Genomic DNA, 115,343 nt, shown 5'->3' on the forward strand with positions numbered 1-115,343 from the left:
TGTATCATAGAAGAACCTTATAAACATTATTTTACAGAAAAAGTTTCATACTCTCATCGTAACACCCCGCCAAACATCCAATTACACAACATTTGAATAATCAGATTCTGTTCAATCTTTTATACTGTCAACAATTCAGCATTTTTTATGATATCTTTTATCTTTTTTTCGTCCATTTCAGCTACATCCGCGATCTGAGCAGCTGTATAACCTTTGTTGTACATTTTCATAATCATTTCCCGTTTACCCATCTCAATTCCGGTTTCAATTCCAGTCTCTTTAATTTTCTGGCTCAAATTACACATAATACTCACATCCTCTCTAAAATCCTTTTCCATTGGAATTGCATATTCATTTCCAATGATATCCAGTTTTTCGTTTGCTGTTAAATCCTGAGATAACAATGCTCCCAGTAATCTATGTAATTCATATTTCTCCTCATGCTTCGGAAGTTCTTTGGCAAGTCCGATCATTACGATATTAACCAAGTCCAGTTTGCCTTTCCATGCATGGGAATTTACAATACTATCTTTCACCAGGTGAATGTGTTCCAGACTATTTTCCGGCATATTCATACAAACCCAGATGGAATAGACTCGCTTGATATCATTATAATTTGAATTTGAAAAATCTCTTTCCTTTTGTGAGGAAATCATACGGCTTACATAAAAGATTGCCCGATTCAATATATCATACCCATTTGGTTCGTCTTTTTGGGCTTCTACATTGATAATAATCTGCGATAATCCATCCTTCATCCTGACATAAAATATAATGTCAAATCGTATCATTTCCTCATGAAGTTCCGGGTTTTCAGAATTAAGACCAACCACAAGAGATTCATCATTTTTAATAACAGTATTAGTAAAACCTGTTTCTATTGGAACAGTGTTAATAAATGGTTCGCCTTCAATATAAGGAACCACATCTTTCGGATCCATCCCTGCATATTCATCAACAGTCTTTACTAATATATGGGCCAGGATACTTTTCTGGCCAAGTAATCGTTTCGCGCTTTCATCATATTGTGCGTCTTTATCTGTCGTAAGAATCGTATTTTTGATTTCTGTATTCAAAGTCTTTCTCCTTTTCTACAGCACTTAAAAAACTATTCTTCGGCTATATATTTATTATACTCTAAATCTGCGTTTTCAACAACATCCAATTACCTATAGATTTTGTGAATATCCACTTTTGGTTTTAATACGTAAAAATCTTTTATAATATAAACAGTATCTCCTTGCTTACATCATAAAAGATTTCTCCAATAGTCTATATTAATTTTAATCATTTACTAGTGAACTACTCGGCAACTGAGTTACCAGAGCATCTGAATTAAGGCGGGATACCGCCTTTTCAGGGTGCGTCCATGACACCACTACTGTTTGCTCTTTAGAGCTATACAGCTACTTTTATTATTTCTGGCGTTTTTAGTCCGGTTACGGACAGTTCCTTTTTCTCTCCGGATACGGAGAGATATTTTCTCAGGATGTTATATGCACCTACAGCATCTGCGTTATACTTCCGGTTTCTGTCCCTGTACAGTCCCCTTTGTTTTCGGTTGCATGGCTGTGCATATCTTTTTTCCACCTCTGGTGACAGCGGACTGCACTGGCTGGTATAGCTTTCTTCCTGTCTTACAAAACGGATCCCGTACATCTTAAGCTTATATTCCATCATGCTATAGAGCCTGTTATACGGCAGATTGTGGAACTTCTGGTTTGTTCTGTGTCCCAGGTCTTTTCCTTTCCGGATATTCCGGATATCCCCTGCCACAACACAGGTAATTCCCTGTTCACGGCAGTATTTTGCAAAGTATCTTGTGATCTTGTGTAGATAATCCGTTACCGAGTTCTGCTTTTTCTGATATAATCTGCGAATATGTTTTGATGTGACTGGATGTTTTATTCCCTTCACAGACTGCTGTCCATACCATTGTGCCTGCACCCTTGCAATCTCTTTATGAAAATATCTTTCCAATGCAAGATATCTTCTGCCCAGGATAAATGTATTCCCATTCCCGGAATCATAGCATGTCATAAGATTATGAAGTCCCAGATCAACTGACAGATAGTGTCCATTCTGCGAAAGTTCTTCCCTCTCTGAAATCTCATAAACAACAATAACTTTACATTCACCTTTTTCCGGTGGGTAGATCCGCAACTGTTTGATCTGATCCATGCCCTTGAAAATCTTATTTTCAAGATAAAGAAAGTTCTCATGGATCTGATACGTTTCTTCCATATATCTTTTTAATGCTTTTGGAAGGGACAGACGGACTTTTTCTGTGTCCCATTCATGTACAATTCCCATCTGCATATAGGTAATGGGGATACTTTCCTGTTTAAACCGCGGTGGTCTGGGATTCTCAATCCCTCCGGATCTTTTCAAGGCGTAAAAAGATTTCCATGCTTTATCCAGCAGCTTGCAGACTTCCTGGGCTGTCTGAGATGGAAGCTGTTTATACCACAGATCCTCTCTATGGGATTTTTTCTGATAATACCAGTCCGGGTATTTCTCCATTCCCATTTCTTTGTAATGCTGACGTTCGTAATTACAGACATTCCAGAGCTTGGATGCCGCATAACACATATGTCCGATGACGTTTGCATATTCCTGACTGACCTTTATGGATGTTTTCTTTGACAGCAGCATTTCCCACCTCTATGATCTCAATAAGCTTTACTCTGATGCTCAATATATCTGCGGATATTTTCTTCCGACACAGACCCGACCGTTTCCACATAATAGGAATGGTTCCACAGCTCTCCTTTCCAAAGCTGTTCTCTTATTTCCGGAAAACGTTCGAATAATTTCCTGCCGGTGATCCCTTTCAGATATTTCACGATCGCAGTTATGGATAATTTGGGAGGAGCAGACACAAAACAGTGCACATGGTCTCCTTCCCCGCATTCAAACAAATGGACGGTAAAACCTTTATCCGCTGCGATCTCCTGCACCAGCTCCTGAAGATATGCTTCAATCTCCGCATTCAATATCTTCCGCCGGTATTTCACTGACCATACCATATGGTAATTAATATTGCACACACAAGTGCGGTAATGTATAAGATTCTCCTTCATACATATAGTATAGCATAGTATTAAGAATATCACAATAAAATGCCGAACATATTTTCTTTTTTAATAAAGCTGGATACAGCATTTTTTAGTAAAAAAATAAATATATTTTACTTATAATGTGCAGATATGCACAGTTTACGCTTTCATCTCGGCAATTGAATTACCGAGGATTCCCGCTTATCTTCCTAAAAAAATAGATAATTGCAAATTCGTTTCCCAGTGCCATGCAATCATCAGAAAAAAATGTCTAGGTTGTTTTATGACCACATTTTTACCCAGTTTTTGTTACTACTTGAGCGTATTCCTTACCACTGAGTACCATTTACTGATAGAAGTTCATGAGTCGTTAAACCGCATATTTCCTGTATTTATGCGAGTTTCCGTAGATACTGAAATTTCACTACCACATTTTTGGACTCAATGCCATTCTGTCTAAATCTCCTATTCTATACGGTGTAACACCGTTTTATCTTAAATCTGACCATGTTTGTGCCACAGTGAAAATTGCTTTTTAGATCTGTGTATAAACATGGCCAGATAGTAGTTAGTTGCATTTTTAAAACTTATTAAGTTTAACATATCCGGGCAGGAGGTTCAAGATACTGTGATGAGAAAATTTTATTAAAATTGTTTTCGGCTTATTTTATCAAAGACTCAGATCATTCTATATTGAATCGAAGTTCTAAAGGCTTTCTTTTTAATAGCCTTTCACTTCGGCGATCCGGCTGGGAAGTTCCAATATAAACAGAAAATTCATCACTGTCTATATACCTTTTTCCTTCTTCATCCACAATCTGCAATGCATCTTTATCAATTTCTATTTCAAAAGTTTCTTTTTCTCCGGCATTCAGATGTACTCGTTTGAATGCACAGAGGTGATAATTTCTTACCGCATATTTTGATTTCCAGTCCTTGATATAAACCTGCACTACATCGTCGGTGTCTGCCAGACCTTCATTTTTTACAGTACATTTTAATTTTAAATTCTTATGTTTCTGTGGCTTTTCCGTAAATTCCGCAGCTTCTGCAAATACATCTCCGTAGGTAAGCCCAAATCCGAAGGGATATAATGCTTCCTTCTTCATATACCGGTAAGTTCTGTTTTCCATGGAATAATCGGTAAACTCCGGAAGATCATCGGTATCATAATAGAATGTAACTGGAAGCTTTCCGCTTGGGGACACCTTGCCAAATAATATGTCTGCCAGTGCTGTTCCGCCTTCAGCACCCGGATACCAGGCTTCAAGAACTGCATTTGTATGTTGATCTGCATAACGAAGATCCATTGCACTTCCTGACATTAATACGGCGACAACTGGTTTTCCAGCTGCTGCAACCGCTTCCAGAAGCTTCTGCTGGCAAAGAGGAAACTCTAGAGATTCTTTGTCTCCCGCCTGACCAGCATTTCCCTCATCCGGTTCTTCCCCCTCAACGGTTTCATCCAGACCGAGCACAAGAATAACAAGATCACTGTGTTTTGCAGTAATTATCGCTTCTGAGATCCGGTCATCCGGCCATGCCAGAGACTCGGTTTTATCCTTATACAGATGGCAGCCTTCTGAATACAGAACTCTGCAGGTTTCTCCCGCCTCCTTTTGGATTCCATCCAAAACAGTTACATAATGTGAGGAAGTTCCGTGATAATTTCCAGAAAGCACTCTTCTGCTGTTTGCATTTGGTCCTATTACACCAATTGTCTTTATTCTGCTTTTATCTAAAGGAAGGATTCCATCATTCTTTAAAAGAACGATTCCTTTCTCTGCCGCTGTGACCGCAAGTTTTCTATGTCCCTCACACTCCACAACTTCATAAGGAATACTGTCATATTCACTTCCATCAAATAATCCTAATAGAAACCGCGTTGTATACAGTCTGACACAGGATCTGGTAATCTGCTCTTCCGTGATCAGTCCCTTCTTCAGCGCAGCCATTATATAAGCATACGTGCATCCGCAGTTTAGGTCACAGCCCGCATCCAGCGCCATTTTTACAGATTCTTTTGGCCCTTCCGTCACTTTGTGGTTCAAATGGAAATCCCGGACTGCCCAGCAGTCTGATACAACATGTCCTTTGAATCCCCAGTCATCTCTTAATATATCTTTCAGCAATGTTTTACTTCCACAGCATGGTTCGCCATTTGTCCGGTTATAAGCTCCCATTACAGCTTCAACGTCCGCTTCCTTCACAAGGGCTTCAAAAGCTGGAAGATAAGTTTCATACAAATCTTTTGGAGAAGCCTTCGCATCAAATTCGTGTCGGAGTGCTTCTGGTCCGGAATGTGCTGCAAAATGCTTTGCACAGGCTGCTGCCTTCATTGTATCCCCATCGCCCTGAAGTCCTTTTACAAATGCGACCCCAAGTCTTGAAGTCAGATAAGGATCCTCTCCATAAGTTTCATGTCCTCTTCCCCATCGAGGATCCCTGAAAATATTGACATTGGGAGACCAGAACGTAAGGCCTTTGTAAATATCCCTGTCCCCTTCCCTGGAAAATGCATGATACTTTGCTCTTCCTTCTTCTGCGATTACATCTGCAATTTCTTTTAGTTTTTTATCATCAAACATTGCAGCCAGTGCGATCGCCTGCGGGAAAACAGTAGCAGTTCCGGCCCGGGCCACTCCGTGAAGAGCCTCATTCCACCAGTTATAAGCGGGAATTCCAAGGCGTTCAATTGACGGTGCATCAAACTTCAGCTGCCCTGCTTTTTCTTCTACCGTCATTCTGGCAACTAACGCTTCCGCTTTTTTTCTTGCTTCCTCTCTGTTCATCCTTATTCCTTTCCTGGTACAATTACCGTTTCATTTCTCTTTGATGATTCCTGTGATTAGATCGATACTCATCCATGCATTATGTACATGGATATAATGTATGGATCTGAAACGACTGCACTTCCATTAAAATTCCGGTATATTCATAACCGTCTCCTGCCATTCTTTCGGGGACATTCCGTATTCTTTGCGGAATGCTTTATAGAATCCGGAATAATCTTTGAAGCCAAACAGCAGATAAGCTTCGCTGATTTTCATGTTATTCCGGATTGCCTCTCTGCATGCCTCCAGTCTCTTTTTCTGCACATACTGATGAACTGACATTCCAATATGATCCTTAAAAAATGGGCAATATGATATTTACTGACAAAAAATTCTGCTACCATCCTGTCCAGAGACAATTCTTCTTCCAGATGCTCTTCAATATAGTCTATCAATCTTTCTGACAGCTGCTGTTCCTCCTGAACACTACGCTCATGTCTTTCATTATATACAGTCCGGTTTAAATGAAGAAGCAGATCGCTGACGCACAGGGAAACCTTCGCCGCTTTTCCAAAACGATTGGAATAAATTTCCTCCAGCAAATGAAATACTTTTGTCTGAATCGTATTAAAAGCGATTCTGTCGTGATGGAAAATATATTCTCCTTTTGTCTGCACCAGCTGTATCAAATAGCCATACTCCCTAGCATCTTCCATCAAGCGGTTCAGATAGTCAACCGTAATCCAGAATACAAACCTTTTATAGGGCACGCTTTCATCGTGAATGACTGCATGATGCTCCAGACCAGGAGGCACTACCGCCACGTCTCCGTATTGCAGCGGATATTCTTTTTTCTCTATCTCAAGAGATACATCACCCTCCAGAAAAAAATAAATCTCATAGTAATCATGGATATGGTTGGCAACCTTTTTCATATGCTGATCTTTATAATAATAAATTTCGAAGTCTCTTGAAACCATATACTGCCTTGTATTAAATTGGGTGTTTAACTTCTTTCTCATCTTCCGCCTCCGAACCACCGAAATATCGTTCCTATCCAATAAAATCAGCATATCATTTTACCGCAACTTTGGCAATGTATACAACAATTCTGCCAATCGTATTTTCCATATATTTTCTTATAATAAAATTAACAAAAAACAACATTCACAAAAAGAAAGGATCTTAAATACTATGGAAATGACATTGAGATGGTATGGCTCAAGTTTTGATACGGTAACCTTAAAACAAATTCGACAGATTCCCGGAGTAACCGGAGTGATCACAACCTTGTACGATACGGCTCCGGGAGAAGTCTGGAGCAGGGAACGTATCCACGCAATGAAAGAAGAGGTAGAAGCAAACGGGCTGCATGTATCCGGAATTGAAAGCGTCAATGTTCACGATGCGATCAAAATCGGAAATAAAGACCGTGACCTCTATATTAACAACTATATCGAAACACTTGAAAATCTGGGAAAAGAAGATATTCATCTCGTATGCTATAATTTCATGCCGGTTTTCGACTGGACGCGAACGGAGCTTGCAAGAAAACGTCCTGACGGTTCTACCGTCCTTGCCTATACTCAGGCTGCTGTTGATGCATTAAATCCGGAAGACATGTTCCATTCAATTGCTTCCGACACAAACGGATCTATCATGCCAGGATGGGAACCGGAACGTATGGCACATATCAAAGAACTTTTTGAAATGTACAAAGATGTTGATGATGAGAAGCTTTTTGCAAATCTAAAATATTTTCTCGAACGCATCATGCCAGTCTGCGACAAATATGACATCAATATGGCCATTCATCCGGATGATCCGGCATGGAGTGTGTTTGGTCTTCCACGAATCATCATTAACAAGAAAAACATTCTCCGCATGATGAAAATGGTGGATAATCCACACAATGGAGTTACCTTCTGTTCCGGTTCTTACGGAACAAATCTAGAAAATGATCTTCCTGATATGATCCGCTCATTAAAAGGAAGAATCCACTTTGCTCATGTGCGTAATCTGAAATTTAATTCTCCGTCAGATTTTGAAGAAGCTGCACATCTTTCCAGCGATGGATCCTTTGATATGTATGAAATCATGAAAGCTCTCTATGATATTGATTTCCAGGGCCCAATTCGTCCGGATCACGGCCGCATGATCTGGGATGAAGTTGCAATGCCCGGGTATGGACTCTATGACAGAGCATCCTACAACCGATTAAAAGAAATTTTCGGAAATGGATCCCTGCAGCTTGCTTCTTTTACCATTACCGAAAAAGGATATTCCTTAAATGACAGCCAGGGACTTCCTCTTCCAGATGTTTTGGCAGATTTTACCGGCGGTCCAAAAACTCCGGTCAGCTGCATGGGAAAAGTAGCCGCTCTTTTATACCATCGTTTTACAAAAGGCGGTCTCCCAATTGCTATGGTCAGTATGGATAACTGTTCGCACAATGGAGACAAACTGAAAACAGCAATCACTGCATTTGCGGAAAAATGGGTGGAAAACAATCTTGTTGAGCCTGAATTCTTAACTTATGTAACTTCAAATAAAGTATCGTTCCCATGGACAATGATTGACAAGATCACGCCTCGTCCCAATACCTCTGTGGAGGAACTTTTAAAGAAAGATGGTGTACAGGATCTTGATCCGGTCATTACCGGCAAACATACTTATGTTGCACCTTTTGTCAACTCAGAAGAATGTGAGTATCTTGTAATCGAAGATGTCTTTCCAAACGGCCGCCCTGCATTAGAAAAAAGCGGGTTTATTTTCACAGACCGCGAAACTGTAGATAAGGTAGAACGAATGAAAGTATGTACCTGTCTGAATCCTCTCCATACCGCACTTGCTGTTTTTGGATGCCTGCTTGACTACAAACTGATTGCCGAGGAAATGAAGGATTCCACACTTAAAACTTTAGTGGAAAGACTGGGATATCAGGAGGGCCTTCCTGTTGTTATGGATCCAGGAATCCTGAATCCAAAAGAATTTCTGGATACTGTGCTTGGTATCCGCATTCCAAATCCTTTTATGCCTGACACGCCGCAGCGAATTGCTACAGATACTTCCCAAAAGCTTTCTATTCGTTACGGGGAAACTATCAAAGCCTACGAGAAATCTTCTACTCTGCAAACATCAGACCTGAAAATGATCCCTCTTGTATTTGCCGGATGGCTTCGGAATGGCATCAGAAATTGGCAAAAGAAAAAGAACAGATTGGATTTCTGGTACTGCCCTCTTTCCGTCCTGGAAATGCACTCGACATTGAAAAGAGAGGATTTTCTGACTACATATCTCTGTTAAAAGAGATTACAGGCATTGTTACCTCCAGCCTTTCGGGCCTTTTGAATGCACTGGAAAAGCGATTGGATTTCTTTATAAAATGCGGCTGCCGTGTCACCGATCACAGCCTGGAAAAGAAATTCTTTCTTCCGGCTTCAAAAGAGCAAATTGAACAGATTTATATTCGTGCATTAAACAAAAAAGCCATAACAGAAGATGAAGGTGCAATGTACAGAGGCTATCTGCTTACCAGGCTTGGAGAATTTTATGCAAAGCGTAATCTTGTCATGTAGCTTCATATCGGTGCAATCCGAAATAACTCTTCCAGAATGTATGAAAAACTGGGCGTTGATATCGGATGTGACAGCCAGAATGATTTTTCTTATGCAGATCAGCTGTCTGGCCTTCTTAACGCTATGGATCAAAAGAATCACCTGCCCCGCACTATTTTATATTACCTGAACCCAAAAGATGCTGCCATGCTTTCCACAATGGCAGGAAATTATCAGGGAAATGAAGAACAGATCCGCGGTAAAATTCAGCTTGGAAGTGCCTGGTGGTTCTGCGATCATAAAAACGGAATGGAACAGCAAATGGATACGCTGTCAGATACAGGACTCATTTCCACCTTTGTTGGAATGCTCACAGACTCAAGAAGTTTCCTCTCTTTTCCAAGACACGAATATTTCCGCAGAATTCTCTGCAATAAAATTGGAAACTGGGTAGAAAATGGTGAGTACCCCAATGATCCTGCCTATTTAAAGCAGCTAGTGCAAAATATCTGCCACGATAATGCCAAACAGTTCTTTCAGTTTTGATTTGAATCATTCACTTTTCCACAAACAGGATCTTTCCAAGGGTATCCAACAGTTCCGATACAATGATGGGTTTTGCAAGGTGGGCATTCATTCCGGCTTCATAGGAAGCTTCTCTGTCTTCATCAAAGGCATTGGCGGAAAGGGCGATGATCGGGATACGGGCGAGGGACGGATCTTCGAGAGCACGGATTTTTCTGGCGGCAGTATAACCATCCATAACCGGCATCTACAAAACCTTTGACGATAGTCATTCCAAGTCCGGTTCCCTGGATGCCGCTGATGGTAGAATTGTTCTGGCGCTCAAATGGTACAAAAATTTTCTCCAGAAATTCCCGGCTCATACCACAACCGTTGTCTTTTACATGGATTTCGTAATTGCCGTATCCTACCTGTTCCCATGCAGTCTGGATTATGCAAAGGGAGATCTTTCCTCCGTTCGGAGTATACTTTACAGCGTTGCCAAGAAGATTCACCAGAATTTCCTTTACACGAAGTTTGTCACAGTATATATACAGATCCCGGACCTTCCAGATATCAATGGTAAATTCCTGTTTCTTTTTCAGCGCCTGTTCCCGGATGATAACATCCGTCTCATTGACAATATCTATGATGCTGCATACGGTTTCCTCCAGTTTCGTCTGACCGCTTTCAATCCGACTGATCTCCAGCACTTCATTTACAATTCCAAGAAGATGATTTCCCGAAATCCGGATTTTTTTCAGATAGTCCTGTATTTTTGCGGTATCATTACCTGCCTGGATCGCAAGATCTGTAAAACCAAGTACTGCATTCATAGGGGTGCGGATGTCGTGAGACATATTCTGGAGGAATACTTTTTTGGCGATGGATGCCTGGTTTGCCGCACCAAGGGCTTTTTCCATTTTTCAAGAGAAGTGGTCATGCGCTGATCATTTTTCAGAGTTCCAATCTTTTTCCCATGATAGGAACTGATATTTCCACACTGCATGGAATTGTCGTTTTCATCCTTGTAAATATAGAATGTCTCGTTGATCATTTCAGCGTCCGGGTAACTGATAAGATCTTCACGGTCTTTTGAGTAAGCCACACCGGCCATCAGATCGATGTCTCCATTTTTTAATTTTTCAAACAGATCATTCCATTCTCCGTAAATATACTCATATTTCCATCCTGTGTAGGAAGCTAGTTTCTGCAGATATTCATAACCGTAGCCGCTTTTTGGCGAGGTATCATCGGTTCCTTCCTGAAAATTATGAGAAAAATAATAGCCTACTTTTACAGTTTCCTGCTCTTTTGCAGAAACACTGACATTGGAAAAAACGAAAACTCCCATACAAAAAAATATGGATATCATGACAGGAAATATCTGTCTTATCGATCTAAAAATAGAATATAGCAAAGCCTGTTTTGTGCCCTGATCTGCTCCCGTTTTGCTCATAGGAAATCCCCACATTGCCCACATTATATAAATTTCCCTGAATATCAAAAATAATTAAATTTATTAAACTCTTTCCATTAATATGCTGTCAATTTCCTGGAAAAAATTAATTTATACAAACAAAAATCAGGAGGGAATCTGAAATATCGACGATAACTTTTTGACCAAACGGAACCAAATAAACAAAACGGGACAGACAAACCGCAGGGATATGCTTATGTAGGAGCCGGTGATATCAAGCTGGATCGCAGACTTACCCATACCGGTCGGTTTACGTTTCCATCCAGTCACTATCATGGCCTGACCGTTGCTTTTGACATGGAGATCGCTTCAAAGGCACTTTCCGGTGAGGTGAGGGATTTTCCGGTGGATCTTCAAAAACTTCAGGAAAATTTCTGCCCCGGGCAGTACCCTGGAGTGATCCATGAAAAAGGAGCTGCGGAGCATATTTTCGGAGAACTGTATCAGGTTCCTGAAAAGATCCGGATTCCCTATTTTAAAATCAAGATCCTGGAACTTCTTTTGTACATGGACGCACTGGAACTTCCCAAAAACAGGGGAGAACGCCCCTACTTTTACAAAACCCAGGTGGAAAAGGTAAAATCCATACAGATATTTCTCACTGAACATATGGCAGAGAACCATACACTGGAAGAGCTGTCCGATCGCTTTGAGATCCCGCTTACAGGGATGAAAAACTGTTTCCGCTCCGTATACGGTACTTCCATCAAAGCCTGGCTCACAGATTACCGGATGAACCAGGCAGCGGAACTTCTGCGTACAGACCGTGGCAAAAGTGTGGCGGAAATCGCAGGTATGGTAGGTTATGACAGTGCCAGTAAATTTGCCATTGCTTTTCGAAAAATCATGGGAATGTCCCCTCTGGAATATCGCAATGCCATTCGTTAGGAGGATAACTTTTATGAAAAAAAAGAAAGAAAACTGGCTGCGGACTCTTCTCGGGTATGCCGGCGGTTATCGAAAGAAATTCGGACAGTCCATTGTTCTGTCCGTAATCAGTGTCACTGCCGGACTGCTCCCCTTTTTCTGTATGTACGAGATCATATGCCGGTTTGTAGATGAAACGGTAACAGCAAACACCATTCTTATATGGTGCGGACTGGCACTGCTCTCCTACTGCATCCGGATCTTATGCTATGCAGGCTCTACCGCAGCATCCCATCAGGTAGCCTATCATGTATTGGAAGGTCTGCGCCTGAAACTTGCAGATCGTTTTCTCCATGCACCCCTCGGAGAAGTGCAGTCTCATTCCATCGGCGAAATCAAAAATATCATGATCGACAAGATTGAAGGGATCGAGCCGCCGCTGGCACATGTTGTTCCGGAAAGTGCAGGACATATTGTGCTCCCGGTGATCAGTATTGTTTCGCTCGCAGTGATCGACTGGAGAATAGCCCTGGCATCTCTTGTTACATTTCCGGCTGCTTTTGTATGTATGGCACTCACTTTCTGGATCAGCGGAAAAAATTTCGACACGTATAACCGATCCAATGCACGGATGAACAGCATGATCGTAGAGTACATAGAAGGAATTGAGGTCATAAAAGCTTTTGGCCGTGCCGGAATTTCCTATGAGAAATATGCCCGCTCTATTACAGACTACAGAACCTTTGTGATCCAGTGGCTCTCTTCCACCTGGATTACTATGAAGCTGGCCTTTGCCCTGTTTCCGTCCACACTTCTGGGAACACTTCCCGTGAGCCTGGCGCTTGCATCAAAAGGCAGTATCACAGCTCCACAGGCAGCACTTGCCGTAATGCTGTCCATTTCCATGGTAGGTTCCCTTGCAAAACTGGAAGTGTTTGCCAATGAAATCAAGCAGATGCAGCTGGTCGTGGAGGAGCTGGAATCCATGCTCACCATGGAAAGCCTTCCGGAGCCGGAACACCGCACAGAACCGACGGGCACAGCAGTAAAACTGGAACAGGTACGGTTCTCCTATACAGGAAAATCCGAAGAAGAAGTTCTTCACGGGCTTGATCTCACTCTTCCACAAGGAAGCTTTACCGCACTGGTAGGTCCTTCCGGCGGTGGAAAATCAACCGTGGCAAAACTGATCGCAAGATTCTGGGACGTAAGTGATGGTTCCATTACCATTGGCGGTGTGGATGTCAGAAACATGACTCTTTCACAGATCTCAGAATATGTAAGCTTTGTTTCACAGGATAATTTTCTCTTCCGCTGTTCTCTCCTTGAAAATATCCGGCTGGGAAACCCAAGTGCTACGGATGATGAGGTAAAAGCAGCTGCCAGGGCGGCACAGTGCGAAGAATTTATCCAAAAACTTCCAAAAGGCTATGATACTCCGGCCGGTGAAGCGGGAAAACAGCTTTCAGGGGGAGAAAAACAACGGATTGCCATTGCACGGATGATTCTGAAAAATGCTCCCATCGTTATCTTAGATGAGGCTACTGCATTTACAGATCCCGAAAACGAAGATAAGATCCAGCAAAGTATTGCAGCTCTGACAAAGGGCAAAACCCTGCTTGTGATTGCACACCGTCTTTCTACGATCAGACAGGCAGACAATATTGTTGTGCTGCAAAATGGTTCTATTGTGGCACAGGGAAGCCAGGAAGAACTTCTTGATTCCTGCCCGTTATATCTGGATATGTGGAAAGCTCATATCGGAGCCCGTGAATGGGCGGTATCATCTGCCAAAAAGGAGGAAAACGCTTATGTTTAAAACCATCCGGCGTATTATAAACTGGTGCGGGGAATTTAAAGGAAAACTGTATATCGGATTTGTATTTTCATTCTTTTCCAATATTTTTGCAGCCATGCCCATTATGGTAGCTGCCTATACCGTTGGCATGCTGATCTTCTTTCGATTTCTCTTTGATTATCTCAGAGCGAAATTTCAGGAGGCCATCAGTTATGAACTGATCGCCAGAGACAGGCTGGCTATCGGTGATGCACTGAAAAGAGTTTCTCTTGGATATTTTCAGCAGATGAATACCGGAAATTTCTGGATGAGGCGACCGCAAGTGTTGACCCGGAAAATGAACATCTGATCCAGAATGCCATAACAGAACTTACCAGAGGGAAAACCATCATCACCATCGCACACCGCCTTTCCACGATCGAGCAGGCAGACCAGATCCTGGTTGTAGCGGATGGCCAGATCGCTGAATGTGGTACACATGAAGAACTGATACGTAAGGAAGGAAAGTATCAGCAGTTTGTAAAAATCCGCGAAAAAGCAGAAGGCTGGAAGCTCAGTTAAGCAGCTGGTTACGTATCTCCTGCATGCGGTTGTCAAGCTCCGCACTCTGAATGGCATCGGAACCTGCACGATCAGATGAAGACTCCGGTATCCGCTTGGCTTGGGATTTTTGATATAATCTTTTCTCTCTATGAGAACGATATCATCCTGTTTCAGAAAACTTTCTTCCAGTTCATAGATATTAGATATCGTCGGGAAAGGAACAGATCACCCGAACACCGGCGATGTCTTTGATATTTTCTTCAATAGAGGTAAGACTCATGGGGATATTCTTGCGCCGGATCTTTTTGGCAAGACTTTCTGGAGATTTCACACGGCTTTTGATGGCTTCGATGGGGTTCTTGTCGTATTCCAGAGAATATTCCTGATCCAGTACACGGAATTTTGTCTCAATCTCCATGATCGCACACTGGTAATACGACATCATAAGATCAAACGGTTTCTTGTTTTTCTGAATAAGATCAAGAAATTCATCAGAAAGAAGACTTTTTCGTACAAATTCATCTCTGCGGGATTCTCTTCTGATCCTTCCCTGTGTCATTAATTCTTCCAGATTTTTCATAATAATACAGATCCTTCCGTTTCGGTTATTTCTCATGAAATTTTACCATGGAAGGATCTGTATGTAAAGCGGGCGTACGCATTTGGCATCTGATATATCGGTTATTTCATCCATTTCTCCACAGTCCGGATGATCTGTTCTATCTGTACAGGTTTGGACATATGGTCGTTCATTCCTGCTTCTTTACATTTCTGGGCATCTTCCAGATAGGCATTGGCAGTCAATGCGATGACCGGGATCTGTTTTGCTTCCGGGAATGGAAGCGCTCGGATTGCCCTGGCTGCGTCAAGACCATTCATCACAGGCATCTGCATATCCATGAGAATGGCATCATATGTTCCGGATGGAGCCCCCTCAAAAAGCTGTACGCATTCTTTTCCATTTACTGCCCGGACACAGTGAATGCCGTACATTTCCAATTGTTCTTCCAGAATCTCATAATTCAGGTCATTATCTTCTGCGATCAGAAGCGTTTTTATGATTCTGGATGGCCTGAGTTTGAAGAACGGAATTTCCGCGGTTGTCTCTGATACTTCCTGCTCCCTGATAAAAGGTACATCATCTATGAGATATTTTTCCCGCCTTTTTTCCTCACTGATCACGCGGATTACAAGCAGAACCTGTCTGGCTGTTCCATCTTCCGTTCTTGACTGGACAATAAACCTGGAAAGATGCCAGTTGTTATCTGTGGCAAGGTAATCAATTGCTATAAACTCCTCTTTTTCCATGCTTTCAAGATTTTTTTCCAGAAGCGTAAACATACGGAGATTTTCCGTGGCTGTATTCAGATGAGCACCTACGAACGCAAGCTGATGAATAAACAGTTCTGAGATTCCTTTATAAAATGATCCATTCCGATAAATCCGCTTAAATGGTCTCTGCTGAAAATAGGTGCGAGGACGCGGGAATATGTGTGATGTTTCTTCATCAGGTTGTATTCCTGTTCCATAGGAGAAAGTTCTTCACGATCTGTAATCTGGATCGTCAATCCTTTTTTCAGTTCGTCTGTCCAATGTGGAATATCCTCTACCGCGATTTCTGAAAATAACTGTTCTTTTTCTAATATGTCGTCCTCATTTTTCCATTCACACTGAAGACAGAAGTATTCTTTTCGGTTCTTTTCTTTTTTATCAAAAATATATACTCGATCGGCACCACTGCATTTTCCAAGCAGTTGCAGCATTTCGTAAATTGCGCCATCCAGTTCTTCGTTGTTTTTTACACGATCGATCATGGGAAGTTCCCGCAAAATAGCGGATGCATACTCCTGCATGGCCTTTGTTCGGTTGTAATTGTCGGTCGATCTCATATTTTTCACCTTATACCTTATTCTTCCGGTATGCGGATATAACTGTTTACCAACGCATCTACCTCATCATTGATCAGTGCGTTGGTCAGTTCTGTTGGTGTCTCATAATATATGCTCTTACAGTCAAAGCCCTTTTCTCTGGCAAAATCCAGGAATGAGTCATTGTATGTATGGCGTTTCAGAAATCCGATGCGGATACCATTATAAGTAGAATAATCCCCAGGTACGATCCTGTTATTTCCAACTTTTACATTCATACAGGTAGACGAAGTAATAGCCGGATGAGTGGAAAATGCAAACTCCTCTTCACGCTGGGGTGTTTTCTTTGCTGCAGTATAAATATCCACATCCCCGTTTCGAAGCATTTCTTCACATTGAGAAGCTGTTTTATCGTATCCAACATAAGAAAAGGTACATTGCAAATACTTGGATACATCCTGCATCATTTCATATCCATAGCCGGTTCTTTTCCCGTTTTCGTCCTGCATATGATAACAGTCGAAGGCATAGAATGCGATTTTATAATTGGGCGTTTCAGATTTGGAAATTTCAGATGCACTTACCGGATATACAGCTGAAATAATAAGCAGTATTCCCCAAATTACTCCAGTTGCTCTTTTGTTCATGTTGATCCTCTCCACGGGGTAAAATAAAAAAAGCACCATGTTCAGACAGAGAGAACTATAGTGCTTTTGAATTATACAACTGGCTGCCATTTTACAGGCCCTATAGCTTTGCGCCACAGTCTTTCGGCTGCTTTGCCCGTGTTTATTTTTTTAATAATTTTAGTGTATATTTATACGGAAAATTTGTCAATTATTGTTTGGAATTTTTTTCAACTGTGAAAAGGCTTTTAGCATTTCTTTTTCGCCGTAATCATCAAATTGTATCACAATGGTATCTTCGTTTTCGGAGATAATGGTTCCACGACCGTATTTGGGATGTTCTACAAGTTGCTTCGGTGTTTCCAATTTTCGGAGTTTTTCTTCCAGGATCATCTTTTTCAGGTCCTGAAGGTGCCGGGCAGCTTCTTTTGTATCTCTTGTGGCATCTGCCGGATGGGCAAGATATTTTTCCGGAAGACTGGAAAGGTAGCGACCTGGACCTGGAAATACCCGCACAGTTCCGGGATTGATGTAAAAAGATAATTCCAGGAATTTCCCTGCTCTTGTCATTCCCACATAAAACAGTCTCCTCTCTTCCTCTTCTGTAGAAGCATCACGGCTGTTCAACGGAATCAGCCCATCATTTACACCAATGATAAATACGTGATCGAATTCCAGCCCTTTGGAGGCATGGAGCGTCATCAGTTTTACAGATTCTCCGGAAACCGCATCTTTTTCCGGTTCCATGCCATTCAGTACAAGATCATTAAGAAAATCCCTGATACTGTGATAGGATTCCATTTTCTTTAACAGGGAAAGGATTTGCCTCCGGTTTTCTTTATAGTCGCTGGAAGACGGTCGGAGATATTTTTCCAGAGAAAGCTGTTCCCACAGATTTATGTAGTCGGAGCCTGTGTCCCGATACTCCCACATGGCCTGAAAAAGTAAGGATTTCGAGAGAAATACGCTCCCTTGTGTAAAATTCAGAATCTCTGTCCGGGCCTTTTTTGAGGTCCATCCTTCCCCGAAAGTTTTGTCGCAAAGGACATAAGTTCCGCTGGTAAGATCCTCATGATTACTTAAAAAACGCAGTATATGAAGAAACCAGGCAAGAACCGGAATATCCTGAATGATTTTCTTCTGAGAGATTTCATATGGGATCTGATGTTTTTCCAGAACCTTTGAGAGGATCTCTGACTGGCTCTGAAGTCTGTAAAATACTGCGATTTCTGTGAGGGGGACACCGCTTTCGTGAAGAGAACGAATCTTGTCTGCCAGATACTCTGCTTCCTGAAAAGGATCATAGTGATTTTTGACAGAGATTTTTTCTCCTTCTTCCTGTACGCCGGTAAGAGAATCACCGGATTCCTGAAATCTTCTGGAAACTGCCAGGATCGTTTGGGAAGAACGGTAATTTACAGGAAGGGATAGTTCTTCTGCGTGATACAATTCACGGAATTTATAAAAAATATTGAACATACTTCCACGCCAGCTGTAGATCACCTGATTGGGATCGCCCACTGCAAAAAGCCCGACTTCCGGTTTCTTTAATTGTCGGATTAACTCAAACTGCAGCTCATCGCAATCCTGTACTTCATCAATGATGATCCATTTCAGCTGTGGAAGAAGATGGGGATGAGCTTTTAGAAGTTCCGTAGCATTCTGCAGCAGGTCTTCGTAGCTCATTTTGTTCTGTTTCCGTTTTTCTTCTGTAAGGAGAGTTACCAGTTTCGGAAAATCGTCCTGGTATCCGGGCTGTCTGGATGTGGCCGCCCGGTTTTTCTGATCCAGTCTTTTTCGAAGACGGTTTTTATATTTGATTTTGAGTGTATGCTGGCGGATCAGCTGGTTGGCAAGTTCCAGTTCTTCCTCAGGCAGGCAGACCTGGAAATCTTTTGTATAGCCAAGTTCTTCTATGGGAAGCACTTCCTGAAGGAGCTTCAGGGCAATGCCGTGGAATGTTCCGTAGAAAAGAGACGAGGGGTTTTCTTCTATATTTTGGATCTTCAGCCTTTCTCTGATCTCGTTGGCTGCTTTATTTGTAAAGGTCAGAACGATCATATTTTCCAGGGGGATTTTTTTCTGCTGGTGAAGATAACGGATCTTTTCGATGAGAACCGTTGTCTTTCCGCTTCCTACATTTGCACGGACCAGACAGGCGTTATGTTCATCCAGAACAGCTTTTTTCTGATTATCATTCAGTTCCATATGTTTCATCCTTTTTCAGAGTGTGATATCTTCGCATCATTTTTTCTCTTTTCAGCGTATCTTCCGGCTTCTTTGCATCTGTAAGGATCGCAAAGCGGAAATCTCCCGGAAGAAAAACGTAAGTATTGAGCACATTGGAGATTCCTGTTCGGTTCTCCAGCATATTGGCCCATTCTGCATAAAACGGATCTCTCAGATAGAGGATCAGAGAGGAGTCTTTGACTTCCAGTCCGGATACCATGGAGAAAAATCCTGCAAATGTATTGCTGTTTTCTTTAACCCGACTGCAGAATAAATCCCACTTCTCCTTCAGATCAGATAATGTGAATTCCCGCTGCCTGGATCGATCCCATTTTGCATTCTTTTCATCCGGATAAGAAGTATTTCTCGTTTTCTGTACAGTCAGTTCCGATTCTTCAGATAAATTTTTCAGCCCCCCACAGGATCACATTCCGATCAAGTCTGTCGTTTCCGATGCACACTGCACAGCCGTTTTTGCACCTGCAGCCGGAAACCATGCGGATAGCCTGTTCTGTCACCTTTGGGATCAGATCATAGATCTTTTCCGCAAATCCAAGACCGCCTACATAACGATCGTAAAAATAGAGAGAAACCTCCTCAGAAGTGCTTCCGGAAAGTTCCAGCGCATTGGTGGACATGGCCACTCCAAGATCAGAATCTTCTGTCATTGTCACCATCAGAGCCGCATTTTTCAATGCAAACATCAGACCTTCAAAGTGGTTATTTCTTACATAATAACCATTTCTGTCCGGCTGTAAAAGATTGCGGTACTGTCTGACTACATTTTCAGGAAGTCTGAGCTAGGCAGCTTCTGTGTCGTAGTTCTTGGAAAGCGGTTTCGTGAGCTGTTCAAAACCTAAGTTCTGGTGATTATGAAACTGCATTTTTTTATACATGTATACAAAATCTGCAATATTTACATCTCCGAAAGAAAATTCACTTCTCTCCCACTGCTGTTTTTTATGTCTGTGGATGATGCGGATATTGGTCTCGCTTCCAGGTACTGTGTAATAATTTCCATGAAAGGGCACAGCTTCCACAATCTTACTTTCCAGGTTCATTTTTACAACCTGGTAAAAATCTCCGTCGTGCATGTAAACGGCACCTTCATGAATCTCATGAAAAGCCTGTTCCTCGTCCATCTCCGTGATATTTTTTCCAGTTTCTTTGTTAATGAGCTGATACTTATTCTGATCAATATTCCGGAGAGAAAATTCTCCTGCAGGATAAAGGCCTCCTGACCAGGCAAAGCGTCCTCCCATATTCCGGACTTCATCTACCTTCATAAGTACAGGGATCGTCTCCCCAAGGTCTGGAAATAATGCACCATCATCCAGGGTTAGCGGAAGTTCCGCTGCCGCAGCCCGGATATGTGCAAGCTGAATCAGAAGATTGTTAGGATCAACGATGGCATTTTCGCTGCTATGTTCAAAAAGCCATTCTGGTTCCAGGGCGATATACTGATCCATGGGAAGGTTGGCAAGGATCAGATAATTGGTGCATTTTCCACTTCCTCGTCCTGAACGGCCGGTCTGCTGCCAGAAAGACGCTCTTGTTCCCGGATAACCGGCCAGTACCGTCGTACTGATCTTTCCGATATCGATTCCTAGTTCCAGTGCATTGGTGGACACAAGGCCAAGAAGTTCCCCTGAAATCATACGCTGTTCGATGCTTTTTCTCTCCAGAGGAGTGTAACCACCACGGTACCCGGAGATTTCTTCTTTTCTGGCTGTTCCTAGAAATCCTGCCGCATCCAGATGGTCTCTGGTTTCTTTCACCAGGATCTCCACATTTTTTCTGGATCTGGCAAATGCCAGAAAGCTTTCTTTTCGTTCCATCAGCTGAGGAAGAAGGTCCGCCGCAACATTTATGATAGATTCCTTTCCGTAGGGAATGCCGTCTTTATTCAGCTTTTCTTCTGGCTGAACCAGGCAATAGGTTCGTTCTGACATTCCGGCACCGCTTTTATCAATATTGATAAAAGATCTTCCGCAGATCTTTTTTGCAAGTTCCAAGGGATTGGCAATGGTGGCGGAACTGCATAAAAACTGAGGATCTGCGTGATAATATCTGCAGATTCTGGTTAAACGGCGAAATACATTGGCCAGATGGGAGCCAAAAGCTCCTCTGTATACATGCAGTTCATCCAGAATAATGTATTTCAGATTGGAAAAAATAAAGTCGAATCCATATTTGCTGTGATTTGGAAGCATGGAGCCGTTTAACATATCCGGATTGGTAAGGATGATATTGGCACGTTCCCGGATCCTTTTTCGCTCAGCAGGCGGTGTATCTCCGTCATATACGCCGACAGATAAACGATGCTCACCAAGCGCTTCCACCCAGGGGAGCAGCGCACGGTACTGATCAGCTGCCAGAGCTTTCGTGGGATAAATAAAGATCGCACGGGTCACAGGATTTTTCAGGATTTCCTCCACCACCGGCAGATAAAAGCACAGGGATTTACCACTGGCAGTAGGTGTAGTGATCACGACATTTTCTCCATCCATAGCATGGAAAAAAGCTTCTGCCTGGTGGGTATAGAGAGCCTTTATATTCTGTCCGGCCAGAAAATCCCGGATATCCGGATGCAGGCTTTCTGGAAACTCTGCATATTCCGGAGATCTGGCCGGGATTATTTTTTTGTAAATGATGTTTCCCTTCATGCTTGCTCCTTTGCTGTCAATTTACTCTTTGGTACAAAGAAACGGCTCATATCTGCATGTTCCAGCTTAAGCAGTGAAATTTTTCTATCAATTCCTCCTGCATATCCTGTAAGACTGCCATTTGTGCCAACTACCCGATGACAGGGAATGATAATGGAAATTTCATTATGTCCAACTGCACCTCCAACAGCCTGAGCGGACATATGGGAAATATTTTCCCTTTCCGCTATTTTACTGGCAATTTCTCCGTACGTGATTGTTTGTCCGTAAGGAGTCTTTAACAAAATCTGCCACACTGCCTGTCTGAATGTTGATCCCGCAGGATGAAGAGGAGGTGTAAATGTTGGCTTTTCACCGGAGAAATAGATATCCAGCCATTTTTTTGTTTCTGCAAGGATCTCCGTTTCCTGTAAAATTCTCTCGTCCGGGAGTGTATTCGCAAAGTATTTCTGTCCTTCAAACCATAAGCCTGTAAGCCCAATTTCATCTGCTGCCAGTAAAATTTCTCCTAACGGTGATTTATATTTGCATGTGTAGATCATAGTTTTCCACTCCTTATTTCAGTAGTGTTACCTCAAGTATAATTTATGTGAAATAGTTATCTTTAATTATGTGAAAAAACGGAGAACACAGCAAGGTATCCTCCGCATATAATATAGTGGTATGTTATCTGCTATTTTTACTGTTATATTACATTTTACTGCTATTCACAGGTGCTTTAATTCCAGTAATCTGTTTTTTGCTTCAGATCAATATTTTTACTGAAGAATACAGGATTTTTTTTCTGCCGGATCTGTCCTTCGTAATCCTTTAATGCTTTCAATACGGTGTTGGACAATAGCAGGATCACCGGAATGTTGATCAGTGCCATTACTCCCATCAGTACATCAGAGATGTGCCACAGTAATGTCATCTCCATTCCCGCTCCCAAAAACACCACCAGTGCTGATACAAGGCGAAATCCCGTCATGAATTTCTTACCCGGCTGCTTTTTAAGGATATAAGTCAGCAGATTATCACAATAGAAGCAATTTCCCAGCAATGTAGTGAAAGCAAATAATACCATTGCAATCATAATAAAATATGGTCCAAAAGAACCAAGAGTCTTGTGAAGTGCTGCCTGCACCCACGGTGCTCCCTGAAGCTCTTTTGCCGGTGTCACACCAGATACCAGACACATCATGGCAGTTGCAGTGCACAATAATAATGTGTCAATAAACACAGACAGCATCTGTACCAGTCCCTGTTTAACCGGATGACTGACCATTGCAGACGCCGCCGCATTGGGGGCAGAACCGATACCTGCTTCATTGGAATACAGACCTCTTCGTATTCCCTGCATCATAGCTGATCCGGCAAATCCGGCAAAAATTGCTTTAAAATCAAATGCTTCTTCAAAGATCTGTGCCAGTACCGATGGAAGCTGTCCGATATTTAGTACCACTACCAGCAGGGATATCAGAATATATACAATGCCCATAAATGGCACTAAAGTAGAAGTTACTTTCACAATTCTGTTACCGCCACCCAGCAGACACCATCCCGTTACCAGCGCCAGAATTCCTCCAATGATCCATGGCGTGATCTCTGCATTATAAAATGGCTGACCGGAAAATGTAGACTGCAGATTATAGGAGGCCAGCATATTAAATCCAAACGCGTAAGTCAGGATCATGGCTATACAGAAAACCACTGCCAGTCCTCTGCTGTGCAATGCCGCCTCTATGTAATACGCCGGGCCGCCGTAGCACTGGCCGTCTTTTCCTTTTTTCTTATATATCTGCGCCAGTGTGCTCTCTGCCAGAGCTGATGCGCTTCCAAGAATGGCAATGATCCACATCCAGAATACGGAGCCCACACCACCGATACAGATGGCAGAAGATACTCCTACAATGTTGCCTGTCCCTACACGAGATGCCGTGGAGACCATCAGTGCCTGAAAGGATGATACACTTTCGTCTCCCTCTGGTTTCTCCATTACAGCGCTGCAGGCGTTTTTGAATAAACGTACCTGTGGAAATCTGGTCCGGACAGTAAAGTAGATGCCGGAACCAATCAATATTACAATCAGTAATTTGCTGTAGAGAAACGTGTTGATTGCGTCAATGATCGTTTCGAACATAAATCCTCCTCGTAACAGAATTTTTTATCATACGATAATATCGGATAAAAACCCGAATTGTTACCATAATACAATATTTCTGCTATTTTGAAAAGAGGTTATCCGCAGGAGTTCATGAACCTGGAAGATTTTTCTTTCCGTAAATTTCATTAAGCACAATTTTCCCCACAAAGTTCCCTGTTTTTCAGCTTTTCAAATCTGTTTCCACCGATCAGGATGTCCCTGTATTTTTTTACGATCTTCATTTTCAGAGGAGGGGTTACCTGCAAGGTTGCCGACACAACAGCCAGGTCTACTTTGCCCTCTTTCAGAGCATTTACGGAATCTGTCGTACTGTTATTCAGAATTTTAAAATGTACGTTCGGGTACAGGATATTGAAATCCCGGACCGCCTCAAACAGATAACAGTGAAGAGCCGTTTCAGTTGCACTGATATAGATGGTTCCGTTTTCCAGGCTGATCAGGTTACTGAGATTGTTTTCTCCCTTAAAAAACTGAGCACATCCGGCAGCTATATATTCATAAAAAATATTTCCTTCCGGTGTCAGCTTCATTCCGCTTTTGCTGCGTATGAATAATCTGCAGCCCAGGATGTTTTCAAGGTTGTGGATCGTTCTTGTAACCGCAGGCTGACTGGTTTTTAAAACTGCTGCCGCTTTTGTGAGATTTCCATATTTGGCTACGTAATAAAATACTTTATAATGCTCAAAATTGGTGTCCATGATCGTCCTTTCTTCTGCGTAAGGTTTTTATCCGTTTTAAAAGAGAAACTGTTCTTTCAGCTCCCTTTTTCGTTTACCGGAAGTAAATGCTGCTTCCACGGAATTCAGGAGCAACTGTTTTTTCTGTTCCTCTGTAAGGTTTAACAGGGAATCCATATACTGAAACTCATGGGAAAGGGTTGTTCTTTCAATGGCAGGATCATCTGTATTTAGTGTTACCTTAAGTCCCTGTTCCAGAAAATTTTTCAACGGATAGGAAAACATATCTTCCACTGCCCTGGTCTGCCGGTTGCTTGTGGGACACATTTCCAGAAAAATCCCGTTGTTTTTTACAAGTTGGATCACCTCTTCATTTCCTGCGATACGCACTCCATGCCCGATCCTGGATGCTCCCATACGGATGGCTGTTTTGACATCCTCGGCATCGCCGGCTTCACCTGCATGGATCGTAAATGGAACGTTGTACTCTTTTGCTTTCGCAAAAAGATTCTTATAGCTTTCTGTTGGAAAAAGTGCTTCTGCACCTGCAAGATCCACGGCAACTACTCCTCCATCCTCTGTGAGATATCTGCGGGCCAAGTCCAGAGTTTCCATATTTTCCTGCTGATTGGAGCTTCCACGCATGCAGCATAAGATCAGATTGCCTGGAATCGGAGATTTTTTCAGGCCACGTAATGCAGACTGGATCGCCGTTTCCTGGGTCATTCCTTTTTGTGTATGGAACTGTGGTGCAAAACGAAGTTCTGCGTAAATCACACCGTCTTTTCTCATTTCAGAAAGGATAAGATAAACGGCTTCTTCCAGTGCTTCTTCTGTCTGAAGAAGGGAAAGAGGCAGGTCAAAGCATTTCAGAAAATCATTGAGATTTTCGCAGGTATCCGGAACGGAAAGAAGGGAAAGAAGTTCCTCGTCTGTTGCAGCCGGAAGTGTGATCTGCTGCAATGCGGCAAGTTTTTTTGCAATATCCACGGTAATACAGCCATCCAGATGTGCATGTAGATCGATGTAGTGATTGGTTTTGTTTTCTGTTTTCATAGGCATTAAGTACCTCGCTGTTTGTATTTTTCTATATTATAACACAAAAATGAGCGCATGAAATTCCACATTTTATGGATACATGCGCCCTTTTCTGTTTTAACCAAATCAAGCAAGTAGCGAAGCGGATTGCGAATATCCGCTTGACTGCTTCTTCACATTTTATGAAATATTCTTATCCCTGAAATGGTTTTACATTCTTTACGGCATCTGCAGGGAGGATCTCTTTATCATCCTCATCAATGTTGATAAGATGATATCTGTCATTTCCCATGTGCATTTCTTTCATATAGCTGAGCTGGCGAAGTCCGTGACGTGTCTCGATCCTCTCTACCAGATCTTTATGATCAGAATCCTTCAGTGTATACACAAGATCTACAGAAGCCTGGTCTGCTGCAAGGATATCTGTAGATGCCACGATTCCGATATTCGGTGTTACGACAGGTGCTGCTCCAACACCCTCACAGTCGCAGGAAACAGACATATTTCGAAGAACGTTGATAAATACAATACGCCTTTTACCGGGAACTTGGCAGTTCCGTCCTCATCCAGGATATCTACCGGGCAGAATGTCCAGCCATTTACCTTCAGAGTTTCACGATGCTTCTCCGTTGTGTAACGGTCTCCCTCGTAGTAGGTGTTTGTCTCTACGATATGGGCTTCCGGGATCTTATCTGCGGTCAGTTCTTTTACCCACGGTGCAGGGATGATATTCGGTCCATGCTGCTCTCCTGTGTGAAGCTTGACTGCAATCTTACCCTTAAGGCTGCCGCTTACACGCTCAAAAATCTTCTTCAGTCCCTCTGCGGAAAAATCCTCTGTAAAATATACGGTGGATTTTTCTCCGGAACGGTCCTTATAAGGAATGTAATGTTCTCCACCTGTTCCAGGTACGATTTTTTTGTGTGCCATTTGTAATCCCTCCTGTGTTATATTCATAAAAAATCTCACTGCTTTTATGATACAACCTAAACTCAGGTTCAGGTCAAGGATTTTTTGTTAAATATAAAGGTTAATTCCAGACTATAAAATTTCATTCCGGTTTATATTGCCTGTGTGGCTTCTTTTAACCAGCCTTTTTCATCCTCATCCAGATACGGAGAAATTTTCTCATATACAAAGGCATGATACTGGTTGAGCAGTGTGCGCTCTCCGGTTTCCATCTGTTCGGGATCTATACCTTCCAGGTCAAAGGGTACCAGCGTCAGAGGTTCAAATTTCATAAACTGACCGTAGGCTGTTTTTTCGGCCTTTTTGCAGACCACAAGGTTTTCATGGCGGATACCAAATTCATTTTCCGCATAGTATCCTGGTTCATCGGAGGTGATCATTCCTTCTTCCAGAACAGGAGCCGGACGATCCACGAGATTTTTCCAGCGGAAGCTCTGAGGACCTTCGTGTACATTGAGAAGATATCCTACGCCATGACCGGTTCCGTGATTGTAATCCTCTCCCATAGCCCAGAGTGGTCCTCTTGCCAGGGCATCCAGATTCAGTCCGGTACAGCCATAGCGGAATTTTGCGGCTGCAAGGTTCAGGTGCCCACGAAGTACTGCTGTGAAATATTTCTTTTCTTTTTGGGTAACCGGGCCAAGTACAACGGTGCGGGTGATGTCTGTGGTTCCCTCCAGATAATGGCCGCCGGTATCCATCAGAACCAGTCCCTCTGGTTTCAGAGGAATACTGGTTTCTTCTGTGGCACTGTAATGAACAATAGCTCCATGTGCACCGTAGGCAATAATGGGATCAAAGCTGTTCCCCTGGAAGTTCTCCTGTCCGGAGCGGAACTCATAGAGTTTGTCCGCTGCGGAAAGCTCGGTGATCTCCTGCTTTCCCACATTCTTTTTCAGCCAGTGGATAAATTTTACCATTGCCACGCCGTCTTTGATGTGGGCTGTTTTTTCATTCTGGACTTCGATCTCATTTTTGATGGCTTTTGGAAGAAGGGACAGGTTTTCTCCATTCAGGATTGTTACTCCATCCGGAATGCTGCTGACCAGACGGCTGTTTACATTACTTTTTGAAAGATAAACCCTTTTCGATTCAGGGATCGTCTGCACATAAGTGTAAATATCATCATATGGATAGATGGTAACGCCATCTATGGCCAGAGCTTCTTTTACAGAATCCGGAAAAGCCCTCTCATTGGCAAAAAACCGGATTTCTTTCTCATCCATTACAAGATAGGAAAGCACTACCGGGCAGCAGTGGATATCATTTCCGCGAATGTTCAAAAGCCACGCAATATCATCCAGTGACGTGAGGACAAAGAGATCTGCGTCTTTTTCTTTCAGTTTGCTGCGGATTTCCCGGATCTTGTCTGCTCTGGATCTTCCAGCCCATTTTTCGGATAATTCCATTACCGGTTCACAGGAAAGTGCCGGACGGTCATCCCAGATATTTCCGATCAGATCCTCATTTACAGAAAAACGTACCTGTTTTCCCTGAAGGATTTTTTTCAATTTCCCGGCTTCCTCTGCGCTGACAGTACGGCCGTCGAAGCCGAGGCACATCCCTTCTTTCAGGTTTTCTTCCAGAAATTTATGGATCGTCGGTACATCCGGTTCCCCCATCTTAAACAGGGTAACCGGTGTTCCCTCTAACTGCTGTGCGGCCTGGATAAAATATCTTCCGTCTGTCCAGAGTCCCGCCATATCCGGCATGATGACAGCAGTTCCGGCAGAACCGGTAAATCCGGTAATATATTTCCTGCATTTAAAATAATCTCCCACATACTCGGAACCGTGGAAATCATCGGTCGGAACCAGATAAGCATCGATTCCCTTTTCTTTCATCTGTTTTCGAAGAGCGGTGATCCGTTCTGTAACTGTCATAACCTTATGCCTCCTCTGTATAACTGTTCTTTACTGCAAAACCATGATCCATAGGACCGCTTCCTTTTCCGAGATCCAGCATGGCAGCAAGAGCTCCGGAAATATAGTCTTTGGCACGATTTACAGATTCCACCATGGAAAATCCTTTTGCAAGGTTGGATGCGATGGCCGAGGAAAGAGTACATCCTGTTCCGTGGGTGTTGGGATTGTCGATCCTTTTTCCCTCAAACCACTGATATGTTCCATCCTCATAGAGAAGATCATTGGCATCATTAAGCTTATGGCCGCCTTTGCAAAGAACTGCACAGTGATACTGTTCGGAAACCTGTTTTGCAGCTTCGATCATATCATCGGTGTTTCTGATCTTTCGTCCGGTAAGCACTTCCGTTTCCGGGATATTGGGAGTGAGAAGATCCGCAAGAGGAAACAGTTCTTCTTTCAGAACATCCACAGCTTCTTCACTGATCAGCCTTGCACCGCTGGTAGCCACCATAACCGGATCCACTACGATATTTTTCGCCTGATACTGCCGGAGCTTTTTGGCGATCATGCGGATCAGATCACTTTCGGAAACCATTCCGATCTTTACTGCATCCGGAAAAATATCTGTAAAAATACTATCCAGCTCCTGACCAAGAAATTCTGCCGTTGCATTCTGGATGGCTGCGACACCGGTGGTATTCTGGGCAGTCAGTGCGGTGATGGCACTCATGGCGTATACCCCGTTTGCCATCATGGTTTTGATATCGGCCTGGATCCCTGCGCCTCCGCTGGAATCGCTGCCTGCGATGGTTAATGCTGTTTTCATTTTTCGTTTCCTCCGTTTTCTGTAAATATATAATTCTGTAACTCTGTCAGATTTTGGCAGTAGATATGTGCGTCCTTTTTTAGCTGCTCCTGATCCGGTTCTCCCAATGCGTCATAGATGCCTGCAGTCAGAAATCCTGCTTTTCCTGCGGTCTGCAGTGCATAGAGAGAATCTTCCACTACCAGTGTCATGGATGGCTCCGTTCCCAGCACTTTCGCTGCTGTAAGATAGATCTTCGGAGAATATTTGCTTTCTCCGATCTCACTGGTGGTATAAATTTCTTTTAAAAAAGGAAGAAGTCCGTTTCGCTTTAGTGCCCGGCGGATATGTTCTTTTGGGCTTGAAGTTGCCACCACAGCCGGGATTTTCTGGCTAGCAAGATATTGAAAAAGTTCTCTGGCACCTGATTTTGCAGGAACTTCTTCAAAATAGTAGTTTTGGATCCGAACTTTCAGATCCTCCACGATCTTTTCTTCGGAAAACCCAAGAGCGAACCTGCTTTTCAGCCATGCCGCTCCCTGCTCCATACTCATGGGAAAAAGGATCTCTTCCATTCCCGCAATTGGGTGATATCCAAGATCTGTAATATATCGTTTTCCAAGTTCCCTCCAGATAGAAAGAGAGTCCAGAAGGACACCGTCCGCATCAAATATTATGGCTTTTACGGGAGAAATCATGTTTTTCCTCCTGAATAAAATTTTTTATGATATAAAAAACACGGATATACCACAAAAGATATATCCGCATTTTATTATAAGCCGCAGGTCCCCAAAATGCAACCGGGAGTTATCTGACAGTTTCTTTTTCCAGGCCAACTGGTTCGTACAGCTTTTTTAATGTTTTTACCATTTCATCTTTACCGGTATCTTCGATACAGACATCGTATCTGCCTTCCACACTTCCGAATGTAATGACTTTGTCCAGATTCAGCAGTGCCTTCCATGTTTCCTGATGTGTTGTGTGCCTCCATGATGCCGTAAGCCATGGTGCCCTTTCTTGCTTCAGATTTCTCTGCTTTTTTTCCAGTGAGTGCTTCCACTTTGGCTGCTTCTGCTTCCGGTACGATCTCTGTTCCGTTTACCAGATATGCGCCGCCATCATATAACTTTACCATAATGTATTCGCTCCTTTTTCTTTTTTCACGATGTTTGTTCTTCGTGACTTTATTGTATCGCATCCAATGCATTCTGACTAATTGCCAAAATGAATGCTGTTATAACTTTTTGTGAAAATAAATTAGAATTAAAATGACCAATCTTATAAAGAAATGTTGACAGAAATTCGTTACTATTTTATAATTTTCTTATAATTATGAAGGAGGTATGAATAATGAAAAAATTCAAGAAACTCTTGGTCTGCATGCTGGCAGTTATGATGCTTATTTCATCTGCGATCCCGGTTTCCGCAGCCGCACGCCCGGCAATTCCAACCATAAAGAATGCAGAGATGACCAGTACCGGACGTATGTATCTCAGCTGGAAAACTGTAAGCAATGCAGATGGATACAAACTGCGAATCTACAACTGTAATACGAAAAAGTCAGCATCCAAATTTTTTGGAAAGTACAACGTCAATTATTCCACAAAAAAGAATGCCAATACTGCTTATCTTGTATCTGTATGGAGTTACAGATGGGTAAACGGACAGAGAATATACAGTACTGATTCAGATGCATTTGTATGTACACCAAGAGATTTAAAAACAGTAAAAAGCACAGCATCAGCTTTAACCGTTAAATGGTCCAGACTTTATGGAATCAGTGGATATTATGTTTATAAATCTACCAGTCCTAATTCTGGCTACAGACGTACAGCAACCTTAGCTGCCAACAGGACTTCTGTAACAATACATAGATCTTCTTCCTCAGGAAGTACTTATTTTTATATCGTGCCGTACAGAACTTATAACGGAAAAAGATATCTGTTACCTCACAAAATTTACCGTATGTATACCGTATACTATTAAATCAAACGGATATCCAGAAAGTAAAAAGGCTTTCCTGTCAGACCAGCTCTGACAGGAAAGCCTTTTTTATACATTTATCATTCTTTTCCGTTAAAGCAGTATGTACATACATTACACGGATCAATACCTATGGATTCCAGAAGATCATCCAGTCTGTGATAACGAAGAGTCGTAAAATTCTGCATCTTGCAGATATCCTGCACCATCTGCTCATATTTCTCTGTACGTGGATCTGCGTATTCGTCCAGTACTTCCTGCGGACAGTTTGGTCCCTCTCTCTTCTCGATGACCTGACGTGCGATCAGCTCCATCTCGGATTTGGAGCGGGAGAAGTTTAAGTATTTACATCCGTACATGATCGGCGGGCAGGCAGGACGGACATGAACTTCTTTTGCACCGCTGCGGTACAAAAATTCGGTTGTCTCGCGAAGCTGGGTACCACGTACAATGGAATCGTCGATGAGAAGAAGTTTTTTGTCCTTGATCAGCGCACGTACCGGGATCAGTTTCATTTTGGCGATGAGGTTACGCTGGTTCTGATTGGTTGGCATAAAAGATCTGGGCCAGGTTGGGGTATATTTAATGAATGGTCTGGCATATGGAATGCCGGATTCATTGGCATATCCGATGGCATGAGCGATACCGGAATCCGGAACACCTGCTACAATATCCGGGTGAACGGAATCTCCGTCTCTTTTTGCAAGCATGCTTCCACAGCGGTAACGCATCTCTTCCACATTTACACCTTCATAAGATGCTGTCGGATATCCGTAGTAAACCCAGAGGAAGGAACAGATTTTCATTTTCTTTCCAGGTTCTACCAGAGTTTTCACTCCATCTGCAGTAACAAAAACGATCTCTCCCGGTCCCAGTTCCTTATAGTCTTCATAACCTAGATTAATGTAGGCATGGCTCTCAAAGGAAAGGCAGTAGGAACCTTCTTTGTGACCGATCTCCACCGGAGTTCTGCCCATCTTGTCACGGGCTGCATAAATTCCGTCTTTTGTCATAAGAAGCAGTGTCATAGAGCCGTCGATCAGCCCCTGCACATATTGGATACCTTCCACAAAATTATCCTTTTCACAGATCAGAGCTGCGATCAGTTCTGTCACATTGACAGTTCCGTTGGTCATCTCCTGAAAATGTACCTTGGTCGTATCGTACATCCGCTGCAGAAGTTCATCATAATTATTGATCTTTCCCACAAAAGTAAGGGCAAAGCTTCCAATTCTGGAACTGAACAGAAGGGGCTGAGGTTCATAGTCAGAAATACATCCGATTCCCATATTTCCCTTCATAGAACCCACATCTCCGTCAAATTTTGTACGGAAAGGTGTATTCTCAATGTTGTGGATGGCACGGTCAAATCCATGCTCTCCGTAAACAGCCATACCGCCGCGGCGTGTTCCCAGATGAGAATGATAATCCACTCCGTAAAAAAGTTCCAGTACACAGTCGTCTTTTGATGCTACTCCAAAAAATCCGCTCATAATGTGCTCCTCTCTGCTTCCATAGTATTAACGATTCCTGGTATCGTTCGTACATCCATAATCGCTATCAGTATAGCATAAGAGAATTGTAAATAACAATCAATTCGGCGGATATTCCTGCTTTTTCAGAATAAATTATAATGATATTAGCCGGATTTATAAAAGCAGAAAGCATTTTATGCGTGAGGCAAATGTTCCGTCAGTTCCAAAGTGCGATAAACAGATTCAGGTAACCGGCAAAAGTCAGCCATGCCAGATACGGGACCATCAGATATGCAGCATTCCGGGAAAAATCCCCGAATGTGCAGATACAGCAATATACAAGTCCCCATAGAAAAATAAGCCAGAGAAATGCAAAGCCATACCATCCTGCCCCAAAGAAGAAAAACGGCCACAGGAAATTCACGGCAAGCTGGATCCCATATAAAGCAAGGGCCCTATCCCTGTCTCTGCTTTTAGGCCTGGATGCGATCAGGAACGAAGCAATCCCCATTATGATAAAAAGGATCGTCCACACAACCGGAAACAGCCATCCCGGCGGCGATAAAGGCGGCTTATTTAACTTTGCAAATACTTTCATTCCGTTTCTGGTAAAAAATCCGGAGACAGCTCCTGTTGCCAGGGGCACTGCAATGCAGGTGATCAGTTTTCTGGTATCTTTTTTCAAAAATATCCCCCTTTCTGGTCTGGGAAGATTTTCGGACAACACAGGTTTTCTCTGTTTATTATATTTCGGGATACCGTTTTCTATACGATCATATATAAAAAAGAAACAGCTCTGTTTTTATGCAGAATTGTTTCTTTTTGTAAACCGTTTAAATTTTTAGATCATTTAACTGGTATATGTTTTTTCTGTTTATTACTCCTGAGTGATTCCCTTGAACTCGTAACCGGCTTCTTTGATCACCTCTTCCACTTTTGCCTCGTCAACTTTCTCAGGTACTGTAAATACAGTTGTTCCGTTCTCGTGGGAAGATACCACATCCTCTGCTCCGAAAGCTGCCTGAATAGCTTTGTTTACGTGTGCCTCACAGTGTCCGCACATCATTCCTTCTACATTGACTGTTACTTTTACCATTGTTTTGTTCTCCTTTTCTTCTTTTTTATTTTCATCATGAGTGATGTTTAATGTTACCGGATTTTTGATTGCTTTGTCTCTGGCTGTGTTGTGGATCTTAAACAGATTCAGTCGCAGCGCATTTGTTACAACACAGAAACTGGAAAGACTCATAGCTGCAGCTCCGAACATCGGATTCAGTGTCCATCCAAAGATCGGGATCCAGACACCTGCTGCCAGCGGAATACCAATTACGTTATAGAAAAATGCCCAGAAAAGATTCTCGTGGATATTCCGAAGTGTGGCACGGCTTAAACGTACTGCTGCCGGAACATCGCTTAACTGGCTCTTCATCAGAACAACATCTGCCGCATCAATGGCAATGTCTGTTCCTGCGCCGATGGCAATTCCGATATCTGCTCTTGTAAGTGCCGGTGCATCGTTGATACCGTCACCCACCATGGCAACTTTCCCCTGTTCTTTTAAGGAACGGATCACACTCTCTTTTCCATCCGGAAGGACTCCTGCGATCACATCGTCAACTCCTGCCTGGGCTCCGATGGCTCTTGCGGTACGCTCATTGTCACCGGTAAGCATAACTACGCGGATTCCCATGTTCTGAAGCTCTTTTACCGCACGTGGACTATCTTCCTTGATCACATCCGCAACAGCGATAATTCCCAGAAGTTTTCCGTTTCGGGTGAAAAGAAGAGGTGTTTTTCCCTGCTCTGCAAGCTGTTTTGCTCTCTTATCAAGGTCTGCGGAAACCTTTGTCTGGCTGCTGATAAATTTCATACTTCCGCCGGTCAGTTTGTCACTGCCAAGTACAGCGGAAAGTCCGTTTCCTGGAAGTGCCTGGAATCCGGTTACTTCACCTGCAACAAGTTTCTCTTCCTCTGCTTTTTTGAGAACTGCTTTTGCCAGAGGATGTTCGCTTTTTTTCTCCAGTGCACAGGCAAGTGTGATAAGTTCTGTTTCTGTGACTCCCTCTGCCGGAAGAATATCGGTTACTTCCGGCTGGCCGCTTGTAATGGTTCCGGTTTTATCCAGTGCGACGATCTGGACTTTTCCGGCTTCCTCAAGAGAAACGGCTGTCTTGAAAAGAATGCCGTTCTTGGCACCCATACCGTTACCGACCATAATGGCAACCGGTGTTGCAAGACCAAGTGCACAGGGGCAGCTGATAACCAGCACGGAAATTCCTCTTGCCAGTGCATAACCAAAAGGATGCCCGGTAAGAAGCCAGATAATGGTTGTGATCACTGCAATGGTGATCACTGCCGGTACAAACACACCGGAAACACGGTCTGCGATCTTTGCAATCGGTGCCTTGGTGGCTGCCGCGTCGCTGACCATCTTGATAATCTGGGAAAGGGTGGTATCCTCTCCCACTCTGGTTGCTTCACATTTGATAAATCCGGACTGGTTCACAGTTGCCGCGGAAACCATATCTCCGGCTTCTTTGTCCACCGGAATACTCTCTCCGGTCAGCGCAGATTCATTGACTGCAGTAGTTCCTTCCAGGATCACTCCATCCACCGGAATATTCTCTCCCGGGCGGACAGCAAAAGTTTCTCCTTTCTGAACCTGTTCGATGGGAACGGTAAGTTCCTGCCCGTTTCGTACTACAACCGCAGTTTTTGGTGCCAGTTTCATAAGGCTTTTCAGTGCATCGGTAGTCTTACCTTTGGAACGGGCTTCCAGCATTTTTCCTACGGTGATCAGTGTCAGGATCATGGCCGCGGACTCAAAATAGAAGTCCATCATGTAATTCATAACTGCGGCAGAGTCTCCGTCTACCTGTGCTCTTGTCATGGCAAACAGTGCATAGACACTCCACAGGAAAGATGCCATGGAGCCAAGGGCTACCAGAGTATCCATATTGGGAGAACGGTGCCACAGGCTCTTAAATCCGTTGATAAAGAATTTCTGGTTGATCACCATGATGATGCCGGCCAGGAGCAGCTGTACCAGTCCCATGGCTACATGATTGCCGTCAAACCATTTCGGCAGCGGCCATCCCCACATCATATGTCCCATGGAAAAATACATCAGCACCAGCAAAAATCCTACAGATGCGATGAGACGTCTCTTTAAAACCGGAGTCTCATGATCTTCCAGTGCTTCTTCCGCTGCAGACATGGAGATTTTTTCTCCGGCAGCGCCTTTTAAGGATGCACCATATCCAGCGGCTTCCACAGCGGCAATGATCTCGCTTGGGGAAGCAGTTCCTTCCACTCCCATGGAGTTGGTCAGAAGGCTGACTGAACAGCTGCTCACTCCCGGAACCTTGGATACGGCTTTTTCCACACGGGTAGAGCAGGCAGCGCAGCTCATACCGGTTACGTTATATTGTTCCATTTCCTTTCAGTACCTCCTAAAATCTAGTATGTCCCTTTATTTCATCAGCTTCTGGAGGGTTGTTACCAGCTCATCGATGGTCTCATCCTTACCTTCCCGGATATCTCTGGCAACGCAGGTACGGATGTGGCTGGCAAGCAGCTCTTTATTAAACGCATTCACTGCGGCATTGACCGCGGCAGACTGGATCAGGATGTCATTACAGTAGGCATCATTCTCCATCATTCCTATAATGCCCCTGATCTGGCCTTCAATACGTTTCAGACGGTTGATCAGCTTTTTTTTCTCCTCCTCTGAACGTGCAGTGTGTTTTTCACAGCAGCAGGGACAGGCTTTCTTTTCAGACATAGGCTGTCTCTCCTTTCACAGAAATACCCTCATGGGGTATCTTCTTTACATGGAACAATATATACCCTCATGGGGTATTTGTCAATAAAAAAACTGCATTTTTATAAAAACCTTATTAACCATTTGTCCAAATAAAAAAACCCGCTCATCCAATCTTGGTAATGAGCGGGCAATATAAAACCATGTTTTCTGAATAAAATTTACTCTTCCACAATGTGTCCGAAATAATAAAATCCCTTGCAGGTATCCAGGCTTACTTTTACATATTTGCCGATGAGATCTTTTTCTCCCGGGAAATGTACCAGGAGATTATGCTGGGTACGGCCTGTGAGCGTACCTTTTTCACGGTTTTCGTCTTCTACCAGGATTTCCTGAATGGTTCCCTGGAAACGTGAGGAATTCTCCCGTCCTTTCTCCTGTACCAGGGCAAGAAGACGGCCGAAACGGTCTTTTACCACGTCTTCCGGCACCTGATTTTCCATGCCGGCAGCCGGAGTTCCGCTTCGTTTGGAATAAATAAATGTAAATGCCGTATCGTAATTGGCTTTTCTTACCACATCCAGTGTCTCCTGGAAGTCTTCTTCTGTCTCTCCCGGGAATCCGACCATGATATCCGTTGTCAGTGAGATATCCGGGATCGCCTTACGGATCTTATCTACCAGTTCCAGATATTTCTCCTTGTCGTAACGACGGTTCATTTCTTTTAAAACTCTGCTGCTTCCAGACTGCAGTGGAAGATGCAGGTGATGACAGATTTTTTTGCTCTCTGCCATAGTCTGGATCAGTTCGTCGGACAGATCCTTCGGATGGGAAGTCATAAAACGGATACGCTTCAGTCCTTCGATCTTTTCCACTTCTTTCAGAAGTTCTGCAAAGGTAACAGGTGTCTCCAGATTTTTTCCGTAGGAATTTACGTTCTGACCAAGGAGCATGATCTCTGTAACGCCGTCTGCAACCAGCTCCTCGATCTCACGAATAATGGCCTGAGGCTCACGGCTCTTTTCACGGCCACGGACATAAGGAACAATGCAATAGCTGCAGAAGTTATTGCAACCAAACATTACGCTGACGCCTGTCTTGAAGGAATATTTACGGGAAGTTGGCATACCCTCCACGATCTCATCGGATTCTTTCCAGATATCAATGATCTGGTCATCGGTCTGTAATGCCCGGTAAAAAAGCTCCGGGAATTTATGGATATTATGGGTTCCAAATACAAGGTTTACATATTTATAATCCTTGCGGATCTTTTCTACCACGTGATGTTCCTGCATCATGCATCCGAACAGTACGATCTTCATATCCGGATGGTTACGCTTGATACTCTTTAAATGGCCCAGGTGTCCGTAGATCTTCTGGTTGGCATTCTCGCGGACTGTGCAGGTGTTAAACACAACTGCGTCGGCATCTTCGGTATCTACCATCTCATATCCCATTTTTTCCATGATGGCTGCAATGGATTCCGTCTGGATGGAGTTCATCTGACATCCTTCATTCTGGATGTGGAAGGTGGGATGTTTCGCACTGTTTTTTGCGAGAAGTTCTTTACATTTTTCAATGTACTGAAGCTGGATCTCTGTTTCTTTATTCTGGCTCAAATCAATTCCTCCAATAAATAAAATTTCTTATGTATCTTTATAAAATATTTTCCATTAGACAATATCAGACGGGAGCGCTTAACTCCCGTCTGGTATATCATACAGAATTTACACTTGTCTGTCAAAGAGTTTTTATAACAGTGGCGCAAAAACTCTCAGCACATTCTGGATGGCACGTACTATAATATTTCTCTTCTTGCAGAATTCCAGATCAATGGCATTACAGTACTCCAGTGTTTCCAGAAAATCATCCCGGATGTCCAGAATCACATCGTTCTTATACATCCAGACACCGTCTTCAAAATGCAGATAAAGACTCCGGTAGTCCAGGTTGATAGTTCCCACAACACCTACCTTATCATCGCAGACAAACGACTTGGCATGCAGAAATCCCGGCTGGTATTCGTAGATCTTTACTCCTGCCTCAAGAAGCTGTTTATAGTAGGACTGGGTCAGAAGAAATACCATTTTTTTGTCCGGAATTCCAGGCGTCATGATCCGGACATCCACACCGCTTTTTGCCGCAAGGCAGAGCGCCGTCATCATCTCATTATCAATGATCAGATATGGCGTGCAGATATAAACATAGTTTTTGGCACGGTTGATAATATTAAGGTAAACATTTTCGCCTACAACCTCATCATCCAGAGGGGAATCACAGAATGGCTGGACATAACCACTGCCCGTAAACTCGTCTGGATGCCATCTGTGTGGAACATAATTTCCGAAATCAGAGGAAGTATCCGTTCTGGTAACAATTCCCCACATATACAGGAACATGGCCGTCATATTCCAGACACCTTCGCCCTTCAGCATAACTGCAGTATCTTTCCAGTGGCCAAAACGGTTCCGCTGGTTGATATATTCATCTGCCAGGTTGATGCCGCCGGTAAAACCGGTCCAGCCATCGATCACACAGATCTTACGGTGGTCACGGTTATTCTGGATAATATTCAGGATCGGGCGGAACTTGTTAAAGACTTCGCATTTGATCCCACGCCGGCGCATTTCCTGATCATATTTGTATGGCAATGTGGTAAGGCAGCCAAAACCATCATAGATCAGGCGGACATCCACACCTTCTTTTGCCTTTTTTTCCAGGATATTGAGGATTGTCTGCCACATTACTCCGTCATTGATAATGAAGTATTCAATAAAAATATAATGTTTCGCCTGTTCCAGCTCATGCACCAGAACCGGAAACATATCATCTCCTACCTGAAAATACTCTGCGGTTGTATTCTCATGGACCGGATATCTGGAATACTGCCAGATATAATCCGACTGGATCCTCATGGAACGGTCATCTTCATTCAGATGTTTTCTGGTGCATTCCGATCCTTCCAGATATTCCGCGGTCTCGTCGATCAGATTCTGATAGTGCTGTTCCATTACAGTACCGATCCTGGATTTACCGAACAGAAGGTACAGGGAAACACCAAATACCGGAAAAATAAGGATCAGCATCGTCCAGGCAAGCTTATAAGATGGATTGATCTTCTTGTTTACGATCCACAGAACGACCAGAAATCCTACAACCTGCATTCCGATCGTCACCCATCTGGAATACTCCATAAGCCGGAAAAGAGCGATCAACAGCCATGACAACTGTACTACCAGAGCCAGAGCTACATAAAAAATTCGATTAAATAATAACTTCAGGAGCGATCGCAATGGTTTGATAATTAGTTTGATAATCAAATTCATACTTTTTTCCTTTTGTCAAACGGTCTTGCGTCTCTTTTTAATTAAAAATCCCTGACCATACAGCCAGGGATTTTTGCGCACAATTAATTATATTTACGTTTTCTTGCGGCTTCAGATTTTTTCTTACGACGAACGCTTGGCTTCTCGTAATGCTCTCTCTTACGGATTTCCTGCTGGATTCCCGCTTTAGCACAGCTTCTCTTGAATCTGCGAAGAGCGCTATCTAAAGTCTCGTTCTCTTTTACGATAACGTTTGACATAGACTCACACCTAACCTCCCTCCAGTTGTAGATTGTGCTAAAATACAACTGTCTGGGTATTTTTCTTGCACGAGTGTTATTATATAGCATAACATGTGGTTTCGTCAACATCTTTTTCGATTTTTATGAAAAAAATGTCAAAATTGTAAATCACACACAACGTTATTATTTTGTGAGCTGTTTCTCAAGGATTCCTGCTGCTGCGTCCATAGCTTCCTGGGCTTTCTCCGGATTTTTTCCGCCGGCCTGTGCTATGTTCGGACGTCCGCCGCCGCCACCGCCAACGATCGCTGCTACTGCCTTGATCAGATTTCCTGCATGAGCGCCTGCTTTCTGAGCTGCATCAGTTGCCATTGCAAGGAGATTTACCTTGCCGCCGTTTACTGCTGCAAGAAGGACAACACCCTCACCAAGCTGCTCTTTCAGTTTATCACCGAGATCTCTGAGACCGTTCATGTCAACGCCCTCAACTTTGGCTGCAAGGAGTTTCACGCCGTTTACTTCAACGACTTTATCCATAACATCGCCAAGTGCACTCTGGGCAGCTTTGCTCTTGAGAGATTCATTCTCACTCTGAAGAGCCTTTACCTCAGCCTGAAGATGGCCGATCTTCTCTACAACTTCCGTTGTGTTTGCTTTTAATGCTTTTGCTGCCTCGTGAAGAAGCTCTTCCTGTTTTCTGTAGTACTCGATTACGGCTTTACCGGTAAGTGCCTCGATACGGCGTACACCAGCTGCGATACCGGATTCGGACACGATCTTAAAGAGCATGATGGAGCTTGTATTCTTTACATGAGTACCACCACAGAGCTCTTTGGAAAAGTCTCCCATGGATACTACACGTACCTTCTGGTCATATTTCTCACCAAAAAGAGCCATTGCTCCGGATTTCTTGGCTTCTTCCACATCCATGACATCTGTATGAACATCAAGCCCTGCCTGGATCTCTTTGTTTACAAGCTCTTCTGTTGCCTGGAGTTCTTCTGCTGTCATAGCCTGAAAATGAGCAAAGTCAAAACGAAGTCTGTCCGGAGTTACCAGAGAACCCTTCTGCTCTACGTGGGAACCAAGAACGGTCTTCAGTGCTTTCTGAAGAAGATGTGTTGCACTGTGGTTTTTTTCGGTATCTTTTCTTGCTTCTTCGTTTACCTTCAGGGATACTGTCTCACCTGAGGAAATCATACCTGATTCCATATGTCCTACGTGGCCGAATTTACCGCCGCGGAGTTTGATGGTGTCCTCAACAACAAATTTACCGTTTGCAGTCTCGATCACACCGTTATCACCTTCCTGTCCACCCATTGTTGCATAGAAAGGAGTCTGCTCTACAAATACGGTACCCTTCTGTCCCTCTGTGAGAGAATCTACGATCTCTGTTTCTGTGGTAAGGACAGTAACCTTGGAATCAAAGGTAAGATGATCGTAGCCGACGAATTCTGTTGTTACGTTTACATCAATATCATCGTATACGGTTGCGTCTGCACCCATATAGTTGGTTACTTCACGGGCAGTACGTGCCTTGACTCTCTGTTCCTCCATTGCTTTCTGGAAGCCTTCCTCGTCAATGCCGTAGCCTTTTTCCTCAAGGATCTCTTTTGTAAGGTCAAGAGGGAATCCGTACGTATCATAAAGCTTGAATGCGTTGTCACCGGAAAGAGTCTTTTCACCTGCTTTTTTCATATCCTCTTCCATGTCGGAAAGGATACGAAGTCCCTGATCAATGGTCTTGTTGAACTGATTCTCCTCATTTGTCAGTACACGGAAGATGAACTCTTTCTTCTCCTCAAGTTCCGGATATCCGGCTTTGGAGCTCTCGATTACCTGTGCACTTAATTTTGCAAGGAAAGTTCCCTCGATGCCAAGAAGACGTCCGTGACGTGCCGCACGGCGGATCAGGCGGCGGAGAACGTATCCACGTCCCTCATTTGTCGGCATGATTCCATCGGAAATCATAAATGTTGCGGAACGAATATGGTCTGTGATCAGACGGATGGAAACATCGTCTGCATAATTTTTCTCATATTCTTTATGTGCGATTTCACATACAAGATTACGAAGTGCACAGATTGTATCTACATCAAAAATAGAATCTACATCCTGAACAACGACAGCAAGTCGCTCAAGACCCATACCAGTATCGATGTTTTTCTGTTTCAGTGTTGTATAGTTTCCGTTTCCATCATTCTCGAACTGTGTGAAAACGTTGTTCCATACTTCCATGTAACGGTCGCAGTCACAACCTACGGTACATCCTGGTTTTCCACAGCCGTATTTCTCACCACGGTCATAGTAGATCTCAGAACATGGACCGCATGGACCTGCGCCGTGCTCCCAGAAGTTGTCCTCTTTTCCGAAACGGAAAATACGTTCAGACGGAATCCCTACTTCTTTGTTCCAGATATCGAAGGCTTCATCATCATCCAGGTAAATGGATGGGTAGAGACGGTCTGCATCAAGCCCTACAACCTCAGTAAGAAACTCCCAGGACCAGTGGATGGCTTCTTTCTTGAAGTAATCACCAAAAGAGAAGTTACCAAGCATTTCAAAGAAAGTACCGTGACGTGCGGTTTTACCTACATTTTCGATATCTCCGGTACGGATACATTTCTGGCAGGTTGTCACTCTTGTTCTTGGCGGCTTCTCAGCACCTGTAAAATATGGTTTCAGCGGAGCCATACCTGCATTGATCAGCAGAAGACTCTTATCTCCCTGAGGAACCAGGGAAAAGCTTTTCATTACAAGATGGCCCTTGCTCTCCATAAAGTCAAGGAACATCTTACGAAGTTCGTTCACTCCGTATTTTTTCATGTTGTTATCCTCCTTGTGTCAACCCTACCTGTCAGCATTTCCGGAATGCCGTAGCTTTATCCCGGAAATGTCACAGATATGGGAAATTATTTTACACAGATCTTTTTGAATTTCTTTTTGCCTCGCTTGAGAACGATTCCGTCTCCTGCAAAAGCATCTTTCTCAACAGTATGATAGATATCTGTGATCTTATCACCATCGATGGATACACCACCCTGCTGGATCGCACGGCGTCCCTCGGAACGGCTTGGTACCAGTTCTGCTTTTACAAGAAGTGTGATCAGATCGATCTTTCCTTCCTCGTCAAAATCCTCTTCTGCAAGCTCGGTTGTTGGCATATGAGAAGTGTCTGCACCTGAGAACAGTGCGCGGGCACCTTCCTGTGCTTTCTTAGCTTCTTCCTCGCCGTGTACAAGTTCTGTCAGCTGGTATGCAAGGATCTCTTTAGCCTTATTCAGCTCGCTGCCTTCCCATTTTGCCATCTCGTCGATCTCTTCAAGCGGAAGGAAGGTAAGAAGACGCATACATTTGATAACGTCTGCATCATCCACATTTCTCCAGTACTGGTAGAAATCAAACGGGGATGTCTTGTTCGGATCAAGCCATACAGCTCCGGACTGTGTCTTGCCCATCTTTTTGCCTTCAGAGTTGAGAAGCAGTGTGATAGTCATGGCATAGGCATCCTTGCCAAGTTTACGGCGGATCAGCTCGGTTCCGCCAAGCATGTTGCTCCACTGGTCATCACCACCGAACTGCATGTTGCAGCCGTATTTCTGGTACAACATGTAGAAGTCATAGCTCTGCATGATCATGTAGTTGAATTCCAGGAAGCTTAAGCCTCTCTCCATACGCTGTTTGTAGCACTCTGCTGTCAGCATACGGTTTACGGAAAAGTGAGCACCTACCTCACGGAGAAGCTCTACATAGTTAAGGTTCATAAGCCAGTCTGCGTTGTTTACCATAAGAGCTTTTCCATCGGAGAAATCGATGAAACGGCTCATCTGCTGCTTAAAGCAGTCAATATTATGCTGGATGGTCTCCTTGGTCAGCATCTGACGCATATCGGTTCTTCCGGAAGGGTCACCGATCATTCCTGTTCCGCCGCCAAGAAGGGCGATCGGACGGTTTCCTGCCATCTGCAGTCTCTTCATCAGGCAAAGAGCCATGAAGTGACCTACGTGAAGGCTGTCTGCTGTGGGGTCAAAGCCGATATAAAATGTGGCTTTACCATTGTTTACCATCTCTTTGATCTCATCTTCGTCTGTAACCTGCGCGATCAGGCCACGTGCTTTCAGTTCTTCCCAAACTGTCATTGTTCTTTCCTCCTGTATAGTCATATAAAAAATGCCCGGTTCCTGTCCGTTTAGGACGAGAACCGGGTCCCGCGTTACCACCTAAATTTACAGAAAACTCGCATTTCCTGCCTCATAAAGTGAATCTATATCCTCTTATATCCAATATAATACGATATAAAATCACTTCAGCACAATAACGGGTGCTATTCCGTCGCAGCCTATCTATAATACGTTGTTATTATAAAATTTATTATTTACAGTATTAAGTCCCGATTCGGTGCGCAGCTCCGGGATGTATTCACAGAAGTTCCACCCTGCGCCTCTCACCTGCCGGCTGCTCTCTGTGGGCTTTCCTTAAGTTACTTCTTCCCTTCCATGCCTTTTACTATACTATATGAAGTATACAAACTGCTTTTTTGTTTGTCAAGAAATTTTGATATTGCTTTGACAACTTAAAGTGGCAGAATATCCCTGTCCCATTTCGTCCGGAACCGTTGGAATTCTCATTACAGTTATCCGTTTAAACCTTCATCCACGTAAAGCTCATCACCGTCTGCTGCAGACGTGGCAAGCTGGTCACAACGCTCATTTAAGGGATTATCCGCATGCCCCTTAACCCAGTGGAAGCTTACCTGATGCTGTTCTTTAGCTTTTAGAAGGCGTTTCCAGAGATCTACATTTTTCACATTTTCATTCTTACCACGTTTCCATTTTTTTTTCAGCCAGGAATCGATCCAGTGCTGATTGAAGGCATCTACCAGATATTTGGAATCGGAATACAGATCCACCTGGCAGGGACGGTTCAGTGCTTCCAGCGCCACGATAGCTGCCATCAGCTCCATCCGGTTGTTTGTGGTTTTCATGTAGCCTCTGGACAGTTCACGTTCATGTAACTGGCCTTTGGTATCAATATACTGAAGAACTGCTCCGTAACCGCCTGGGCCGTCTGGATTTCCGCGTGCTGCGCCGTCGGTATAGATTTTTACCTGCATATTTGACTCTCCTTGGATTTCAAGTTAAATGTTTAAATAAAAGTGTTTATATAAAATTTATATTTTACAGTTACGCTGCTCTTGATTATACCTGCTCTTTTCTTTCGGCGCAAGAAATTTTTGCCCATATGCCGGTGCGTTCAAATTCAGCTGCCGCATTTCCGGCATTTTTCACAAGCTCCTGATCATATCCCAGCATATCCAGAAGACGGATGGCATTTCGTGTAGTTGCTCTTCCAGGCTTGAGAAGATAATTGAACACCACTTCCTGTTCCCGGACTTCCTCTTCAAAATGATAATTTGTATAAATTTCATCCAGAATATAAGAAAGCTCAATATCATGAGTCGCCGCAAAAGGCAGTATCCAGTTTCCCCGAAGAGAATTTAAGATCTGCGAGGAAGCCGCGATCCGCTCAATGGTGTTTGTACCCCGGAGAACCTCATCGATCACACAGAGCAGAGGTTCTTTTTTCCTGCTTTCATCCAGGATCCGTTTCAGAGACCGGATTTCTACAATGAAATAACTTTCTCCGCTGCTGATATCGTCCCGCAGCGCCATGGAAGTCATTACTTTCAGAAACGGTGTCTGACAGGATGTGGCTGTACAGGTGTGGATGGTCTGTGCAAGAATACTGTTGATCGCCACATTTTTCAGAAATGTGGATTTGCCGGAAGCATTGGAGCCGGTAACCAGGGTGCCTCCTGTTGCAGTGATACTGTTTGCCACCGGATTTCTGATCAGAGGATGATAGAGATCTTCTATTTTAAGCTGGATCGCAATATCAGATTCCTCTGACCAGGGCATAAACACGGGTATGCTCCAAAGTGACAGTGTCCGGCGAAAAGAAGCTATGGAAACCAGCGCGTCCAGTTCCCCGATATTATCGATCAGCAACATGATCGTATCTGCTTTGTCTTTGATTTCTTTTAATAGGGAATTGTATGCCAGAATGTCCACATGAAATACCATCCGCACATAACTCATCAGCAGCTGAAAAGGATCTCCGGAATCTGCATTTTTGCCGGTGATCAGAAAGGCTTTTTTCCGGAAACGGCGGAATTCTTTTTTTCCTTCCGCGATCGCTTCCATCTGTTTTTGGGCTTCAGGATATTTCACGATCTGCATCTGATCTGCCGCTTCCAGCATTTTCAGAAGATGGTTAAAGCAGTCCATATAAGCTTCTATGACCTGCTGCCCTGCACTGGCATAATAGATTGCGATATTGGCGATCATCAGACACATGAACACCAGAAATCCCATCATCGGATACATTGGAAGCAGCACAAAAATACTAACAAGAAGCGCCACCAGCATCAGAATATGGATTTTTATATTGATCACAGGTGCATCATTGAGGGCAAGCACTGTGTCCGCCAGAGAGCCAAGCCTTGTCTTCCCGATGGAGGCCAGAATCAGCTGAAGATCTGTCCGTTCTTTTTCGTGGGTATCAAAAAAATGTATCAGTTTCTCACGTTCTTCCAGAATTTCTTCGTTAAAAACAGGCCTTCGGAGAATATTATAGAGAATATCTTCCCCAGGTGAGGAAAACGTCTGATTGATCTGTATAAAGATCCGATCCATATCCAGATCGTTCCAGGTAATATCATCAATATAAAATTCCCCGTTTTCTTTTCTACGGAAATAATGGGAAATACGCTCCAGATCATCCGGGGAATATTCTCTTTCCGGAATTTTTCCGAAAATTCTTTTTATTCTGTTTTTCTGAGTTTTTTTCCACTTGTGATTGTTCCATGCCATCATGACAATAAACAACACAACAATTCCTACTGCCCACAGGATCACCTGTAAATAAGGGTTCATGCTATATCTCCTTCCCGTTTTTAACTGAATCAGGGAAGTCTCCCTGCAAGGTTGCGTGCGTATATCCTCTTGATACAAAAAGTCCCCGTCAGCGGCTGAACTGTTGCTGACAGGGATATGGCTTTATTATACCCAGTCTACAAAAAATGTGTGGTCTTTATAAACTTCGTATTCCACTTTGCTGAAAGTCAGTGGCTGTTTTTTAAATGCACTGTTCATCATAAAATACATATAATTAAAGTCTTTCTTTTTAAATCCGCTTAAGGTTCTCGCTTTTCCGGTTTTTACATAGTTGTTGAAAATAGTCATCGCTTCTCTGGCAGCCTGATATGCAAGTGTACGGTTCTCAAAAGTTCCTTTGAGCCGCTTCGCAAGTGCACCATCTCTTACAACAGAATACTGTGGTGTCGTACTGCTTCCAATGTTTTCGTAAATTACACCTCGAATTGTTGAAGGAAACTCTTTATCGGACTTAATTGTACGGTTCAGAACACAAAGTGCGACTGCTTCCATACCGATTTTTCCCTGATTTCCCGCCTCTGCTTCACAAAGTGCAGCCAGAAGAGCCTCATCCGTTGTTTTTCCGTTTGCAATTCCCGGATGGCTTTTATATTCCTTAACCATTGTATAATAACGGCTGTTTGTGGTGTCATAAACCTTAACATTTCCGTTACTTACATTCACATTTGGTTTACTGGTCTTTGCAGTTGCCACACCTGTTGCGGATATGGAATATGTAACACCATTTACTGACACGGTTGTGCTGACAGCCATGACTCCATTACTCTTAAAGTAATAAAGCTTACCACTGATCCGATTCAGGCCGGTATACATATAACCGGTATCTGTATCAAAATAATACGTGATATTTTTGGAGGTATTCTTAAGCCAGCCTGTCGCCATCACACCGGAATTACTGTAGAAATAACGTTTCTGCCCTTTACTGTTTTTCATCCAGCCAGTAGCCATAACGCCTTCACCGCTTGTGAAATAATACTTCTGGCCTTTGCTGTTCTTCATCCAGCCCCTGGTCAGTTTACCGGTCTTTGGATTGAAATATCGTTTATGCTTCTTGGAATCCGTCATCCAGCCAGTTACCATGGCTCCTTTTTTGCTTGTAAAATAATAGGTCTTTTTTCCAGATACACTAAGCCAACCCTTGACCTGAACACCGGTTGTTTTATTGAAATAATACTTATATTTTCCTAATGTCAGCCAGCCTTTCTGCTTACTTCCGTCACTTTTTATGTAGTAAGTTTTTCCTCCAATGGTTTTAAAACCGGCAGTTGCCGCCTGAACGTCCGTTGTGGAATTTGATAGAAACATACATCCTGTGAAAAGCAATGCAACCAGAATCAGACCTTTCAACCATTTTCTTGTTCTGAAATTCTTCATAATTTTCCCCATTTCCTTATAACTGATACAAATGTATCAACTCTGTTTCAAAAATTACAAAAATGTTACATCGCGTTTATTATATCGTAACGAATAAATACTGTCAACTTTTTTGTAACTGTGGACAGCTTCCGGCCATATGATGAACTGTAAACAAAATTCTGGAGGACTTATCGATGAGTGACTTAGCTGCTACAAACTGTAATGACTGCGGATGCGGCTGCGATTCCGGATGCGGAAACAATAGTTGCGGATGTAACGGTGGATGTAACAATGGATGCGGATGTAACAATGGCTGGGGTACTTCCCTGTTTGGCGGCGGAGGAAGCAGCTGCTCCTGCATTCTCTGGATTATCTGTCTCCTGTGCTGCTGCGGAAATAATAATGGATGCGGATGCAATAACAATGGCTGCTGTAACGACAGCTGCTGGATTATCATCCTGCTTCTGCTCTGCTGCGGAAACAACGGATGTGGTTGCAACAATTGCTGCTGATCTTTCCGGCAAGAAAAGGCAGAGGTTATCTCCTCTGCCTTTTCTGCTGCCGTTTCTTTGCTTCCTCCTGTTTCTTTCTTTTTTTCTCCAGACATCTCAGATCTATTTCATAAAAAGCATTTCCATCAATTACCAATTTCTGCTTCTTTTCAGATTCCATAAAACGCTCCAAAAAAATTCTTCCATATATAATATGGCAGCTGCAGGTTTTCCGTCATATTTTCATTTATGAAATCATAGATTTCAGGAAAAAGGATTTTTTATGGAACAGGATTATATTGCCAAAACTGCGTTGGATGAAATGGTTGAAAGTGACCGGGATCAGATGCTAAAAGCCATGGTTCCGTATCTTCCCCCATCCGGCCAGCAGTTTCTGTCTATGTATACAAAAACACAGGAGCTTATGAATACCATGTCTCTTTTCCGAAACCGGAAAAAATCTGCGGATCTGCAGGCTGCCAGTCTTTCCGGCATAGATCCTCTGGAAATGCTGCAGGATATCCGAAAATGCTGCAGTGGGGAAAGCCGTCGTCAGATTGACCAGATCACCAATCTGATGGCGACCATTCAGATGCTGCAGATTATGAACGAAAATTCCTGAAGGAGGGGAAAAATCCATGAGCGATGACTGGAAAAACAATCCAAAACTTTCCCAAATGGATCCGCAGAAACTTTCCATGTTACAGAATCTTGCAGATCAGGGACTTGGGAAAAATCCTTCTGAACTGATGCCGTTTATTATGGGCGCAGCTTCTCAGGGAAAAAATGCGGGATTAAATTTTAGCTCTGATGAAATCTCTGCGATTATTGAAGTGCTTAAGATGGGAAAAAGTCCCACGGAAATCGCCCGACTTGACCGTATTGTAAATCTGATGAAAATGATACGACATTAACAGTTCTGTGATCCCGGAACAGCACCTTTTCTGTTCCGGGAATTTTCTGTCTTATATTCCTTTTCATGTCTGTCTGAATAAAATCTGTCAAATCCATAGATTCTATTGCATAATTCATAGAACATATTCCCTATTTTTGTGATATTTTTTTATCATTTTCCCTTTCTTATTATACCAGTATATGGTATACTTGTCCGTGAAATGAATGATATGCAAAATAGGACTTTATGCGTCAAGTGTTTGGCGAATGGGGAGTTGTCGCCAGAACGAAAAGTACGTCTTACGGTATGAAGTCCGCACCCGTTGCAGCAATATAAGAGGATATCTCATATTGTGTAGGGCTTTTTTCGACATACGTTCTATTACAATTGGAGATATCTTTTTTGTGTGCAAAAATAAAAAAGACAGTCTCCGAAAAACGTGATTTTTTTAACAAATGGAGGTTGTTATTTATGGTAGACAAAGCAAAAGTAGAAGAAGCAATCAAACTTCTTCTCGAAGGAATCGGCGAAGATGTGGACAGAGAGGGACTGCAAGGAACTCCGGAGCGTATCGCCCGTATGTGTGAGGAAATTTATGGCGGACTTGACAACGAGGCGGACGAATATCTTCAGAAACAGTTCCATGTAGAAAACAACGAAATGGTCCTGGAAAAAGATATTACCTTTTATTCCATGTGCGAACATCATCTTATGCCGTTTTACGGAAAAGCTCATATCGCATATATCCCAAATGGCAAAGTTACCGGCTTAAGCAAACTGGCTCGTACCGTTGATGTGTACGCGAGAAGACCACAGATCCAGGAGCGCCTGACTGTGCAGATCGCAGATGCTCTGGAACGTGTCCTCGACCCGAAGGGAATCATGGTAATGCTGGAAGCGGAACATACCTGCATGACCATGCGCGGAATCAAAAAGCCGGGAAGCAAGACCATCACCACTGTCACAAGAGGTGAATTCAAAGAAAATATGGAACTTCAGAAACAGTTCCTCGCTATGGTCAAAGACTGATGGACAGAGTAAATCAGATCTGGAAGCATCCACTCTATCAGACTGAACTTCATAAGCTTCAGCTTCTGGAAGCTGACCGTGAATTCTGCAGACATACCCCGGAACATTTTCTGGATGTGGCACGTCTTGCCTATATCAGAGCCCTTGAGGAAAATTATTCGGTTTCAAAGGAACTGATCTACTGTACTGCCCTTCTTCATGATATCGGACGGGCCAGACAATATGAAGATGGTACGCCTCATGATGAAGCCGGTGCGGTTATCGCCGAACAGATTTTAAAGGAACTTGGATTTTCTCCGGAGGAAATCCAAGCAATTGTTTCGGCGATCCGCGGTCACAGAGCCGAGACTAACCAGACGATTCTCGGACAACTGATCTATCGTGCGGACAAAAAATCCAGAAACTGTTTTTCCTGTAAGGCAGAACCAGAGTGCTACTGGTCTTCTGCAAAAAAAAATATGACGATCCAATATTAGGAGGTCTTTCCATGAAAATCGGAAATCGTGAATTTGATGTAAAAAATAAAACATATATCATGGGTATTTTGAATGTCACACCGGATTCTTTCTCAGACGGTGGAAAATGGAACGACATGGACCATGCCCTGAAACATACAGAAACTATGATTGCTGAAGGTGCTGACATTCTGGATATCGGTGGAGAATCCACCCGTCCGGGCCATACACCGGTTGGCGCTCAGGAAGAAATCGAGCGTGTACTCCCTGTTATCGAGGCAGTAAAAAGCCGTTTTGATATCCCGATCTCTGTAGATACATATAAGGGATGCGTTGCGGAGGAATCCCTGAAACACGGAGCAGACCTCATCAACGATATCTGGGGACTGAAATATGATCCGGAAATGGCTCCTGTCATTGCAAAATATCAGGCTCCCTGCTGTCTGATGCACAACAAAGATAATACAGAATATAACAACTTTATCGTGGATATGCTGGCAGAAACACAGGAATGTGTCAATATCGCCAAACGTGCAGGTATTGCCGACGACAAGATCATCCTTGATCCGGGTGTGGGATTTGGTAAAACATACGAGATGAACCTGATGACAATGGATAATCTGGAGCTTTTCCAGAAACTGGGATATCCGGTACTTCTTGGTACTTCCAGAAAATCCATGATCGGACTTGCCCTTGATCTTCCGGTGGATCAGCGTGTGGAGGGAACTCTTGCCACATCCGTGATCGGTGTTATGAAAGGCTGTGCGTTTGTCCGTGTTCATGATATCAAAGAAAACAAGCGTGTCATCCAGATGACAGAAGCCATTCTGGGACGCTAGGAGGAACCGATGGATAAAATCGAAATCAGAGATCTTGAGATTTTTGCAAACCATGGTGTATTTCCGGAAGAAACTGCTCTTGGACAGAAATTTGTTGTTTCTGCCATTATGTATACAGAGACACGTCCGGCAGGGCTGACAGATGATCTTTCCGCTTCCATCAATTATGGGGAAGTCAGCCATATGATCACCGATTTTCTTCAGAAAAACACTTATAAACTTCTGGAAGCTGCTGTGGAGAATCTGGCAGAAATGTTGCTGCTCTCTCTTCCGCTTCTTAAAAAGATCACTCTTCGTATTGAGAAGCCATGGGCTCCGGTAGGCCTTCCACTGAAAACCGTTGCTGTGGAAATTACCCGTGGCTGGCATACCGCCTATATTGCTTTTGGTTCCAATATGGGTGATAAGAAGAAATATCTGGATGATGCGATCCAGGGGCTTCGGGATATGAATGAAATCGTTGTTGAGAAAGTTTCAGAGTATCTTGTGACTGAGCCTTATGGCGGTGTGGCGCAAGATGAGTTTCTCAATGGTGCTTTAAAAGTCCGGACTTTGCTTTCTCCTGATGAGCTTCTTGACAGGCTGCATGTGCTGGAGCAGGCTGCGGATCGGAAGCGGATCATACATTGGGGGCCACGGACACTGGATCTGGATATCTTGTTTTATGATAATGAGATCATTGATACGGAGGTATTGCATGTGCCTCATATTGATATGGAGAATCGGGATTTTGTGTTGAAGCCTATGGTGGAGATTGCACCGTATTTGCGGCATCCGGTGTTGAATTTAACAATGGAGCAGTTGTTAAAAAAGCTGCTTGAAAATGCATAATAATCTAATTTTATTGCAATTTGGAAGTTGTGAAAAGCGTGGGGAAGGGAAGCATTCGTAGTTGCGAAGGCCATTTCCCTTCCCCACACCCCTTCCCTCCGGCCACGCTTAGAACATTTTGGCTGTGTGACTTTATTTAATTATAAATAAAAAAAGATGACAAGCCCGATACAGATGTCTTGGCTACAATCTGTATCGGGCTTGTTTTGTTTGAGTGTAAGTTATTGAATAAAATCCTTAATTCTTTATTTCTGGTTTACCTGATCGAATTCGTCGGTGATTTCTTTGGATGGGGCTTTGGTGAGGAGGCTGACGATGATGTTTGCTGCGATGGCTACCATGAAGGCGGGAAGGAGTTCATAGATTCCCCAGGCGCCGCCGAGTTTGCTGATTCCGTATTTCCAGATGAATACCATGGATCCGCCGCAGATCATTCCTGCCAGGGCTCCCTGCCAGTTGGAGCGTCTCCAGAATAATGCCAGGAGGACTACAGGGCCGAATACGGCTCCGAAACCTGCCCAGGCGAAGGATACGATGGTGAAGACGGAACTGTTCGGGTCACGGGCGATGAACATAGCTACTACTGCGATCAGAAGAAGTGTGATCTTATCCGCTACCATGCTTTCTTTTTTGGTTTCTTTATCCTTCAGGATGCTTCCGAGAAGGTCGGAAGAAACTGCTGAAGATGCTGCCAGAAGCTGGGAATCTGCAGTTGACATGGTAGATGCCAGGATTCCTGCGAGGATAAGTCCTGCAAGGATCGCTGCGATCACACCGTGCTGGCTGAGAAGATTTGCAATCTGAACGATGATGGTCTCAGATGCGGAACCTTCCAGAAGATCAAACTCTCCTGCTGCTGTCATTCCAAGTCCTACCACACCGATCAGTACTGCTACTGCCAGTGAGATCACTACCCATGTAGTTGCCACTCTTCTGGAAAGTGTAAGTTTCTCTTCATCTTCAATCGCCATGAAACGAAGAAGAATATGTGGCATTCCGAAATATCCAAGTCCCCATGCAAGCATGGAAATAATGTTAAGCAGTGGATATGCCTGTTCTGTTCCGGTTGTGGGATCATATGTAGTAAACATAGTCAGATATCCCGGCAGGGATCTTGCATGGTCTGCAACTGCCTCAATACCACCGGCAGTGCTGATCCCGAATACGAATACGATCACAAGTGCGATGGACATGATGATACTCTGGATAAAGTCTGTAGTAGATGCTGCCAGGAATCCTCCCAGTGTAGTATAGCCAACGATAACCAATGCACTGATAATCATAGCCGGCAGATATTTTACGCCAAAGAGACTTGCAAAAAGTTTACCACAGGCTGCAAATCCGGAAGCTGTATACGGAATAAAAAAGATTACGATAAAAATCGCTCCGATGGACTGCAGGATCTTCTTCTCATCTCTGTAACGGTTACTGAAAAAGGATGGCAGTGTAATGGAGTTTCCTGCCACATGTGTGTAGCGGCGGATTCTTTTTGCCACGATCCTCCAGTTTACGTATGTTCCGATGGCAAGGCCAATGGCTGTCCAGCCTGCGTCTGCAATACCGGTAAGATAAGCAAGTCCCGGTAATCCCATCAGAAGCCAGCTGCTCATGTCAGAAGCCTCTGCACTCATGGCTGTTACCAGAGGTCCAAGTTTTCTTCCTCCCAGATAGAAATCAGAACTGTCATTGTTGTTCTTGGAACACAGATAACCCACAAAGATCATTGCACCCAGGTAGACGATAATGGCTGCCATTATACAAATATGTGCTGTTGTCAAGAATAGTTCTCTCCCTTCATTTATCTATGTATGTTTTCACATATTTATAGATTTTATTATATTAACTTAAGAAAGTAAAGAGGATTTTCCATTTTTTTGAATAAAAATGTCTTTTATACGAAGAAAAAGGGCTGAACCCATAAGACAGCCCAGCTCTTTTCCAAAATTTCTGTTTAGTTTTCCTCAATACGCTTCTGCACATCTTCCACTGTGTACGCTTCTGTCAGTGCTTTCAGATCATCCGGTGTGGTATCTGTACTGTAAGCTTTGATAACTTTCATCAGATCCGCACAGCTGTATGCATTTTTGTAAATATCCTGTGTATATCCGTAAAGCTCATTGAAGGTATCTTTATCGGATGCGCTCCAGAATCCCTGATACAGACGAACAGTATTGCTATCTGCATCATCGGTGTTTGCCTCCGGATGACCGGACATTGCATTGTACAGGATCGCAAATGCAGGACCGCCCATGGATGCATATTTTCCTGCAATGTAATCAATCTTCGGATTACCAAAAGAATCGTTATCATTGATCTCATCATGATTTTCCATGGAGAAGCAGTCAACAGCTCCGACCTTGATATTGGAGCCCTGCTCTTCTTCCTTGGAAGTAATCGTCTTCATGATCTCATCTACATTGAAGGTACAGAGAACTGCATCATAATTTCTATCTACAAAAGCATGTTTCAGGTTATTGATTCCTTTCGGATCTGTCATATATCCAGGGCAGATGGTAATGCTGACATCATCCTTTCCTGCATCTACAACCGTTGTTTTCTCAGATGACGCAAGTTTTTCAACATCCTCCGAATAAGTCAGTCCTTCTTTTTCAGCCAGTCCTTCCAGAACACCAATGGTTCTCTGAAGGTGCATGTAGTTTCCTGCGGAAGAACCACCGGTCAGCACAATATAACTGCTGGTATCTGCATCTGCAAAATAATCTGCCATATTGTAGCCGGCTTCATAATCTGCCTTTGCATCCGGTCCTACACTTCCAAGAAAATACGGGCTGGTTTTTACCTTGTCATAATCTTCATCGCTGATACTTCCGGAACCAAGAACATAATACATTTCTTCTTCATCACAGGCTTCTACAATCTTCTGAATATCCTGTCCATAAAAAGAAATGATTCCGCTTACGCCCTGCAGCTTCATTGCGCGGATAAAATTGATCTCGTCCTCTGCAGAATTAATGCTGCCTGAAAAATAGAACTTTACCGGAAATCCCTGCTGGATATATTCTCTGTAATAGTTCATAAACATGTTCATTTCCGGGCTGTTCTGATTATATACTACAACACCTATTGTATATTGAACATCTCCGTCTTCCACAGCAGCGGAAACTTTTTTCCCGCCAACTGCAAAAACGGCAAGCAACAACAGCAGAATGCCCAGTACTTTAAAGTTTTTTAATGTCATACTGTTTTTTGCCTTTCTTTATTTCTCAGTTACATAATGGCAGGCTACTTCATGTCCGGACTCTACCTCTGTAAGCACCGGACGGATCGTCTTACATTTCTCCATGCAGTGCTCACAGCGATTCTGGAACGGGCAGCCATGAGGAACATCCAGAGGGCTTGGAGCCTCACTTTCAATACTCTCGATCTTTTTGTTCTGATCCATATGAATGGAAAACTGAGCGCCAAGAAGAGCCTGTGTATATGGATGAAGAGATTTTTCTGCAACATCCTCTCCTGGAATTACCTCCACGATATTTCCAAGATACATTACCGCGATCTGATGAGCAAAAGAACGGATCAGCGCCAGGTCATGGCAGATAAAGAGCATGCTGATGTTTTTCTCCTTCTGGAGACGTACCAGCAGCTGGATCACGGACTCCTGTACAGAAACGTCAAGTGCAGAAGTCGCCTCATCACACACCAGGATCTCCGGTTCCAGGGAAAGTGCACGTGCAATACTGATACGCTGTCTCTGACCACCACTCATGTTATGAGGATAGCGGTCTACAAAATCTCCGGGAAGTTCTACCATTTTCAGAAGTTCTCTGGCTTTGGCTTCTTTTTCGCTTCTTTTCAGTTTCCCGTAATTGATCAGCGGCTCTGTAAGAATATCCACGATCTTCATTTTCGGGTCAAAAGATGCCAGTGGATCCTGGAATACCATCTGCATATTCTGACGGTTCAGCCAGGTTTCTTTCTTGGAAAGATTGGAGAGATTTTTTCCATGATAAAGGATCTCGCCACTGGTCGGCTTGTCAAGAGAGATGACCATACGGACAAAGGTGGATTTACCACAGCCACTCTCTCCTACGATTCCCAGAGTCTTTCCTTTATAAACATTCAAGTTCACATCATTGCAGGCTGTCAATGTTCTGCCACCGGAAGCCGGGAACTGTTTTACGATATGTTTTGCACTGAGCACGATATCGGATTCCTTAAACATAACGCTGTCCCTCCATTTCCGGCACTGCAGCCAGCAGTTTCTTTGTATAGTCACTGGTCGGATGATTCATGACTTCATCACGTGTTCCCTGATCCACAACTTTTCCGTGCTGCATAACAACCAGCTGATCGGCCATATAAGCCGCTACACCAATGTTATGGGTAACGATGATGATGCCGGTTCCGAAATCATCACGGAGCTCCATCATCTGGCGTACGATCTGTGCCTGCGTGGTTACATCCAGGGCACTGGTCGGCTCATCTGCAAGAAGCAGTTCCGGGTTAAAAGTCATAGCCATGGCAATACCAACTCGCTGGCGCATACCACCGGAAAGCTGGTGAGGATAACTTTTCATGATATTTTCCGCGTCTGGAAGACGCATTTTCTGAAGCATGGAGCAGCCTTTTTTCCATGCTTCTGCTTTGGATACGTCAGTATGTGTACAAATATACTCCACATACTGGCTTCCGATCTTGCGGATCGGATTCAGGGTTCCACCACAATCCTGAAAAATCATGGAAATGCGGGTACCTCTTAAATTTCTCCATTCATCCTTGGTATTGGAAAGCAGGGAATGTCCGTTGAACTGAATATCACCGGCACTGACCCGGCCACCCCCGGCAAGAGCGCCGAGGACAGCACGGATCACGGTTGTTTTTCCACTTCCACTCTCTCCTACAACACTGATGATCTCACCCTTCTTCATGGAAAGATTGAAATGCTCAATGGTAGGTGCCTGCTTTCCGTACTGAACAGAAAGATCCTTGATTTCAAGCATAAATAAACGCTCCTTTACTCGGCAAGAGTGATATCCTTTGTCAGCCAGTAGTAATCCATCGGATACATCTTAACTCCAGTTACTTTCTTATTGGAGAAGAGATAAGTTGTCTCATAACCGAAGAATACAGTTGCTGCATCATCCATAATATCCTGCTGGATGTCGATGATCAGATCTTTTCTTGCATCCTCATCGAATGTCTGAGCAAGCTCATCAAGAAGCTTATCTACATCCGGATTGTTGTATCCTGCAGTATTGTTTGAGGAAGAGCTGTACCAGTTCTCTCTTAAGTAGTTCTCCGGATCACCTGTGTTGGCAACCAGTACGTTCCAGATCAGAAGGTCATACTGACCGGAATCTCTCATGTCAAGAAGTGTCTCATAACTTACAGTATTCAGGTTTACATTGATACCGATCTCTTTCAGGCTGGCCTGTGCTGCCTGTGCGTATACACCAAGCTCTGCACGGCTTGTGTAAATAACGAAATCAAGAACAAGCGGATCTCCGTCCGGAGTCTCTACAAATCCGTCACCGTCAACATCTTTGTATCCAGCTTCCTCAAGAATCTTCTTTGCACCATCCGGATCGTAAGCATTCTCATCGTTCAGATCATCAAATCCAAAGTCAAGTGTTGGCGGAACCGGTGCTTTACCAGCTGTTGCACCACCCTCAAGAAGAGTGTTACAGTATGTCTCTTTGTCAAGTCCGCGGAGAAGTGCCTGGCGAAGTGCCTTGTCGCTGAGTGCATGATCCTCGTTCTGGTTCATAAACGCATAGGTGGAACGAAGAGACTGAAGTTCCTGAATATCATAGTTGTCATTTCCCTCGAACTCAACCAGGTTCTCTGTTTTCAGGTTGTAAGCGATATCGATCTCACCTGTCTGAAGAGCCATGGAACGTGTTGTCTGGTCATCCACACATTTCAGTGTAACTTTGTCAAGGGGAACTTCGCCATCCCAGTAGTTCTCATTCTTTACTACAACACAGGAGTCTGTCGGGCTGAAAGACTCTACTGCGTAAGGTCCTGTACAGATCGGTCCTTCCATTGCAAATGTGGAATCATCGACATTTGTATCAACAATGAGGAACAGCGGGTCTGCAAGGCAGCCAGCCATGTTTGCGTTAGCTCTGTTCAGGTGGAAAATCAGGTTCTGTCCGTCAACTTCGATGTTATCAAGATCAAAGAACTCCGGAACTCGGTCGCTCTTCTCGGCAGTACGCTCGATGGAAGCTTTTACCATCTCCGGTGTCATGTCATCACCGTTGGAGAATTTTACGCCCTCACGGATCTTGAATGTCCATGTTTTTCCATCTTCGCTGTTATCCCACTCTTCTGCAAGACATGGAACGATCTCACCGTGCTCATCGAATTTTGTAAGGCACTCACCGATTGCATAACGGGATACAACCCAGCTGAAATACTGCTCTGTCGGCTCCAGTGTATCTGCAAAGCTTGTTACTCCGATTGTGATTTCCTTATCGCTGTTTTTGTCACCTTTTGCCTGAGCCACTGTTGTCATGGAAAAAGTCATCATACATGCAAGTGTAGCAGCCAGCACTTTTTTAACTACGTTATTTCTCATTTCATCCTCCTAAAGATAAATATACTAATAATAGGGTGTTGGTTTGTTACAGAAAATGTTTTATTAATCCTGGCGTGGATCCAGTACGTCGCGGATGCTGTCTCCAAGCATGTTGAAAACAACCACGCAGATCACAATGGCAATACCAGGGTAGATCATAAGCCATGGCGCTTTTGCCATGTAGGTTCTTCCCTCGTTGAGCATCAGTCCCCACTCCGGTGTCGGCGCAGTTGCACCAAATCCCAGGAAAGAAAGGGAAGCCAGCTCCAGCATCATGGTTCCGATATCTGCTGCCGCAGTTACCACCATCTGTGTTACCATGTTTGGAAGAACATGTACAAGAAGAATCTTCCAGGTCTTTGTTCCGTTTACCACAGCTGCCTCTATGTAAAGACTCTTCTTGACTTTCAGAACCATACTTCTTGCAAGACGGGCATATTTCGTCCAGCTTACAGCCGCGATGGAGATAACGGCATTGACAAGGTTCGGTCCCAGCATACCGGCAATGGCGATGGCCAGCACAAGGCCCGGGAAGGAAATCATCATATCCGCAATGCGCATGATCACCGCATCTACAATACCGCCAAAATATCCGGCAATAACTCCTAAAAATGTACCGATCACAAAAATCACCGCAACCAGACATAAGGTCATGATCAGAGACGTTCTTGTTCCGAAAATAACACGGGAAAGAAGATCTCGCCCAAGTTTGTCTGTTCCAAATGGATGGGCGGAGCTCGGCTCCTGCAGTGATTCGGTCATAACTGCATCCAACGGATCATATGGGGAAAGCTGCGGTGCAAAGATCGCAACACCGATCACCACAAGACCCAGAATAAAGAAAAGAGTGAATTGTTTGTTTTCTTTGAATATTCGTAATACTTTTTTCAATTATCTATCCTCCTTAAGTCTTGGATCGAGATAAGTGTAGGACAGATCCACAAGCAGGTTGATGCACATGTACAGGATCGCGATCCAGAGTACATAGCCCTGTACAAGAGGATAGTCACGACAGGAAATTGCCTTTACTGCCATATTTCCCATTCCCGGCCAGTTGTAAATGATCTCTACAACTGCGGTACCTCCAAGAAGGCTTCCAAGGGAAAGACCCAGCAGCGTTACCAGCGGAAGCATTACATTAGGAAGAACATGTTTCCAGAGAATTACGCTTTCCTTAATTCCACGCATTCTCGCACCTGTTACATAATCCTGGTGAAGTTCCTCCAGTACCGCACTTCTTACCTGTCGGGTATATTTTGCAGACATGGCAAGTGCAAGGGTGAGCGCCGGAAGAATCATGGATTTGAAATCTGTACTGCCTCCTGCCACGTTGATCCAGCGAAGCTGAACACCGAAGATACTGAGAAGGATCAGCCCCAGCCAGAAGCTTGGAACAGATACTCCCACAAAAGTAATCCCTCTTACAAAATAATCCGGGAATTTGTTCTGATATACAGCGGCCAGAATTCCAAGTGGTATGGAAATAATGACCATCATCAGAAGTGCCAGCAGTGACATCTTCAGTGTGGGCCAGAAACAGGATACCAGTTTATCTGTTACCGGCATTTTGAAAGAATAGGACTGTCCCATATCTCCTGTTACAACACCTTTCAGCCAGGAACCATACTGCACAAGAAATGGCTGGTCAAGGCCGAGATCATGTCTTGTCTGTTCCAGAAGTTCCGGTGTTGGAAGATTACCACACTCTGTCAACATGATCTCCGCAGGATCACCAGGTGACAGGTAGGTCAGTCCAAATGTGAAAAAGCTGATTCCAAATAATACAATGATAATCTGGAGAAATCTTTTTCCTACTTGTTTCTTTGTCACGTTTTACTCCTTTCCTCATTTGATGTGATTTTTAGCATAGCCGTTTCAACTTATATAAGATAATAATAAAACTATAATGGGATTCTTTATATGCAGAAAATGCATGGAATTTTAGAAATACGCACGAAAAAAGCCCGTGACGAAATACGGGCACACACAAAAAAACATGCTTCCTATCTTCCGTAAGAATCATCTTAAAACAATTACAAGCAGGTCTCCTGACTCAGGCTCCTCACCCTCAGACACCTTCCCGGCCCTATTTCTCACGCACCCGGCCAGTGGTATTTTATCTGAGGATTCCCCATTACAGTGACGGGATCGTACCGGATTTATACCGGTTTCCCTATTAATCCTCTCGGAACTTGCAACGACTGATGTAAAAATCAGCAAATGCTGTTAAATTACGCGCATTATTATATGATAGATCCACGGAGTTTGTCTATAGAAAAATGTTATATTTTTAGAATATTTATCAATTTTGTCAAAGTTATTTGAATTGTACATATACCCCGTTAGGTATTTAACAACTGAATTTATCCGATCTGTCAAAAAAATACGGATTTTACACGTTTGTTTTTGCAAATAGAACAGCAAACGGTAAAATCCGGTTTTCTTATCGTTTCTATAGGAATTGAATAAAACAATTTTTGGTGGAAAAGCTCTGCAAATATCAGGTCAGCGTCTCTGTGATCGCTGCATAGGCGATCATCGGTCCGTCCTCAATAATATTCAGGCTGGCTGTCTGATAAAGTACAACTCCATTTTCTGTTGCAATGGATGTATAAAGCAGGTTTCCGTAGTAATCTCTCAGTTCACCCAGGTCTTCTCCTTTAAAGAAGTACTCTCCAGGCTTTTTGGATGGATACCAGCATCCGGTATATGGTGCATATTCATATACCACATTTTCCAGAAGCATCTGACGGTAATGTTTCAGTACGTGACATTTCTTCCCCTGAAGATGAAACACAAGATGACGGACGTCTCTTTTGTCCTGTTCCACTTCCTCCCAGGTCCAGTAACTGTGTCCGCCCCTCTCGATGAGAATACTTGGAATTCCAAGAGAAGAGGCATAATTATAGGCACCACCTGTAGCAGTTGTAGAGCGGACCACATATTTGACACCGATATGTCTTGCCATATGTAAGGACTTCTCCGCCGTCTCTTCATCTACAACCCCTACATAATAAACATATGGATGAAGCTGCTCATATCCGTCTCCGCTGTGCAGATCAATATAATAATCCGTTATGGAAAAAAGCTTCGTCACCATGGTATAGGCAATGCGATCTGCAGCTGTCCCCTCAGGATCTCCCGGGAAAACACGGTTCAGATTCTTACCATCTTCATAGACCATACTCATGGTACGATGTTCAAATCCGCTGACATTGACCAGCGGAATGATGATCACATTTCCCTTCAGTTCCTCCGGCTGAAATTCTTTCGCAAGTTCCATCGCCGCCTGTATTCCTACATACTCGGCGCTGTGTACTCCTGCTGTGATCAGGATCGTCGGTCCGTCTTCCACCCCGCAGATCACAGTCGCCGGCATCGCCATGCCGCATCCTGTGATCTCAATCTTACCTTGTGCTTTTTCTCCTTTTTCGATCACCCAGTCATCAATTTTGATCATTGGCTGTTTCCCTTTCCCTTTTTCTTATATTTCCGCACTTTGTTCCGATAAGTATACCATGCCTAACCAAAATTGTATATATCTTTTTTTAATTCTATCTTTTTGCCAGTTCTCTGGTGATCTCTTCCCAGCTGACACCTTTTTCCACCATCAGTACCATCATGTGATAGAGAAAATCTGAGATCTCATACTTGATCTCTTCTTTATCCGGATTTTTGGCGGCAATGACGATCTCTGTACATTCTTCACCGACTTTTTTCAGGATCTTGTCAATTCCCTTATCAAAAAGATAATTGGTATAGGAACCTTCCTTCGGATTCCCTTTCCGGTCTGTGATCACATCGTACACATTCTGGAATACGTGGAGTGGATTGGTATCATCGTACTCTTTCTTCATCAGTGGTTTAAAGAAACAGGTACGGTTTCCTGTATGGCAGGCAGCCCCCACCTGATCCACCTTGGCAAGAATTGTATCATTGTCACAGTCAATGGTAAGGGATTTTACATACTGTACATGGCCGGATGTCAGGCCTTTGGTCCAGAGTTCATTCCGACTGCGGCTCCAGTATGTCATTTTTCCCAATTTCAGTGTGGTATCAAAAGCCAGTTCATTCATATAGGCCAGCATCAGCACTTCATCTGTCCGGTAATCCTGGACAATAACTGGAACCATTCCATCACTGTTTAATTTAAAATCGGACCATGCAATATTGCTTTTATAGGTATTCACCGGAATTCCGGCTTTTTCGCAGGTCTCTTTTAATGTATGCAAATCATTTTCAAGGCTGCTCACATAAGCACCGCAAAGTCCGGACACGGCGGTTTCCCCTAAAAGCTCCAGAACTTTTTCCTGACTGCTTTCGTCCGTGTGGAGAACAATGGAAATCTGCGAAATCTGTGCGATTTCATTTTCCACTGTATCCAGAGCCAGAACACTGTCTGCATAAGTTTCGATCAGCTCCTGATTTTCTGTAAATTCCTTCAGATCAGAAATACTGATCATCATACGTTCTTTTCCAAAACGTCTGGATACTTCCTCAAGAAGCTCAATATTACTTTTCTTTGAAAAATTTAATACAACCTTGGCACAGCCTGCATAGATCAGTTTTTTTACGTCTTCCATACGTTTGATGTTTCCTGCTGCGATCACCGGGATCTCGGATGCCTGGCAGATATCCCGGATCTTTCCGATCGCACGGTCATGCTCAGCATCTGCGGAAGAAAAGTCAAACACCAGAAGCTCATCTGCTCCATTGTCGCCGTAAAATTTTGCAAGTGTCTCTACATTTCCATCTCCGAAAAGATTTCTCTGTCCAAATCCTGTTACTGCCTTTTCTGCCTGAAGATAAAGGCATGGGATCAACTGTTTGTTCATAAGTAGTCTCCTTTATGTATCAGAGGCTTCCCTTGGTAGAAAGCACGTCTGTGATCCGGGAATCGTACTGTGTTGCCGCATCAAGGGCTTTGGCAAAACTCTTAAACATAGCCTCTGCCACATGATGGCTGTTTCCGCCGGAAAGAACTTTGATGTGAAGATTCATTGCTGCGGAATAAGACACTGCATAAAAGAATTCCTTCACCATCTCGGTTGCCATATCTCCTATTTTCTCCGTGGAAAACTCCGCATCCCATCCAAGATAAGGTCTTCCGGAAAGATCCACTGCACAGAGCACCAGAACTTCATCCATGGGAAGAATACAGCTGCCATAACGTTTGATTCCTTTTTTGTCCCCAACTGCCTCACGGATCGCATTTCCAAGGACAATACCTGTATCTTCAATAGTATGATGATCATCCACATTCAGGTCACCGTGTACTCTCAAAGTAAGATCATACAGTCCATGACGCGTAAAACCGTCCAGCATATGATCAAAAAAGCCAATACCTGTATCAATATCGGAACTTCCTGTTCCGTCAATATTCAGCTGCAGACGGATCTGTGTTTCTTTTGTGTTTCTTTCGATCAGTGCTTCTCTTGCCATTATTCGTTCTCCTTATCCTCTTCCTCAAAACGGACTGCAATGGAGTTTGCGTGTGCAGTCAGCTGTTCCGATGTGGCAAACTGGATAATGTCCTTGTGGATCTTCCGGAGTGCTTCTCTGGAATAATACACAATGCTGGATTTCTTAATAAAATCATCTACAGAAAGTGCGGAGAAAAATTTCGCGGTCCCATTGGTAGGAAGTACATGGTTCGGTCCTGCAAAATAATCTCCAAGAGGCTCAGAGCTGTGCTCTCCGATAAAGATCGCACCTGCATTTCGTACTTTCATCATATCTTCAAACGGATTCTTTGTGACGATCTCCATATGCTCGGAGGCAATTTCATTGGCTGCCTCAATGGCCTCGTCCATATCTTCTGCGATCAGGATATATCCAAAATTCTCCAGAGATTTCTCAATGATAGCTTTTCTGGAAAGTTTTTCAACAAAACCTTTTACCTCTGCGTCAACCTTATCTGCAAATTCTTCATTTGTTGTGATCAGGATCGCGGACGCCATCTCATCATGCTCTGCCTGAGAAAGAAGATCTGCCGCGATATAACGTGGATTTGCAGTCTCATCTGCAAGAACAAGGATCTCGCTTGGTCCGGCAATGGAGTCAATGCTGACATAACCATAAACTGCTTTTTTTGCAAGAGCAACAAAAATATTTCCAGGTCCTACGATCTTATCAACTTTCGGGATACTCTCAGTTCCGTATGCAAGAGCTCCGATAGCCTGAGCTCCGCCCACTTTATAAATTTCATCTGCGCCGGCCTCATTGGCAGCAACCAGTGTGCTTGGATTCACCTTTCCGTCTTTTCCCGGAGGAGTTGTCATTACAATACGGTCCACACCTGCTACTTTGGCAGGAACGATATTCATCAGTACAGAAGATGGATATACAGCTTTTCCGCCTGGAACATAAACACCTACACGGTTCAGTGCGGTTACTTTCTGGCCAAGCATAGTACCGTCTGTCGTACTTGTGAACCAGCTGTTCTGAAGCTGCTTTTCATGATAGCTGCGGATATTTACCAGCGCTTTTTTGATCACATCAATCAGAGACGGATCTACCAGTTTATAAGCTTCCTCGATCTCCTCCGGAGTAACACGGATCGTCTCCTTTGTCACTTCAACTTTATCAAATTCTCTGGTAAAAGCAAACAGAGCTTCATCTCCCTCTGCCTTTACTTTTGCGAGGATATCTGCTACAGCATCCTCATATTTGCCATAATTATTAGGACTTCTTTTTAAGAGAGTTTCCAGAATATCTTTTGTAGATTCCTTGGTGAGTTTTACCTTACGCATAATAACTTCTGCCTTCTTTCTGTATTTATTCACAATCCGTTCCACTACATGTTCATAAGCAAATAAACAGCTTCACAGCTTATTTGACAACGTTTCGAAGTTCTGTGATCAGTTTACGGATCCTTTCATCTTCCATTTTCATGCTGACCTGGTTGACTACCATACGGGCAGACAGCGGGCAGACTTCCTCCAACACCTTCAAACCATTCTCGCGAAGGGTACTTCCTGTTTCCACGATATCCACGATGACTTCGGAAAGACCTACGATCGGTGCAAGCTCAATGGAACCATTCAGTTTGATGATCTCCACAGTCTGGTGTTTTTTATTATAGAAGTAATCCTTTGCTATGTTCGGGTATTTGGTAGCAACACGGATCAGCTGATTGTTATTCAAGACTTCTCTGGCGCTTTCCGGGCCACATACGCACATGCGGCATGCTCCGAATCCCAGATCCATAACTTCGTAAAGTTTTCTTCCCTCTTCCAGAATGGTATCTTTACCTACGATACCAATATCTGCGGCACCATACTCTACATAAGTCGGCACATCCGGGCCTTTTGCAAGGAAAAACTTCAGTTTCAGTTCCTCATTGGTAAAGATCAGTTTGCGGGAATCCTTATCACGCATCTCCTCACATGTGATACCGATTTTTTCAAACATATCCAGTGTTTTGTTGGCCAGACGCCCTTTTGTGAGGGCAAATGTAAGATATCTCATTATTCCTGCTCCTCCTTTTTCGGGCATAATGCCACTTTTTTACCTTCTCCTCGAAGTGTAATTGCTTCCTGGATCGCTTTTTTCAGCTCTCCAGCTTCATAAGTGATCACAACGGTCTTATCACCGGATGGAACAGTCAGTTTCTGCCTGGAAAGAGCAAGCATCAGATTATCGACCACAATGGCAAATCCAATAGAAGAAGCCGGTTTTCCGAAATGTTTCATCAGCTCATTATAACGTCCACCTTTGATCAGAGGTTCGCCGGTTCCATATGTATAAGCCTGGAAAATGATTCCTGTATAATAACGGAATTTACTGAGCATTCCAAAGTCGAACGCAATGTATTTCTCACAGCCGTATATTTTCAGAATCTCATAGATCTCCTCCAGACGTTTTACTGCGGAAAGCGCTTCCGGATTGGAGGTAAGTTTTTTCGCTTTTTCCAGAACTTCCACGGAACCGAACATCTGCGGCAGTTCCGCAAAAGCTTCGGAAAGGCTCTCGCTTAAATTCTGTCCTTTCAGAAGTTCTTCCACACCAAAATAATTCTTCTGGGAGATCAGTTCGCGAAGATGTTCCTCCATCTCCGGCTCCAGATCCGCTTCTGCAAGCAGGGATTTATAATAATCCACCTGACCTACACTGACCTGGAATTCTGTAAGTCCTGCTGCTTTCAGGCACTCTACTGTCATGGCAAGGATCTCCGCATCTGCTGCTGCGGAATCATCTCCCATATGCTCCACACCCATCTGGGTATTTTCTTTCATCTGTCCTCTGTAACTGGAATTGTTGATAAATGTATTTCCTGTATAACAAAGTCTTACCGGTCCCTTTTCCGGATCAAAATATGTGGCACACGCTCTGGAAACCGATGGTGTAAAGTCAGGCCTTAGAACAAGGGTATTTCCCTCTCTGTCAAAAAATTTATAAAGATCTTTGGATGGGATCGTTCCCACTTCATTACTAAACACTTCAAAGTATTCAAATCCCGGTGTTTCTATATCTTCATATCCATATCTCGAAAACACCTGGTGGAGCTCCCTCTGGAGCCGTTTTTTGCGGCTGCATTCCTCTCCATAAATGTCCCGCACACCTTCAGGTGTATGAAAAATACGCTGCATGTTCATTTCCTCCGTAACACTTTTTGAATTTTCTGCGTTTCGCTTTAGCTCGCTACCATGCTACCACAGAAAAACTTAAATTTGATTATATAGGAAACTTTTCCAAAAGTCAATCCCGTAATTGCAGATCTTTCTGGATCCCCTCCAGATAAGGAACCAGAAATCCGCTTTTTGCCGGAAGATAAAATTCCTCGTCCAGTTCTTCCCGGCGGAAACTTTTCCGTCCGCCCTCTTCCATCCGTTTCCAGAATTCTTTCAGTTTGCGTAAAGTAAGATAATAAAAAACATTATCTGCGCTGAAATAGATCAGAAAAAAAGAAATCCCCTTCTGCTTCTCAAACTCCTCCATAAAAGCTACCTGATGAGGATGAATGTTTGCAAGGGGAAAGGTCTTTACACAGCATTCTTTTGCATCGAAGCAGACAGGAATTCCCTGTACTGCTCCGATATAATCTACTGTACTTTTCTGTTCAAAATATGCCAGCGTAATATGACGGCTATCTTTATCCATTTTCACCGGGGTGATCGGCGTCGGAATTTTCTGGATCAGGGCCAGTCCCTTTTCCCTGTACTGTTCATTGGTACGGTTAATCAGTTCCTCAAGTGTGGAACCTCTTAACCCTCTGCTGTTCCATGTTGCCATAACACCCTTCCTTAATTCAGAAGTTTGATGGATGGGAAATAACGGATTTCGGCTTTTCCCACAATCTGATCAAAACGCACATATGTATTCTGCCAGTATCTGGAATCCTTGGAATTATTACGGTTATCACCCATCATAAAATAACAGTTCTCCGGTACTTCATATGGTCCGAAACTTCCCAGCGGTGTCTCCGGTACAAACGAATCATCCAGTGGTGTTTCAGAATCATTGAGATAAACTTTACCATCTTTGATTTCAACTTTATCTCCAGGAAGTCCGATAATACGTTTGATAAACAGCTGAGATTCGTCATCCGGATATTTAAAAATCACGATGTCAAAGCGTTCCGGATCTTTCCATTTTTTGGATATTTCATTTCCAAATACATTCATATTAAAGCCATATGCCAGACGGAAACCAAAAATACGGTCACCTGTCATGATGGTATTTTCCATCGATTCTGATGGTATTTTGGCATTGATAAGTACCACATTATTGATAACAAGAACCACCACTACCACAATGATGATCATTTTTACATAATCCCATATTTCATTCCAGATTTTCATAATAACTTTCCTCCAACTGCTCCTCTTTTAATTTCGTGAGAAAGATTTCCGGAACCGGTGCTGTAAATATCTTTCCGGAAAGATAAGAAAGAACTCCTGTAAGCTCGGGAAATTCCATTTGTAAAGAGTGCAGCAACTGACCACTTAACTTTTTTTCTGTCTTTCCATATTTGGGATCGCCCACCACAGAATGTCCTTCCGAAGCCAGATGTGCACGAATCTGATGTGCACGTCCTGTAATCAGCTCAACTTTAAGAAGTGTCCGTTTTCCATTATTTTCAAGAGGAAAATATCTGGTTTCTATGGGCAGAGCATTTTCTTTCTCCTGTTTATATATGGTTACTTTATTACTTTTTTTGTCTTTCGCAAGATAGCCTTTGATATATTTCTCTTCGTCCAGGATGCCTTCCACAAGACAGAGATAATATTTGTGAAGTTCCCTTAACTTAAACATTTCGGAAAGCGTCTGCAATCCCACAAGGCTTTTCCCCGCTGCAATCAGACCACTGGTATTCCGGTCAAGGCGATTACAAACGGACGGACGAAATGTTCTCAAATCTTCTTCCGTAAGGCTGCCATTTTCCAGAAGATAGCCTGTAAGATATTCCACCAGAGATGGGGTGCCATCATCTGCTGGCTGCGAAAGCATTCCGGCAGGCTTGTTAATCAGAAGAATATTTTCATCTTCATAAATAATATCCAGAACATGATGTGCACGTGGAGCAGCAATACTTCCACTGAATTTTTCGAATGTTTCGTCACTTAAAAACAATTTCACATGATCCCCGGAAAGAAGTTTTTCATTTCCAGTTGCTTTTTTTCCATTGAGCGTGATATTTTTCTTACGCATCATTTTGTAAAAAAAACTTTTCGGGGCTTCCCTGAGAAGCTTGGCCAGATATTTGTCAAAACGCTGTCCTGCTTCATTTTCATTAATGATAAATTCCTTCATTATAAATGCTCCTACAGACAGATTGCCAGGATTGTATGCTTGATCAGTTCTTCCCTGGAAAGATCCGGATATCGTTCATCCGGTGTGAATTTGATCCCACTTCTTAAAGATTCTTTATGTTCATTCATAGAATCCAGACGTTCCAGATATGGCTTCAGATCTTTAAGAATCTTCACATCTGCTTTATATCCGTTTTTTCGGATAATTTTCTGAGACTGTTCTGCCAGATACGCTGTATCGGCCTTAGGATCGCTGGTGTATCCCACAACGGTATTTCCACATACAGCAACTGCATCCAGATAGCCGCTTTTTTCGTAAAAGGTCATATACATTTCGTAGGCCATAACAAGGTCGCCTGCATGTTTCCGTATTTCTTTGTAAAGTTTTTCGTCCATAGGATGCCGCATCAGAATCATAATCAGACTTACCATGGATTTACATCCTGGAAGACAACCTACAACAGTCAGAACAGTCCATACTGTCATTCTTGTCCCGTTGGCATACCATGCCACGAAAAAAATAAGAAGAGGAAGAGAAAATAACCCGACTGTAATCAGAAACCGGCGTTTTTTCTCACTGCTGAAGTAACCAAAATCACCTTTTTTTGTTTTTCTTTTTCTGGTATCTTTCATGTGCCCCACTCCTTGTCTGTGTTTTTTGTGTCTTTTTCGAAGAAGCAGCAGAATATCTTCGATCGGTATTTGTATTTCTGGTGCCGCTGTTTTTGCCTCCTGTACTCTTTCCACGAAACTCTCTTGGGCGAATCAGGCATTTCGGTCCAAATCCTACCAGATCCATGCGGCCGGTCATTTTAAGACCTTCCAGAATCAGTTCACGGTTTTCCGGATTTTTATATTGCATCAGCGCACGCTGGATTGCCTTCTCATGAGGATTTTTCGGTACATAAACCTTCTCTCCTGTAAGTGGATGAATTCCTGTATAATACATACAGGTGGAAAGTGTAGATGGAGTCGGATAAAAATCCTGCACCTGTTCCGGTGTAAATCCAAGATCCCGGACATATTCCGCGAGTTTCACCGCTTCTTTCATGGTACAGCCCGGATGGGAAGACATAAAGTAAGGAACTGCGTATTGCTGTTTGCCCGTATGGGCATTGGCATTCTCATATGCCTTTAAAAAGCTCTCATAAACGGCATGTTTTGGCTTCCCCATATATTTCAGCACTTCATCCGAAACATGCTCCGGTGCCACACGTAGCTGACCGCTGACATGATACTTTACAAGTTCATTGAGAAAAGTTCTGTCCGGATCAGCCATCAGATAGTCAAAACGGATCCCGGAACGTACAAAAACTTTCTTGACTTTCGGAATATTTCTGACTTTTCTGAGAAGCTGGAGATAATCTTTATGATCTACGGTCAGATTTTTGCAGGGTGAAGGAAACAGACACTGCCGTTCCTTGCAGACACCTTTCGTCAGCTGCTTTTTGCAGGAAGGATGCCGAAAATCTGCGGTAGGACCGCCGACATCATGAATGTATCCTTTAAATTCCGGATCTTCGGTCATCCTTACTGCTTCTCTCACAATAGATTCATGACTTCTTGTCTGCAAAATCCGGCCCTGATGAAAAGTCAGCGCACAGAAATTGCAGCTTCCAAAACATCCTCTGTTACTGGTCAGGCTGAATTTAATCTCTTTCAGTGCCGGAATCCCACCCTCTTTCTGGTACATAGGATGGTACTGTCCTGTATAAGGCAGATCATAGACATCGTCCATTTCCGTCTGAGTCAGAGGCTGTGCAGGAGGATTCTGTATTACATATCCCCGGTTTCCATATGACTCCGCCAGTGGTTTGGCGGTAAAAGGATCTGTATTCCGATACTGTATTGCAAAACTGTCCGCATATGCTTTTTTATCCGATTTCACCGTTTCAAAATCCGGAAGTACCATCGGATCATAAACTCTGCCGAGATCATGGCTTTTAAAGACAGTACCTGCCACATAAGTGATTTCCTGCACTGGAATTCCGCTCTGCAGAGCTTCCGCAATCTCCAGAATCGAATGTTCTCCCATTCCATAGGAAATCAGGTCTGCACCGGAATCAATCAAAATGCTGTGTTTGACCTTGTTTTCCCAGTAATCATAATGTGCCATTCTCCGAAGACTGGCTTCAATTCCACCGAGAATAATCGGTGTATGTTTGTATGTCTGTCGGATCAGGTTGCTGTATACCACGCAAGCCCGATCCGGTCTCAGGCCCATCTTCCCCCCTGGCGAATAGGCATCTGTACTTCTGTGTTTTTTGGAAACTGTATAATGATTCACCATGGAATCCATGTTTCCGGCTGTAACAAGAAAACCCAGGCGCGGTTCCCCGAACACCTGGATACTCTCTTTCTTTCGCCAGTCTGGCTGGGGGATCATTCCAACACGATAGCCTCTGCTTTCCAGAAGGCGCCCGATAATGGCAGATCCAAATGACGGATGATCTACATAAGCATCACCCGTTACATAGACAAAATCCACTTCTTCCCAGCCTCTTGACTTCATATCTTCCCTTGTAACCGGTAAAAAATCCTGCATTTATAATTCCTCGTATGTATGTGTATTGATCTTCTTTCAGATCTGTAAAGCAGACCCTCCCATGCCTTTCACTATATGCTGTGATGCACGGCCTGTGCACGGTAACCTTCCGCAATGATATCCAGCTGCCTGTGGAATCTCTCCAGCTGACGCAGATCCTTGGTTTTAAATACCCGCAGGAATTCATCCTGAATCTTACTGACTTCGCGTTCACTGGAAACCCGGTAAAGATTTTCAATATTACTGAGAATGTCTTTTACCAGATTGGACTGCATCTGAGATGAGTTCTGTGCATCCATAATTTCATTACGCACAGACGACATTTCATGATCCAGTGAGATAATCGCATCAGACGCCTTACTGAGACGCTCTGCCACATGAGGTGGCATATCACCTTTATATTTATATTGAAGAGAATGCTCTATCGTTGCCCAGAAATTCATCGCCATAGTACGGATCTGAACTTCTACCTGAAGCCGTTTCGGACCATTGATTGTTTCTACTGTGTAGTAAAGAATCATGTGATAGCTTCGATATCCACTCTGTTTGATATGAGTCAGATAATTTTTTTCACTTTTTACTTCCATATCGGTTCTTCTGCGGATAATAGCCGCAACCGTATCAATATCCTCCTCAAACTGGCAGATAATCCGAACACCTGCAAGATCTTCTACTTCTGTTTCCATCTTTTCAATAGGAATGTGTTTACGCTGTAATTTCTCCAGAATACTGGAGACGCTTTTTACTCTTCCACTTACCTGTTCAATGGGAGAATAACGATCGTTTTCACGATACTCTTCTATCATATGTTCAAATTTAACTGTCAGTTCCTTCACAGCCAGTTCGTAAGGGCACAAAATACTTCGCCATAACTGTATTTCCATGTTGCTCGCTCCTTATCATCTGCCGTCAGCCTCTTTTTTGTCTTGGTGGCAGCGGCATACATATTTTATTATAACATATGTTTTGAAAGAATAGGGATTCTTTATCAATTTTTTATCAAAAAATTATAGAAAAATTTCTTTTTTTGTGTGATGCATCCACAAATCTATATATATGTAAAAATTTCTATTTTATGAATTTTTTACCCAAAAAAATTTACAACATAAAAATGCCCTGAAGCTTTTTACTTCAGGGCAAAATGACTATCTTCTATGAATACTGTCAGTCTTTCAGATTCTCAAGTACTTTTACAAGATAATTCCATACTCTTTCTGTAGAAGCAATACTTAATACTTCCTCCGATGTATGAATATCTTTCATATCCGGTCCCAGAGATACACAGTCAAGGCCTTCCATCTTTTTGTAGAAAAGACCGCATTCAAGACCGGCATGAATTGCTACCACTTCCGGTTTATGGCCGTACATTTCTTCAAAAATTTCCACCATTTTATCTCTTAACGGAGATTCTTTTCTGTATTCCCATGCAGGATATGCCCCCTGTACCTCATACTCGCCACCAAGAAACTCTGTGAGATATTCGATTTTATCAGACAGTGCTCCACACGCTGCATCAACGGAGCTTCTTACGCTGGAACTTGCAAAAAGCTCGTCCTCATCCAGGCGAAGGATTCCAATGTTGCTGGAAGTTTCTACCAGCCCGTCAATCGTTCCGCTCATTTTCTGAATTCCAAATGGTACATTCTGAAGATAGAATACGATTTTCTCCTGACTTGTCGGATGAAGAACCTGAGATGTAACTGTACCTTCAGCTTTTACTTCGATGGTAATATTCTCATCAGAACCTGTATATTCCTCACGAATCTGAGACTGAAGCTCTTTTGCATAAGTGTTCACGTCTTCCACTGCATCCGTCAGAAACTCAACTGTACATTCTCTTGTAATCGCGTTATCTTTCTGGCCTCCTGCCAGGGAAATAACAGCATAATCTGCTTTTTTCTTAAGGCCATAGAGGAAACGGCCCATAAGTTTATTGGCATTAGCTCTGTTCTTATCAATCTCTGCTCCGGAATGTCCGCCCATAAGTCCACAGATTTTAACCTGAACTTTCTCTCCTTCACCTTCCACACGCTGAACCGGAATATGGCTGATTCCGGAAAGACCACCTGCACAGCTGATCCAGAGGCTTCCCTCTGCCTCAGAATCCAGATTGATAAATCTTCTTCCTTTCAGTACGCTGCAGTCCAGTCCTACTGCACCGAGAAGTCCGATCTCCTCATCAACAGTAAGAAGTACTTCAAGCGGAGGATGTGGAATATCTGTGCTGTCAAGAAGTGCAAGACCATATGCAACAGCAATGCCGTCATCACCACCAAGTGTTGTTCCATTGGCAGTTATATAACCATCTTTTACAGAAATATTTAATCCGTCTTTTGTAAAATCATGCTTTACATTCGGACGTTTCTCGCACACCATGTCCATGTGTCCCTGAATAATTACCGTCGGGGAATTTTCATATCCTGGTGTACCCGGTTTATAAATTACGACATTATTCATTTCGTCCTGCACATATTTAAATCCGTGATCTTTGGCAAATTCTACAAGAAAATCACTGATCTGTTTTGTATTTCCGGAACCGTGAGGAATTTTACAGATTTCCTCAAAATAGTGAAAAACTCTCTTCGGTTCACAATTTTCTAATACTGGCATATTTCTGCCTCCTTTTACTTCATAAATTCATTTATTTCTATAATAATCATATACTGTAAAAAAAGCAAGGCCGGGATTTTATGAAACAAAGAATAATTACTCTTTTCTGTATCTGCCTGCTGCTTTTTCTGCTTGTTCACCCGGAGGAAGCACTTTTAAGTGCAAAAGATGGGATGTCCTTATGGCTTAATGTTATGATTCCTACATTGCTGCCCTTCCTGATTCTTACAGGAATTCTTCTAAAAACCGGAAACATTCCACAGCTTCTTGAACCACTGGCCCCTTTCTGGAAACACTTTTTCGGTATTTCTCCTGCTGGAGCATATGTCCTGATCCTAGGTTTCTTGTGCGGCTATCCCATGGGGGCAAAACTTGCCCATGACCTTTACATAAATCATCAGATTTCACAAAGGGAGGGTGAATATCTGCTTACTTTTTCCTGCAATGCCAGTCCGGCTTTTATATTTTCTTACCTTTCCCAAAATATTCTGGAAGGCAAAATCCCTCCACACTCGCTTCTGCTGATCTTACTGTCTGCAGATTTCGTCTGCATGCTTTTCTTTCGTTTTCTGGTATATCACGGAAATACAGTTAGCTCTGTCAAACCAGAATACAGAAAAAAAGAGACATACCAGCAGGACTCCACAGGAGTCATCCTGGATGTCTCGATCATGAGCGGGTTTGAAACCATCACACGGCTCGGAGGCTATATTCTGATATTTTCACTGCTATTTACCGGTTTTTATCATTACTGGCCATTCTGCAGCCAAAATAAAATCCTGCTTACAAGCCCCATTGAACTTACCACCGGTCTGCATCAAATCGCACAATCCGCCTTTTCATGGAAGATCAAATACATAACTTCCATGACTCTCACCGCATTTGGTGGCTTCTGTGTCATGTTTCAGACAAAAAGTGTACTGGAAGAAAAGCTGTCAATTCTTCCGTACATCTTCGCCAAATGTCTGAATGCCTCACTTGTTTTTCTGTTCTTAGTTCTCTCCAATATCATCTAACAGATCATCATCACTGTCTGCGGATACATTCTCATCATCCTGGAAAGTATTGGAAATGGCTGCTGCCTGTGCAGTCTGTGGTGCAAGCTCCTGACGATTATGGTTAACCACCTCAAGGCAGCTCTGCAGTGCATCGATAAATGCTTTATATTTACCACCTGCATCCTCAAGAGTCTGATTCAGAACAGAACCAATATTCGCCATCATATCATCGGTATATGTGATTGCACTGAGACGAATGCTGTTTGCATCCTGTGTGGCAGAATCAAGAATTTCCTGAGCCTGTTTGTTGGCAGCATTAATTGTTTCATTCGCCTGTGCATATGCTTTCTGCATGATCTCATGCTGTGTAACCAGCTCCTGAGCTTTCGTCTGAGCATCTGCAATCAGACTGTCAGCCTTGGACTGTGCATCCTCAAGGATTGCATCCTTATTACTGATAATCTTCTGATAACGTTTGATCTCATCCGGAGTTTTCAGACGAAGTTCACGTAAAAGCTCCTCAATCTCTTCTTTATTCACTACAATCTTGGTAGTGGAAAGAGGCTGGAATTTACAGCTGTCCACATACTCTTCAATCTCCTGAATAATCTGTTCAATTCTGCTGCTCATAATACACTCTCCTTATTTCTCTGTTTCTCTTTTTTTCAATTTTTCTTCAACTGCTTCCGTAATCTCACGCGGAGCAAATTTGCTCAGATCTCCTCCGAAATTAGCAACCTCTTTCATAATTGTGGAGCTTAAGTATGCATATTCCAGACTGGTCGTGAGAAAAACGGTATCTACATCCGGCGCAAGGACCCGATTGGTCTGTGCCATCTGCAGCTCGTATTCAAAATCCGTGACAGCACGAAGACCGCGAACAATCACCTGGGCATGATGCTCCCTGGCAAAGTTCACAGACAGACCTTCGAATGCTTTCACCTCCACATTCGGGATATCTTTTGTCGCCTTTGCTAGTATCTTAACACGTTCTTCCACAGAAAACAACGGACTTTTTGCAGAATTATGCAAAACTCCCACTATAACCCGGTCAAAAGAAACGCTTGCCCGTTTGATAATATCAAGATGACCATAGGTTGCCGGGTCAAAGCTTCCCGGGTATACTGCTGTTATCATATGTCTGTCTCTCTTTCATTTTTTTAGGAAAACATGCTTATTTGTCTTATATTCCTTAGATCGAACCAGATGATACCCCAGTTCTTCTACATAGGAAAAATCTGTGTGAAGATCTTCCTCCACAATAATCAGCGTGTTCTCATCTGCAAGAGTACTGTCAGCCAGATATTCAAGAACCGGCTGTTCCAGATGCTGTTCATACGGAGCATCCATAAAAATACAGTCAAACGGTTCTCCGCCTTCCAGCGAACGCAAAGCCTGCAGTACATCCATGTTCAGCAGTTTACCACCTTCAGAGAGTTTTGTAAATGAAAGATTTTCGAGGATACATGCACATGCTTTGGGATTTTTCTCCACAAACACAGCATAATCAGCGCCGCGGCTTAAGGCCTCAATGCCAATCGCGCCACTTCCGGAAAACAGATCCAAAAAACGGCACCCCGGTATTTCAGGCTGGAGAATGTTAAAAAGAGTTTCCTTAATACGGTCTGTCGTGGGTCTTGTATCATTTCCGGGAATTGTTTTTAAATTTAATCTACGTGCTTTTCCTGCTATTACTCTCATTTCAGATTTAATCTCCAATCCAGATCACCACGGGCCAGTCCAAGGATTAAAAGCTCCGCAGTGGCAATATTTGTAGCAACCGGAATATTATACTGGTCGCAGCGTTTGACAATACTCATGATGTCCGGCTCTGCCGGATCCATCATAACTGGATTATAAAACAGGATAACCATATCCAGATCCTGTCTTTCCACCATTTCCATAAACTGTTTATCTCCGCCTATACTTCCGGCAAGAAACTTATGAACGTGAAGGCTGGTTGCTTCCTCAATTCTTCTTCCTGTTGTTCCGGTTGCATATACTTCATGTTTGGCAAGGATATTCTTATATGCAATACAGAAGTCTTCAATCAGAACTTTCTTACTGTTATGTGCAATAATTCCTAAATTCATAATTCACCTCTCCATTCTGCCCTCGGGTTACATCCCTTTTCTCCCCCACATATCGGTAAAATCATATAACTCTATAAATGATTCTAGCATAACGCCCAAAAAAGTGCAATTTAATTCATATAAATTCATGGAAAATTAATATTTTCTATTTCCAGCCACAGGATTCTGTAAATTCAGGACTGCAGCCAGCTGTTTCCAGTGAGATAATCAATCTCAATTCCCGGCTGTACGTTGTATACAAAAACATGAAATTTTACTTCTGAATCATTCACAGATTCCGCTTCCATCTCCACTCCTCTTGCCACCAGTTCCTCTCCTTTGAAAACCGGAGTAACCCGGTACATACATGGATTACCAGTACTGTGTACATAATCCGCCACTTCATTTTCAAAAGGAAGCATTCCGGTTACATTGAGATATCGGGTTCCGGTAATCAGATTTTTCCTGTTTGCATTTTCACCAGTAAGCTGATACCCCAGAAGATGGCAGCGATTATAAAGATATTTTCCATCTATATTGTCATATTTTACGGTATGCCATCCGGTCGGTTTAATCATTCCGATCGCACCACGTTCTTCTGTCGGCATCAGTTCCGGAGTGATTTTGGACTCCGCATATCCACATCGGCCAAGGGAATCCAGCTCACTGTAAAATTCATAAACCGGTCCGTTCTTTTTTTCGGTAGAAAAATCCGGAATATTTCCATTAACTTCTATATAAGGACTGCCGCTGTATTCCGGAATATTTCCCGAAGAAATTCCCTTCTCCTGTTCTTCTGTCTGTTTCCCTTTCTGGTTCAGTGTTTCACGGACTGTATCAGAAATCGTTTCGGATATGTTTTCTGAGAAATTTTTTGCGTTTTCTTCTATATATGTAAGAAAAACAGTGCCAAACAGTTCACCCTGTTTTTTTGCATCTTCCAGAGTGTGTGGCGGAACCCATCCATTACACAGAGCAATTGTAATACAAAGTACAACTGCGGTTATCATATTTTTTACAGGTTGTCTTTTTCTTTTTCTCTTTTTCCTGTATGTGGGATATCGTTTCTTTTTCAAAGTGTCCCCCTTTATTTCCTCTGACAGATATTATATGCACTGTAAAAAGTATTATAACCTTCCGTTTCAGCAAAAACAACCATACATTCGATTTTTATTTTTCCTTTAACTGCCAGTGTATTATTTTTGTTATTTCATATACTAGCACTGTAACATCAAACCAAACACAACCAAGGAGGAAATGAATTATGCCAAGTAATACTTCTTCTAACAAAGCAGTTGTACCGGAAGCAAAAGGCGCACTTGACCGTTTTAAATACGAGGTAGCAAACGAGCTGGGCGTTCCGCTTACAGATGGATACAACGGAAACCTGACCTCCAAGCAGAATGGATCTGTTGGTGGATATATGGTCAAAAAAATGATTGAAGCGCAGGAACGTCAGATGTCCAGCGGTTCCCAGGGCGGCCAGCAGTATTAATCGTTCCGGGGATTTTAAGTAGATCTGTTTCCATGCAGAACTAAACACTTATACAAAAAAAGATGCTGTGTGACAGAGGTATTCCTGCCAGACAGCATCTTTTTTCTTATTCAGGATCTCTCAGGAGCTCTTTTTCCGCAAAAGGATGTAAAATAAAACAAAATCGCCAGACAACTGACGGCCAGCTCCCGATGTGTAAAAAAGGAATGGATATATGAATGGTTACTCATTATAAAATACCACACAAATGGCATACATGCTATAATTATAAAGACACTGTTACTGATAAAATTTATTTTATCAGTTTTTTTCTGAACACACCGGATCAACAGATAAACTACAAAAATCAATACCAGAACCAGTATTATTTTGGGAGAATTGGAAATATTTACTTTCCAGACATCCATATGTGTCCATGTATCATTACCGTTACTGGTAGATACACGAAAAGCAGCGGTATCTACTGCATTTTTAAGTACATTTTCACGAAGGATCAGACTTGAAATCAGCCACTTCGAGGCCCACATTCCTCCATAACCGATTCCCCATGATAACGTATAGCCCACCATATTCTTCCATTTCCCAAAACATCTGGAATTTTCGTCTGATATGATCGCAAAACATAGCAAAAATCCTACGCTTACCAACGGATATGTTAAAAGATCCAGATATGCAGTTACGATCCCGGAAAACAAAAACAGCAGTCCATATTGAGCATGAAAATTTTTTTCATATTTCAGCATGACCAGAATTTCCAGCAGTACCGGAATAAAAACTGTGGAAAACTGGAGAGATTTTCCCACTATATTTAAAGGAAAAAACATCAGCGTGATCAGAAATGGAAAGATATATCTGTTCCTGCCTTTTTTCTGCATAAGAAGACAAATCCAGACTATCAGCAAAAGATCCGTAAAAATAATCAGACTCCTTATTTGCTGATAATTAAAAACTTCCAGAAGAAGTTTAAGTGGGACAAGATATCCATGCCAGTACCTTGCATAAGATACCGATTTAGCATCTTTATCGTTCCTGTGTTCCAGCCAGGTTACAGCATATTTATCAGAATTTCTTTTTTTATAATTTCCGAAGGCCTTCTGAAGCAGCGGATACTTACTGTCATAGGATGCCATATTCAACATTATTGCATCGGTATAATTATCCCTCATTGTTCCCAAAATTCCAGGAGTCTCCACCGGATAATTCCCTTCTTCTGTCAAAACGGCCACAGATTCTTCCACATGTTTGTCTATGGATCTTTGCGGCAACGCGTAAGCAGCGGCCAGCAAAAAACTTCCACCTATAACAGAACATAAAAAAGCTGTAATATATGTAAATAAAGTTTTCTTCATATACCTGTTCTCCTTCAATTTAATACTTTATAATAGTATCATATTATTCACATTGACACAAGGAGACAGTATATTTGGTTTTCTACAGCAGTTTCTGTAATTTCCTGTACACTACTTCTGCAAATTTTTTATGTCCTTCCGCATTAAGATGTTCCTGATCTGCCTCACAGCACTTGACATGATCGGCGGCCGGAAGAAATTCAATTTGCCGGTCCCTGGCTATTTTTTCATAAACAGGCTGGAGATTTCTGGAAACAGTTACCGATTCTCTGGAAAACTCCTGGTCATATTCCTCCTGCCACACCTTTTTCCCAAGATAAATCGGTGATATCAGAAGAACTTCAGCTTTTGGTGCATATTCCTGAATCTGATCCAGAAGACGGCTGATTCCCTTTCCGATCACGTCTGCCGATGCGCCAAATACCGTTTTGCAGTCATTGGTTCCCAGCATCAGAGTGATTACATCTACCTGGGCATGTGTTTCCAGCAATGTGGGCAGAAGTGCCGTGCCTTTTCTTCCATCACGGAGAGGATCTTCAAAAACTGTTGTCCTTCCGCAAAGTCCCTCTTCAATAATCCTGTATTCTTCCTGATTCAGTTTTTCCTGAAGAAGACTGGTCCAGCGCACACCCCATGGAAGTCTTTTTCTGCTTTCGCCATCATATCCCCAGGTATTGGAGTCTCCAAAACATAATATCTGCTTCATCTTTATATCCTCTTTTTCATATATGTTTACTATGTTTATTGATGTAGCTATCGTATCATGGCTTTTCCAGTTCGTCAAATATATAAAAGAAATAGCCTGCTATAGTTGTTCGCTATAGCAGGCTATCCGATATACTCATAAAATGTATACGTTCGTTCAAACAGATCATTAAATTGTCAATTCTGATCAGAGACCAATAAATCCTGTAACATCTCCATTAATTACATAATGAGCTCCATTATCTTCCGGTTTGATATAAATCTTGAGATCTTTCAGATCAGAAGCTTTTTTGCCCATATCATCTGTCCAGATCTTTCTGATCCGGTCAGCAACTTCGGAAGTATGTATCTCTTTACCCCAGTACTGAACATATACTTCTGTAACTGTCTCTGTTTTTTTAGCAGTTGTTTTTCTTGTTGTTGTTTTAGCAGCTGTCTTTGTGGTTTTCTTTGCTGTTGTTGTTTTTCTTACTGTTTTCTTTGCAGCAGGTTTCTTTGCCGGTTCTTCCACCTCGGCAGCAACTGGCTTCTCTTCAACAGTTTTTGTTTCTGCTGGTTTTGTTTCTACTGGTTTTTCAGCTGCTTTTGTCTCTACAGAAACTTTTGCATCGTCTGTTTTCGGTGTTTCAGCCTTAACGGCATTCTCTTCGGATGTGGTTACTACAGATTTTGCAGGAGTCTCACTTACTGAAGCCGTTTTTACAGTTGTCTTGGTTGCAGCTTTCTTTGTTCTAGCCATTTGATAGCCTCCTTACAAGGGATTTGTTAATCTTTTCTCGAAGTTAAGGATATCACTTTTCATGACTTAACGCAAGATCAGATACCGAGATTTTCCAGATCTTCACTCATATAATCAAGTAACCGTGCTTTTAAAAGTTCATGTTGCGGCAGACACAGATCGAAATCCAATGCCAGAATTTCTCCTGCTGTTTCACTTGCATCTTTTAATATACCGGCATCATTGTAGATATCACCAATCTTAAATTCCATCAGTCCGCTTTGACGAATTCCAAAAAGATCTCCCGGACCACGAAGTTTCAAATCTTCTCCGGCAATAAAAAATCCGTCATTGGATTCATTCAGAATTTTCAGTCGTTTGGAAGTATCTTCTTCATTGTTTCCCTGAATAAAAATACAGTATGACTGATGTTCCCCACGTCCTACGCGCCCACGAAGCTGATGAAGCTGAGCAAGTCCAAAACGTTCTGCATTTTCCACCATCATGACCGTCGCGTTTGGTACATTGACCCCGACTTCTACAACGGTTGTGGATACAAGGATCTGGATTTCTCCTGACGCAAAAGATTCCATAATCTTATTTTTTTCTTTTGGTTTCATCTTTCCATGCAGAATTTCTATACGGATATCTTCCGGCAATGCTTCCCGGAGTTTTTCTGCATAATCCGTTACATTTTCCGCATCCAGCCCTTCACTTTCTTCAACCATGGGGCAGATTACATAAGCCTGCCTTCCTGCATGGACTTGTTTTTCTATAAAAGAATACGCTTTCGGACGATAGGCTGTTCCTACTACACAGTTTTTGATCGGGAGACGTTTGGCAGGAAGTTCATCGATAATGGAAATATCCAGATCTCCATACAAAATAATTGCCAGCGTTCTTGGAATTGGTGTCGCACTCATAACCAGAACATGTGGAGGATTCCCCCTGGTTGTCAGTGCTTCTCTCTGCCGAACACCAAATCTGTGCTGTTCATCTGTAATCACAAGACCAAGATTCTTATATTCTACTTTTTCCTGAATCAGAGCATGGGTTCCAATAATAATATTAACTTCTCCGTCTGCAATCTTCTGATAGATCTCCCGTTTCTGTTTCGCTGTTGTCGATCCGGTCAGAAGTACAGGACGACAGGAAGTAATCTTCTGTTCTTCCATCAGATTCAGAAATCCCTCATAATGCTGATTCGCAAGTACTTCTGTAGGCACCATCAAAGCACTTTGAAAACCATTCTCTGCCGAAAGTATCATCGCAAGAAATGCAATCACCGTTTTTCCACTTCCGACATCTCCCTGTACCAGCCGTGACATCAGCTTATGGCCGCTCAAATCTCTTTCAATCTCATGCCATACATTTTTCTGAGCATTTGTCAGTTCATAGGGCAAACCTTCTATGATTTCCTCCGTCGTCCATACCGGTTTCATGGGAAAAGTATTCAAAGCCTCTTCTGTTTTTTCTTTCAGAAGCTGCACTGCCAGCACAAAAAGAAGAAACTCATCAAACACCAGTCTTTTTCTCGCAGTAAGCAGTTCCTGCATATTTTTCGGAAAATGTATAGTACGTACCGCAAAATTATCATCTGCCAGCTGATAACGTTCCCGGATCTCTTCTGGCAAATATTCGGTTTTCAAAGGCCGTGTGTCAAGAACCTGATGAACCAGCTTCGTGATTGCCTTATTGGAAAGCCCTTTGGTCAGTGCATACACCGGTTGCATACTGTGAACAATCTCTTCATACGCTGCAGGGGTGAAAATTTCTGGATGTTCCATCTGCAGACGACCTTTTTTGCGGATAATCTTTCCGCGTAAAATAAATACACTGCCCTTTTTCAGACTTCCTCGCAAATACGGCGCATTAAACCAGGCAACTGGAAGACGCCCGCTCTGATCCGCCACGGTTGTAGAAAGTACCTGCAGATTACGTACCTGATTAATATAGAGACTGCCAGTTATTGTTGCACGGATGGAAACTGTTTTTCCTTCCTCTGCCGTCCCAATCTCAACCGGCTCTTCATATACATCGTAAGTTCGCGGATAATAACGGAGAAGCTCCTCCACTGTCGTAATTCCGATCTTCTGGAAAAGCTTCTCTGTTTTATCACCCACGCCTTTTAATTCACGTAAAGGTGTTTTATCATTCATTTTTTCTACTCTTTATTCTACGGAAATCAGGTAATAATAAATTGGCTGACCACCCTGGTTCAACTCAACTTCACACTCCGGATATTTCTCCGCAAGCGCATCGGAAAGTGCCTCCGCATCCGCTTCGGATACATCTTCACCATAGTATACACTGATGATCTCTGCTTCCTCATCGATCATTTCCGCTACCATATCTTCTGCTACCTGAAGGCGTTCCTTACCTACTGCAAGAATACCTGCATCACCGATTCCCATGATATCACCCTCATGGATTTCTTTATCATCAATGCGGGTATCACGAACGGCATAGGTAACCTGACCGGTTTTCACTCTGGAAATCGCCTCTGTCATAGAAGCAAGATTTTCCTCACCATTCTTTTCAGGAACAAAACTGATCATTGCGGAAATTCCCTGTGGAATCGTCTTCGTCGGCACTACAATAATTTCCTTGTCTTCTGTCAGATCTCTTGCCTGATTTGCTGCAAGAATGATATTTTTATTATTCGGGAAAATGTAAATCGTTTTTGCATTTACTTTTTCAATGGCATTGAGCATATCTTCTGTACTTGGATTCATAGTCTGACCACCTTCAATCAGGTAATCTACGCCAAGTTCACGGAAAATCTGAGAAAGTCCCTCTCCTACGGATACAGAAATAAATCCGTTTTCTTTCGGTGGCTCTTTCTCCTTCTCGGCCTGTTCTCTGGCAAGTTTCTCTGCATCTTTGATCAGTTTCTCCTGATGCTCCTCGCGCATATTGTCAATTTTCATACGGGAAAGCTGTCCATATGTGAGTGCACGTTCAAATGCCTGTCCCGGATGATTTGTGTGTACATGGACCTTTACAATTTCATCGTCTGCTACCAGTACAATGGAATCTCCAATCGAATCCAAGAATTCACGGAAGCGGTTGATTTCTTCCTGCGGAAGCGGTTTCTCAAGAAGAATGATAAATTCTGTACAATATCCAAATTTAATATCAGCCTCAGCCTGCGGAGAAATCTTGGTTACTTTCGGAGCAGCAGATGCCTCGAACTGGGAATAATCCACCTCTTTCCCATGGTATCCGTCAATGGCTCCACGAAAAACCTCCAGAAGTCCCTGTCCGCCGGAATCCACAACACCTGCTTCTTTCAGAACCGGGAGCATTTCCGGAGTTCTGGCAAGCGTTTCCTCTGCATGCTGAAAAATCCCATCAAAAAATGATTCCAGATCCTCTGCTGTATCTGCAAGTTCTGCCGCTCTGTCTGCTGCTGCTCTGGCAACGGTAAGGATCGTTCCTTCCTTCGGCTTCATAACTGCCTTATATGCTGTTTCAACACCTCGCTCCATAGCTGCGGCGATAGCAGGTGCATCCAGATCATTAAGTTTACGTACACCTCTGGTAAAACCACGCAGAAGCTGTGACAGAATAACACCGGAATTACCTCTGGCTCCACGAAGAGAACCAGATGAAATAGCCTTCGCCAGCGTTTCCATATCCGGATCTGTAAGAGCACCTACTTCGGAAGCGGCAGACATGATGGTAAGTGTCATGTTCGTTCCCGTATCCCCGTCAGGTACGGGAAACACATTCAGTTCATTAATCCATTCTTTCTTCGCTTCCAGATTCTTGGCTCCTGCCAGAAACATTCTGGAAAGTATTTTAGCATCTATGGTTTTGTTATTCACCACAAGTTCCTCCTCTAAAACTAATCTATAGCGCGTACGCCTTCAACCATAATGTTAATCTTTTCGATCTCCATTCCTGTAAAGGCTTCGACTTTATATTTTACATTGTTGACAAGATTGTCTGCAATAGTACTGATATTCACGCCATATGCTACGATGACATGGAAATTCAGTCGGATCTTATTATCATCGGTAATCTTAACACTGATACCATGTTTCAGGCTGTCAATACGTAAAAGTTTAACCAGTCCATCCTTCATACTGATAGCTGCCATTCCAATAATACCAAAGCATTCTACCGCCACACTGCCGGCATAGGTTGCGATGACATCCGTATCAATTACGATCTGACCCAATCCGGAATCTATACGTCCATTCATATGGTTACCTCCACTGTTTCATTTAAAATTAAATTATATAAATCTATTATAACCTTTTTTTTCCGAGAACACAACGCTTAATTTCGCCATGATTTTCATGGTTCTCTCCAATATAAAGCAGTGATAAAAAAACTCTTTGCAGAATTTTTGATAAATTTCCTTTTTTTGCTTGCAAAAGAGCAATTCATCTGTTAAAATGGTGACTGTTGATAAAAGGAGGTGCTATTCATGGCTAAATGTGCAATCTGCGATAAAGGAGCTCATTTCGGAAACAATGTGAGTCATTCCCATAGAAGATCCAACAAAATGTGGAAATCTAACGTTAAATCCGTCAGAGTAAAAACAACTGCCGGCGGAGCAAAGAAAATGTATGTATGTACTTCTTGTTTAAGATCCGGAAAAGTTGAGAGAGCGTAAGTAGTATCGTATGCCCCCGTAGAATGCGGGGGCTGTTTTTTACCTTTTTATAAAAATTCAAAACAAAAGGGAGGCATGCCTTAACCGCACACTTCCCCTTTATCTGCAAAACATATGATATCCACATAGCAGACATATCACTGCAATTGAAATCACAATAAAATTTTCTGTAATAAGAATTCCAAGAACCATTCCAACCCCGATAAAAAACAGCATAAAACCTGTTAGCTTTCCCACTCCTGTCTGCCCATTTCTCTTTTCTTGTTACAGTATATGCACAGAACCGAAAGTAAGTACTGTCTACAGCCGCAAAATCTTATGTCATTCCGAAACCGGCTAAAAAACACTTCTATTCTTCCTTATCCGTATCGTCATCTCCGCCTGCACCTGGTACAAAACGATTTACAAAATCCGGAACCATATCCAGAACCTTGGTAAGTCCATCCTGATTCTTCACATTCACAAGTTTGGTAGTTCCATTCTGGATCACAAGTACTGCACAGGGAGTCATTTTTCCGGCGAGTCCCCCACCTCCGTTGTTCTTCTTGTCTCCCTCAAAGGCTCCGGCACCTACACCGAAAGATACATCGACAAGAGGAAGGATAATCGTATCACCTACATGAATAGCATCTCCTACAACAGTTTTGGCAGATACAAAACCATCCATTCCTTTAAACAATGAGTTCACGGTATCCTTGAAATTATTCTCTTTCTCCATGTTTTACCTCCTTATGTCTCCACCTGTGGATGACGTATTTGATATTTTTATTGAAATAAAGTTCTACTGCCGTCTTTAAAAGTATCACGCCGTATATCCGGCCTTTCAGCATAATCTCCCCTTCCAGAATGTTTTCCCCGTCAAAAAGAGGTTTTACGGTTACTTTATTCTTGTGAAAAGGTATCGTCATTCCCATTACAGCTAACACGGTGCCTGTAACCGCAGGATCTTCGCATCCAAATGTAATCATACCTGTAACTTTGGTAGGAAATATATGGCGCAGCAGTTTTTTGGCATCTTTCCATACAAGAGAAATCGCTGCTCTTGTTCGTGGATGATTTATAAAATCTCTCCACCTTTTTATCTTATCACAGAATTTTCTGATTGTTAATGCGAAATTCCGGATCTTTTTCTGAATCTTTCCAGGAAATTCTATAACACTACAAATCCGTTTACGGAGTGCTCTTCCTGCTTTTTTTATTTTTTCCACAATTCCCGAAATTAAGCCAGAAATACTTTTCCGGGATTTTTTTTCATCTTTTTTTATTTCGTCTGCCAGCGGTATCCGACTGGATTCTTCCACTGAATCCTGGATATTATATTCCGTCCCTTCTTTCGGCATGTCTGGCTTCTCTTCCTGGCAGACCGGGATATCCGTCTGCTGTGTACCTTCCTCAGATTCCACCGAAGAATTCTCTTCTATTATAATTACAGGAGATTCCCTTTTCTTTTCTGCATTCTGAAATTCTGTCTTTTCTAATGAAGTTTGTGGTTTTTTCTTTCTTCTGTCTCTAAACGCTTTCAGCTTCGACAATGGTATTCCCAAAACATAAATTTCTGTTTCAGGGCTTCCTCCCTGCCAAAATGCTTTGACAGAAATCCCGTGAAACAACCAGCTTATCTCTCCAAAAGCCTCTATCTCTCTGATCCCTTCTGTCCGTTCCTTTTTTACCTTTCCTCGGTATCTGACAGGACAAAATAAAAGGAGCAATGCGCCTAGAAGTATCAGACCGATAACAATCCCCAGAAGTATCAATATCACTTTTAGTATGAGCCATAATATGTGCAGCATTCATTCACCTGTTCTTCAGATATTCTTTTATTTTAAAGTCTCCGGTTTCTTTATAAACCTGCTCAACGACATCCCGTACCATCTGAATTGCCTCGTCTTTTCCTTTGGCCATACCAATAATCAACGGACAGATTGCCCTGGCTCCCCGTTGTACCAGTGTAACCGCAGGAAGGATTTCCAGAATGTTTCCAGGATTGTCTGATAATGTAACAATATAAATGTCCGGAACACATTTTCCGGCAGTGATCCGTGCTCTCACTCTGGTTGGATTTTTTACACCGTCTCCAATATAATAATTTTTCATCCATTTCAGCACCCTGCGATCACCTCCATATGTCAAACAGGGCTGCGTAAAAACACAGCCCTGTCCTGTTGCTAAAAATACTTTTGCTGTTTCGCCCAGACGCCTTCACTCCGCATCTCCAGATACTCCTGATATGCCTGTTCCACAATATGCTTCTCGTTGGAAAAACGAAGAAGATGATAAATCTCATGAAACTTATAGTATCCAGAATCTACAAAATATTCCTCACGCTGGGGTTTGCTATGATAATTATCAGCTATCATGAGATACCAGTGTACCTCTTTCATTACCACGTCCTCCGGAACTGTGAAATTATACTGGCTCTTTCCGATATATTTCACAATCGAAGCTCTGACACCTGCCTCTTCCTTCACTTCACGTAAAGCAGTCTGTTCAAAAGTCTCTCCTTTTTCTACAGTTCCTTTCGGAAGCACCCATCCTTCATAACGGTTCCTGTAGGATTTATACAATGCCAGGATCTTACCCCGATGAATTACCACACCGCCACAGCTTGTTGCTTCTATCATATTGCAATCCTCCTGTAATGCGTGTGTCTTTTGCACTGACTACAGTATACCTCTTTTTTCACTTATAAGCAAGGGGCAAGAAGCAGATACTGTTTCAATTTTAGCAACTTAATCAAAATAATATGCATCAAATATATCTCCAGCAATTGGAACAGCTGCCTCACTTCCGGTTCCACCATTCTCAACAATTACGGCAACCGCAATATCCGGATCATCCACATTCGAATATCCGATAAACCAGGAATGACTGGAGCCATTTTCATCAAACTCTGCAGAACCTGTTTTTCCTGCAACTGTATATCCACGTCCATTCAGTGCGGATGCTGTACCATTCTCAACAACGTTCTTCATCAGCTTTCCGAGAATATTCGCCTCATTGCTTGTCATTAAACGTTTATACTCTGTTTTTTCTGTTTCCCTAACGGTATCTCCGGAATTATTCACAATCTTATCAATCATGGTCGGTTTCATCAGTACACCGTCATTGGCAATGGCACTTGTAATCAGCGCCATGTGCATAGGTGATACAAGCGTATTGCCCTGTCCAATAGAAGTCTGCATCACAAGTGCATTCGGAGAATTTTTATCCAGCGTAAAACGGCTGGTTTTATAGGAATTCAGGGGAAGTGCTTTATTAAAAAGCAGATCTTCTGCCGTACTGCGTAGAGAACTGTTGCCAAGGCTCAGCCCCATATCCGCAAATGCACAGTTACAGGAATGGGCAAATGCCGAATAAAAATCTTCCTGTCCATGAACCGCGCCATTGTAGCACTGAATCGTATGATCATCTACTGTAATACTGCCCTGACACAGATAAGAATATCCTTCCAGGGAACCTTTTTGCCGAAAATAATCCAGCGCTGTGACAACTTTAAATGTAGATCCAGGAGGATATGCTCCATTTGTGGCACGGTTAAGAAGGCTACTGTTATTCTCGTCATTAACGAGGCTATCCCAGTTCTGTGCTATGGTATTCGGATCAAAGTCCGGCTTGCTCACCATAGCAAGAATTCTTCCGGTCGACGGTTCCAACACAACTACGGCACCTCTTCGATCTCCCAGAGAATTATAGGCAGTCGTCTGAAGATCTGCACTCAAACTGGATATCACCGTATCTCCCTGATTCTTTTTCCCTAAAAATTCATTCTTCATCTGTTCCAGAAAAAAAGAATGCGAAGTCAGAAGCTGAAAATTCGCTTCTGATTCCAGTCCACTTTTACCATTGGTATCATAACCGACCGCATGTGCAAAAATATTGGCAAAAGGATACGTCCGTTCCTCCGTACCATCTTCGTATACATTGGTCTGTGCCAGAATTTCTCCATCCGAAGACTGAATACTTCCACGGACTACCCGATCTGAAAATGTATCCTGTCTGGTATTATACGGACTGTTTATAAAATCTTCACTTTTTATGGCATCAAAATAGATCAGATACCCAATCAGACTGACAAAAATCAGTATGAAGAATGCCGATACAAAGGTGAACGGTCGGTTCTTCCTCCTACGGAGCCTGGCGGCGTCCCGTTCTCTCAGGCGTCGCTCTCTTTCCTCTTCTTTCAAACGTTTCTTTTCGCTGCGTCTCAATTTCCTCGTCCTCATCTTCCCTCAGAATATAAAGTCCCTGAATAATTGCCAGCATCAGGATGGTACACATAACAGAACTGCCTCCGTAACTTACCAGAGGAAGAGTAACACCTGTCATCGGAATAAACTTGGTTGCTCCACCAATAGTCAGAAATACCTGAAAAGCATATTCTGTTCCCAGTCCCAGTGCTATCAGCTTATAAAACGGGTTCCGGATTTTCAGTGCAATGGTAACTATCATGAGGAAAAAGCTGGTACACACCAGAATAAGGCAGATCGCAAAAATCCCTCCCAGTTCCTCACAGATCGCGCTAAAAATAAAGTCGTTCTTTACAACCGGAATTTTTTCCGGAGATCCCTGGCAAAGTCCCATTCCAAACCATCCGCCGGTTCCAATTGCAAATAATGACTGTACAATCTGATAACCTTCATTCTGATAAACCGCCATTGGATCTTTCCATGCGCTGACTCGCTGGCGGACATGTCCAAAAAGATGGTATGCAATCACAGCTCCTACACAGCCTCCGCCAAGTCCCAGAAACATATATCCCGGATTTCTGGTTGCAACATAAATCAGCACAAGATAGGTAACAAAAAAGATTACGGCACTTCCCAGATCTCTGGAAAGAACCAGAATTCCTACATGAATCACCGCAACAACTGTGGCCAGTACGACTTTTCGGAAATCCACCCTCGTACTGAGAAGCGATGCCATAAAAAATACAAAGGTAATTTTGATTACTTCTGATGGCTGAATTCCCATAAGGGAAAGCTTTGCACCATAACTTGTTCTTGCCAGAACAAGAACTGCTGCCAGCAAAACAATACCGATTCCTGCATAAATCCACGTAAGATCTTTCAGAAACTTCATTTTCCGAATCATCACGGGAATCACAAGTGATACTGCACTTCCTGCTGCCACAATCAGAAGCTGCTTGTTTGCAGATGGAAGGGATAGTCTGCACAGCATAATAAATCCCACACTCAGAAGCATGCACATATTATTCAGAAGAAGTAACGATGCATCCCGATAGATAATCCGATACAAAATCTGAATTGTCGCAAAAAAGAACATCATTTCAATATAAAACAGAATGACTTTAAAATCCATGCTCTTCAGATAGATCACAAGAAATGCTGTAAAATCAATAAAGAAAATCATAGTCAGCTGTTGATGAAGCAGTTCTTTTTTTTCTTCCTCATCCTGTCGCCATACCATATAAAAGCAGTGAAAGGTATAGACAATCATCAGCGTGAGGATCACATATTTGGATAATTCTGTAATTACGTTAATCATACACTTTTACTCGGCTCCTCTTTTAAAATGGCCTTTTGTATATTTACGTCCGGAAGGTTTTCCATTTCCCTGATAAATATTTCTAAACTCTTCCAGAACCGCTTTTGCTTCCGTTGGTGCTTCAACGGTAAATGCCAGCCTTAAAGACTGAAGATTTAATTTTTCCACACGTTCTTTTTCACCTGTAAGTCCATAGGGAATGCTGTTATATATAATATTATAACAGTATTTCGCCTTCGTCGGGTCAATTTTTCCCCAGGGGATACAGCAACACTTTACGGGAAATTCACTGTTATAGCGATCTTTCAGATAGACCGTTTCACATTTCCCGGTACATCCGAAAAGATTCTTTCTCACACACTGCGCGGAAACCATCAGTGGAATATACCCGTACAGAAGAAGTTCCGAGGAAGTATTATCCCGATGCTTTAGTTCTCCTTCATTCAGTTCAAGAGGAACCGCGTTTCGAAGAATTCCTTCTTCTTTCCAGAAATCTATTGCCTGATTATTCCATGTATACATAGATGCATCCAGTACACATTTTTCTTCGTACCCGAGTTTTTTTAATGCGGCATAGGACTCCAGATTTCTTACCAGAAATCCCTTCATTCCCTGACTCATCCAGCTCTCTGCTGCCTGAACCCATTCTTCCGGAATCGGACCTCGATGAATATGTGGCGTGGAAAGATATAATTCCTTCTGTTTTGCAAGCTCCGGCGAAAAATACTTCTTCATGATATCAAATGGAAAATAAAAACCTGTAATTCCCTTTTCTTTCAGAAATACTTCCGCAACATCTTCGCGTTCACAGGACACATACAGCGGGCATTCTTTTATTTCAGATCCTGAACAGACATGGCTCTTTTTATGCTCTTCTGTCTGTTTTTCCGGACAGTTTCTTCTACTGCATCCGGACAGTTTTTCTCTCATCTGTTCCAGTGCATCTCTACGCACTTCATTGAGAACTTTTACCGGAACAAAAATTCTTCCATTTGTTTCAATCTTCAGGCTCTCCCATTGAAATTCTGTGTTTCCAAGCTTTTCCATTTGCTGGCGGATTCTTGTTTCCTCCATGGGCTGATTCTTCGCGAACTGAACTTCACCGCCCATGGCTGTCACCGTTTTATCCCTGCAGGTTATTTCCAGTATAACAGGACTTTCCGGAGAAAGTATTAAATTCCCATGAATTTTTTCTTTTATTTTTCTGATCTCCGGCTGAATATTGCCAGATTTCTTCTCATTTGCAAAAGCCATCATCTCAGGGCCACGATACATATCATAATATCCGGTGCAGGATCCTCCCCTGCTGAAAAGATCAAGAAGATATTTCCGGTCTTCCTGCTGAACAGAATATTTCTTTCCACTCAGATAAAGGTCCAGATATTTTCGATACATGGCTGTAACACCCGCGGTATAACCTGGCTGTTTCATACGGCCTTCAATTTTCAGTGACATCACACCTGCTTCCAGAATATCCGGAAGAATATCCAGTGTACAAATATCTTTCAGGCTTAATGCACAGAAATTTTTATCCCCTTTGTATTTTCTGTGATCATATGTTCCGCTGTAAGGAAGCCTGCAGGGCTGTGCACATCTTCCACGGTTTCCACTTCGGCCGCCAAAGATACTGCTCATCAGACACTGACCGGAATAACTGTAACAGAGTGCTCCATGAATAAATGTTTCAATTTCCAGCGGGCTTATCCGATGCATAGCTGCAATTTCTTCCAGCGAAAGTTCCCTTGCCGGAACCACACGGGTCGCCCCTTTTTCTTCCAGGAATTTCATACCTTCCGGGCCTGTGACAGTCATCTGTGTACTTGCGTGAATATCCAGATCCGGAAAGTTCCGACGGATAAAAGAAAACACTCCCATATCCTGTACAATTACTGCATCAAGCCCTGCTTCGTAGTATGGTGCCAGATACTCAAAAAGCTGACCTTCCAGTTCTCTATTTTTCAGTAATGTATTAACTGTAAGATACAATTTCCGGTTATGGATATGTGCCGTTTCAATGGCTGTTACCAGTTCTTCCTGAGAAAAATTCTGTGCATAAGCCCTTGCTCCAAAAGCCGGGCCTCCTACATACACTGCATCTGCACCAGCTCCTATGGCCGCTTCAAAACTCTCATAAGAACCTGCTGGTGAAAGCAATTCTGTTATCATCTTTTTCAAAATATTCCCCCATTTCCTGTCTTTTAATCCAATTCTGTCCCGTAAAGCATTCAAGAAAACAAAAGAGGATTACCGAAGCAATCCCCCCATTCTTATTTGAGCAATTCGTCAAGCTCTTTTTCCAGTTCTTTCACCTTGCCATCCAGAAGATTCTTCTGATCCTGAGCTTCCTGTTCTGCTTTCTTTGCCTCTTCAATCTGCATTTTCAGAGAAATCAGTTCATGTTTCAGATCATACATCTCCTGGTCTTTCTGCTGTAGATCCTGTTCAAAAATCTCCGCCTGTTTTTTCGCTTTAAAATAATCATCTGTAATATTCAGACTGAGCAGTGTGTGCTTGGTTTCCATGGCCTGTCTGGAATATCCCGGCATCTGGCTCAGTTCACTGATCTTATTATTCATATAAGCTGCGACCTTCTGAAAGTACTCCTCAGATTCATATCCGCCCAGAGTAATAATCTTTCCATCGATAACAACCTGTGCTGTATTCTTTACCGCCATTCGTAAAGCCTCCTGAATTCATCTGTTACTGGTCATTTCCACAATAACATTCCTCTATATTGCTAGCCTTACAGCTCACAACTTCTTTCATTATAACTGATTCCGATAAAAATGTATAGAAGTTTTTCTATTATTTTGTCGATATATCAGGACGGGGATATCCAAGATGGGTATATGCAAGCACAGAAGCCATCCTTCCACGGGGTGTTCTGTTCAGGAATCCGGTCTGCAGAAGATAAGGTTCATACACGTCTTCCAATGTTCCGGAATCCTCTCCAATAGAAGCCGCAAGTGTTTCCAGTCCTACCGGACCACCCTGAAAATTCAGAATCAGCGTCTGCAGAATACGGCGATCCGTTTTATCAAGACCATACTGGTCTACCTCCAGAAGATCCAACGCAAAACAGGCAACCTCATAGGTAATCACACCATCGTATTTAACCTGGGCAAAATCTCTTACCCTTTTCAGAAGGCGGTTCGCAAGCCTTGGTGTTCCTCTGGAGCGCTTGGCAATTTCAGCCGCTCCATTTGGTTCAATTTCTACTCCCAGAACCTGTGCGGATCGCAGAACAATGGTGGTAAGTTCCTTTTTGTTGTAAAATTCCAGACGCTGTGTTACTCCAAAACGATCACGAAGGGGAGCTGAAAGAAGGCCAGCTCTGGTAGTCGCCCCAACCAATGTAAATTTCGGAAGATCCAGACGGATCGAGCGGGCAGACGCTCCCTTACCAATCATAATATCAATGGCAAAATCCTCCATAGCCGGATACAAAACTTCCTCCACCTGACGGTTCAGTCTGTGGATTTCGTCCACAAACAGTACATCTCCTTCCTGAAGATTATTCAAAATTGCAGCCATTTCCCCCGGTTTCTCAATAGCTGGTCCGGAAGTAACTTTCATGTGTGTTCCCATTTCATTGGCAATGATTGCGGAAAGTGTTGTCTTTCCAAGACCTGGAGGTCCATAAAACAATACATGATCCAGAGAATCATGGCGTTGTTTCGCCGCCTCAATATAGATTTTCAGGGTATCTTTTGTTTTTTGCTGACCAATATACTCTTCCAGACTCTGAGGCCTTAAGTTTCCCTCCAGGGAAAAGTCCTCTTCTGTAACGTCTGTTGTAATGATCCTGTTTTCCATTTATTATGCTCCGTTCCTAATGTAACGCGGATATTTGCGTTCCGCCTTGCCATATGCCCATTAAAAATTTTTCAGTGCAGCCCGAAGAATCGCTTCCACATCATCTGCCTGCACTTCCTCAGGAACTTTCCGTACTGCCCGCAACGCATCTGCCGAACTGTATCCCAATGCAACCAGGGCTTCCACCGCTTCCTGACGACTATCTCTGAGATCAGAAGCTCCTGCTGCCACTTCTTCCTGCTGATGTGCAAGCTTCATCTCAAACGCATCTTCCAGCTTCAGTTTGTCTTTCAACTCCAGAATCATTTTCTGTGCAGTCTTTTTACCGATTCCAGGAGCTTTGGATATTGTCTTTACATCATCGGACAATACCGCAAAACGCAGTTCATCCGCACTGATTCCGGAAAGAATTCCCAAAGCGCCTTTCGGTCCTACTCCATTTACCCCGATCAGCAATTTGAACATGCCAAGATCATCTTTTGAAAAAAAGCCATACAGTTGAAGAATATCTTCCCTTACATAAAGAAATGTATGTATTTTTTTCTCATCACCAATGTGCGCTTTCTCAAGATCCTGACCTGTCATATAGATCTCATAACCAAGTCCGCCATTTTCCATAATAAGGAAATTTTCGCCAATATCTGCTACTGTACCTTTTACAAAAGAAATCAAAATTAACGGCTCCTTCCCGAAAACAGCAACTGAACATCTGTTTCCCATATGAACGCAATAGTAACATAATTCTCAAAAAAAATCAACCCGGAATACGAAACTCCGGGTTGATTCGAAATATCTTACTGTTACTGATTCAGGAAATCCTGATCTTCAAAATAATTGATACGCATGGAAGAACGAACATCATGAAGGGTTGCTGCCGCTTTTTCTCTGGCAACTTCTGTACCAGCTTTCAGAATATCAAACACATCAGCGGTGCGCTGTTCCCACATCTTTCTTCTCTCACGGATCGGTCCAAGCTCTGCCTGCATAACATTATTCAGGAATTTCTTAACTTTTACATCGCCAAGGCCGCCTCTCTGATAGTGTGCCTTAAGCTCATCAAGATTCTGATATTCCGGAAGAAATTCCGCAAAATGTTCCGGACGGCTAAATGCATCCAGATAGATAAATACCGGATTTCCTTCCACACGTCCCGGATCCTGTACTCGAAGATGGTTCGGATCGGTAAACATGGACATAATCTTTTTCTTAACTACATCGGCTTCATCAGACAGATAAATACAGTTTCCGAGAGACTTGCTCATTTTTGCTTTTCCATCGATACCTGGAAGACGTAAGCATGCCTTATTTGAAGAAAGAACGATCTCCGGCTCAGTCAGTGTCTCACCATAAACTGTATTAAATTTATGAACAATTTCCTTACACTGCTCAAGCATCGGAAGCTGATCTTCACCTACCGGTACATGCGTTGCACGGAAAGCTGTGATATCTGCAGCCTGGCTGATTGGATAGCAGAAAAATCCTACCGGAATACTTGCTTCAAAATTACGCTGTTTAATCTCAGATTTAACTGTAGGATTACGCTGCACACGTGCTACAGTAACCAGATTCATATAATAAAAAGTCAGCTCTGTCAGCTCCGGAACCATGGACTGAATGAAAATATTGGATTTCTCAGGATCAAGACCACATGCCAGGTAATCCAGGGCTACCTGAAGAATATTCTGGCGAACTTTCTCCGGATGCTCTGCATTATCCGTAAGCGCCTGTGCGTCTGCGATCATAATATAAATCTCGTCATATAAGCCGGAATTCTGCAGTTTCACACGCTCTGCCAGTGATCCAACATAATGACCTACATGAAGGCGTCCCGTCGGACGGTCGCCGGTTAAAATAATCTTGCTCATGAATTTCGTTCTCCTTGAAGTATACTGAATATTTATACCTTATTATAGACCCTTGCAATAATCTGGTCAAATAGTTTCGATCGGAAAGTTACTTTTTTCATCAACCAGTTCTTGCATAATCTTGTAAATCTCTTCTGAACATTTTCCTATGGTGTAGTCATTAATCGCAGTAATGTGCCCATTCTGAGCTATTTTCCTCATTTTATCGGCATCATGAATTACAGTTTCTATCGTTTTCTCTAAAGACTCCAAATTACCTGCTTCATATAAAATCCCATTTACTCCATCACAAATCAATTCACTGGTACCGGCTACATCAGCACCTATTACCAGCATTCCAGCCAGCATAGCTTCAACGGTAACTCTTCCAAATGCTTCACTGCAAGAAGCTACAAGGGCAATATCCATTTGGCGCCTTAAAGAATTCATATCTGTTACATAACCCAAAAAATGAATATTTTCTTCCAATTTATATCTTTGCACATATTTCAGTATTTCCTTATAATATTCTCCTCTCTTTTCTCCTGCAATATACAAATGAACATTGCGATTTCCCTTTTTTATTATTTTTTGAATTACCTGTATTGCTTCTTTTTGGCCTTTACCAGGTTTTATTGTTCCGGCTATCAAAATATTACATTTTGTATTCGGCTGCAGAATCTGATGCTGGTTTATAATGAATTCTGGAGAAATATCATCATATATTACCTGCATTTTTTCTGGATTTACATATTTTGAATATTTGTCAAACAGGCTCTTGGAAATCATTATAATTTTATCTGAATATGTATTCATTCCCCTGTAGAGTCTATTTACTCCACCTATAATCCCAAGTTTGTGGTCTTCGTAACCAAATTCCCGAATATGCCAGATCATTGGAATTCCATATTTTTTCTTTATCAGCATGCCAATCGGAAGCACCATTGTATTGGTATATATCAAATTTATGTGAAATTCATTTATTACGCTGTCTATTCGATACAAAAAATCATATGTATATGCAAAACTTTTAAGTGTTTTTAGAATCATATATAAATTTTTAGGCGTATAATCTTCCATATGATAATCCCATCTTCCATAGCAAAATGGAACTATATAAACATTTTTAGATTTCAGATATTCAATTGCAGACCCTTCTTTTACAGGAAAAGCTGCCAATATTTCTATATTTTTCTTTTCCAATAAATTATCTATGACATCTATAAGCGAGCGATTTCCTCCATTATTTTTATTTCCATCATGAAAACAAAATAAAACTGTTATTTTAGAATTTTTCATTTTATTATTTCTCCTGTTAATTGGAAATAATGTACACCTACATCATATTTATTCTAAACCTATGCGTGACTTTAAAATTCCCACAAACATTCCCGCTGTTTTCACCTTCATCATAACTGTTGTTATTGTGTAAAATAAAACTCCCAGTATGCATGACAAGATAATAACTATAATCTCATTTTTTAATACAGTTTCTACCAATATTACGATAATTGCCATTCCTGTAGAAGCCAACAAAATCTTCAGAATATCCATCTTATCAAATTTTGTATGCACTAATTTCTGTGCAGCCGTAAACTGATATAGACATACAACAAATTCACTTATTACAGATGCAATTGCCGCACCGTTTTGTCGAAAGGCCGGTATCAGTATTAGATTCATAATTATATTTGATATTGCACCTAAAACAGTCGTATAAAAAAGTATTTTCTCTTTTCCAAAGGCAACCAGAATCTGAACCCCATAGAGATTACCAATAGATTTAATAACTACTAAAATTGTCAAAATCTGAACCGTTAAAACTGCTGGCAAAAAATCAGCTCCAAACAAAAAAATAATTATATATTTTGATAGCAAAGCTAGCCCAACACATGCAGGTATTGATAAATAAAGAAGCCCTGCCTGTGCATTTTCAATAGTTTTTTTTAACTCTTCCATTTTATTCTGTTCTCTATATAAGCTGAAACGCGGAAGTAAAATTGTACTTACTGAAGCGGCCAGTCCAACAACAATTGACGATATTTTTGTTGCATAATTATAATAACCCACATATTCTTCTGATGTCATTATTCCTAATGTTGTGGTATCTAGCTTCGTATATAATTCTACAGCAAATCCTGTTGACAACAAAATAAACAATGGTTTTATATGTTTCGCAAGCTCTATATGTTTCACATCATCCAAAGTCAAATACTTTCTCAGATGAATAACATTAATAATATTATTTCCAGCTAAAGCAATACTGCTAAAGAGCGCATACGCAATGGTGTCATCTTGTTTCTTTACAAATACAAAAATACCTAATAATGTTAGAATTTTTACTATTAAACTTCTAACAGTAATATATTTATATTCTTCCATTCCCTGGTAAAACCAGTCAACATTAGCAGCAGTCAGAAGTAATTGTATTCCAACTACATAATAAAGCATTTTACTATTCTGAAAATACGGTAAAGTAGATACCATTCCATAATAAAAAGCAGAGCAAATAAGTGTAGAAAATAATGTTATTATTAACAATTCCACAACCGTCTTCGAATATTCCTCTTTATTCTTCTGCTTTTTCCCGATTTCTCGTATTCCATAGTTACCTACACCAAGTGACGCAGCTGTAATAAAATAAGATGCAATATTTTGGGCATACGCAACTTTTCCGACTCCCATTGGTAACAAAATTCTGGAGACATAGGCTGAAGAAATAAGCGGAAAAATTATCATGAAAAGTTTGTAAATGATATTGTATAAAGAATTTTTAAATAATGATTTCATCAATATCTTGTCCTTTTACATTTTTTAATCTGATCTAAATAGATCAATCCGGAAATTCTCCGTTTTCTATAAGTGCACTTCTGACAGCTTCCAGATATCCATACTGATTTTCTTCATCTGGTTCGAGATATCCTCCCTCTCCCCATTCATTCCACGCAAACAAAAACATAAAATCTTTTTTGTAAGTTTCCCGGGTCCTTTTCACTAATTTTGAAAAATATTTTTTAAATTTCTGTGGTGTCGCTCCTATGTAAACCTGACCTCTTTCATGATATCTTGGACTATTATCCCAGTTCACAAAAGCGCAGGGGACAGATTTTTCATTTTCCGGCTTTCGTGTTAATATATTATTCCATGTAGCATCGTAATCCGGCCGCGTTAAACCAGCTATCTTATTAAAAGTGCTCTGCCCATATCTGCGTAGATCCCATCCAAATTTTCTTTCACAAAAACGCATAAATTTACGTCGAATTTCTTTTAAGCCCTCCAACTTTTTATTAGCCATTTTTTTTCTCGATGTCTGGGGCTCATATTCGATTTCAAAATCTATTTCGCTATGATCTAATGATTTATCCAAATTGAATTCTGCACTCTGACTTGCAAAATACAGACCTGGAAAACCTTCCTCTTCTGCAAGTTTCCTCCAATATTTAAGCATTTCCGTAAGACATGGGATCGACTCTGGACGATAGATGACAATCAACGGTTTTCCATCTTCTTTTATATATCTTTCATCTCTGAGAAAAGGCAATAAATAATCCCAATGTTCTTTCCATTCTTTTCTGTCACCGTAAAACTGAGGCATAATAACCGTCTTTTTTCCAGTCCACTCCATTGACCACGCCTCATTTGCCCAGCAAAAACAAAATGGAAGATCTATTTCTTTGTCAGCTAAAATCTGCTCACATGGCTTTTCCAGGAGCATTTTGCCATTAAACCAGTAATGATAATAACAAAATCCATAAATACCATATTTTTGGGCCAAATCTTTCTGCCAGATTTTTGTTTCTCTTTTTAATAGATCATAATAATTATTATTCAAAGGAATTTTGGGCTGAACATGACCTTCAAAAAGTGGTTTTGCATTTTTTACATTGACCCATTCCGTAAACCCTTTTCCCCAATATTTATCATTCAACGGGATTCTATGATATTGAGGTACAAAAAACGCAATTGTTTTCATTGGAGCAAATATCCTTTCTTTTCAGCAATCAAAATTTACTTATTATTTTTTACAGCCTCCGAAAAAACTTTCATCAAAGCCTCGTAATGTGTTTCCGGCGAAAATCTGCTCTCCAGTCTTCTTCTGCTGGCTGCTCCCATTTTTTCAACTACCGTATCATCATCCAATAATTTTATTTTTTTAATAAGATCTTCTGCATCAGCAGGCTTAAACAAATAGCCATTTTCCCCGTCAACAACCAGTTCCGGGAGACTTCCTATGTTGCTTGCGATAACCGGCTTTGAATATTGAAATGACTCCAACGCTGTGTTGGGCAGATTATCATACCAAATTGATGGAATTAATGTAAATCTTGCACCTTTGATAATATCTTCTAATTCTTCTCCGCTCTTAAATCCAAGAAATTCAATATTTTTAATTTTATGTTCTTTTATATATCTTTTGAGACGTATTGCTTCCTCTGTTGTATCATCTCCCATAATTTTAACTGTATATTTCTGGAGCTTTTCATAGGCCTGGACAACGGTTTCAACACCTTTTTCTTCTGTAATACGGCCAAAATACAAACCATAAGAACCTATTTGAGGTTCTCCCACTTTGGTTTTGCTCGCTGTAAAAGTAGGAATACAGTGGATCTTTTCTTCTTCAAAACCATTTGCTGATAATTTCTGTTTCAAAAATTCTGACGGTGTTATAAAAGCATAAACTCCATCATATACATGAATCAGCTTGTGGAACTTCATAGAAAAAACTCTTACAACAGATGCAAACAGTGAACCTTTCACACATCTTTTCTTTATACAGCTTCTATATCCTTTAGTCAGACACTCCTCGCATACTCTTTTTTCATACATAAAATCAAATCGAGGACACAAAAGGAAATAATCGGATAGTCTCAAAACTACCGGAATTCCTTTCTTCCTGGCCCCCCTGATTACACTGGGAGAAAGTTTATTAACAAAGTGAATGATATACACCAGATCTGGTTTTACATCATCAATTTCTCTTTTTATCGCTTTTTCAACTTCCTTCGAATAGATGCTCCGTGTAAGCATCTGCCAGATAGATCTCGGTGTTTTTTTTACTTCCTCGAAATAAATTGCATCCCTGCCGCCAATCGGTTCAACAAAATATTTTGAATATTCTGTTGCAACATTTTTATTTGAATGTATAGAAAAAGGAATAACTTCATGTCCCTGATTTTCAAGCATTGTTTTTATGTTAAACATATATTTCTCAGGACCACCTGAAATAAAATATCGATAATTAACTAATAATATTCTCACTCCGTATTCCGCCTTTCTTACTTATAAAAATCCGCATACCATTCTGCAAATTCCCGCAATCCTTTACGTAGGTCTGTACCCGGTTTATATTCAAAATCCTTTTCCAACGCACTGGTATCTGCATAAGTTATAGACACATCCCCCGGCTGCATCGGCACCAGTTCTTTATGTGCTTCGAAATCATAATCTTTGGGAAGAATTTGGGCTCTAATTAATTCCTCGCTTAATATCTGCACAAAATCCAGCAGATTTTCCGGTGTACCCTTTCCAATATTATAAACTCTGTACGGCGGTACAGGTAGTCCATCTTTTCCTGTTTTTCTGTCCGGTGCTTTTTTCATAACACGGATTACACCTTCAACAATATCATCAATATAAGTAAAATCCCGTTTGCAGTTTCCATAATTGAAAATACGGATTTTTTCATTATTTTTCAATTTATTCGTAAATCCAAAATATGCCATATCCGGACGACCAGCAGGACCATAAACAGTAAAGAATCTAAGTCCTGTAGATGGAATATTATAGAGTTTAGCATATGCATGTGCCATTAACTCATCACTTTTCTTTGTAGCGGCATAAAGGCTTACCGGATTGTCAACCTTATCCTCTGTACTATATGGAACTTTTTTATTCGATCCATATACGCTGGATGAACTGGCATATACAAAATGTGCAACACCTTCTCTGCCTGCATCGTAAGAATGACGGCAGGCCTCAAGAATATTATAAAAACCTATCAGATTTGATTCTATATATGCATCTGGATTAGTTATCGAATAACGTACCCCTGCCTGTGCCGCAAGGTTAACTACAACGGATGGTCTATATTTTTCAAAAATTTCCTCTATCAATTTCTTATCTGCAATATTACCTTTAACAAAAGTAAATGTTTTATACTCAGATAACTCTTTCAGACGAAATTCCTTCAATCTCACGTCGTAATAATCATTCATATTATCGATTCCAATTATACTAGCCAATGGGACTTCTCTGTAAATCCTTTTTATGAGATTCGAACCAATAAATCCAGCTGCTCCTGTTACCAAAATATTTTTATTATCTAAATTTACTTTTCCCATACTTTCTCCCAACGAAAACAATTCTACTCTATCCACATTCAATAAAAATTAATAATTGTCATAAAAATACACTGTGACTCTATACTATTCACATAAACAGCTACAGTCCCAGTGTAAAATATTAGCTTAGATAGTATCATTTATATTTCTTACCATACATCTTCTTTTACCTTCAACAATTTGACTATTATCTAAATAATGATATCATTGTATCCATTACATGTCAAGAATGTTGTCATATTAACAATTTCTATAACAAATTCCATTTTTGAATTTCCTGCAAAAAAGAAGGTTGCCATATCTGGAAAATATATTCCGGACAGACAACCTTCTCTGAATTTTTTACAGTATTACATGTCTCGGGCAGACTTCCTTACATTTACCGCATCCTGTACATTTGTCATAATCAATGTGTGCACAGAAATCAGTAACTGTGATTGCCTCTGACGGACAGTTCTTCTCACATTTTTTACAGCCGATACAGCCAAGCTCGCAGGCAGTTGTAACTGCTTTACCTTTAGCATGGGAGCCACAGGCTACACGAATCTGTTTGTCATATGGTACAAGTTCGATCAGGTGACGCGGACATTTGGCAACACATTTGCCACAGGCCTTACATGCTTCCTGGTCTACTACCGCAATACCGTTCACTACATGAATGGCATCAAACGGACAGGCCTTTACACAGCTTCCAAATCCCATACATCCATATGTACAGTTTTTTGCGCCGCTGCCTGGGATGAAGGCCATCATCTCGCAGTCTTCCACACCTGTGTACTCATATTTCACAGTTGTCTTATCACAGGTTCCCGCACATTTTACAAAAGCAACCTGACGTGCGGTTTCTTTTACTTCCTGTCCCATGATCGCACCGATCTTGGCTGCAACCGGAGCGCCGCCAACTGGACACTGATCTACAGGAGCTTCGCCTTTTGCGATTGCGGCAGCAAGTCCGGAACATCCCGGATAGCCACAGCCGCCACAGTTATTTCCAGGAAGAACACCAAGAATGGCTTCTTCTTTTTCATCTACCTTTACGGTTAATTTCTTATCTGCAAGTCCAAGGAAGATACCAATGAATAAACCAGTACCGCCGACAATGACTGCAGCCATAATAATTCCTGTTATACTCATGCTCTTCTTCCTCCTATACGATTCCGGAGAATCCAAAGAATGCAATTGCCATCAGTGCTGCCGTAAGCAGAACGATCGGCATACCCTGGAAGGATTCCGGAATATCGTTGTATTCCATTTTTTCACGGATTCCCGCAAGTAATACAATTGCGATCAGGTAACCTACACCTGTGGCAAATCCGTTGACAACGCTTTCAAGAATGCTGTATTCATATTTAACATTGTTCAGTGCTACACCAAGAACTGCACAGTTTGTTGTGATCAGAGGAAGGTATACACCAAGTGCCTTGTAAAGGGATGGTACAAATTTCTTGAGAAACATTTCTACGATCTGTACCAGTGCCGCGATAACAAGGATAAATACGATTGTTTTCAGATACTCAAAATGTGTTGGTACCAGAATAAATTTATATAACAGCGAAGCAACAAAAGATGCGATCGTGATGACAAATACAACCGCTCCACCCATGCCGGCTGCTGTTTCAGTTTTCTTGGAAACGCCCAGGAAAGAACAGATTCCAAGGAACTGGCTTAATACAACGTTACTGCAAAGTGCAGAACCAATAGCAATTAACATTAAGCTTGCCATATTCTATTCCCCCTTTATTCTTTTTCAGAAGGGCATCCGCCGCAGGTTGCACAGTTGGAACCGCAGCCGGACTGGATCTTGGAAACATCTTTGCCCTTCTTTGCCATGTTGATCTTTACTTTGTTCTGGATCGCTGCAAGTCCGGCAAGAACCAGAAATGCTCCAGGTGCAAGGATAAAGATAGTGATCGGGGTATAGCCTGCAGCGCCGGTAGCTGCGTCAGCAGCCGGAATGATCTGTGCTCCGAAAGCTTTTCCGGAACCCAGGATCTCTCTTACAAGACCGATAGCAACCAGGCCCACTGTAAAGCCAAGGCCCATTCCAAGTCCGTCAAAGATAGACGGAAGGACAGGATTCTTGGAAGCATAACTCTCTGCACGTCCCAGAATGATACAGTTAACAACGATCAGTGGAATATAAATTCCAAGTGAATCATAAAGAGAAGGAGTAAAGCCCTCCATCAGAAACTGTACAATGGTTACAAAAGATGCTACAACTACGATAAAGGCCGGCATTCTGACGGAATCCGGGATAATCTTACGCAGCATGGAGATCAGCATGTTTGACATAACCAGAACTACGGTTGTGGAAAGTCCCATACCAATACCATTGATAGCAGAAGTCGTTACCGCAAGAGTAGGACACATACCAAGCATCAGAACAAAAATCGGATTTTCGGTAATAATACCGTTTTTTAATCTTTCACCACAATTATTCATATTCAACTACCCTCCTAAAATGCGTTTTTGCAATAGCCGATAGCTGTATTGACTGCACCGGTAAAAGCTCTGGATGTAATGGTCGCACCGCTGATGGCATCAATAGGCTCACCCTCGCCGCCGTCCTTGGATACATAGAATTTATCGGTATTCTTTCCAACATACTGTTCCTGGAACTTCGCTTCTGTAGCACGCATTCCAAGTCCGGCAGTCTCACTGATGGAAAGAATGGAAACGCCGCTGACGGTACCATCCTTTGTTACACCAACTGTGATCTGGATATCACCGCCGTAACCCTCTTTATCGGTTACAGTTACCACATAGCCTTCATCTGCTGCTTCACAGACTTCATCTACGGTTGCCTTGATCCCAAGATCTGCTGCTGTTTTATCTGCTGCTTCCTTGTCTACATCTACAGCTTTAAAGTCTTCCAGGCTTACATCACTGAATACAGTCTGCCATGCTTCTTTTTTTGCCTGTTCTTCGGTTCTTGCGATGGGTTCTTTGGTAACTTCGTAAACCAGTCCAAGGCCAAGTCCGGCAACAACTGTAATGATCGTAAGGATCAATGTATTTTTGATAATCTTACCCATTATTTCTTGCCTCCTTTTCCAAAAGCAACCGGTTTTGTTACTTTTTCAATAAGCGGAACCAGAAGATTACAGAAAATGATCGCATAGGAAACGCCCTCTGCGGAACCGCCAAAGAGACGGAATACTGCTGTTACGATACCGAGGCAGCAGCCATATACCAGCTGACCTTTCGGAGTGATCGGAGTTGTCACATAATCTGTTGCCATAAACCAGGCTCCAAGCATCAGACCGCCTCCAAAGATATGGCTGAAAAGATAGTTTACATCAAAACCTTTGCCTGTTCCCAGCATATAGAAAATGACAAATACTGCAAAACTTCCGATATATGTAAGAGGTACCTTCAGATCAATGATCTTGAATGCAAGAAGGATCACTGCACCGATGAGGATCGCCAGAGCAGAAGTCTCACCGATAGTACCCTGGATATTACCAAGGAACAGATTCTTTACAGGAATAGAAGTTCCCTCAATGAATCCCTGGTTTTTAAGTGCTGCCAGAGGTGTTGCCTGTGTAACTGCATCTACAACAGCATGAGAGCTTTTGGAAACTGCAAAGTTAGTCATTTTTCCGGCAAAAGAGATCATAAGGAAGCATCTTCCTGCAAGAGCCGGGTTCATAAAGTTCTGTCCAAGTCCACCGAACAGCTGTTTTACAACAATGATCGCAAAAGCACTGCCAAGGATCGGCATCCAGATCGGGATCTGGGGCGGCATGTTCAGCGCAAGCAGAAGTCCTGTTACAACTGCACTGAAATCAGTAGTTGTATTTTTTTTATGCATCAGTCGGTCATACAGCCATTCAAAAAACACACTGGATGCAACCGTTGCCAGCACTACAAGGAGTGCATGCACTCCAAAGTTCCAGATACCAAAAAGTGTTGTCGGCAGAAGTGCGATCACTACCAGCTGCATGATACGGCTGGTGGTCATTTTATCCCTGATATGGGGATTAGATGATACATTATACATTTGTTCCATTGTTATTCCTCCCCCTATTTCTTTTTCTTGCGCTCGGCAAGAACCATTTTTCTCATAGATTTAATACTCTGAGTCAGAGGTCGTTTGGCAGGACAGATGTAACTGCAGCAGCCACACTCGCAGCATTCCATACCATCCATCTTTTCGAATCCTGCCATATCACCGTGTTCTGCAAGAGTTGCAAGACGGGCAGGAACCACATGGCCTGGACAGACGCTTACGCAACGTCCGCAATTGATACATGCAGTCTGGATCTGCTTCGCCTCGGAGACTGCGTCACGCTCCAGGAAAAGCAGGGAAGAAGTTGTCTTCGTACATGGAATATGAAGATCATACAGAGCAAATCCCATCATCGGTCCGCCGGAGATTGCTTTCGCGATCTTTTCCTTCAGTCCGCCTGCAGCATCTACCAGTTCAGACAGATCTGTTCCTGTAAGAACGGAAAAGTTCTTCGGTGTGCGGATACCGTCTCCGGTCACTGTGACATTACGGCTGATAACCGGCTGTCCCAGGATTACTGCTTTATAAACAGAAGTAACGGTTTCCACGTTATCAACCACGCATCCTACGTCTGCCGGAAGCATGGTAGAATTGATCTCTCTGCCTGTTACCGCATAGATCAATGTACGCTCACCACCCTGCGGGTATTTGGTCTTGAGTTCTTTTACTTCCATGCGTTCTTTGCCTTTGATGGCTTCTTTCATCTTGGCAATACAATCCGGTTTGTTGTCCTCAATACAGATGCATCCCACTGCTTTCGGGAAAGCTTTCAGGATTACTTCTAGTCCGCCGACAACGCTTTCCGGTTCTTCCATCATTCTGCGGTAATCACTTGTGATGTAAGGCTCACATTCGGCGCCGTTTACCAGGATATGGTCGATCTTGTCCGGTTCCTTTGGTGAAAGTTTTACGTGTGTCGGGAAACCTGCGCCACCCTGTCCTACAACTCCGCCTTCCTGGATTCTTTTCAGGATGTCTTCCTTGGAAAGGTCAGACAGTTTGGCAGGCGTATATTCCACAGATTCATACAGACCGTCATTTTCAATGATGATCGCATCCCCCATGGCGCCTACTGCAGTCAGGCGCTTCTCGATTCCCTTTACAGTTCCTGATACAGATGAATGTATCGGTGCGGAAACAAATCCTCCTGCTTCTGCGATTTTCTGTCCTGCAAGCACATGGTCACCTTTTTTTACGATGGGCTTGGCCGGAGCTCCGATGTGCTGAGAAACAAGAATTGCCAGATCTCCTTTCGGCAGATACTTCTCAACAGGACAGTTTTTTGACAAATCTTTGCCGTCATAAGGATGGATGCCACCCCTGAAGGTTAAAAATGCCATAGATCTCATCTCCTCCTTTATTTTTTACAAGTACATGTACATGGTATTTCTGCGTTGCGCACATACTCATTTTTAAAGTTGATTCTGTATTTCTGATTTTTTTCTCATTTCATCCAAGATAAACAAGATATATTTCGCTCACATAAAACACCTTGCGAAACATTACCAGTGAACAGTAACAAAGTAACTTCTGCTCTGAGCAGGACATGTATGAAAGATTGAATCCAGATACGATCCTGTGATATACTTCAATAGAAGATATTCACCAGCTCATAAAAAGCTATAAATGAATAACTAATTTATGAAGCGATAATAGTCATTTTTTCACTGTCAATCCCCACATAAATCCAGTACCATTTCCTGTTTTTTATCATCAACTCTACTAATAACTATAACTCATTTCACTTTAAATTGCACTATTGAAAAGCAATTTTTTTGTGTATAATCAGATACAATTTATAAAGGAGAAAATTAACATGATCGTTAAAAAAATGCCGATTTTACAAGGGTTTCCAGACTTTGAGACTGTTAAAAAATTGACTAAAAACCATGGCTTTTCAGAGCATTTTGTGCCGCTTTTCTATGACATTGAAACTACAGGACTATCACGAAATTCCACTTTTCTGTATCTGATCGGTGCTGTAGCTTACGAAGAAAATAACTGGCAGATGTATCAGTGGATGATCGAAAACGAAGAGGAAGAACCTGAACTTCTGAAAACATTTTCTGGATTCCTTCAGGATTTTTCATGTACGATCCAGTATAACGGTGACAGCTTTGACCAGCCTTATCTGGATGCACGATATCAGATCCACGGACTGCCTTCCCCTTTTGCAAAGCTACCTTCCATAGACCTTTACCGGGAGCTAAAGCCGCTCAAGGGACTTCTGAAGCTTTCACGGATGAATCAGCCTTCTATGGAATCATTTCTCGGTATCACTGAACGGAACTACTGTGATGGGGGTGCCTGCATCCGCCTTTACAAACAATTCGCTTCCGGAAAGAAACCGGAAGCAGCAGAGATCGTTATGGGACACAACCAAGAAGATCTTCTTGGCCTTGGGAAAATATTCTCCATGCTATCCTATCTTGCTCTTTTTAATGAAGATTACGAAACACTGGATTGTGAAATTCAAGACGATCAATTGACCTTTACACTTAAAATTTATTACGATCTGCCTGTTAAATTTTCAAATCATAGTGAAGAATTCTACATAATCGGACAGAATAACCGTGTCCGTCTTCTTGTGAAGCTTCAAAATGGACGTTTAAAGCAATATTATTCCAATTATAAAGATTACGATTACATCCCTTCCGAAGACACTGCCATACCCAAAACCTTAAGTGCCTGTATGGACAAAAAACTCCGAAGACCTGCTAAAAAAGAAAACTGTTACACCTGGTTTCCTGTAACAGATGATTTCATACAGGATCCTTTAAAACAGAAAACCTATCTGAAACACTGTCTGCCATATTATCTATCTGTTCTTAAATAATATTTTTCTGCTATACAGCAAAAGCGAGCCCTTCTCGAAGGACTCGCTTAAAAAAGGCCGTCACAGTTATTGTGACGGCCTCTGAAATTCAAAATGATCAATTGCTGTACAGCTTCTGAGAAATTACTCCTCTGTCTGCTCTGCAGAATTATCCTCAAGTGCTTTCATGCTGAGGCTGATCTTTCTGTCTTCGCCATTGAAATCAACAACCTTAGCCTCGATCTCCTGACCGATGGAAAGTACATCAGATGGTTTAGCAACATGCTCTCTGGAGATCTGAGATACATGAAGAAGTGCATCTACTCCAGGTGCAAGCTCAACAAATGCACCGAAATCTGTCATACGTGCAACTTTACCCTTTACTACGTTTCCTACTGCGAAGTCCTCAGCAGCTGTAAGCCATGGGTTCTCCTCCGGGAATTTAAGGGAAAGTGCGATCTTGTCTCCGTTGATATCTTTGATAAGAACTGTAACTTTATCACCTACGTTGAATACCTTCTTCGGGTTCTCTACTCTGCCCCAGGACATCTCAGAGATGTGAAGAAGTCCGTCTGCTCCGCCGAGGTCGATGAATGCACCGAAATCTGTAACATTCTTAACAACACCCTCAACTTTATCGCCTACGTTGATCTTAGCAAGAAGCTCTTTCTGTTTCTCAGCCTTCTCAGCAAGAAGAAGCTGTTTACGGTTACCGATGATACGGCGTCTTCTTGGGTTGAACTCTGTGATAACGAACTCAATCTCCTGATCTGCATATTTGGAAAGATCTTTCTCATATGTGTCAGATACAAGGCTTGCAGGAATGAATACTCTTGCTTCCTCAACATTGACACAAAGACCACCGTCAAGTACCTGTGTTACAGGAGCTTTCAGAACCTCCTGGTTCTCGAATGCCTCCTCAAGACGTTTGTTTCCTTTCTCTGCAGCAAGACGTTTGTAGGTAAGTGTAACCTGTCCCTCTCCGTCATTTACTTTGAGAACCTTTGCTTCCATGGTATCGCCAGGTTTAACAACGTCTGTAAGCACAACGCTTGAATCGTTTGTGTACTCGTTCTTTGTGATGATACCGTCTGCTTTATAGCCGATATTCAGGATGATCTCATCATCTTTAACATCGATGACGGTACCCTGTACGATCTCTCCATTTCTGATTGTTTTTACGGAATCTTCCAGCATCTGTTCAAAACTTAACTCTGACATGTTCTTGAACCTCCTCAATAATTTTCTTTGGGGTGGAAGCCCCTGCTGTAATACCTACACAACTACTGCATTGGAACATTTCAGAATCCAAGTCTACAGGTGTTTGTATATAGTAAGTATTTCCACATTCCTTTTTACATATTTCAAACAGCTTTTGAGTATTGGAACTATGTCGGCCACCTACGACCAGCATAGTGTCTACCTCTCCGGCTATCGCTTTAGCTTCTTTCTGCCGTTCTTCGGTAGCATTACAAATAGTGTTTAAAATATTTAAAATATTTAAAACATTATTATCATAACTCTTTTTGCGGAGAATTTCAACTAATTCTTGAAATTTGTTGTAATTAAATGTCGTCTGTGACACTACACACACTTCTTTTTCCGGAGAAACGGTGAATCTTTCAGCATCTTCGGCGTTTCTTATTACGGTGTACGGTCCCTGGCACCATCCGCAGATTCCCTGGACTTCCGGATGATCCGGATCACCAATGATCACAATATGGGCACCTCTGGCACTTTCTCTCTCAACGATCTTGTGGATCTTCAGCACAAAAGGACAGGTAACATCCACATACCCAAGGCCATATTTTTTGATCTTATCATAGACTTTACGACCGACTCCGTGGGAACGGATCACAACGGTGCCGCCTTTTAAAGTGGCAAGATCTTCCTCACTGATCACAGCCACACCTTTTTTTTCCAGATCTGAGACGACTTCCTCATTATGGATGATCGGGCCCAGTGTGTAGATCGGTGTAGCATCGGAACCGATCAGGTCATAAACACGGTCTACTGCTCTCTGTACGCCAAAACAGAATCCGGCAGTTTCTGCAACTTTTACCTTCATCCATTCACCTTTTTCCTGTATACAGAAAGGATACTCTCAACCACTTCCTCAATCCCCATCTCTGAAGAATCAACAAGAACTGCATCCTCTGCCTGTTTAAGCGGGGAAACGGCGCGGTTCATATCTCTCTCATCTCTGTCAATGATATCTTTCAGGATCTCATCCATATCGCAGGCTTCACCCTTCTCTGTAAGTTCCAGATATCTTCTGTTTGCGCGGGTTTTGGCACTTGCAGTCAAAAAGATTTTTACTTCTGCATTGGGAAGAATAGTGGTTCCGATATCTCTTCCGTCCATAACTACATTGTTCTCGGCCGCAAGGTTGCGCTGCAGTTTCAGAAGATGCGCGCGCACTTCCGGATTGGCAGAACTTACCGATGCCATATTTCCAACCTCTTCCTTACGGAGAAACGCAGTTACATTCTTCCCGTTGAGGATCACCTGCTGTTCGCCGCTTTCATAGCGGATGGAAATATCCGCATCGTGACAGGCTTCGGAGATTTTTTCATCACCGCTGATTCCCTTTTCCAGGAGATAAAGTGCCATGGCACGGTACATGGCTCCTGTATCTACATAGATAAAAGACAGCTCCTTTGCCACTTTTTTTGCAATTGTGCTTTTTCCTGCACCTGCCGGTCCGTCAATTGCAATATTAATACCCATAATCAAATGCTCCCTTCCTCTTTTCTGTTATTCGATCGCCTGAGCTGCCGCATATGCTGTAGACCATGCGATCTGAAGATTATAGCCACCGGTCACTGCGTCAAGATCCAGTACTTCACCTGTAAAATACAGATTTTTTACTTTTTTGGATTCCATTGTGGATGGCTGTATCTCTTTTACTGACACACCGCCTCTTGTGATGATCGCTTCCTTGAACTCTCCCATTCCCGTGATCGTAAATGGAAAAGCTTTGATCAGACGGCCAAAGGCCTGACGTTCTTCCCTGGAGATCTCATGCACTGGTTTCTCTCCCGGAATACCACCGATCTCAATCATGATCGGAGTCAGAGAAGACGGAAAAAGAACACCGATCACGTTTTTGAACTGTTTGTTATGATTTGCATCAAATTCACGCAGGATCCGGGCATCCAGCTGTTCTACGTCAAGTGCCGGCTTCAGATCCAGGAAAGCCTGCAAAGGTTCTTTTTCCAGCTTTTTACCGATCTGGGCACTGGCGGAAAGGATCAGCGGTCCGGTGACTCCGAAATGGGTAAACATCATCTCACCAAAATCTTTATAGAGAACTTTTTTGCCGGATTTTACTGTCAGTTCTACATTCCGGAGGGAAAGTCCCTGGAGTTTAGAAACATAATCTTCTTTCGCTACGAGTGGAACCAGTGATGGTGACTGGGAAACTACTTTATGTCCTGTCTCAGAAGCAAAACGATATCCATCTCCTGTGGAACCTGTA

The 115,343-nt window shown here is 42.5% G+C and carries 111 protein-coding genes, 5 pseudogenes, 3 riboswitches and 1 other annotated feature (1 of these 120 running past the window's edge); of the genes and pseudogenes, 18 read left to right on the top strand and 98 right to left on the bottom strand.

Annotation, left to right across the window (positions count from 1 at the left end):
* Positions 1 to 119: 119 nt before the first annotated feature.
* The 6 genes from G5B06_RS01305 to G5B06_RS01325 all read right to left on the bottom strand — a co-directional run bounded on the left by G5B06_RS01305 (position 120) and on the right by G5B06_RS01325 (position 6,855).
* A complete protein-coding gene (locus G5B06_RS01305) occupies positions 120 to 1,076 on the bottom strand; it encodes a PD-(D/E)XK nuclease family transposase (protein WP_173771165.1) in 957 nt (318 codons plus the stop codon).
* Positions 1,077 to 1,398: 322 nt separating this feature from the next.
* On the bottom strand, positions 1,399 to 2,655 hold the full coding sequence (locus G5B06_RS01310) for an RNA-guided endonuclease InsQ/TnpB family protein (RefSeq protein WP_243279087.1): 1,257 nt from the start codon (positions 2,653 to 2,655) through the stop codon (positions 1,399 to 1,401).
* A 17-nt stretch (positions 2,656 to 2,672) separates the two neighbouring features.
* A complete protein-coding gene (gene tnpA, locus G5B06_RS01315; protein ID WP_202030833.1) occupies positions 2,673 to 3,083 on the bottom strand; it encodes an IS200/IS605 family transposase in 411 nt (136 codons plus the stop codon).
* A gap of 659 nt (positions 3,084 to 3,742) precedes the next feature.
* Complete coding sequence (locus G5B06_RS01320) at positions 3,743 to 5,851, bottom strand: glycoside hydrolase family 3 C-terminal domain-containing protein (protein WP_173771167.1); 2,109 nt, start codon at positions 5,849 to 5,851, stop codon at positions 3,743 to 3,745.
* Positions 5,852 to 5,977: 126 nt separating this feature from the next.
* The gene (locus G5B06_RS19305) at positions 5,978 to 6,175 is read right to left on the bottom strand and encodes an AraC family transcriptional regulator (RefSeq protein ID WP_330385188.1); all 198 of its coding nucleotides are present in this window, start codon (positions 6,173 to 6,175) and stop codon (positions 5,978 to 5,980) included.
* Positions 6,106 to 6,855, bottom strand: a complete 750-nt coding sequence (locus G5B06_RS01325; protein ID WP_330384969.1) for an AraC family ligand binding domain-containing protein — start codon at positions 6,853 to 6,855, stop codon at positions 6,106 to 6,108. The genes G5B06_RS19305 and G5B06_RS01325 overlap by 70 nt, the downstream gene beginning before the upstream one ends.
* Positions 6,856 to 7,027: 172 nt before the next feature.
* Between G5B06_RS01325 and uxuA the strand changes: the two are divergent.
* The 3 genes and pseudogenes from uxuA to G5B06_RS18845 form a co-directional block, all read left to right on the top strand.
* Positions 7,028 to 8,038: pseudogene (gene uxuA / locus G5B06_RS19550) on the top strand (mannonate dehydratase); the annotation flags it as partial.
* Positions 8,039 to 8,098: 60 nt separating this feature from the next.
* Entirely contained in the window at positions 8,099 to 9,139 is a 1,041-nt protein-coding gene (locus G5B06_RS19555; RefSeq protein WP_420314376.1) for a hypothetical protein, read from the top strand.
* Positions 9,031 to 9,936, top strand: a pseudogene (locus G5B06_RS18845) (glucuronate isomerase). Before G5B06_RS19555 ends, G5B06_RS18845 begins: the two are co-directional and overlap by 109 nt.
* Positions 9,937 to 9,946: 10 nt before the next feature.
* On the opposite strand, the gene G5B06_RS19735 reads toward G5B06_RS18845, so the two are convergent.
* From G5B06_RS19735 to G5B06_RS01355, 3 genes are read right to left on the bottom strand one after another with little or no spacing between them, the layout of a single operon-like run.
* Positions 9,947 to 10,162: a response regulator gene (locus G5B06_RS19735; protein ID WP_420314373.1), complete on the bottom strand. Its 216-nt coding sequence runs from the start codon at positions 10,160 to 10,162 to the stop codon at positions 9,947 to 9,949.
* On the bottom strand, positions 10,059 to 10,817 hold the full coding sequence (locus G5B06_RS01350; protein WP_148447804.1) for a sensor histidine kinase: 759 nt from the start codon (positions 10,815 to 10,817) through the stop codon (positions 10,059 to 10,061). Before G5B06_RS01350 ends, G5B06_RS19735 begins: the two co-directional genes overlap by 104 nt.
* Positions 10,727 to 11,248, bottom strand: coding sequence for a transporter substrate-binding domain-containing protein (locus G5B06_RS01355; protein WP_173761660.1), 522 nt, complete (start codon positions 11,246 to 11,248; stop codon positions 10,727 to 10,729). The genes G5B06_RS01350 and G5B06_RS01355 overlap by 91 nt, the downstream gene beginning before the upstream one ends.
* Before the next feature lie 423 nt (positions 11,249 to 11,671).
* Between G5B06_RS01355 and G5B06_RS01360 the strand changes: the two genes are divergently transcribed.
* The 4 genes and pseudogenes from G5B06_RS01360 to G5B06_RS18850 form a co-directional block, all read left to right on the top strand.
* Positions 11,672 to 12,262 carry a helix-turn-helix transcriptional regulator gene (locus G5B06_RS01360; protein ID WP_244094385.1) on the top strand — a complete coding sequence of 197 codons (591 nt, stop codon included), beginning with the start codon at positions 11,672 to 11,674 and terminating at the stop codon, positions 12,260 to 12,262.
* A gap of 13 nt (positions 12,263 to 12,275) precedes the next feature.
* Positions 12,276 to 14,060 (top strand): ABC transporter ATP-binding protein, encoded by a 1,785-nt coding sequence (locus G5B06_RS01365; protein ID WP_173761661.1) that lies wholly within the window; start codon positions 12,276 to 12,278, stop codon positions 14,058 to 14,060.
* Complete coding sequence (locus G5B06_RS01370) at positions 14,053 to 14,388, top strand: hypothetical protein (RefSeq protein WP_244092630.1); 336 nt, start codon at positions 14,053 to 14,055, stop codon at positions 14,386 to 14,388. Before G5B06_RS01365 ends, G5B06_RS01370 begins: the two co-directional genes overlap by 8 nt.
* Positions 14,343 to 14,600: pseudogene (locus tag G5B06_RS18850) on the top strand (ABC transporter ATP-binding protein); the annotation flags it as partial. The gene G5B06_RS01370 and the pseudogene G5B06_RS18850, both read left to right, overlap by 46 nt.
* A 54-nt stretch (positions 14,601 to 14,654) precedes the next feature.
* Here the strand turns inward: G5B06_RS18850 and G5B06_RS18855 are convergent.
* The 18 genes and pseudogenes from G5B06_RS18855 to G5B06_RS01445 all read right to left on the bottom strand — a co-directional run.
* Positions 14,655 to 15,162 (bottom strand): annotated as a pseudogene (locus G5B06_RS18855) (GTP pyrophosphokinase); the annotation flags it as partial.
* A 101-nt stretch (positions 15,163 to 15,263) separates the two neighbouring features.
* Positions 15,264 to 15,923 carry a response regulator gene (locus tag G5B06_RS01380; RefSeq protein ID WP_173761662.1) on the bottom strand — a complete coding sequence of 220 codons (660 nt, stop codon included), beginning with the start codon at positions 15,921 to 15,923 and terminating at the stop codon, positions 15,264 to 15,266.
* Between the two features lie 35 nt (positions 15,924 to 15,958).
* On the bottom strand, positions 15,959 to 16,471 hold the full coding sequence (locus tag G5B06_RS01385; protein ID WP_148447813.1) for a hypothetical protein: 513 nt from the start codon (positions 16,469 to 16,471) through the stop codon (positions 15,959 to 15,961).
* 17 nt (positions 16,472 to 16,488) lie between these two features.
* On the bottom strand, positions 16,489 to 17,097 hold the full coding sequence (locus G5B06_RS01390) for a substrate-binding periplasmic protein (protein WP_173761663.1): 609 nt from the start codon (positions 17,095 to 17,097) through the stop codon (positions 16,489 to 16,491).
* A gap of 71 nt (positions 17,098 to 17,168) precedes the next feature.
* Positions 17,169 to 17,244, bottom strand: a riboswitch (cyclic di-GMP riboswitch).
* A gap of 39 nt (positions 17,245 to 17,283) precedes the next feature.
* Entirely contained in the window at positions 17,284 to 19,284 is a 2,001-nt protein-coding gene (locus G5B06_RS01395) for an ATP-dependent helicase (protein ID WP_244094386.1), read from the bottom strand.
* On the bottom strand, positions 19,271 to 19,525 hold the full coding sequence (locus tag G5B06_RS18860) for a hypothetical protein (RefSeq protein ID WP_244094387.1): 255 nt from the start codon (positions 19,523 to 19,525) through the stop codon (positions 19,271 to 19,273). The genes G5B06_RS01395 and G5B06_RS18860 overlap by 14 nt, the downstream gene beginning before the upstream one ends.
* 175 nt (positions 19,526 to 19,700) lie before the next feature.
* A complete protein-coding gene (locus G5B06_RS18865) occupies positions 19,701 to 20,009 on the bottom strand; it encodes a Zn-binding domain-containing protein (RefSeq protein ID WP_244094519.1) in 309 nt (102 codons plus the stop codon).
* Between the two features lie 96 nt (positions 20,010 to 20,105).
* Complete coding sequence (locus tag G5B06_RS01400) at positions 20,106 to 21,971, bottom strand: DEAD/DEAH box helicase (protein ID WP_244094389.1); 1,866 nt, start codon at positions 21,969 to 21,971, stop codon at positions 20,106 to 20,108.
* A complete protein-coding gene (locus G5B06_RS01405) occupies positions 21,968 to 22,513 on the bottom strand; it encodes a methylated-DNA--[protein]-cysteine S-methyltransferase (protein WP_173761665.1) in 546 nt (181 codons plus the stop codon). The genes G5B06_RS01400 and G5B06_RS01405 overlap by 4 nt, the downstream gene beginning before the upstream one ends.
* A 176-nt stretch (positions 22,514 to 22,689) precedes the next feature.
* The gene (locus G5B06_RS01410) at positions 22,690 to 24,093 is read right to left on the bottom strand and encodes an alanine/glycine:cation symporter family protein (RefSeq protein WP_021976961.1); all 1,404 of its coding nucleotides are present in this window, start codon (positions 24,091 to 24,093) and stop codon (positions 22,690 to 22,692) included.
* Between the two features lie 149 nt (positions 24,094 to 24,242).
* On the bottom strand, positions 24,243 to 24,815 hold the full coding sequence (locus tag G5B06_RS01415; RefSeq protein WP_243278988.1) for a LysR family transcriptional regulator: 573 nt from the start codon (positions 24,813 to 24,815) through the stop codon (positions 24,243 to 24,245).
* A 36-nt stretch (positions 24,816 to 24,851) separates the two neighbouring features.
* Positions 24,852 to 25,850: an adenosine deaminase gene (gene add / locus G5B06_RS01420; protein ID WP_243278989.1), complete on the bottom strand. Its 999-nt coding sequence runs from the start codon at positions 25,848 to 25,850 to the stop codon at positions 24,852 to 24,854.
* A gap of 175 nt (positions 25,851 to 26,025) precedes the next feature.
* A complete protein-coding gene (locus tag G5B06_RS18765; protein WP_420314374.1) occupies positions 26,026 to 26,334 on the bottom strand; it encodes a hypothetical protein in 309 nt (102 codons plus the stop codon).
* Positions 26,286 to 26,762 carry a hypothetical protein gene (locus G5B06_RS18770; RefSeq protein WP_202030835.1) on the bottom strand — a complete coding sequence of 159 codons (477 nt, stop codon included), beginning with the start codon at positions 26,760 to 26,762 and terminating at the stop codon, positions 26,286 to 26,288. The genes G5B06_RS18765 and G5B06_RS18770 overlap by 49 nt, the downstream gene beginning before the upstream one ends.
* Before the next feature lie 131 nt (positions 26,763 to 26,893).
* Entirely contained in the window at positions 26,894 to 28,684 is a 1,791-nt protein-coding gene (locus G5B06_RS01430; protein ID WP_118062856.1) for an aminopeptidase P family protein, read from the bottom strand.
* A gap of 4 nt (positions 28,685 to 28,688) precedes the next feature.
* Positions 28,689 to 29,492 carry a bifunctional hydroxymethylpyrimidine kinase/phosphomethylpyrimidine kinase gene (gene thiD, locus G5B06_RS01435; protein ID WP_118062857.1) on the bottom strand — a complete coding sequence of 268 codons (804 nt, stop codon included), beginning with the start codon at positions 29,490 to 29,492 and terminating at the stop codon, positions 28,689 to 28,691.
* Positions 29,489 to 30,169: an HAD family hydrolase gene (locus tag G5B06_RS01440; RefSeq protein ID WP_021976954.1), complete on the bottom strand. Its 681-nt coding sequence runs from the start codon at positions 30,167 to 30,169 to the stop codon at positions 29,489 to 29,491. Before G5B06_RS01440 ends, thiD begins: the two co-directional genes overlap by 4 nt.
* Before the next feature lie 179 nt (positions 30,170 to 30,348).
* Positions 30,349 to 30,606 (bottom strand): hypothetical protein, encoded by a 258-nt coding sequence (locus G5B06_RS01445; protein WP_148447821.1) that lies wholly within the window; start codon positions 30,604 to 30,606, stop codon positions 30,349 to 30,351.
* A gap of 215 nt (positions 30,607 to 30,821) precedes the next feature.
* On the opposite strand from G5B06_RS01445, the gene G5B06_RS01450 reads away from it, so the two are divergent.
* Positions 30,822 to 31,457, top strand: coding sequence for a hypothetical protein (locus G5B06_RS01450; RefSeq protein ID WP_148447823.1), 636 nt, complete (start codon positions 30,822 to 30,824; stop codon positions 31,455 to 31,457).
* Between the two features lie 77 nt (positions 31,458 to 31,534).
* On the opposite strand, the gene G5B06_RS01455 is transcribed toward G5B06_RS01450, so the two are convergent.
* The 14 genes from G5B06_RS01455 to G5B06_RS19175 all read right to left on the bottom strand — a co-directional run bounded on the left by G5B06_RS01455 (position 31,535) and on the right by G5B06_RS19175 (position 49,244).
* Positions 31,535 to 32,947: an amidophosphoribosyltransferase gene (locus G5B06_RS01455; protein ID WP_148447825.1), complete on the bottom strand. Its 1,413-nt coding sequence runs from the start codon at positions 32,945 to 32,947 to the stop codon at positions 31,535 to 31,537.
* A 199-nt stretch (positions 32,948 to 33,146) separates the two neighbouring features.
* Positions 33,147 to 33,614: a TspO/MBR family protein gene (locus tag G5B06_RS01460; protein WP_173771170.1), complete on the bottom strand. Its 468-nt coding sequence runs from the start codon at positions 33,612 to 33,614 to the stop codon at positions 33,147 to 33,149.
* A 192-nt stretch (positions 33,615 to 33,806) separates the two neighbouring features.
* Entirely contained in the window at positions 33,807 to 36,365 is a 2,559-nt protein-coding gene (locus G5B06_RS01465) for a heavy metal translocating P-type ATPase (protein WP_173771172.1), read from the bottom strand.
* A 36-nt stretch (positions 36,366 to 36,401) separates the two neighbouring features.
* Entirely contained in the window at positions 36,402 to 36,713 is a 312-nt protein-coding gene (locus G5B06_RS01470; protein ID WP_148447831.1) for a metal-sensing transcriptional repressor, read from the bottom strand.
* Between the two features lie 200 nt (positions 36,714 to 36,913).
* Positions 36,914 to 38,311: a tRNA (N6-isopentenyl adenosine(37)-C2)-methylthiotransferase MiaB gene (gene miaB / locus G5B06_RS01475; RefSeq protein ID WP_148447833.1), complete on the bottom strand. Its 1,398-nt coding sequence runs from the start codon at positions 38,309 to 38,311 to the stop codon at positions 36,914 to 36,916.
* Positions 38,312 to 38,443: 132 nt separating this feature from the next.
* Complete coding sequence (gene cls / locus G5B06_RS01480; RefSeq protein WP_148447835.1) at positions 38,444 to 40,018, bottom strand: cardiolipin synthase; 1,575 nt, start codon at positions 40,016 to 40,018, stop codon at positions 38,444 to 38,446.
* A gap of 83 nt (positions 40,019 to 40,101) precedes the next feature.
* On the bottom strand, positions 40,102 to 40,278 hold the full coding sequence (rpsU, locus tag G5B06_RS01485; RefSeq protein WP_004222305.1) for a 30S ribosomal protein S21: 177 nt from the start codon (positions 40,276 to 40,278) through the stop codon (positions 40,102 to 40,104).
* Between the two features lie 165 nt (positions 40,279 to 40,443).
* Entirely contained in the window at positions 40,444 to 43,086 is a 2,643-nt protein-coding gene (gene alaS / locus G5B06_RS01490) for an alanine--tRNA ligase (protein WP_173761670.1), read from the bottom strand.
* Between the two features lie 86 nt (positions 43,087 to 43,172).
* Positions 43,173 to 44,399, bottom strand: a complete 1,227-nt coding sequence (tyrS, locus tag G5B06_RS01495) for a tyrosine--tRNA ligase (protein ID WP_148447839.1) — start codon at positions 44,397 to 44,399, stop codon at positions 43,173 to 43,175.
* 48 nt (positions 44,400 to 44,447) lie between these two features.
* Positions 44,448 to 44,766, bottom strand: a binding site (T-box leader).
* 127 nt (positions 44,767 to 44,893) lie between these two features.
* Entirely contained in the window at positions 44,894 to 45,373 is a 480-nt protein-coding gene (gene rnhA / locus G5B06_RS01500) for a ribonuclease HI (protein WP_148447841.1), read from the bottom strand.
* Positions 45,374 to 45,458: 85 nt separating this feature from the next.
* The gene (locus G5B06_RS01505) at positions 45,459 to 47,195 is read right to left on the bottom strand and encodes a MutS-related protein (protein ID WP_173761671.1); all 1,737 of its coding nucleotides are present in this window, start codon (positions 47,193 to 47,195) and stop codon (positions 45,459 to 45,461) included.
* A gap of 126 nt (positions 47,196 to 47,321) precedes the next feature.
* Positions 47,322 to 48,590, bottom strand: coding sequence for a cell wall hydrolase (locus tag G5B06_RS01510; protein WP_243278990.1), 1,269 nt, complete (start codon positions 48,588 to 48,590; stop codon positions 47,322 to 47,324).
* 185 nt (positions 48,591 to 48,775) lie between these two features.
* A complete protein-coding gene (locus G5B06_RS19740) occupies positions 48,776 to 49,096 on the bottom strand; it encodes a hypothetical protein (protein WP_173761672.1) in 321 nt (106 codons plus the stop codon).
* Between the two features lie 13 nt (positions 49,097 to 49,109).
* A complete protein-coding gene (locus G5B06_RS19175; RefSeq protein WP_256442586.1) occupies positions 49,110 to 49,244 on the bottom strand; it encodes a hypothetical protein in 135 nt (44 codons plus the stop codon).
* 102 nt (positions 49,245 to 49,346) lie between these two features.
* Here G5B06_RS19175 and G5B06_RS01520 point away from each other — a divergent pair, with 102 nt between their 5' ends.
* From G5B06_RS01520 to folK, 6 genes are all read left to right on the top strand, one after another.
* Positions 49,347 to 49,685, top strand: coding sequence for a hypothetical protein (locus tag G5B06_RS01520; RefSeq protein ID WP_148447847.1), 339 nt, complete (start codon positions 49,347 to 49,349; stop codon positions 49,683 to 49,685).
* A gap of 16 nt (positions 49,686 to 49,701) precedes the next feature.
* A complete protein-coding gene (locus tag G5B06_RS01525; protein WP_148447849.1) occupies positions 49,702 to 49,977 on the top strand; it encodes a hypothetical protein in 276 nt (91 codons plus the stop codon).
* Positions 49,978 to 50,188: 211 nt separating this feature from the next.
* Positions 50,189 to 50,285: riboswitch (THF riboswitch) on the top strand.
* Positions 50,286 to 50,429: 144 nt separating this feature from the next.
* Positions 50,430 to 50,987 (top strand): GTP cyclohydrolase I FolE, encoded by a 558-nt coding sequence (folE, locus tag G5B06_RS01530; RefSeq protein ID WP_148447851.1) that lies wholly within the window; start codon positions 50,430 to 50,432, stop codon positions 50,985 to 50,987.
* Positions 50,987 to 51,463: an HD domain-containing protein gene (locus G5B06_RS01535; protein ID WP_173761673.1), complete on the top strand. Its 477-nt coding sequence runs from the start codon at positions 50,987 to 50,989 to the stop codon at positions 51,461 to 51,463. The genes folE and G5B06_RS01535 overlap by 1 nt, the downstream gene beginning before the upstream one ends.
* An 11-nt stretch (positions 51,464 to 51,474) precedes the next feature.
* Positions 51,475 to 52,281 (top strand): dihydropteroate synthase, encoded by an 807-nt coding sequence (gene folP, locus G5B06_RS01540; RefSeq protein WP_173761674.1) that lies wholly within the window; start codon positions 51,475 to 51,477, stop codon positions 52,279 to 52,281.
* Between the two features lie 9 nt (positions 52,282 to 52,290).
* Entirely contained in the window at positions 52,291 to 53,112 is an 822-nt protein-coding gene (folK, locus tag G5B06_RS01545; RefSeq protein WP_173761675.1) for a 2-amino-4-hydroxy-6-hydroxymethyldihydropteridine diphosphokinase, read from the top strand.
* 245 nt (positions 53,113 to 53,357) lie between these two features.
* Here the strand turns inward: folK and putP are convergent, their stop codons facing one another.
* The 20 genes from putP to G5B06_RS01640 form a co-directional block, all read right to left on the bottom strand.
* Positions 53,358 to 54,866, bottom strand: coding sequence for a sodium/proline symporter PutP (gene putP / locus G5B06_RS01550; protein WP_173761760.1), 1,509 nt, complete (start codon positions 54,864 to 54,866; stop codon positions 53,358 to 53,360).
* 197 nt (positions 54,867 to 55,063) lie between these two features.
* The gene (locus G5B06_RS01555) at positions 55,064 to 56,311 is read right to left on the bottom strand and encodes a hypothetical protein (protein WP_173761676.1); all 1,248 of its coding nucleotides are present in this window, start codon (positions 56,309 to 56,311) and stop codon (positions 55,064 to 55,066) included.
* Positions 56,312 to 56,329: 18 nt separating this feature from the next.
* Positions 56,330 to 57,295 (bottom strand): ABC transporter ATP-binding protein, encoded by a 966-nt coding sequence (locus tag G5B06_RS01560; protein WP_021976430.1) that lies wholly within the window; start codon positions 57,293 to 57,295, stop codon positions 56,330 to 56,332.
* Positions 57,288 to 58,073, bottom strand: a complete 786-nt coding sequence (locus G5B06_RS01565) for an ABC transporter ATP-binding protein (RefSeq protein ID WP_021976429.1) — start codon at positions 58,071 to 58,073, stop codon at positions 57,288 to 57,290. The genes G5B06_RS01560 and G5B06_RS01565 overlap by 8 nt, the downstream gene beginning before the upstream one ends.
* A gap of 14 nt (positions 58,074 to 58,087) precedes the next feature.
* Complete coding sequence (locus G5B06_RS01570; RefSeq protein WP_173761677.1) at positions 58,088 to 59,656, bottom strand: ABC transporter substrate-binding protein; 1,569 nt, start codon at positions 59,654 to 59,656, stop codon at positions 58,088 to 58,090.
* A gap of 63 nt (positions 59,657 to 59,719) precedes the next feature.
* The gene (gene nikC / locus G5B06_RS01575; RefSeq protein ID WP_173761678.1) at positions 59,720 to 60,547 is read right to left on the bottom strand and encodes a nickel transporter permease; all 828 of its coding nucleotides are present in this window, start codon (positions 60,545 to 60,547) and stop codon (positions 59,720 to 59,722) included.
* Positions 60,548 to 61,486, bottom strand: coding sequence for a nickel ABC transporter permease (gene nikB / locus G5B06_RS01580; protein ID WP_173761679.1), 939 nt, complete (start codon positions 61,484 to 61,486; stop codon positions 60,548 to 60,550).
* A gap of 190 nt (positions 61,487 to 61,676) precedes the next feature.
* A riboswitch (cobalamin riboswitch) is annotated at positions 61,677 to 61,867 on the bottom strand.
* Positions 61,868 to 62,156: 289 nt separating this feature from the next.
* On the bottom strand, positions 62,157 to 63,116 hold the full coding sequence (locus G5B06_RS01585) for a M14 family metallopeptidase (RefSeq protein WP_173761680.1): 960 nt from the start codon (positions 63,114 to 63,116) through the stop codon (positions 62,157 to 62,159).
* A 94-nt stretch (positions 63,117 to 63,210) separates the two neighbouring features.
* The gene (gene hisIE, locus G5B06_RS01590) at positions 63,211 to 64,491 is read right to left on the bottom strand and encodes a bifunctional phosphoribosyl-AMP cyclohydrolase/phosphoribosyl-ATP diphosphatase HisIE (RefSeq protein WP_173761681.1); all 1,281 of its coding nucleotides are present in this window, start codon (positions 64,489 to 64,491) and stop codon (positions 63,211 to 63,213) included.
* Positions 64,492 to 64,510: 19 nt separating this feature from the next.
* The gene (gene hisB / locus G5B06_RS01595; protein WP_021976578.1) at positions 64,511 to 65,098 is read right to left on the bottom strand and encodes an imidazoleglycerol-phosphate dehydratase HisB; all 588 of its coding nucleotides are present in this window, start codon (positions 65,096 to 65,098) and stop codon (positions 64,511 to 64,513) included.
* Positions 65,098 to 66,408, bottom strand: a complete 1,311-nt coding sequence (gene hisD / locus G5B06_RS01600; RefSeq protein ID WP_021976577.1) for a histidinol dehydrogenase — start codon at positions 66,406 to 66,408, stop codon at positions 65,098 to 65,100. The genes hisB and hisD overlap by 1 nt, the downstream gene beginning before the upstream one ends.
* A gap of 79 nt (positions 66,409 to 66,487) precedes the next feature.
* Positions 66,488 to 67,126, bottom strand: a complete 639-nt coding sequence (hisG, locus tag G5B06_RS01605) for an ATP phosphoribosyltransferase (RefSeq protein ID WP_148447866.1) — start codon at positions 67,124 to 67,126, stop codon at positions 66,488 to 66,490.
* Positions 67,126 to 68,247, bottom strand: a complete 1,122-nt coding sequence (hisZ, locus tag G5B06_RS01610; protein ID WP_021976575.1) for an ATP phosphoribosyltransferase regulatory subunit — start codon at positions 68,245 to 68,247, stop codon at positions 67,126 to 67,128. The genes hisG and hisZ overlap by 1 nt, the downstream gene beginning before the upstream one ends.
* 109 nt (positions 68,248 to 68,356) lie before the next feature.
* The gene (locus tag G5B06_RS01615; RefSeq protein ID WP_148447870.1) at positions 68,357 to 68,890 is read right to left on the bottom strand and encodes a Holliday junction resolvase RecU; all 534 of its coding nucleotides are present in this window, start codon (positions 68,888 to 68,890) and stop codon (positions 68,357 to 68,359) included.
* An 11-nt stretch (positions 68,891 to 68,901) separates the two neighbouring features.
* Positions 68,902 to 69,459, bottom strand: coding sequence for a signal peptidase I (gene lepB / locus G5B06_RS01620; RefSeq protein ID WP_148447872.1), 558 nt, complete (start codon positions 69,457 to 69,459; stop codon positions 68,902 to 68,904).
* Complete coding sequence (locus tag G5B06_RS01625) at positions 69,443 to 70,411, bottom strand: RluA family pseudouridine synthase (RefSeq protein WP_173771174.1); 969 nt, start codon at positions 70,409 to 70,411, stop codon at positions 69,443 to 69,445. The genes lepB and G5B06_RS01625 overlap by 17 nt, the downstream gene beginning before the upstream one ends.
* Positions 70,412 to 70,422: 11 nt before the next feature.
* Positions 70,423 to 71,043: a hypothetical protein gene (locus G5B06_RS18875; protein ID WP_244092632.1), complete on the bottom strand. Its 621-nt coding sequence runs from the start codon at positions 71,041 to 71,043 to the stop codon at positions 70,423 to 70,425.
* The gene (locus tag G5B06_RS01630; RefSeq protein ID WP_243278992.1) at positions 71,006 to 72,955 is read right to left on the bottom strand and encodes a YgiQ family radical SAM protein; all 1,950 of its coding nucleotides are present in this window, start codon (positions 72,953 to 72,955) and stop codon (positions 71,006 to 71,008) included. The genes G5B06_RS18875 and G5B06_RS01630 overlap by 38 nt, the downstream gene beginning before the upstream one ends.
* A gap of 71 nt (positions 72,956 to 73,026) precedes the next feature.
* Complete coding sequence (locus tag G5B06_RS01635; protein WP_173761687.1) at positions 73,027 to 73,839, bottom strand: GTP pyrophosphokinase; 813 nt, start codon at positions 73,837 to 73,839, stop codon at positions 73,027 to 73,029.
* A 280-nt stretch (positions 73,840 to 74,119) separates the two neighbouring features.
* Positions 74,120 to 75,565, bottom strand: a complete 1,446-nt coding sequence (locus tag G5B06_RS01640; RefSeq protein WP_173771177.1) for an aminoacyl-histidine dipeptidase — start codon at positions 75,563 to 75,565, stop codon at positions 74,120 to 74,122.
* 80 nt (positions 75,566 to 75,645) lie between these two features.
* On the opposite strand from G5B06_RS01640, the gene G5B06_RS01645 reads away from it, so the two are divergent.
* Positions 75,646 to 76,581, top strand: coding sequence for a hypothetical protein (locus tag G5B06_RS01645; RefSeq protein ID WP_173761689.1), 936 nt, complete (start codon positions 75,646 to 75,648; stop codon positions 76,579 to 76,581).
* Here the strand turns inward: G5B06_RS01645 and G5B06_RS01650 are convergent.
* The 5 genes and pseudogenes from G5B06_RS01650 to G5B06_RS19565 form a co-directional block, all read right to left on the bottom strand.
* Positions 76,558 to 77,193: an ATPase gene (locus tag G5B06_RS01650; RefSeq protein WP_173761690.1), complete on the bottom strand. Its 636-nt coding sequence runs from the start codon at positions 77,191 to 77,193 to the stop codon at positions 76,558 to 76,560. The genes G5B06_RS01645 and G5B06_RS01650 overlap by 24 nt on opposite strands.
* A 12-nt stretch (positions 77,194 to 77,205) precedes the next feature.
* Positions 77,206 to 77,700 (bottom strand): pantetheine-phosphate adenylyltransferase, encoded by a 495-nt coding sequence (gene coaD / locus G5B06_RS01655; RefSeq protein WP_148447883.1) that lies wholly within the window; start codon positions 77,698 to 77,700, stop codon positions 77,206 to 77,208.
* A gap of 15 nt (positions 77,701 to 77,715) precedes the next feature.
* Complete coding sequence (rsmD, locus tag G5B06_RS01660; RefSeq protein WP_173771179.1) at positions 77,716 to 78,264, bottom strand: 16S rRNA (guanine(966)-N(2))-methyltransferase RsmD; 549 nt, start codon at positions 78,262 to 78,264, stop codon at positions 77,716 to 77,718.
* Positions 78,261 to 78,656, bottom strand: a complete 396-nt coding sequence (locus tag G5B06_RS01665; RefSeq protein ID WP_021976563.1) for a methylglyoxal synthase — start codon at positions 78,654 to 78,656, stop codon at positions 78,261 to 78,263. Before G5B06_RS01665 ends, rsmD begins: the two co-directional genes overlap by 4 nt.
* 188 nt (positions 78,657 to 78,844) lie before the next feature.
* Positions 78,845 to 79,480 (bottom strand): annotated as a pseudogene (locus G5B06_RS19565) (DNA/RNA non-specific endonuclease); the annotation flags it as partial.
* A 419-nt stretch (positions 79,481 to 79,899) separates the two neighbouring features.
* Here G5B06_RS19565 and G5B06_RS01675 point away from each other — a divergent pair.
* Positions 79,900 to 80,130, top strand: a complete 231-nt coding sequence (locus G5B06_RS01675; RefSeq protein WP_021651493.1) for an alpha/beta-type small acid-soluble spore protein — start codon at positions 79,900 to 79,902, stop codon at positions 80,128 to 80,130.
* A 110-nt stretch (positions 80,131 to 80,240) separates the two neighbouring features.
* Here the strand turns inward: G5B06_RS01675 and G5B06_RS01680 are convergent, their stop codons facing one another.
* From G5B06_RS01680 to G5B06_RS01705, 6 genes are all read right to left on the bottom strand, one after another.
* Positions 80,241 to 81,479, bottom strand: a complete 1,239-nt coding sequence (locus G5B06_RS01680) for a hypothetical protein (protein ID WP_173761692.1) — start codon at positions 81,477 to 81,479, stop codon at positions 80,241 to 80,243.
* Between the two features lie 82 nt (positions 81,480 to 81,561).
* Complete coding sequence (locus tag G5B06_RS01685) at positions 81,562 to 82,185, bottom strand: GDSL-type esterase/lipase family protein (RefSeq protein ID WP_148447889.1); 624 nt, start codon at positions 82,183 to 82,185, stop codon at positions 81,562 to 81,564.
* A 186-nt stretch (positions 82,186 to 82,371) separates the two neighbouring features.
* On the bottom strand, positions 82,372 to 82,923 hold the full coding sequence (locus G5B06_RS01690) for a DUF6465 family protein (RefSeq protein WP_173761693.1): 552 nt from the start codon (positions 82,921 to 82,923) through the stop codon (positions 82,372 to 82,374).
* A 77-nt stretch (positions 82,924 to 83,000) separates the two neighbouring features.
* A complete protein-coding gene (gene recG / locus G5B06_RS01695; RefSeq protein WP_173761694.1) occupies positions 83,001 to 85,061 on the bottom strand; it encodes an ATP-dependent DNA helicase RecG in 2,061 nt (686 codons plus the stop codon).
* Between the two features lie 12 nt (positions 85,062 to 85,073).
* Complete coding sequence (locus G5B06_RS01700) at positions 85,074 to 86,693, bottom strand: DAK2 domain-containing protein (protein ID WP_180215092.1); 1,620 nt, start codon at positions 86,691 to 86,693, stop codon at positions 85,074 to 85,076.
* A gap of 59 nt (positions 86,694 to 86,752) precedes the next feature.
* On the bottom strand, positions 86,753 to 87,112 hold the full coding sequence (locus G5B06_RS01705) for an Asp23/Gls24 family envelope stress response protein (protein ID WP_015524900.1): 360 nt from the start codon (positions 87,110 to 87,112) through the stop codon (positions 86,753 to 86,755).
* A 228-nt stretch (positions 87,113 to 87,340) separates the two neighbouring features.
* On the opposite strand from G5B06_RS01705, the gene rpmB reads away from it, so the two are divergent.
* Positions 87,341 to 87,529 carry a 50S ribosomal protein L28 gene (rpmB, locus tag G5B06_RS01710; RefSeq protein WP_015524898.1) on the top strand — a complete coding sequence of 63 codons (189 nt, stop codon included), beginning with the start codon at positions 87,341 to 87,343 and terminating at the stop codon, positions 87,527 to 87,529.
* A 349-nt stretch (positions 87,530 to 87,878) separates the two neighbouring features.
* On the opposite strand, the gene G5B06_RS01715 is transcribed toward rpmB, so the two are convergent.
* The 22 genes from G5B06_RS01715 to rsxC all read right to left on the bottom strand — a co-directional run bounded on the left by G5B06_RS01715 (position 87,879) and on the right by rsxC (position 110,387).
* Positions 87,879 to 88,247 (bottom strand): GerW family sporulation protein, encoded by a 369-nt coding sequence (locus G5B06_RS01715; RefSeq protein WP_148447893.1) that lies wholly within the window; start codon positions 88,245 to 88,247, stop codon positions 87,879 to 87,881.
* Entirely contained in the window at positions 88,231 to 88,932 is a 702-nt protein-coding gene (locus G5B06_RS19320; RefSeq protein WP_173761695.1) for a DUF2953 domain-containing protein, read from the bottom strand. Before G5B06_RS19320 ends, G5B06_RS01715 begins: the two co-directional genes overlap by 17 nt.
* Before the next feature lie 391 nt (positions 88,933 to 89,323).
* Positions 89,324 to 89,623, bottom strand: a complete 300-nt coding sequence (locus G5B06_RS01725) for a hypothetical protein (RefSeq protein WP_180215088.1) — start codon at positions 89,621 to 89,623, stop codon at positions 89,324 to 89,326.
* A gap of 71 nt (positions 89,624 to 89,694) precedes the next feature.
* Positions 89,695 to 90,150, bottom strand: a complete 456-nt coding sequence (locus G5B06_RS01730) for an NUDIX hydrolase (RefSeq protein ID WP_148447899.1) — start codon at positions 90,148 to 90,150, stop codon at positions 89,695 to 89,697.
* A 108-nt stretch (positions 90,151 to 90,258) separates the two neighbouring features.
* Positions 90,259 to 91,737 carry a penicillin-binding transpeptidase domain-containing protein gene (locus G5B06_RS01735; protein ID WP_330384973.1) on the bottom strand — a complete coding sequence of 493 codons (1,479 nt, stop codon included), beginning with the start codon at positions 91,735 to 91,737 and terminating at the stop codon, positions 90,259 to 90,261.
* Positions 91,655 to 93,034, bottom strand: coding sequence for an FtsW/RodA/SpoVE family cell cycle protein (locus tag G5B06_RS01740; RefSeq protein WP_148447903.1), 1,380 nt, complete (start codon positions 93,032 to 93,034; stop codon positions 91,655 to 91,657). Before G5B06_RS01740 ends, G5B06_RS01735 begins: the two co-directional genes overlap by 83 nt.
* 6 nt (positions 93,035 to 93,040) lie before the next feature.
* Complete coding sequence (locus tag G5B06_RS01745) at positions 93,041 to 95,200, bottom strand: peptidase U32 family protein (RefSeq protein ID WP_244092636.1); 2,160 nt, start codon at positions 95,198 to 95,200, stop codon at positions 93,041 to 93,043.
* A 101-nt stretch (positions 95,201 to 95,301) separates the two neighbouring features.
* Positions 95,302 to 95,709, bottom strand: coding sequence for a cell division protein ZapA (locus G5B06_RS01750; protein ID WP_021976549.1), 408 nt, complete (start codon positions 95,707 to 95,709; stop codon positions 95,302 to 95,304).
* A 130-nt stretch (positions 95,710 to 95,839) separates the two neighbouring features.
* Positions 95,840 to 96,850 (bottom strand): Holliday junction branch migration DNA helicase RuvB, encoded by a 1,011-nt coding sequence (gene ruvB, locus G5B06_RS01755; RefSeq protein ID WP_173761696.1) that lies wholly within the window; start codon positions 96,848 to 96,850, stop codon positions 95,840 to 95,842.
* Between the two features lie 60 nt (positions 96,851 to 96,910).
* Complete coding sequence (gene ruvA / locus G5B06_RS01760) at positions 96,911 to 97,522, bottom strand: Holliday junction branch migration protein RuvA (RefSeq protein WP_148447909.1); 612 nt, start codon at positions 97,520 to 97,522, stop codon at positions 96,911 to 96,913.
* A gap of 128 nt (positions 97,523 to 97,650) precedes the next feature.
* Complete coding sequence (gene trpS, locus G5B06_RS01765; RefSeq protein ID WP_148447911.1) at positions 97,651 to 98,715, bottom strand: tryptophan--tRNA ligase; 1,065 nt, start codon at positions 98,713 to 98,715, stop codon at positions 97,651 to 97,653.
* A gap of 66 nt (positions 98,716 to 98,781) precedes the next feature.
* Complete coding sequence (locus G5B06_RS01770) at positions 98,782 to 99,993, bottom strand: glycosyltransferase family 4 protein (protein WP_148447913.1); 1,212 nt, start codon at positions 99,991 to 99,993, stop codon at positions 98,782 to 98,784.
* Between the two features lie 48 nt (positions 99,994 to 100,041).
* Complete coding sequence (locus tag G5B06_RS01775) at positions 100,042 to 101,484, bottom strand: flippase (protein ID WP_148447915.1); 1,443 nt, start codon at positions 101,482 to 101,484, stop codon at positions 100,042 to 100,044.
* Between the two features lie 43 nt (positions 101,485 to 101,527).
* Positions 101,528 to 102,667, bottom strand: a complete 1,140-nt coding sequence (locus tag G5B06_RS01780) for a glycoside hydrolase family 99-like domain-containing protein (protein ID WP_148447917.1) — start codon at positions 102,665 to 102,667, stop codon at positions 101,528 to 101,530.
* Positions 102,668 to 102,702: 35 nt separating this feature from the next.
* Positions 102,703 to 103,953 carry a glycosyltransferase gene (locus tag G5B06_RS19325; RefSeq protein ID WP_148447920.1) on the bottom strand — a complete coding sequence of 417 codons (1,251 nt, stop codon included), beginning with the start codon at positions 103,951 to 103,953 and terminating at the stop codon, positions 102,703 to 102,705.
* A 17-nt stretch (positions 103,954 to 103,970) separates the two neighbouring features.
* Complete coding sequence (locus G5B06_RS01790) at positions 103,971 to 105,035, bottom strand: NAD-dependent epimerase/dehydratase family protein (RefSeq protein WP_173771181.1); 1,065 nt, start codon at positions 105,033 to 105,035, stop codon at positions 103,971 to 103,973.
* Between the two features lie 342 nt (positions 105,036 to 105,377).
* Positions 105,378 to 106,169, bottom strand: a complete 792-nt coding sequence (locus G5B06_RS01795) for an RnfABCDGE type electron transport complex subunit B (protein WP_148447923.1) — start codon at positions 106,167 to 106,169, stop codon at positions 105,378 to 105,380.
* A 13-nt stretch (positions 106,170 to 106,182) separates the two neighbouring features.
* A complete protein-coding gene (locus G5B06_RS01800) occupies positions 106,183 to 106,758 on the bottom strand; it encodes an electron transport complex protein RnfA (protein WP_021976543.1) in 576 nt (191 codons plus the stop codon).
* Positions 106,759 to 106,772: 14 nt separating this feature from the next.
* Positions 106,773 to 107,477 (bottom strand): electron transport complex subunit RsxE, encoded by a 705-nt coding sequence (gene rsxE / locus G5B06_RS01805; protein WP_173761698.1) that lies wholly within the window; start codon positions 107,475 to 107,477, stop codon positions 106,773 to 106,775.
* A 14-nt stretch (positions 107,478 to 107,491) separates the two neighbouring features.
* The gene (locus G5B06_RS01810; RefSeq protein WP_148447925.1) at positions 107,492 to 108,070 is read right to left on the bottom strand and encodes an RnfABCDGE type electron transport complex subunit G; all 579 of its coding nucleotides are present in this window, start codon (positions 108,068 to 108,070) and stop codon (positions 107,492 to 107,494) included.
* Positions 108,070 to 109,047 (bottom strand): RnfABCDGE type electron transport complex subunit D, encoded by a 978-nt coding sequence (locus G5B06_RS01815; protein ID WP_148447927.1) that lies wholly within the window; start codon positions 109,045 to 109,047, stop codon positions 108,070 to 108,072. The genes G5B06_RS01810 and G5B06_RS01815 overlap by 1 nt, the downstream gene beginning before the upstream one ends.
* A 14-nt stretch (positions 109,048 to 109,061) precedes the next feature.
* A complete protein-coding gene (rsxC, locus tag G5B06_RS01820) occupies positions 109,062 to 110,387 on the bottom strand; it encodes an electron transport complex subunit RsxC (RefSeq protein WP_021976539.1) in 1,326 nt (441 codons plus the stop codon).
* Between the two features lie 476 nt (positions 110,388 to 110,863).
* On the opposite strand from rsxC, the gene G5B06_RS01825 reads away from it, so the two are divergent.
* Entirely contained in the window at positions 110,864 to 111,883 is a 1,020-nt protein-coding gene (locus G5B06_RS01825; protein WP_148447929.1) for a ribonuclease H-like domain-containing protein, read from the top strand.
* Positions 111,884 to 112,006: 123 nt separating this feature from the next.
* Here G5B06_RS01825 and rpsA read toward each other — a convergent pair whose 3' ends face one another.
* The 4 genes in view from rpsA to G5B06_RS01845 are tightly spaced (at most 27 nt apart) and all read right to left on the bottom strand, a layout consistent with a single transcriptional unit that may run on beyond the window.
* A complete protein-coding gene (gene rpsA / locus G5B06_RS01830) occupies positions 112,007 to 113,083 on the bottom strand; it encodes a 30S ribosomal protein S1 (RefSeq protein ID WP_015524876.1) in 1,077 nt (358 codons plus the stop codon).
* On the bottom strand, positions 113,064 to 113,930 hold the full coding sequence (gene ispH / locus G5B06_RS01835; RefSeq protein WP_148447931.1) for a 4-hydroxy-3-methylbut-2-enyl diphosphate reductase: 867 nt from the start codon (positions 113,928 to 113,930) through the stop codon (positions 113,064 to 113,066). The genes rpsA and ispH overlap by 20 nt, the downstream gene beginning before the upstream one ends.
* Positions 113,927 to 114,592 carry a (d)CMP kinase gene (cmk, locus tag G5B06_RS01840; protein ID WP_173761699.1) on the bottom strand — a complete coding sequence of 222 codons (666 nt, stop codon included), beginning with the start codon at positions 114,590 to 114,592 and terminating at the stop codon, positions 113,927 to 113,929. Before cmk ends, ispH begins: the two co-directional genes overlap by 4 nt.
* 27 nt (positions 114,593 to 114,619) lie before the next feature.
* Positions 114,620 to 115,343 carry the 3' portion of an NAD(P)/FAD-dependent oxidoreductase gene (locus G5B06_RS01845; protein ID WP_173761700.1) on the bottom strand. The gene runs 506 nt beyond the window's last position, so the window shows 724 of its 1,230 coding nt (coding positions 507-1,230); the start codon falls outside the window, past its right edge — the gene reads right to left on this strand; the stop codon is at positions 114,620 to 114,622.

It is taken from the genome of Blautia luti (assembly GCF_013304735.1).
Taxonomy (GTDB): domain Bacteria; phylum Bacillota; class Clostridia; order Lachnospirales; family Lachnospiraceae; genus Blautia_A.

Coding starts and splice junctions, on each gene's coding strand:
- G5B06_RS01440 (WP_021976954.1), bottom strand. CDS start 30,169: ATGATTTCTCCCGTAAAAGCCATAATATTTGATGCGGACGGTGTCCTT.
- G5B06_RS01470 (WP_148447831.1), bottom strand. CDS start 36,713: ATGTCTGAAAAGAAAGCCTGTCCCTGCTGCTGTGAAAAACACACTGCA.
- G5B06_RS01430 (WP_118062856.1), bottom strand. CDS start 28,684: ATGACAGTTACAGAACGGATCACCGCTCTTCGAAAACAGATGAAAGAA.
- rsmD (WP_173771179.1), bottom strand. CDS start 78,264: ATGAGAGTAATAGCAGGAAAAGCACGTAGATTAAATTTAAAAACAATT.
- tnpA (WP_202030833.1), bottom strand. CDS start 3,083: ATGAAGGAGAATCTTATACATTACCGCACTTGTGTGTGCAATATTAAT.
- G5B06_RS01385 (WP_148447813.1), bottom strand. CDS start 16,471: ATGAGATCGACCGACAATTACAACCGAACAAAGGCCATGCAGGAGTAT.
- G5B06_RS01775 (WP_148447915.1), bottom strand. CDS start 101,484: ATGAAATCATTATTTAAAAATTCTTTATACAATATCATTTACAAACTT.
- G5B06_RS01640 (WP_173771177.1), bottom strand. CDS start 75,565: ATGCCAGTATTAGAAAATTGTGAACCGAAGAGAGTTTTTCACTATTTT.
- G5B06_RS01730 (WP_148447899.1), bottom strand. CDS start 90,150: ATGATAGAAGCAACAAGCTGTGGCGGTGTGGTAATTCATCGGGGTAAG.
- G5B06_RS01510 (WP_243278990.1), bottom strand. CDS start 48,590: ATGAAGAATTTCAGAACAAGAAAATGGTTGAAAGGTCTGATTCTGGTT.
- G5B06_RS01360 (WP_244094385.1), top strand. CDS start 11,672: ATGGAGATCGCTTCAAAGGCACTTTCCGGTGAGGTGAGGGATTTTCCG.
- G5B06_RS18770 (WP_202030835.1), bottom strand. CDS start 26,762: ATGGCACACAAAAAAATCGTACCTGGAACAGGTGGAGAACATTACATT.
- G5B06_RS01445 (WP_148447821.1), bottom strand. CDS start 30,606: ATGGTAAAGTTATATGATGGCGGCGCATATCTGGTAAACGGAACAGAG.
- G5B06_RS01585 (WP_173761680.1), bottom strand. CDS start 63,116: ATGATCAAAATTGATGACTGGGTGATCGAAAAAGGAGAAAAAGCACAA.
- rpsU (WP_004222305.1), bottom strand. CDS start 40,278: ATGTCAAACGTTATCGTAAAAGAGAACGAGACTTTAGATAGCGCTCTT.
- folK (WP_173761675.1), top strand. CDS start 52,291: ATGGATAAAATCGAAATCAGAGATCTTGAGATTTTTGCAAACCATGGT.
- rpmB (WP_015524898.1), top strand. CDS start 87,341: ATGGCTAAATGTGCAATCTGCGATAAAGGAGCTCATTTCGGAAACAAT.
- G5B06_RS01795 (WP_148447923.1), bottom strand. CDS start 106,169: ATGAGTATAACAGGAATTATTATGGCTGCAGTCATTGTCGGCGGTACT.
- G5B06_RS19175 (WP_256442586.1), bottom strand. CDS start 49,244: ATGGAATCTGAAAAGAAGCAGAAATTGGTAATTGATGGAAATGCTTTT.
- G5B06_RS01410 (WP_021976961.1), bottom strand. CDS start 24,093: ATGTTCGAAACGATCATTGACGCAATCAACACGTTTCTCTACAGCAAA.
- G5B06_RS01705 (WP_015524900.1), bottom strand. CDS start 87,112: ATGAATGGACGTATAGATTCCGGATTGGGTCAGATCGTAATTGATACG.
- G5B06_RS01725 (WP_180215088.1), bottom strand. CDS start 89,623: ATGAAAAATTATTATATTGGAGACGGTGTAAAAAATCCAACCAGAGTG.
- G5B06_RS01690 (WP_173761693.1), bottom strand. CDS start 82,923: ATGGCTAGAACAAAGAAAGCTGCAACCAAGACAACTGTAAAAACGGCT.
- hisD (WP_021976577.1), bottom strand. CDS start 66,408: ATGCGTAAGGTAAAACTCACCAAGGAATCTACAAAAGATATTCTGGAA.
- G5B06_RS01715 (WP_148447893.1), bottom strand. CDS start 88,247: ATGGAGAAAGAGAATAATTTCAAGGATACCGTGAACTCATTGTTTAAA.
- G5B06_RS01565 (WP_021976429.1), bottom strand. CDS start 58,073: ATGCTTGAAATCAAGGATCTTTCTGTTCAGTACGGAAAGCAGGCACCT.
- G5B06_RS01635 (WP_173761687.1), bottom strand. CDS start 73,839: ATGGAAATACAGTTATGGCGAAGTATTTTGTGCCCTTACGAACTGGCT.
- folP (WP_173761674.1), top strand. CDS start 51,475: ATGAAAATCGGAAATCGTGAATTTGATGTAAAAAATAAAACATATATC.
- G5B06_RS01405 (WP_173761665.1), bottom strand. CDS start 22,513: ATGATCTACACATGCAAATATAAATCACCGTTAGGAGAAATTTTACTG.
- hisIE (WP_173761681.1), bottom strand. CDS start 64,491: ATGAACAAACAGTTGATCCCATGCCTTTATCTTCAGGCAGAAAAGGCA.
- G5B06_RS01555 (WP_173761676.1), bottom strand. CDS start 56,311: ATGACATTAAAAAACTTTAAAGTACTGGGCATTCTGCTGTTGTTGCTT.
- G5B06_RS01355 (WP_173761660.1), bottom strand. CDS start 11,248: ATGGGAGTTTTCGTTTTTTCCAATGTCAGTGTTTCTGCAAAAGAGCAG.
- G5B06_RS01630 (WP_243278992.1), bottom strand. CDS start 72,955: ATGCAGGATTTTTTACCGGTTACAAGGGAAGATATGAAGTCAAGAGGC.
- hisZ (WP_021976575.1), bottom strand. CDS start 68,247: ATGCAGCGTATTTTTCATACACCTGAAGGTGTGCGGGACATTTATGGA.
- G5B06_RS19735 (WP_420314373.1), bottom strand. CDS start 10,162: ATGCCGGTTATGGATGGTTATACTGCCGCCAGAAAAATCCGTGCTCTC.
- G5B06_RS01675 (WP_021651493.1), top strand. CDS start 79,900: ATGCCAAGTAATACTTCTTCTAACAAAGCAGTTGTACCGGAAGCAAAA.
- ruvB (WP_173761696.1), bottom strand. CDS start 96,850: ATGGAAAACAGGATCATTACAACAGACGTTACAGAAGAGGACTTTTCC.
- G5B06_RS18765 (WP_420314374.1), bottom strand. CDS start 26,334: ATGTCTGTTTCCTGCGACTGTGAGGGTGTTGGAGCAGCACCTGTCGTA.
- putP (WP_173761760.1), bottom strand. CDS start 54,866: ATGGCAGCCATTATCGTCTACCTGGGTGCAATGATCTTTGTGGGTTAT.
- G5B06_RS18875 (WP_244092632.1), bottom strand. CDS start 71,043: ATGAAAGATACCAGAAAAAGAAAAACAAAAAAAGGTGATTTTGGTTAC.
- G5B06_RS01455 (WP_148447825.1), bottom strand. CDS start 32,947: ATGAGCGGATTTTTTGGAGTAGCATCAAAAGACGACTGTGTACTGGAA.
- G5B06_RS01645 (WP_173761689.1), top strand. CDS start 75,646: ATGAAACAAAGAATAATTACTCTTTTCTGTATCTGCCTGCTGCTTTTT.
- G5B06_RS01525 (WP_148447849.1), top strand. CDS start 49,702: ATGAGCGATGACTGGAAAAACAATCCAAAACTTTCCCAAATGGATCCG.
- G5B06_RS01745 (WP_244092636.1), bottom strand. CDS start 95,200: ATGATAACAGAATTGCTTTCACCAGCAGGTTCTTATGAGAGTTTTGAA.
- tyrS (WP_148447839.1), bottom strand. CDS start 44,399: ATGACAGTTTGGGAAGAACTGAAAGCACGTGGCCTGATCGCGCAGGTT.
- alaS (WP_173761670.1), bottom strand. CDS start 43,086: ATGAAAAAATACGGAGTGAACGAACTTCGTAAGATGTTCCTTGACTTT.
- cmk (WP_173761699.1), bottom strand. CDS start 114,592: ATGGGTATTAATATTGCAATTGACGGACCGGCAGGTGCAGGAAAAAGC.
- rpsA (WP_015524876.1), bottom strand. CDS start 113,083: ATGTCAGAGTTAAGTTTTGAACAGATGCTGGAAGATTCCGTAAAAACA.
- G5B06_RS01685 (WP_148447889.1), bottom strand. CDS start 82,185: ATGAAGCAGATATTATGTTTTGGAGACTCCAATACCTGGGGATATGAT.
- lepB (WP_148447872.1), bottom strand. CDS start 69,459: ATGAAAATCTGGAATGAAATATGGGATTATGTAAAAATGATCATCATT.
- G5B06_RS01395 (WP_244094386.1), bottom strand. CDS start 19,284: ATGGAACTGAATGATAATCAGAAAAAAGCTGTTCTGGATGAACATAAC.
- G5B06_RS01615 (WP_148447870.1), bottom strand. CDS start 68,890: ATGGCAACATGGAACAGCAGAGGGTTAAGAGGTTCCACACTTGAGGAA.
- recG (WP_173761694.1), bottom strand. CDS start 85,061: ATGAATGATAAAACACCTTTACGTGAATTAAAAGGCGTGGGTGATAAA.
- G5B06_RS01415 (WP_243278988.1), bottom strand. CDS start 24,815: ATGGACACCAATTTTGAGCATTATAAAGTATTTTATTACGTAGCCAAA.
- G5B06_RS01520 (WP_148447847.1), top strand. CDS start 49,347: ATGGAACAGGATTATATTGCCAAAACTGCGTTGGATGAAATGGTTGAA.
- G5B06_RS01535 (WP_173761673.1), top strand. CDS start 50,987: ATGGACAGAGTAAATCAGATCTGGAAGCATCCACTCTATCAGACTGAA.
- trpS (WP_148447911.1), bottom strand. CDS start 98,715: ATGAGCAAGATTATTTTAACCGGCGACCGTCCGACGGGACGCCTTCAT.
- G5B06_RS01665 (WP_021976563.1), bottom strand. CDS start 78,656: ATGAATTTAGGAATTATTGCACATAACAGTAAGAAAGTTCTGATTGAA.
- G5B06_RS01560 (WP_021976430.1), bottom strand. CDS start 57,295: ATGTTTAAGGAATCCGATATCGTGCTCAGTGCAAAACATATCGTAAAA.
- G5B06_RS01390 (WP_173761663.1), bottom strand. CDS start 17,097: ATGAACAAAAGAGCAACTGGAGTAATTTGGGGAATACTGCTTATTATT.
- G5B06_RS01680 (WP_173761692.1), bottom strand. CDS start 81,479: ATGAAGAAAACTTTATTTACATATATTACAGCTTTTTTATGTTCTGTT.
- G5B06_RS01825 (WP_148447929.1), top strand. CDS start 110,864: ATGATCGTTAAAAAAATGCCGATTTTACAAGGGTTTCCAGACTTTGAG.
- G5B06_RS01815 (WP_148447927.1), bottom strand. CDS start 109,047: ATGGAACAAATGTATAATGTATCATCTAATCCCCATATCAGGGATAAA.
- cls (WP_148447835.1), bottom strand. CDS start 40,018: ATGAATTTGATTATCAAACTAATTATCAAACCATTGCGATCGCTCCTG.
- G5B06_RS01570 (WP_173761677.1), bottom strand. CDS start 59,656: ATGAGAAATAACGTAGTTAAAAAAGTGCTGGCTGCTACACTTGCATGT.
- G5B06_RS01450 (WP_148447823.1), top strand. CDS start 30,822: ATGAAAAAATTCAAGAAACTCTTGGTCTGCATGCTGGCAGTTATGATG.
- G5B06_RS01750 (WP_021976549.1), bottom strand. CDS start 95,709: ATGGCGGTAAAGAATACAGCACAGGTTGTTATCGATGGAAAGATTATT.
- G5B06_RS01400 (WP_244094389.1), bottom strand. CDS start 21,971: ATGAAGGGAAACATCATTTACAAAAAAATAATCCCGGCCAGATCTCCG.
- G5B06_RS01800 (WP_021976543.1), bottom strand. CDS start 106,758: ATGGCAAGCTTAATGTTAATTGCTATTGGTTCTGCACTTTGCAGTAAC.
- rnhA (WP_148447841.1), bottom strand. CDS start 45,373: ATGCAGGTAAAAATCTATACCGACGGCGCAGCACGCGGAAATCCAGAC.
- G5B06_RS01370 (WP_244092630.1), top strand. CDS start 14,053: ATGTTTAAAACCATCCGGCGTATTATAAACTGGTGCGGGGAATTTAAA.
- rsxC (WP_021976539.1), bottom strand. CDS start 110,387: ATGGCATTTTTAACCTTCAGGGGTGGCATCCATCCTTATGACGGCAAA.
- G5B06_RS01350 (WP_148447804.1), bottom strand. CDS start 10,817: ATGGAAAAAGCCCTTGGTGCGGCAAACCAGGCATCCATCGCCAAAAAA.
- coaD (WP_148447883.1), bottom strand. CDS start 77,700: ATGATAACAGCAGTATACCCGGGAAGCTTTGACCCGGCAACCTATGGT.
- G5B06_RS01790 (WP_173771181.1), bottom strand. CDS start 105,035: ATGGGAAAAGTAAATTTAGATAATAAAAATATTTTGGTAACAGGAGCA.
- G5B06_RS01780 (WP_148447917.1), bottom strand. CDS start 102,667: ATGAAAACAATTGCGTTTTTTGTACCTCAATATCATAGAATCCCGTTG.
- G5B06_RS01380 (WP_173761662.1), bottom strand. CDS start 15,923: ATGTTTACGCTTCTGGAAAAAAATCTTGAAAGCATGGAAAAAGAGGAG.
- G5B06_RS19305 (WP_330385188.1), bottom strand. CDS start 6,175: ATGTCAGTTCATCAGTATGTGCAGAAAAAGAGACTGGAGGCATGCAGA.
- G5B06_RS01810 (WP_148447925.1), bottom strand. CDS start 108,070: ATGGGTAAGATTATCAAAAATACATTGATCCTTACGATCATTACAGTT.
- G5B06_RS18860 (WP_244094387.1), bottom strand. CDS start 19,525: ATGGTATCCGGACTGGAAGTCAAAGACTCCTCTCTGATCCTCTATCTG.
- G5B06_RS01310 (WP_243279087.1), bottom strand. CDS start 2,655: ATGCTGCTGTCAAAGAAAACATCCATAAAGGTCAGTCAGGAATATGCA.
- add (WP_243278989.1), bottom strand. CDS start 25,850: ATGAAAACAGAAAACAAAACCAATCACTACATCGATCTACATGCACAT.
- hisG (WP_148447866.1), bottom strand. CDS start 67,126: ATGAGATATCTTACATTTGCCCTCACAAAAGGGCGTCTGGCCAACAAA.
- G5B06_RS01325 (WP_330384969.1), bottom strand. CDS start 6,855: ATGAGAAAGAAGTTAAACACCCAATTTAATACAAGGCAGTATATGGTT.
- hisB (WP_021976578.1), bottom strand. CDS start 65,098: ATGGCAAGAGAAGCACTGATCGAAAGAAACACAAAAGAAACACAGATC.
- G5B06_RS01505 (WP_173761671.1), bottom strand. CDS start 47,195: ATGAACCCTTATTTACAGGTGATCCTGTGGGCAGTAGGAATTGTTGTG.
- G5B06_RS01625 (WP_173771174.1), bottom strand. CDS start 70,411: ATGAAGGAATTTATCATTAATGAAAATGAAGCAGGACAGCGTTTTGAC.
- G5B06_RS01650 (WP_173761690.1), bottom strand. CDS start 77,193: ATGAGCAGCAGAATTGAACAGATTATTCAGGAGATTGAAGAGTATGTG.
- thiD (WP_118062857.1), bottom strand. CDS start 29,492: ATGAAAACAGCATTAACCATCGCAGGCAGCGATTCCAGCGGAGGCGCA.
- folE (WP_148447851.1), top strand. CDS start 50,430: ATGGTAGACAAAGCAAAAGTAGAAGAAGCAATCAAACTTCTTCTCGAA.
- G5B06_RS01700 (WP_180215092.1), bottom strand. CDS start 86,693: ATGTTTCTGGCAGGAGCCAAGAATCTGGAAGCGAAGAAAGAATGGATT.
- G5B06_RS18865 (WP_244094519.1), bottom strand. CDS start 20,009: ATGTTTGCATTGAAAAATGCGGCTCTGATGGTGACAATGACAGAAGAT.
- G5B06_RS01770 (WP_148447913.1), bottom strand. CDS start 99,993: ATGAAAAATTCTAAAATAACAGTTTTATTTTGTTTTCATGATGGAAAT.
- G5B06_RS01465 (WP_173771172.1), bottom strand. CDS start 36,365: ATGGAACAATATAACGTAACCGGTATGAGCTGCGCTGCCTGCTCTACC.
- G5B06_RS01365 (WP_173761661.1), top strand. CDS start 12,276: ATGAAAAAAAAGAAAGAAAACTGGCTGCGGACTCTTCTCGGGTATGCC.
- G5B06_RS01320 (WP_173771167.1), bottom strand. CDS start 5,851: ATGAACAGAGAGGAAGCAAGAAAAAAAGCGGAAGCGTTAGTTGCCAGA.
- ispH (WP_148447931.1), bottom strand. CDS start 113,930: ATGAAGGTAAAAGTTGCAGAAACTGCCGGATTCTGTTTTGGCGTACAG.
- G5B06_RS01740 (WP_148447903.1), bottom strand. CDS start 93,034: ATGATTAACGTAATTACAGAATTATCCAAATATGTGATCCTCACGCTG.
- rsxE (WP_173761698.1), bottom strand. CDS start 107,477: ATGAATAATTGTGGTGAAAGATTAAAAAACGGTATTATTACCGAAAAT.